Annotated in this window: 96 protein-coding genes, 1 other RNA gene, 1 pseudogene and 1 riboswitch (1 of these 99 running past the window's edge); of the genes and pseudogenes, 12 read left to right on the plus strand and 86 right to left on the minus strand. The window is 28.2% G+C overall.

All coding sequences use genetic code 11. The annotated features are described in order from the left end of the window. Both I4U89_RS09175 and I4U89_RS09180 read right to left on the minus strand, forming a co-directional pair. Positions 1 to 390: discoidin domain-containing protein (locus tag I4U89_RS09175; RefSeq protein ID WP_195940085.1), on the minus strand; the 390-nt coding region annotated here is incomplete at its 3' end. Between the two features lie 408 nt (positions 391 to 798). Beyond that, positions 799 to 7,206, minus strand: a complete 6,408-nt coding sequence (locus tag I4U89_RS09180) for an NPCBM/NEW2 domain-containing protein (RefSeq protein ID WP_195940086.1) — start codon at positions 7,204 to 7,206, stop codon at positions 799 to 801. Positions 7,207 to 7,417: 211 nt separating this feature from the next. Beyond that, positions 7,418 to 7,504: riboswitch (cyclic di-GMP riboswitch) on the minus strand. Positions 7,505 to 7,778: 274 nt separating this feature from the next. On the opposite strand from I4U89_RS09180, the gene I4U89_RS09185 reads away from it, so the two are divergent. Continuing rightward, a complete protein-coding gene (locus I4U89_RS09185) occupies positions 7,779 to 8,537 on the plus strand; it encodes a SagB/ThcOx family dehydrogenase (RefSeq protein WP_195940087.1) in 759 nt (252 codons plus the stop codon). A gap of 100 nt (positions 8,538 to 8,637) precedes the next feature. Here the strand turns inward: I4U89_RS09185 and I4U89_RS09190 are convergent, their stop codons facing one another. From I4U89_RS09190 to I4U89_RS09205, 4 genes are all read right to left on the minus strand, one after another. Further along, positions 8,638 to 10,047 carry a vWA domain-containing protein gene (locus tag I4U89_RS09190; protein WP_195940088.1) on the minus strand — a complete coding sequence of 470 codons (1,410 nt, stop codon included), beginning with the start codon at positions 10,045 to 10,047 and terminating at the stop codon, positions 8,638 to 8,640. Between the two features lie 3 nt (positions 10,048 to 10,050). Beyond that, positions 10,051 to 11,181, minus strand: coding sequence for an ATP-binding protein (locus I4U89_RS09195; protein WP_195940089.1), 1,131 nt, complete (start codon positions 11,179 to 11,181; stop codon positions 10,051 to 10,053). A gap of 12 nt (positions 11,182 to 11,193) precedes the next feature. Then, entirely contained in the window at positions 11,194 to 11,997 is an 804-nt protein-coding gene (locus tag I4U89_RS09200; RefSeq protein ID WP_195940090.1) for a hypothetical protein, read from the minus strand. Positions 11,998 to 12,190: 193 nt separating this feature from the next. Beyond that, a complete protein-coding gene (locus I4U89_RS09205; RefSeq protein ID WP_195940091.1) occupies positions 12,191 to 12,745 on the minus strand; it encodes a helix-turn-helix domain-containing protein in 555 nt (184 codons plus the stop codon). Positions 12,746 to 12,998: 253 nt separating this feature from the next. On the opposite strand from I4U89_RS09205, the gene I4U89_RS09210 reads away from it, so the two are divergent. After that, positions 12,999 to 14,360: a D-serine ammonia-lyase gene (locus tag I4U89_RS09210; RefSeq protein ID WP_195940092.1), complete on the plus strand. Its 1,362-nt coding sequence runs from the start codon at positions 12,999 to 13,001 to the stop codon at positions 14,358 to 14,360. Between the two features lie 50 nt (positions 14,361 to 14,410). Here the strand turns inward: I4U89_RS09210 and I4U89_RS09215 are convergent, their stop codons facing one another. From I4U89_RS09215 to pfkB, 23 genes are all read right to left on the minus strand, one after another. Then, positions 14,411 to 14,695: a hypothetical protein gene (locus I4U89_RS09215; RefSeq protein WP_195940093.1), complete on the minus strand. Its 285-nt coding sequence runs from the start codon at positions 14,693 to 14,695 to the stop codon at positions 14,411 to 14,413. 20 nt (positions 14,696 to 14,715) lie between these two features. Then, positions 14,716 to 16,149, minus strand: coding sequence for a Na+/H+ antiporter NhaC (nhaC, locus tag I4U89_RS09220; protein WP_195940094.1), 1,434 nt, complete (start codon positions 16,147 to 16,149; stop codon positions 14,716 to 14,718). A 117-nt stretch (positions 16,150 to 16,266) separates the two neighbouring features. After that, positions 16,267 to 17,436, minus strand: coding sequence for a MalY/PatB family protein (locus I4U89_RS09225; protein ID WP_195940095.1), 1,170 nt, complete (start codon positions 17,434 to 17,436; stop codon positions 16,267 to 16,269). Between the two features lie 263 nt (positions 17,437 to 17,699). Further along, positions 17,700 to 19,754, minus strand: a complete 2,055-nt coding sequence (locus I4U89_RS09230; RefSeq protein WP_195940096.1) for a sigma-54 interaction domain-containing protein — start codon at positions 19,752 to 19,754, stop codon at positions 17,700 to 17,702. Positions 19,755 to 19,890: 136 nt separating this feature from the next. Next, complete coding sequence (locus I4U89_RS09235; protein WP_195940097.1) at positions 19,891 to 20,145, minus strand: glutaredoxin; 255 nt, start codon at positions 20,143 to 20,145, stop codon at positions 19,891 to 19,893. A gap of 54 nt (positions 20,146 to 20,199) precedes the next feature. Beyond that, positions 20,200 to 20,574: a RidA family protein gene (locus tag I4U89_RS09240; protein WP_195940098.1), complete on the minus strand. Its 375-nt coding sequence runs from the start codon at positions 20,572 to 20,574 to the stop codon at positions 20,200 to 20,202. 268 nt (positions 20,575 to 20,842) lie between these two features. Continuing rightward, on the minus strand, positions 20,843 to 21,280 hold the full coding sequence (locus I4U89_RS09245) for an N-acetyltransferase (protein WP_195940099.1): 438 nt from the start codon (positions 21,278 to 21,280) through the stop codon (positions 20,843 to 20,845). 268 nt (positions 21,281 to 21,548) lie between these two features. Further along, positions 21,549 to 22,664 carry a 4-hydroxybutyrate dehydrogenase gene (locus tag I4U89_RS09250; protein ID WP_195940100.1) on the minus strand — a complete coding sequence of 372 codons (1,116 nt, stop codon included), beginning with the start codon at positions 22,662 to 22,664 and terminating at the stop codon, positions 21,549 to 21,551. Positions 22,665 to 22,914: 250 nt separating this feature from the next. After that, on the minus strand, positions 22,915 to 24,945 hold the full coding sequence (locus I4U89_RS09255; RefSeq protein WP_195940101.1) for an ABC transporter permease: 2,031 nt from the start codon (positions 24,943 to 24,945) through the stop codon (positions 22,915 to 22,917). Then, entirely contained in the window at positions 24,935 to 25,702 is a 768-nt protein-coding gene (locus I4U89_RS09260; protein WP_195940102.1) for an ABC transporter ATP-binding protein, read from the minus strand. Before I4U89_RS09260 ends, I4U89_RS09255 begins: the two co-directional genes overlap by 11 nt. Positions 25,703 to 25,805: 103 nt before the next feature. Then, positions 25,806 to 26,843: a sensor histidine kinase gene (locus I4U89_RS09265; RefSeq protein ID WP_195940103.1), complete on the minus strand. Its 1,038-nt coding sequence runs from the start codon at positions 26,841 to 26,843 to the stop codon at positions 25,806 to 25,808. A gap of 2 nt (positions 26,844 to 26,845) precedes the next feature. Beyond that, entirely contained in the window at positions 26,846 to 27,514 is a 669-nt protein-coding gene (locus tag I4U89_RS09270) for a response regulator transcription factor (protein ID WP_195940104.1), read from the minus strand. 435 nt (positions 27,515 to 27,949) lie between these two features. Beyond that, positions 27,950 to 29,110: an iron-containing alcohol dehydrogenase gene (locus tag I4U89_RS09275; RefSeq protein ID WP_195940105.1), complete on the minus strand. Its 1,161-nt coding sequence runs from the start codon at positions 29,108 to 29,110 to the stop codon at positions 27,950 to 27,952. Between the two features lie 560 nt (positions 29,111 to 29,670). Next, positions 29,671 to 30,867 carry a MalY/PatB family protein gene (locus I4U89_RS09280; protein WP_195940106.1) on the minus strand — a complete coding sequence of 399 codons (1,197 nt, stop codon included), beginning with the start codon at positions 30,865 to 30,867 and terminating at the stop codon, positions 29,671 to 29,673. Between the two features lie 4 nt (positions 30,868 to 30,871). Next, positions 30,872 to 31,942, minus strand: coding sequence for a M24 family metallopeptidase (locus tag I4U89_RS09285; RefSeq protein WP_195940107.1), 1,071 nt, complete (start codon positions 31,940 to 31,942; stop codon positions 30,872 to 30,874). Positions 31,943 to 31,951: 9 nt separating this feature from the next. Continuing rightward, positions 31,952 to 33,283, minus strand: a complete 1,332-nt coding sequence (locus I4U89_RS09290) for a PTS sugar transporter subunit IIC (RefSeq protein WP_195940108.1) — start codon at positions 33,281 to 33,283, stop codon at positions 31,952 to 31,954. Between the two features lie 31 nt (positions 33,284 to 33,314). Then, complete coding sequence (locus I4U89_RS09295; protein ID WP_092922747.1) at positions 33,315 to 33,650, minus strand: PTS sugar transporter subunit IIB; 336 nt, start codon at positions 33,648 to 33,650, stop codon at positions 33,315 to 33,317. A 90-nt stretch (positions 33,651 to 33,740) separates the two neighbouring features. Next, positions 33,741 to 34,046, minus strand: a complete 306-nt coding sequence (locus tag I4U89_RS09300; RefSeq protein ID WP_092922744.1) for a PTS lactose/cellobiose transporter subunit IIA — start codon at positions 34,044 to 34,046, stop codon at positions 33,741 to 33,743. Positions 34,047 to 34,061: 15 nt separating this feature from the next. Continuing rightward, entirely contained in the window at positions 34,062 to 35,105 is a 1,044-nt protein-coding gene (gene ypdE / locus I4U89_RS09305) for an aminopeptidase (RefSeq protein WP_195940109.1), read from the minus strand. A gap of 2 nt (positions 35,106 to 35,107) precedes the next feature. Continuing rightward, positions 35,108 to 37,009 (minus strand): BglG family transcription antiterminator, encoded by a 1,902-nt coding sequence (locus tag I4U89_RS09310; RefSeq protein WP_195940110.1) that lies wholly within the window; start codon positions 37,007 to 37,009, stop codon positions 35,108 to 35,110. Positions 37,010 to 37,339: 330 nt separating this feature from the next. Further along, on the minus strand, positions 37,340 to 38,191 hold the full coding sequence (gene fba / locus I4U89_RS09315; RefSeq protein ID WP_195940111.1) for a class II fructose-1,6-bisphosphate aldolase: 852 nt from the start codon (positions 38,189 to 38,191) through the stop codon (positions 37,340 to 37,342). A 48-nt stretch (positions 38,192 to 38,239) separates the two neighbouring features. Continuing rightward, positions 38,240 to 39,409 (minus strand): SIS domain-containing protein, encoded by a 1,170-nt coding sequence (gene agaS / locus I4U89_RS09320; protein ID WP_195940112.1) that lies wholly within the window; start codon positions 39,407 to 39,409, stop codon positions 38,240 to 38,242. Positions 39,410 to 39,686: 277 nt separating this feature from the next. Continuing rightward, positions 39,687 to 40,616, minus strand: coding sequence for a 1-phosphofructokinase (gene pfkB / locus I4U89_RS09325; protein ID WP_195940113.1), 930 nt, complete (start codon positions 40,614 to 40,616; stop codon positions 39,687 to 39,689). Positions 40,617 to 40,846: 230 nt separating this feature from the next. Here pfkB and I4U89_RS09330 point away from each other — a divergent pair, with 230 nt between their 5' ends. Both I4U89_RS09330 and nagA read left to right on the plus strand, forming a co-directional pair. Then, positions 40,847 to 41,572 carry a GntR family transcriptional regulator gene (locus I4U89_RS09330; protein WP_195940114.1) on the plus strand — a complete coding sequence of 242 codons (726 nt, stop codon included), beginning with the start codon at positions 40,847 to 40,849 and terminating at the stop codon, positions 41,570 to 41,572. A 38-nt stretch (positions 41,573 to 41,610) separates the two neighbouring features. Further along, positions 41,611 to 42,765 carry an N-acetylglucosamine-6-phosphate deacetylase gene (gene nagA / locus I4U89_RS09335; RefSeq protein WP_195940115.1) on the plus strand — a complete coding sequence of 385 codons (1,155 nt, stop codon included), beginning with the start codon at positions 41,611 to 41,613 and terminating at the stop codon, positions 42,763 to 42,765. A 300-nt stretch (positions 42,766 to 43,065) separates the two neighbouring features. Here the strand turns inward: nagA and I4U89_RS15990 are convergent. The 3 genes and pseudogenes from I4U89_RS15990 to I4U89_RS09350 all read right to left on the minus strand — a co-directional run. Beyond that, positions 43,066 to 43,599, minus strand: a pseudogene (locus tag I4U89_RS15990) (HAD-IC family P-type ATPase); the annotation flags it as partial. Positions 43,600 to 43,613: 14 nt separating this feature from the next. Then, positions 43,614 to 44,807, minus strand: coding sequence for a cytochrome c biogenesis protein/redoxin (locus tag I4U89_RS09345; protein WP_195940116.1), 1,194 nt, complete (start codon positions 44,805 to 44,807; stop codon positions 43,614 to 43,616). 34 nt (positions 44,808 to 44,841) lie between these two features. Then, on the minus strand, positions 44,842 to 46,239 hold the full coding sequence (locus I4U89_RS09350) for an FAD-dependent oxidoreductase (protein WP_195940117.1): 1,398 nt from the start codon (positions 46,237 to 46,239) through the stop codon (positions 44,842 to 44,844). A 327-nt stretch (positions 46,240 to 46,566) separates the two neighbouring features. Here I4U89_RS09350 and I4U89_RS09355 point away from each other — a divergent pair, with 327 nt between their 5' ends. From I4U89_RS09355 to I4U89_RS09370, 4 genes are all read left to right on the plus strand, one after another. After that, positions 46,567 to 47,319 (plus strand): polyphosphate polymerase domain-containing protein, encoded by a 753-nt coding sequence (locus I4U89_RS09355; protein WP_195940118.1) that lies wholly within the window; start codon positions 46,567 to 46,569, stop codon positions 47,317 to 47,319. Beyond that, positions 47,313 to 47,999 carry a DUF4956 domain-containing protein gene (locus tag I4U89_RS09360; RefSeq protein ID WP_195940119.1) on the plus strand — a complete coding sequence of 229 codons (687 nt, stop codon included), beginning with the start codon at positions 47,313 to 47,315 and terminating at the stop codon, positions 47,997 to 47,999. The genes I4U89_RS09355 and I4U89_RS09360 overlap by 7 nt, the downstream gene beginning before the upstream one ends. A gap of 120 nt (positions 48,000 to 48,119) precedes the next feature. Further along, the gene (locus I4U89_RS09365; RefSeq protein WP_195940120.1) at positions 48,120 to 48,800 is read left to right on the plus strand and encodes a response regulator transcription factor; all 681 of its coding nucleotides are present in this window, start codon (positions 48,120 to 48,122) and stop codon (positions 48,798 to 48,800) included. Further along, complete coding sequence (locus I4U89_RS09370) at positions 48,793 to 49,986, plus strand: sensor histidine kinase (protein ID WP_195940121.1); 1,194 nt, start codon at positions 48,793 to 48,795, stop codon at positions 49,984 to 49,986. Before I4U89_RS09365 ends, I4U89_RS09370 begins: the two co-directional genes overlap by 8 nt. A gap of 56 nt (positions 49,987 to 50,042) precedes the next feature. Here the strand turns inward: I4U89_RS09370 and I4U89_RS09375 are convergent, their stop codons facing one another. The 14 genes from I4U89_RS09375 to I4U89_RS09440 form a co-directional block, all read right to left on the minus strand. Beyond that, positions 50,043 to 51,998 carry a carbohydrate-binding domain-containing protein gene (locus I4U89_RS09375; protein ID WP_195940122.1) on the minus strand — a complete coding sequence of 652 codons (1,956 nt, stop codon included), beginning with the start codon at positions 51,996 to 51,998 and terminating at the stop codon, positions 50,043 to 50,045. Positions 51,999 to 52,150: 152 nt separating this feature from the next. Continuing rightward, on the minus strand, positions 52,151 to 52,450 hold the full coding sequence (locus I4U89_RS09380) for a nitrous oxide-stimulated promoter family protein (RefSeq protein WP_195940123.1): 300 nt from the start codon (positions 52,448 to 52,450) through the stop codon (positions 52,151 to 52,153). Positions 52,451 to 52,504: 54 nt separating this feature from the next. After that, on the minus strand, positions 52,505 to 54,187 hold the full coding sequence (locus tag I4U89_RS09385) for an amino acid ABC transporter ATP-binding/permease protein (protein ID WP_330615550.1): 1,683 nt from the start codon (positions 54,185 to 54,187) through the stop codon (positions 52,505 to 52,507). After that, a complete protein-coding gene (locus I4U89_RS09390) occupies positions 54,180 to 55,949 on the minus strand; it encodes an ABC transporter ATP-binding protein/permease (RefSeq protein ID WP_207744162.1) in 1,770 nt (589 codons plus the stop codon). Before I4U89_RS09390 ends, I4U89_RS09385 begins: the two co-directional genes overlap by 8 nt. Positions 55,950 to 55,967: 18 nt before the next feature. After that, positions 55,968 to 56,282 carry a hypothetical protein gene (locus I4U89_RS09395; RefSeq protein ID WP_195940124.1) on the minus strand — a complete coding sequence of 105 codons (315 nt, stop codon included), beginning with the start codon at positions 56,280 to 56,282 and terminating at the stop codon, positions 55,968 to 55,970. 26 nt (positions 56,283 to 56,308) lie between these two features. Then, entirely contained in the window at positions 56,309 to 56,707 is a 399-nt protein-coding gene (locus I4U89_RS09400; protein WP_092922693.1) for a YbaN family protein, read from the minus strand. Positions 56,708 to 57,118: 411 nt separating this feature from the next. Continuing rightward, positions 57,119 to 58,498: an MATE family efflux transporter gene (locus I4U89_RS09405; protein ID WP_195940125.1), complete on the minus strand. Its 1,380-nt coding sequence runs from the start codon at positions 58,496 to 58,498 to the stop codon at positions 57,119 to 57,121. A gap of 80 nt (positions 58,499 to 58,578) precedes the next feature. Then, positions 58,579 to 59,022 carry a MarR family winged helix-turn-helix transcriptional regulator gene (locus I4U89_RS09410; protein WP_195940126.1) on the minus strand — a complete coding sequence of 148 codons (444 nt, stop codon included), beginning with the start codon at positions 59,020 to 59,022 and terminating at the stop codon, positions 58,579 to 58,581. A 209-nt stretch (positions 59,023 to 59,231) separates the two neighbouring features. Beyond that, positions 59,232 to 59,663, minus strand: a complete 432-nt coding sequence (locus tag I4U89_RS09415; RefSeq protein WP_330615555.1) for a peptide deformylase — start codon at positions 59,661 to 59,663, stop codon at positions 59,232 to 59,234. 180 nt (positions 59,664 to 59,843) lie between these two features. Further along, on the minus strand, positions 59,844 to 59,984 hold the full coding sequence (locus I4U89_RS09420) for a hypothetical protein (RefSeq protein WP_195940128.1): 141 nt from the start codon (positions 59,982 to 59,984) through the stop codon (positions 59,844 to 59,846). A 59-nt stretch (positions 59,985 to 60,043) separates the two neighbouring features. Beyond that, on the minus strand, positions 60,044 to 60,190 hold the full coding sequence (locus I4U89_RS09425; protein WP_195940129.1) for a hypothetical protein: 147 nt from the start codon (positions 60,188 to 60,190) through the stop codon (positions 60,044 to 60,046). Between the two features lie 274 nt (positions 60,191 to 60,464). Beyond that, a complete protein-coding gene (locus I4U89_RS09430; RefSeq protein WP_195940130.1) occupies positions 60,465 to 60,950 on the minus strand; it encodes a hypothetical protein in 486 nt (161 codons plus the stop codon). Between the two features lie 613 nt (positions 60,951 to 61,563). Continuing rightward, entirely contained in the window at positions 61,564 to 62,469 is a 906-nt protein-coding gene (locus I4U89_RS09435; RefSeq protein WP_195940131.1) for a metallophosphoesterase, read from the minus strand. Beyond that, the gene (locus I4U89_RS09440) at positions 62,456 to 63,412 is read right to left on the minus strand and encodes a DUF4474 domain-containing protein (RefSeq protein ID WP_195940132.1); all 957 of its coding nucleotides are present in this window, start codon (positions 63,410 to 63,412) and stop codon (positions 62,456 to 62,458) included. The genes I4U89_RS09435 and I4U89_RS09440 overlap by 14 nt, the downstream gene beginning before the upstream one ends. An 801-nt stretch (positions 63,413 to 64,213) precedes the next feature. Here I4U89_RS09440 and I4U89_RS09445 point away from each other — a divergent pair. Further along, positions 64,214 to 64,363 carry a hypothetical protein gene (locus I4U89_RS09445; protein ID WP_195940133.1) on the plus strand — a complete coding sequence of 50 codons (150 nt, stop codon included), beginning with the start codon at positions 64,214 to 64,216 and terminating at the stop codon, positions 64,361 to 64,363. Positions 64,364 to 64,703: 340 nt separating this feature from the next. Here the strand turns inward: I4U89_RS09445 and I4U89_RS09450 are convergent, their stop codons facing one another. From I4U89_RS09450 to I4U89_RS09515, 14 genes are all read right to left on the minus strand, one after another. After that, the gene (locus tag I4U89_RS09450; RefSeq protein WP_330615551.1) at positions 64,704 to 65,846 is read right to left on the minus strand and encodes an amidohydrolase; all 1,143 of its coding nucleotides are present in this window, start codon (positions 65,844 to 65,846) and stop codon (positions 64,704 to 64,706) included. A 1,181-nt stretch (positions 65,847 to 67,027) separates the two neighbouring features. Then, complete coding sequence (locus I4U89_RS09455; protein WP_195940135.1) at positions 67,028 to 67,408, minus strand: DUF1540 domain-containing protein; 381 nt, start codon at positions 67,406 to 67,408, stop codon at positions 67,028 to 67,030. A 248-nt stretch (positions 67,409 to 67,656) separates the two neighbouring features. After that, entirely contained in the window at positions 67,657 to 68,529 is an 873-nt protein-coding gene (locus I4U89_RS09460; RefSeq protein ID WP_195940136.1) for a sensor histidine kinase, read from the minus strand. Between the two features lie 21 nt (positions 68,530 to 68,550). Further along, entirely contained in the window at positions 68,551 to 69,240 is a 690-nt protein-coding gene (locus I4U89_RS09465) for an ABC transporter permease subunit (RefSeq protein WP_195940137.1), read from the minus strand. Next, positions 69,233 to 70,156 carry an ATP-binding cassette domain-containing protein gene (locus I4U89_RS09470; RefSeq protein WP_195940138.1) on the minus strand — a complete coding sequence of 308 codons (924 nt, stop codon included), beginning with the start codon at positions 70,154 to 70,156 and terminating at the stop codon, positions 69,233 to 69,235. The genes I4U89_RS09465 and I4U89_RS09470 overlap by 8 nt, the downstream gene beginning before the upstream one ends. An 82-nt stretch (positions 70,157 to 70,238) precedes the next feature. After that, entirely contained in the window at positions 70,239 to 70,901 is a 663-nt protein-coding gene (locus tag I4U89_RS09475) for a response regulator transcription factor (RefSeq protein ID WP_195940139.1), read from the minus strand. Between the two features lie 325 nt (positions 70,902 to 71,226). Continuing rightward, entirely contained in the window at positions 71,227 to 73,152 is a 1,926-nt protein-coding gene (locus I4U89_RS09480; protein ID WP_207744163.1) for a sensor histidine kinase, read from the minus strand. Then, entirely contained in the window at positions 73,127 to 73,825 is a 699-nt protein-coding gene (locus I4U89_RS09485; protein WP_147546718.1) for a response regulator transcription factor, read from the minus strand. The genes I4U89_RS09480 and I4U89_RS09485 overlap by 26 nt, the downstream gene beginning before the upstream one ends. A 433-nt stretch (positions 73,826 to 74,258) precedes the next feature. Beyond that, positions 74,259 to 74,978: an MBL fold metallo-hydrolase gene (locus I4U89_RS09490; protein WP_195940141.1), complete on the minus strand. Its 720-nt coding sequence runs from the start codon at positions 74,976 to 74,978 to the stop codon at positions 74,259 to 74,261. A 116-nt stretch (positions 74,979 to 75,094) separates the two neighbouring features. Continuing rightward, on the minus strand, positions 75,095 to 75,427 hold the full coding sequence (locus tag I4U89_RS09495; RefSeq protein ID WP_330615552.1) for a CD3324 family protein: 333 nt from the start codon (positions 75,425 to 75,427) through the stop codon (positions 75,095 to 75,097). 292 nt (positions 75,428 to 75,719) lie between these two features. Next, positions 75,720 to 76,613 carry a LysR family transcriptional regulator gene (locus tag I4U89_RS09500; protein WP_195581484.1) on the minus strand — a complete coding sequence of 298 codons (894 nt, stop codon included), beginning with the start codon at positions 76,611 to 76,613 and terminating at the stop codon, positions 75,720 to 75,722. An 80-nt stretch (positions 76,614 to 76,693) separates the two neighbouring features. Then, positions 76,694 to 78,313: an amidohydrolase gene (locus I4U89_RS09505; RefSeq protein WP_195940142.1), complete on the minus strand. Its 1,620-nt coding sequence runs from the start codon at positions 78,311 to 78,313 to the stop codon at positions 76,694 to 76,696. 125 nt (positions 78,314 to 78,438) lie between these two features. Then, complete coding sequence (locus I4U89_RS09510; protein WP_195940143.1) at positions 78,439 to 78,576, minus strand: hypothetical protein; 138 nt, start codon at positions 78,574 to 78,576, stop codon at positions 78,439 to 78,441. 179 nt (positions 78,577 to 78,755) lie between these two features. Next, positions 78,756 to 79,997, minus strand: coding sequence for an MFS transporter (locus I4U89_RS09515; protein WP_195940144.1), 1,242 nt, complete (start codon positions 79,995 to 79,997; stop codon positions 78,756 to 78,758). Positions 79,998 to 80,215: 218 nt separating this feature from the next. On the opposite strand from I4U89_RS09515, the gene I4U89_RS09520 reads away from it, so the two are divergent. Beyond that, the gene (locus I4U89_RS09520; protein WP_195940145.1) at positions 80,216 to 81,244 is read left to right on the plus strand and encodes a YeiH family protein; all 1,029 of its coding nucleotides are present in this window, start codon (positions 80,216 to 80,218) and stop codon (positions 81,242 to 81,244) included. A 110-nt stretch (positions 81,245 to 81,354) separates the two neighbouring features. Then, on the plus strand, positions 81,355 to 82,656 hold the full coding sequence (locus I4U89_RS09525) for a conjugated bile salt MFS transporter (RefSeq protein WP_195940146.1): 1,302 nt from the start codon (positions 81,355 to 81,357) through the stop codon (positions 82,654 to 82,656). A 587-nt stretch (positions 82,657 to 83,243) separates the two neighbouring features. Here I4U89_RS09525 and I4U89_RS09530 read toward each other — a convergent pair. The 26 genes from I4U89_RS09530 to I4U89_RS09655 all read right to left on the minus strand — a co-directional run bounded on the left by I4U89_RS09530 (position 83,244) and on the right by I4U89_RS09655 (position 114,684). Then, positions 83,244 to 84,671 carry a 6-phospho-beta-glucosidase gene (locus I4U89_RS09530; protein WP_195940147.1) on the minus strand — a complete coding sequence of 476 codons (1,428 nt, stop codon included), beginning with the start codon at positions 84,669 to 84,671 and terminating at the stop codon, positions 83,244 to 83,246. Between the two features lie 60 nt (positions 84,672 to 84,731). Next, positions 84,732 to 86,687, minus strand: coding sequence for a beta-glucoside-specific PTS transporter subunit IIABC (locus tag I4U89_RS09535; protein WP_195940148.1), 1,956 nt, complete (start codon positions 86,685 to 86,687; stop codon positions 84,732 to 84,734). 92 nt (positions 86,688 to 86,779) lie between these two features. Next, positions 86,780 to 87,631 carry a BglG family transcription antiterminator LicT gene (licT, locus tag I4U89_RS09540; protein WP_195940149.1) on the minus strand — a complete coding sequence of 284 codons (852 nt, stop codon included), beginning with the start codon at positions 87,629 to 87,631 and terminating at the stop codon, positions 86,780 to 86,782. Between the two features lie 465 nt (positions 87,632 to 88,096). Then, entirely contained in the window at positions 88,097 to 89,041 is a 945-nt protein-coding gene (locus I4U89_RS09545; protein ID WP_195940150.1) for a hypothetical protein, read from the minus strand. Further along, on the minus strand, positions 89,010 to 89,519 hold the full coding sequence (locus I4U89_RS09550) for an RNA polymerase sigma factor (protein WP_195940151.1): 510 nt from the start codon (positions 89,517 to 89,519) through the stop codon (positions 89,010 to 89,012). The genes I4U89_RS09545 and I4U89_RS09550 overlap by 32 nt, the downstream gene beginning before the upstream one ends. 313 nt (positions 89,520 to 89,832) lie before the next feature. Beyond that, on the minus strand, positions 89,833 to 91,344 hold the full coding sequence (locus tag I4U89_RS09555) for an ATP-dependent helicase (protein ID WP_195940152.1): 1,512 nt from the start codon (positions 91,342 to 91,344) through the stop codon (positions 89,833 to 89,835). Position 91,345: 1 nt separating this feature from the next. Then, on the minus strand, positions 91,346 to 93,085 hold the full coding sequence (locus I4U89_RS09560) for an ATP-dependent nuclease (protein WP_195940153.1): 1,740 nt from the start codon (positions 93,083 to 93,085) through the stop codon (positions 91,346 to 91,348). A 292-nt stretch (positions 93,086 to 93,377) separates the two neighbouring features. Beyond that, positions 93,378 to 93,860 (minus strand): site-specific integrase, encoded by a 483-nt coding sequence (locus tag I4U89_RS09565; RefSeq protein ID WP_195940154.1) that lies wholly within the window; start codon positions 93,858 to 93,860, stop codon positions 93,378 to 93,380. 192 nt (positions 93,861 to 94,052) lie between these two features. After that, positions 94,053 to 94,401: a transfer-messenger RNA gene (ssrA, locus tag I4U89_RS09570) on the minus strand. 150 nt (positions 94,402 to 94,551) lie between these two features. Next, the gene (gene smpB, locus I4U89_RS09575; protein WP_092922583.1) at positions 94,552 to 95,007 is read right to left on the minus strand and encodes an SsrA-binding protein SmpB; all 456 of its coding nucleotides are present in this window, start codon (positions 95,005 to 95,007) and stop codon (positions 94,552 to 94,554) included. Positions 95,008 to 95,280: 273 nt separating this feature from the next. Further along, on the minus strand, positions 95,281 to 97,452 hold the full coding sequence (gene rnr, locus I4U89_RS09580) for a ribonuclease R (RefSeq protein ID WP_195940155.1): 2,172 nt from the start codon (positions 97,450 to 97,452) through the stop codon (positions 95,281 to 95,283). 360 nt (positions 97,453 to 97,812) lie between these two features. Continuing rightward, the gene (locus tag I4U89_RS09585; protein WP_092922577.1) at positions 97,813 to 98,124 is read right to left on the minus strand and encodes a DNA-binding protein; all 312 of its coding nucleotides are present in this window, start codon (positions 98,122 to 98,124) and stop codon (positions 97,813 to 97,815) included. Between the two features lie 763 nt (positions 98,125 to 98,887). Beyond that, a complete protein-coding gene (secG, locus tag I4U89_RS09590; protein WP_166504739.1) occupies positions 98,888 to 99,115 on the minus strand; it encodes a preprotein translocase subunit SecG in 228 nt (75 codons plus the stop codon). A 421-nt stretch (positions 99,116 to 99,536) separates the two neighbouring features. After that, positions 99,537 to 100,829, minus strand: a complete 1,293-nt coding sequence (gene eno / locus I4U89_RS09595; protein ID WP_195940156.1) for a phosphopyruvate hydratase — start codon at positions 100,827 to 100,829, stop codon at positions 99,537 to 99,539. A gap of 187 nt (positions 100,830 to 101,016) precedes the next feature. Further along, positions 101,017 to 102,546 carry a 2,3-bisphosphoglycerate-independent phosphoglycerate mutase gene (gene gpmI / locus I4U89_RS09600; protein WP_195940157.1) on the minus strand — a complete coding sequence of 510 codons (1,530 nt, stop codon included), beginning with the start codon at positions 102,544 to 102,546 and terminating at the stop codon, positions 101,017 to 101,019. Between the two features lie 12 nt (positions 102,547 to 102,558). Next, entirely contained in the window at positions 102,559 to 103,302 is a 744-nt protein-coding gene (gene tpiA / locus I4U89_RS09605) for a triose-phosphate isomerase (protein ID WP_195940158.1), read from the minus strand. Positions 103,303 to 103,466: 164 nt separating this feature from the next. After that, positions 103,467 to 104,666, minus strand: coding sequence for a phosphoglycerate kinase (locus tag I4U89_RS09610; protein ID WP_195940159.1), 1,200 nt, complete (start codon positions 104,664 to 104,666; stop codon positions 103,467 to 103,469). Between the two features lie 163 nt (positions 104,667 to 104,829). Continuing rightward, the gene (gene gap, locus I4U89_RS09615) at positions 104,830 to 105,837 is read right to left on the minus strand and encodes a type I glyceraldehyde-3-phosphate dehydrogenase (RefSeq protein ID WP_092922559.1); all 1,008 of its coding nucleotides are present in this window, start codon (positions 105,835 to 105,837) and stop codon (positions 104,830 to 104,832) included. 58 nt (positions 105,838 to 105,895) lie between these two features. Next, the gene (locus I4U89_RS09620; protein ID WP_195581477.1) at positions 105,896 to 106,921 is read right to left on the minus strand and encodes a sugar-binding transcriptional regulator; all 1,026 of its coding nucleotides are present in this window, start codon (positions 106,919 to 106,921) and stop codon (positions 105,896 to 105,898) included. Between the two features lie 141 nt (positions 106,922 to 107,062). Next, positions 107,063 to 108,409: an RNA polymerase factor sigma-54 gene (gene rpoN, locus I4U89_RS09625; RefSeq protein WP_195940160.1), complete on the minus strand. Its 1,347-nt coding sequence runs from the start codon at positions 108,407 to 108,409 to the stop codon at positions 107,063 to 107,065. 106 nt (positions 108,410 to 108,515) lie between these two features. Continuing rightward, on the minus strand, positions 108,516 to 109,397 hold the full coding sequence (gene hslO, locus I4U89_RS09630) for an Hsp33 family molecular chaperone HslO (RefSeq protein ID WP_195940161.1): 882 nt from the start codon (positions 109,395 to 109,397) through the stop codon (positions 108,516 to 108,518). Positions 109,398 to 109,419: 22 nt separating this feature from the next. After that, a complete protein-coding gene (locus tag I4U89_RS09635) occupies positions 109,420 to 110,166 on the minus strand; it encodes a class I SAM-dependent methyltransferase (RefSeq protein ID WP_195940162.1) in 747 nt (248 codons plus the stop codon). Continuing rightward, positions 110,153 to 110,395 carry a small, acid-soluble spore protein, alpha/beta type gene (locus I4U89_RS09640; protein ID WP_166504731.1) on the minus strand — a complete coding sequence of 81 codons (243 nt, stop codon included), beginning with the start codon at positions 110,393 to 110,395 and terminating at the stop codon, positions 110,153 to 110,155. Before I4U89_RS09640 ends, I4U89_RS09635 begins: the two co-directional genes overlap by 14 nt. A 171-nt stretch (positions 110,396 to 110,566) precedes the next feature. Further along, positions 110,567 to 111,685: an amidohydrolase gene (locus I4U89_RS09645; RefSeq protein WP_195940163.1), complete on the minus strand. Its 1,119-nt coding sequence runs from the start codon at positions 111,683 to 111,685 to the stop codon at positions 110,567 to 110,569. A gap of 475 nt (positions 111,686 to 112,160) precedes the next feature. Continuing rightward, positions 112,161 to 112,676 carry a nuclear transport factor 2 family protein gene (locus tag I4U89_RS09650; RefSeq protein WP_195940164.1) on the minus strand — a complete coding sequence of 172 codons (516 nt, stop codon included), beginning with the start codon at positions 112,674 to 112,676 and terminating at the stop codon, positions 112,161 to 112,163. 22 nt (positions 112,677 to 112,698) lie between these two features. Beyond that, positions 112,699 to 114,684 carry an FAD-dependent oxidoreductase gene (locus I4U89_RS09655; RefSeq protein WP_195940165.1) on the minus strand — a complete coding sequence of 662 codons (1,986 nt, stop codon included), beginning with the start codon at positions 114,682 to 114,684 and terminating at the stop codon, positions 112,699 to 112,701. Positions 114,685 to 115,131: 447 nt separating this feature from the next. On the opposite strand from I4U89_RS09655, the gene I4U89_RS09660 reads away from it, so the two are divergent. Continuing rightward, positions 115,132 to 115,343 carry the 5' portion of an IclR family transcriptional regulator gene (locus I4U89_RS09660; protein ID WP_195940166.1) on the plus strand. Its footprint extends 562 nt past the window's final position, so only the first 212 of its 774 coding nucleotides appear in the window; it begins with the start codon at positions 115,132 to 115,134; the stop codon falls past the right edge of the window.

The following is a 115,343-nucleotide window of genomic DNA, read 5'->3' on the forward strand; positions in this document are numbered from 1 at the left end:
ATCTTGTCTTGTAGCATAAGCTAATCTATTTATCTCGGCTATATCTTTAAACTCCACAGTTACTTCATTTTTAAATTCATTTGTATTTCTAGTGTTTGTCTCCCAATGTGTATTAAGTTTACCATCTATAGCATTCTCTATTTTAGTGTGAGGATAGTTACCTCCATTATTTGTTATAGACTTTATTCCAACTCTGTATAACTCATTATACTTATTAAAGTTAGGATCGTTCTTTATTTTGAAATCAGTAACAGTCATGTTTTTAGAAACTTGTTTTTCTATTGCTACTGCTTTCTCCTTTACAACCTCATTTGCAAAAACATTTACTGCAGGCATGCTGTTTGTAGCTATTATAGATATAGCCAATACCGACGCTATTTTACTCCTCATAAATTTCCTCCAATTTATTCTTTAGTATTTCATTTTTATTTTATAACTTGATCTAAATCATAAATTGGTCTTTATTCTAATTTGAAATACCTATATATCATATGCAATACATTTTCCCCTTTCAGGTATATTAGGTAATTATATTTGTCTATAATATAAATCTCTTTATTAACATAAATTTTGTTTTATACATAACTTTGTGAATTATTTAATAATATAAAGGATTATTTACTTTCTAGTCAACATGTTTTTCCATATTTTTACAAAATATTACATAAAATTTAGTATGATTTAATAGCTGTTCTTATAATAAAAAAGGACTATGAATTTTAATTCAGAGTCCTTTAAAATGCATAATTATAGTTATTCGATTACACAGTTTATTTCACTAGATCACCCTTTTTATATTTATTTAATTCCTATCATGTGTATTAATATACCACTTATTTCACTGTCTTCGTAAGCAACATGAACTCCGTAGTATCCTGGGTCAACATCAGATACATCTAAAGTTACTTCCTTAGTTGTTCCATCTAAAGTTTGTTCTTTAACTACTTCACCATTTTTCTTGATCATAGATACCTTTGTTACTATGTTCTTACCTGCTCTGTTATATGCTTCAGTATTAACTTTAATTTTACCTTCAGTCGCTTTAAGTTCTCCAACTTGTACATATTGGTCTCTGAAATTAACTGTCTTTAGCTTCTCTAACTTAGCTAAAGGTCTAAGGTCTTTAATCTCATTATTTTCACCACTTATGCTCTCTAAATTTTTAGCATATTGTAATCCTTCTAGACTAACTACACCATAACCTATATTAAAATTAGTTAACTTATGCATATCTCCTACTGTAAAGTTTCCATCTTTACCTAAAGTACTGCTTAAAGATTTAACTAAATACTCATCAGGGATATTTACCACTTCATCAAGATTTATCTCAACTAAAGCTTTTATACTTTCTTGAAGTTCAGTAGTAGCAGTATCTATAGCTTCTTGACTAGGATTCTCTTCTTTCAGTAAAGCTTCTGCTTTAGCTAACTTTTCTTCTAAAGCTTTTACACTTTCTTCAGTGTAATTTTCTTTATTAACCTTCTTAGCATCTTCTATGGCTTTAGTTAAATCAGTAGTATCTATTCTATCAGTATTTACAAAGTGTAGCTTAGCATCTGCCCAGTTTGCATGATCTGAACCTATACCATCACCACCATCTTTAGCTACTAACTTTAACTCTTTAGCACCTGCTAAATCAACCTCTATAAATTTTTGAGGGTCTCTAGCTCTCATTACACCACTCTCGTAAACTTTTTCACCGTCCACATAAACCTCGAACTCTACACTAGATGGTCCATTGTACATTGCACGGTCTATACCAACAAATGAACTAAACATATCTACATTTTTATCTGTTAAATCATAAACTATTTCAGAATTAGCATGAGTACCAATCCCTTTATCATAAGTTACTTCTTGACCATCTTCTCCAGTAAGTTTTAACTTATTCCCACTTACTGCGTTGTCCTTACCAATTGTACCCCAACCTTTTGTTGCAGATTTCCAATCAAAGTCACTTAAGTATTTAAAGTCTTCCGTGTTTATTACACTTATAATTCTACTCTTTTCAGTCTTATTACCATCTTTATCTGTTACACTGTAAGTTATAGTATACTTACCAACTCTATTAAAGTTAACTTTGTCTTGTCCAGTAACAACTACATTACCAGTTATATTGCCGTCTTCGGCATCTATAGCTTTATAAGTTCCAACTACATCTTCTAAAGTTTGACCAACTTTAACAGTTTGAGATTTAGGTATAGTTAATTCAGGTTTAGCATTATTAGTACTTAATTTAGGTTCTACAAATATACCGTGGTCTGAAGTATTTCCGTTTCCACCATTGTTAACTTCTAATCTAAGTTCTTTAACTCCTTTTATAGGGACATTTATATACTGCATATTATCCTCATGCTTTAATACTTTAGTTGTTGCTAAAGTCTTTCCATCTCCTATAATCTTGAAAGTTATACTTGAATCATTTTGTGCTTGTAAATTCATGTCTACTCCAACTTTAACTTCAAAGTTATCATAGTTATGCTCACCTAAATCATAAACAACGTTACCATTAGCATGTAATCTTATTCCCTTATCGTAGTCTTTAATTTCTCCTAAAGTTCTTCCTTTTATATAGTTATTACGTGAAGGTGTACCCCAGTCAGTATGATGACTATTCCATTCTCTATCAGATAAGTAATCATATTTACTAACAACATTAACGTTCATTGATTCTCTAGAAGTTGCATCGTTAGCAGTAACCTCGTAAGTAACTGTGTACTCACCTTTTGTGTTAACATCTACATTACCTGTAACTTTTACATCTTCTATTGTATTACCTTGGTAGTCAGTTGCTTTAACATAGTCCTTAGCATTGAACTCTTCACCTAAGTGTAATGTTACTCCACCAACTGTTTCTATCATAGGTTGATGTGCTTTTACAGTTACACCTTCTGCAGGATTTAATTGAGTATCGTAAGCAACTACCTTGTAAGTATGGTTTTCCCCTGCAGTTACGCTAGAATCTGTGAAAGTATCTTTAGTAGTAAATCCTATCACTTTACCATCCCTAATTATCTCATATCCAAGAAGACTATTAGCATTAGTTTTATCCATTGTAATATCTAATTTAACAGAGTCTTGGTTTAACTTAGTTTTTACTGTGTAATTTAAATCACTATTAAATCCTTCCCCTGTCTTAAGATATTTATTATCGTTTAAATACCACAACTTCTTAGTTGGTTTTGGATACTGAGCCATATGCTTAGCAGTTTCTTCATTAACATAGAAACCATGTCTAGCAAAATGTTCTTTTAAATCTAATTTAAGAACATCTGATGCAACAACTGCCCAAGCCTCATGCTTAGTATTCCAATCTCCTCCACCTATGTTTCTTTCTCTAAATTGTTGCTCGAAACGAGGCCAGAATGTATTATCATATAGTTGTAATTGCCATAATGGAGCCATGTGACTTAATAAACTACGGTCACTTTCTGGATACCACTCATTGTTAGAATAATCTTCTTTACTTACCTTAGGTAGTATGTTACGCTCCCATAGGTTTTGTTGTGATATCTTACTAGGTTCACCTTTTATCATTTGGAAGTGAAGTGGTAAAATATTATTAGTTACTTCGGCTATAGCTCTATTACCTGTATCAAAGTTGTGTCCCATTTCGTGCATGAATCCCCAACCTGTATCTACATTCAGAGCTCCACCTTGTTCGTTATAGTTAAAACCAGTTATACCACTTCCTGCATTCATGAATGCTCCACCACTTAAGTTCTTAAGCATAGTTACATATCTAAAGTTAAAGTCTGAATGCATTTCTTTAGAACCGTCAAATCCCCAGAATTTCATTGTTTCATTTATTACTTCATCAGACCTCTTTGCAGTATGACTAGGAACCTTATTATTGTCAGTGTACCACTTTAATGCATATGTTGCTTTAACGTTTACTAAAGCTTTATTACTAACTACTTCAAACACATCAGGTAACTTAGTGTCTGCCTTTAACTTCTCAGTATATTCACGTAACTCCTTCATGACTTCTTCATCTGTAGTTACACCCTCTACATATTGAGGATAACTAACCCCACCTATTATTCTTATTTTAGGCTTTCTTGATTGTTGGTCTGGAGTGTAAGGATTGGAAACATATAAAACACCTGCTAACGATGTCCCTGGTCTTACATCATTTGCTTCAACTTCAGGTATAACTATTTCATTCTTACCTCTAGTTAAATTTATATCCCTTAAACCATTATGTCTACTATCCATTTGCTTATAAACTAAGTTAGGTACTGGTTCACCTGGTTCTGTGTCAACATAAACAGTTATCTTTTCTCCAGACTTAACTGCTAATCCTGTTGGTTGCCAGTCTCTAAAGTTCCATACTTTTCTCAGTTGACTTGCTTTTATAGCATCCCCTCTACTTTCTATTTCGTATACATGACCTTTATTACTTTCAGGATTCTTAATTAGCTCCTTGGCAATATCTATATTTTCCATAAGTTCTGCTCTCAGTGGATGTGTGCTAACTTCCTCCTCTAAGTCTTCAATAGCCTGTAAATTATTAAACTCTGGTTTCAGTTCATTCTTCAACTCGTTTGTAAATAAGTTCTCAACCTTATCTGCAACAACATCTTGATTAAAGAACATTATTTCGTTTAGTGTAGCCCAGTTTTGTTCGCCTTTAACCCACTTTAATTTAATTCTCTTAAATGTAGTAGGCTTAAATTTAGCTTCAACTAGACCAGAAGTAATGTCTGCTTTACCTGTAGACACTAAATGAAAATCATCACCTTTAGTAGTATTAGAACCATAAATCTCGAATCCCTCTAAGAATCCTTTTCTATCAGTTTGTCTAGCACCATAAGCTATTCTGTCTATAGTTATAGGGTCCACAAATTCTACTATTACTTCGTTGCTCCAATCTGCACTATTAGGCTTATTAGTTTCCCAGTAAGTACTTATATCATTATCTGCCGCATTTTCAATTCTTTGAGAACCGTATTGACCACCATTATTAGTTATTCTCTTTATATTTGAATAAGGAATTCTAAATTGCTTTATATAATCTTTATTGTTTAAATGGTTGAACTTTTTAGTTACTGCTTTAGAACTCTCTATTTTACCTTGCTCAATTAGGACTCTAGCATTAGCTAAATCTTCTTTAAAATCTGCATAGAATGGATGCTTTTTACATACTTCTTCTAAAGCATTTAATTCTTCAACAGTATCAAATTCTTCGCTTACTGCAGTTATAGTATTGTCAGTAAATAATCTACCCATTTTATCTAAGACTTCGTCTTCTCTATATAGACCAAATTCAGACGCTACTGCCCAATTTTCATGTGCTTCTGTGAATACAAATTTAACTCTTCTAGCTTGAGTTGGATTGAACTTTATTGCTATTGAATCCCTAGTTATGTTCGAGCTACCACTAGTAACTTTAGTAAATGTATCTCCTGATAAAGTTTTAGAAATATAAATGTCAAATTTCTTTGCAAACCCTCTATCCCTTGGAGAAGTGTAAACTACTTTATCTAAAGTTTGTAATTCATCTAAAGTCATTATAACTTCATTTGTATGTGTCTCACTATTTCTAGCATCAGAATGCCAATTAGTTTCTATGTCACCATCTATAGCCTTATCTATAGTACTAGTTGACCAATGTCTACCGTTAGTAGTTATGTTCTTTATTTTATCATTACTTATTTTAAATTTCTCATCATACACTTTTAATTCTTCTGACCCAAACTCTTTAAACTTAGTTACTTTAGCATCAATATAAGTTACGTTATTGCCCGCTAGAACCTGTTTAGCATCGTTTAAATCTTCTTTAAATTGACTGTATAAAGGATGTTCCTTTGCTTCGTTCTCTAAAGCAGTAAGTTTATCTAATGTACCGAAATCAGGATTTACTTTGTTCTTATTACTATCAGTGAATAATGTTTCCATCTTCTCTGCTATAGAATCTTGCTTATAGAATCTTGCTTCAGATATGAATGGTCTATTTTGATAGCACTCTTTAAATACGAACTTCAATCTCTTAAAGTTTGTAGGGTTAAATTTAAATTGCATAAAGTCTTTAGAAACTTCTGCAGTTCCCTTAGAAACTAATTTGAATGTATCACCTTGAGAAGTTTCTGAAGCATATATTTCATACTTAGTAGGGAATCCTTTTTGATTTTCACTTCTAGGTAATAATGCTATTCTATCAAGTTGCTCTATCTCGTCAAAAGTAAATATAACTTCATTAGTAAAATCATTACTATTAGCTCTGTTTGTTTCCCAATGAGTATTAGGGTTATCGTCGTACATGTACTCTATTTTAGTTCCAGAGTAATTACCACCATTCACTTGTGTATTAACAATGTGGTCTTTACCTAACATAAACTTATCATCATAAGCCTTTTGGTTTTCAGTTCCATATCCTAATAACTTAGATACTTTAGTTTCAGTAAAGTTAACCTCATTGTTCTCTAGAACACGTCTTGCATTATCTATATATTCTTTAAAGTTAGCATGGAATGGATGTCCTTCAGTTTCTTTCTCTAAAGTGTTTAATGCTTCAGGAGTTGCAAACTCTGTACTTACTTCATTCATGTTTGCATCAGTAAATAATCTTTCCATCTTATCTAGAGTTCTATCCTCTTTATAGAACCAAAACTCTGCGGCACTTGCCCACTCGTCATGTGCTTCTACGAATTTGAATTTAACTCTCTTTGCTCTTACAGTATCAAATTTAAATTCAACCATTCCACCTGTAACTTTACTTCCTTCTACTTTTCCTGCTAGTTTAAAATCTTCGCCTGTTTCACTCTCAGAAACATATATCTCTGCACTAGTAGGATATCCTTTACCTTTAGCACCGTCTTGTCTTGTAGCATAAGCTAATCTATTTATCTCGGCTATATCTTTAAACTCCACAGTTACTTCATTTTTAAATTCATTTGTATTTCTAGTGTTTGTCTCCCAATGTGTGTCAAGTTTACCATCTATAGCATTTTCTATCTTAGTTCCTGGATAACTTCTTCCATTGTTTGTTATAGACTGTATCCCGACTCTATAAAGTTCATTATACTTAGCGAAGTTAGGATTGTTCTTTATTTTAAAATCACTAACAGTCATAGTTTTAGTAACTTGTTCCTCTATTGCTAATGCTTTTTCCTTTATTACTTCATTAGCAAAAACGTTTAAAGCAGGTGTGCTGTTTGTTGCTATAACAGATATGGCCAATATTGATGCTATCTTTTTCTTCATAATATTCTCCCTCTTATATTATATGAATTTACAATAACTAAATATTTTACCCAAATTTTGAAATATAGTCTTGCCATAGAGCTATAGTTGTTTTTATGAAATAAAAAACTACCCTCTATATAAAGGGTAGTTGCCATCTAAAGTAAACATCATAAAACAATCTTACGATTGTATCATAAGATAACTCTATAAAAACAAAGAATATCAATTCTTTGGCAACTGGCTGGCATAGTATAATTTTACCTTAGCCCCTTTAGCTTTGCGTCTCTAGATTTCCCTAGATTTGCTAATATGTAATTTTTAGTCATCTATCTTAATTATACATAATTTTACATAATTTTAAATAGTTTTTTTTAATTTAAAATAATTTTAATATTTTTTAGTACATTCTATTTATCCAAATATTCATTATTGTTGAATTAAAATATTTATTCATTTTTTATTTGATGATTCCTTTTATATGTAATTAAACTTCAAATATGAAAATTTTACCATTTGCACTTTTTTACCCTATATTTATATATATGATATAATAAGTATAAAAATTTATACATTTTAATAAGGAGACATCTATGGATAAAATTGCACAAAACAGAGAATTTTTTAAAGCTGATTTTGAAATACTAAAACAGATAAAAACCGATAAACAAAAAGGAATACCCGCTCCTTCTTTCCAAAAAGAATATGATTCAAATTCTAATTTAATAGAATTACCTCCTGTAAGCAAAGACATTTTAGTTAAACCTAACGTACTAGATTGTATAAATGACAGAAGAAGTATAAGAAAGTATAGTAATGAAAAAATAAATTTAGCTGAACTTTCGTATTTACTTTGGGCTACTCAAGGAATCCAAACTGTAAAAGATAAATTTAGCGCCTTAAGAACTGTACCTTCTGCTGGTTGTACTCATCCCTTTGAAACATATTTAATAATAAATAATGTTGATAATTTAAAAAGTGGAGTTTATAGATATTTACCTTTAGAGCATAAACTTTTATTTATAAAAACTTTAAACAATATAGATGATGAAATAGATAAAGCAACTCCAAATCAACCTTTTGTTCAAGGTTTTGTATCTAAAAGTGCCGTTGTGTTTGCTTGGAGTTGTATTCCATATAGAAGTGAACACAAATTTAGTGTAACTGCTCATAAGAAAATACTTATAGATATTGGACATGTTTGCCAAAATCTTTACATAGCATCAGAATCTCTTAATTACGGGACTTGTGCTATTGGAATCTATGATCAGGATATAATTGATAATATGCTAGATTTAGATGGAGAAAATGAGTTTGTAATTTATATGGCTTGTTTAGGTAAAAAACTTTAATAAAATAGTTTAATTATAAATATAATAATATTACTTTAATAAATAAAAAAAAGTATTGATGTTTCCATCAATACTTTTTTAATCATACCCACTATAATATTTATAAAATTGGAGCTTGGTTATTCATTGAATATCCATCATTTCTAACATCACTCATGTCTAATGTATCATCTTTTATTTTAACCTTGCTAAGTTTTTTAACTGCTCCATAAGGCTCTCTTAATGAAAGTTTGTCTCCTCTGCCAGAAATAACCCATAAAATCTTATACCCTCTAGGTATTACTTGTAGCTTGTCTTCTCCTTTACCATCAGTAAAATATACCAATAAATTAATTTTTTTATTATTAGCATATTCAAAAACTGGGCTAAACTTAGTTGAGCCTCTCCTTTTAAGTCTTTCTTTTATATCTTTTACAGATTTGACTTTATACACACGTCTAATTTCATTGTCACATTCTATAATTGTAATTTCATGATTATAATTTTTTACTATATTAAGTACTTCCTTAATAGCCTGTTTAAATTCTTCATCACTAATACTTCCACTTATATCAAGTGCAACAGCTATCTCTGCTTTATGAGATCTCAACTGGCCCCTCAAATCTAATCTATTTGGCTGTCTTCTATTTCTTCTTGTTATAGTCTTCTTTTTATTGCTTTCGACTGTTCCCATCAATCTATTAAGATATAAGTTCCAAGGCAATTCACCTTTACTATTTTTAAATGATGATATCATCCCATCTAAGTATTCTGGAATTTTACCTTTTTGAGAATTATTAATAGCTTTTTGGGTAAATTCTTTAAGAGTTTCTTCATCTAGATTGTTAGAATCTTCCCAAATATCATGAGTTTTTTCTGGATTGTATTCAGTTTCTATATCATTAGACTGACGAGTATCATCTTCTTCGCCATCTTTATCTACTTCTTGTAAATCTAATTCAGTTTGAATTTTTTCTACATAGTATTCAAAAGGCTCATAAGGTTCAAGTTTTAAATTATATTTTACATTTACGTTTTCTAAAGTAACAGCATATGGTGGTAAATTATTTAAATATTTATTAACCACTATATCCATAGCCATATTAATAGCTAATGTGCTATATTTTCCTTTTAATTCTTTTGCTCTTACTAAATGCATAGATATTACATGAAGAATTTCATGTTTAATTGTACTTTCCATTTGCCTCATATTAAGATTTAAAAAAATTATTGGATTAAAGTATATAACATACTTAGCTCCTTTAAAATTTATAGCAGTAGGACTACTTATATCAAATCTTATTTCTCTTGATGTTTGAAATAAAAAATATCCATAGAAATTATCTTTGTCTTCCATAAGGCTTAAATTAACTTTGTCTACTAAACTAAAAAATTCATTTTTGAAATCTTGTGGTATGTCTATCTCAAATTTTTCACCCTTGTGATTTGCTTTTAACATAGCATACGTATCTATAATTTGCTCTGCTTTGTAATAAAGCTCTCTTTTTTGTTTATCAAAGTAAGTTTCCATAGGCTATCCCCTTATTAGTTTATAAGATTCAAAGTAAGCCTCTACGAATTCTTCATTTTCTATCGCTTTTTCATATACTCTTTTATAGCTATTTTTGATTTCTTTCATAATTCCTACCATTAAATCTATAGGATATGCTTTTAAAAACTGTACAAATCTATTAATATAATAACTTGATTCATAATCTCCATTTTTTATATTAGATTCTAAATCTCTTAAAATATTCATTGCTGATAAATAAAGTCTTGTATGACTTTCTTTTTTTACTTTTTCTATAATAGATTTACTTAAAGTTTCTCCACAAAAAACCTCTTCATAAGATATAAGTGGACTATAATCTGATTCAATAAAGCTTATAAATTCCTCCGCAATAACATTTCCTACATTTCCTTTTATTACATTTAAAAATACAGCCTTTGGTATTGAATCTTTTTGTTCCTTATATACCTTGTAACTTTTAGAAACTCTTTCATAACTTCTTGGAGTTGCTGATACATCTCCTTCATTTATTTTGTGTAAATACTCTGGGAATGTCGATATAAACTCTATGACTTTTTGCTCAATACCTTCATCTATTGCCCATCTTAACCATTGTGCATGGTCTGGTTCCATGTTTAACCATACAAATCTATTTTCTTGAGCTGCATCCATATCTACAACTTGGTAATCAAAGTCTGAACCATACTTACTTGATGGATTCATTGCTGCTAAAATTTTTACATCATCATGTAACTTATATCCATTTATTTCTCTATTTAATATTAAGTTCATAAGTTCTTGTTGTACCGTATGCTCACAACGATTTATTTCATCTATAAATAAAAGAACTGTATTTCCTTTAGATATTTCTTCGTCAATTTCTCTTAACTTGTTATGAACTGCATATACTGTTGTTTTCTTTTCTATTTCATCTCCATTGGAGTTAACTCCTAAATAAGATGCTATAGTTGGAAGACCACCTATTTCACCTTCTTTAAGAAGATTTCCATCAATAACAACTAAACTCCAATTATTTTCTTTAGCAAGCCTTTTTGCTAAAGCTGTTTTTCCGATTCCACTCTCTCCAACTACTAGAGGTACTTCCCCAGTAGCTAAAACTAAGTCAACGCTCTTTAATGTATCTATAAAATTCATTTTTTATTTCTCCTATATCATCTTAAGTTTTTCATCTACAGCTATTTTTTTAGCTTTTTTACTTCCGTATTTATAAATGAACATTATCTTGTCCATTGATATATTATCATTATTTTTATCTATAGTTTTACAATTTAAAAAATCTCTAACGTATTTTTCTTCAACATCTTCCTTTGATAGCATTTCTTTTAATACTTCTTCTAATTCATCTTTAGCTATCTCATTTTGAATATATTTAATTACTAAAATATTTACCTTTAAAAATTCTAACATTTTATTTTTATCTAAGTTTTTTATAAATCTAATAGCTGCTTCATTACTTTTAATAGCTAAAATCTGTGCATTATAGCTAGGTGAATCTATATATCTTAATGCATCATAACTTATTTTCACAGCCTCTTCTTGCACACTTTCATAAGGATTTTTTATATATTTTAGTGAATCGTAATCTTTTTTTACTGCTAATAATTGTAGCTCCTCACTTGGATTTTCAATATATTTGATAGCCCATCCAGCTTTATCTATAGCTAATTTAATTACTTTATCAGTTGGTTTTTTAATACAATCTAAAATAGTCCAGCCATCACTTACAGCTTTTATCATCATCTCTTCTGTTGGTTTGTCTATATATTTAATTGCTCTAGCATTATTATCTATAGCTAGTTCTTGCATCTCTATAGTTGGATTTTCTATATATTCTAATACAAGCCCATTTTTCTTTATAGCTAATAACTTCATCTCATCTGTTGGATTGTTTATAGTTTTTATAACAAATGGATTGTTATTTATCATCTTTATAAGTTTTGTTTCTTCCATAGCATGCCTTTCTCTCTATGTTTATTTTAAATTTTTATTATTTATAATTATTTCTTATTATAATTAATATACTTTTTTAATGAATTTAAACAGAATAATTATGGCAATATATAAAAACATACCCAAATTGATTGTAACTTTAGGTATGTTTTTATATAAGTTCTTTGATTTTTCTAATTTATTTTATTATTTTCTAGAATGATGGAGGTGTTACTGCAAATATAACTTCACAATCTTCATCAGTATTATTTTCCCACTTATGATTTGAATGTGGTGGTATTTTTACGCTATCTCCACAGTTTAACTCAATAACTGTACTCATCAAATGTAAACTTACACAACCTTTTATAACATAAGCCACTTCTTCCCCCTTATGACTAAAGAGTTCTTTTGAAGATGACTCACCTTTAGGTATCTTCATAAGCATAAACTCTATAGTTCCTTGTGAATTTGGAGTCAATAATTCATAAGCAAAGCTATCACCCTCAGCAAACATTATTTTTTTACGACTATCTTTTCTAACTACTAAATTTTCAGTTGGATTATCATTTATAAAAAAATTAAATAATGGTATATCTAGAGCCTTAGAAATTTGTTTTAGTGTATTTATAGACGGGTTCGATGTCCCCTTTTCTATTTGACTAAGTAAAGAAGGCGTTACACCTGTTAAGTTAGCTAATTCTTTTATGGTCAAATTTTTTCTTTTTCTATATTCAGTAATATTTCTTGATATATCTACTTCATTCATATATTAATTTACCTCATTCGTATATTTAAAATTATCATTAAATAATTATATCAATATAAATTATTCTTAGCAATTTAATTAAATTATATTTAATTTTCATAAAAATAATTAAATATAATTGACGTCATTTATAAAAGATGCTAACATTAATTAAGTATTATTTAATAATATCAAATAAAATTAATTAATACTTAATCAACATTAACAAATATATGTAAGAATTAAAAATAAAAATATAAGGATGGTTATTATTATGCCTAATACAAAAGTTTTAAACAAAGAAATATCAACTTGGATTAAAGAATATCCTTCATTAAAAGAAATAATAGACTTAAAAGAATCAATATGGATAAATCCACTTCATACTAATTTTGATAAAGGTATGGAAAATATTTCTCTTTCTGAAGCTGATGTGCTAGATGCAGAAGCAAGATTAAATAGATTTGCTCCATATATAGCTCAAGTATTCCCTGAAACTCAATCAGAAAATGGAATAATAGAATCTCCAATAGCTAAAATAGATAATATGAAAGCTAAGTTAGAAGAAATTTGTGGTGAAAAGCTTGCTGGAAATCTACTATTAAAATGTGACAGTCACCTTAAAGTATCAGGATCTATAAAAGCTAGAGGTGGAATATATGAAGTATTAAAACATGCTGAAGATTTATCTTTAGCAAACAATATAATATCATTAGAAGACAACTATGTTAAATTAGATAGTGATGAAGTTAGAAAATTCTTCTCTCAATATTCTGTAGTAGTTGGTTCGACTGGAAACTTAGGCCTAAGTATAGGTATAATGAGTGCTAAACTTGGTTTCAAAGTTACAGTTCATATGTCTGCAGATGCTAGACAATGGAAAAAAGACTTATTAAGAAGCAGAGGTGTTGAAGTTATAGAATACGAATCTGATTATAGCAAAGCTGTTGAAGAAGGAAGAAAGCAAGCTGAAGCAGATGCTAATAGCTACTTCGTAGATGACGAAAACTCTAAAAACTTATTCTTAGGATACTCTGTCGCTGCTAAAAGATTAGATAAACAATTAAAAGATATGAACGTAAAGGTAGATGCTAATCATCCACTATTTGTATACTTACCATGTGGTGTTGGTGGAGGTCCTGGTGGAGTGGCTTTTGGACTTAAACTTTTATACAAAGATAACGTACACTTCTTCTTTGCTGAGCCAACACATTCTCCATGTATGATGATAGGATGCATGACTGGTGAGCATGATAAAGTATCTGTTCAAGACTTTGGAATAGACAATATAACTGCTGCTGATGGATTAGCTGTTGGTAGAGCTTCTGGATTTGTTGGTAAAACATTAGAAAAATTAATGAGTGGATGCTACTCTGTTACTGATGAAAATATGTACAGATTATTAACTAAAATGGCTGATAGTGAAAATATATTCTTAGAACCTTCAGCACTTGCTGGTATCCCAGGTATAATAAATATACTTACTTCTGAAGAAGGTAAGAAATATTTAAAAGCTAATAATCTTGAAGATAAGGTAGAAAATATAACTCATATAGCTTGGGCAACTGGAGGAAGTATGGTACCTAAAGATATGATGGATGAATACTATAACAAAGGTGTTTCACTACTTAAGTAGTGAATAAAAGGTATTATCAAGATTTTGATAATACCTTTTTTCTTGTAAATTTAATTTTCTATTTTAATTCCCCTACTTTTTTCTTTTGGTGCAATTATAGTTGATATGAATATCAATATTATACTTATAATCCAAGGTTTTAATCCAAATTGATTAATTAGCAAATTAACTCCTGAAATTGTAACTAAAGCATATCTCAGTGCAATCAAAAATATATTTTTAGACATCTTACCAGATAACATGATTCTAAAGCATAATGTAACCATTCTTAATCCTATAAAAGCTGCTATTAGCCCAACAATATCTTGGATTAAATAATAATAATGAAATTCCATAGTTAATTACTCCTTACTTTTTATATGACATTAATCTCTTCTTCTTCTAATGCTTTAAGTTCCTCTTCTGTATAAGTATTCATCGTAAATCCAGTAACTCCGTATATAAATGTTATTACTGGAGTTATCCAACTTAAGAAACAATATGGTATAAATTCAAATGCACTAACACCTAAAGTTTGACTACAAAAGATTGCATTAGAGTTCCACGGAATTAATGGAGCGCCAAGTGTTGCAGTATCTTGTATAATTCTAGATAAGTTTTCTGGTTTTAACTTAAAGTCCTTGTATAAAGGTGACATTATAGTACCTACAAATACAGAAGTAAACATCATAGAAGAACTAAATGCATTTGCTGCATAACTTGCTATAAATGTAGATCCTATTAGCTTAGTTCTAGAGTTTCCTATTTTATTTAATATAGGTTGTAATAGTACATCTAAGAAACCTGTTTTTTGAAGAATACCGGCTATTACAAATACTATAAATACTAATAGTACAGTTTCAGCCATACTCATTATACCACCACGGTTTAGTAATTGGTCTGTATAAGTAAGACCTGTATCTATAGAAAAACCATTAAGCATATAATTTAATAAACTATTTATACTTTCTCCTTCTTGAATAAATGCTATAACTGCCCCTAGCGCACCAGAAGCTAATATAGACACTATAGCTGGCTTTTGTAACAATAATAAAGTAAATAAAAATATTATTGGAATTATAGCAATAAAACCTATATTAAAATTATCACTTAAAACTTTCATTACTTGGTTTATTTGATTGTAATCTATAGTATTGTTAGCATATTTAAATCCTATAACTGTATATAAAACAATACATATTATATAAGCTGGAGCTGTTGATAGCATCATGTGTTTTATATGAGTTATAACATCTGTTTTACAAACTGCAGCTGATAAATTTGTAGAATCTGAAAGTGGTGATATCTTATCACCGAAGAATGCGCCAGATATTATCGCCCCAGCTGTTAAGCCAGCAGGAACCCCCATACTAGTACCAATACTCATTAAAGCTATACCAGAAGTTCCTAAAGTTCCCCAAGAAGTTCCTGTAGCTAAAGATGTTAATGAACATACTATTAATGATGTAACTAAGAAATATTTAGGTGTTATTATTGTAAGCCCACCATAAACTATTGTAGGAATAGTACCAGCTGCTATCCAAGTAGCAATTAATACTCCAACAGAAAGTATAATTAAATTAGATTGAAAAGCTCCCTTCCCAACTTCAAATCCTAATTCCTCAATCTCACTATTAGTGTATCCTAGCCTCATAGCTGCTGGTACCACTATTAACCAAGATAATAAGAACATTGTTGTTATAGATGCATTAAATACAACCATACCAGTAGTTGTTAAAGCTATTATTGCAATCATTACTAGTGCTGCATACCTAAATGTCGGTTTTCTTTTTTCAACAGTTTTACTCATTTTATAATTCCCCCATTTGATAATACGTTACGATAACGTTTTCTTTGATTGAACTAACTTTTTATTTACTACGAAATAGATTATTCTAATTAATCTATTTCGTAGTAAGCATCCTTCTTACTCAGTAATAGCTTTCTTTATTCTAGCTAATCCATTTTCTACCATAGATCTAGGGCAAGCTAAATTAATTCTTTGGTATCCTTTTCCTCCAACCCCAAAAGCTACTCCATTATTTAATGCAACCTTACCTTTTTCAACTAAAGCCTTTGCAACTTCTTCGTCACTTAGTCCAGTTTCACTAAAATCTACCCATAACAAATATGTTCCTTCTGGCTTTTTCACTTTTAATGAAGGCATATTTTCTTCTATATACTTTATTGCAAAATCCATATTATCTTCTATGTATTCTAAGAATTCATTTAACCATTCTTCACCATGGTTATAAGCAGCTTGTGTTGCTACTAAACTAAATGCATTATTTCTTCTTATATCTAATCTAGCAAATGCCGCATCTAATATCTTGTAATCTTCTTTATTTGGTAATATAACTTGAGACATTTGTAATCCAGCTATATTAAATGTTTTAGTTGGTGCCATGCAAGTTATACTATTTTGTGCAAATTCTTCACTTATTGATGCAAAAGGAACATGCTTATGCCCTTTGAAAATTATGTCACTATGTATCTCATCTGAAATAACTTTTACATTATTTTTTAAGCATATTTCCCCTAGTTTTTGTAGTTCTTCTTTAGTCCAAACCCTACCTACTGGATTATGTGGATTACATAATAGGAACATCTTTACATCTTTTATTTTTGATTCTATATCTTCATAGTCCATTACATAGTTTCCATCTTCAAGTTTAATTAATGGACTTATAACTAATTCTCTTCCATTTTCTTTTACAACACTGTTGAAAGGACTATAAACTGGTTCTTGTATCATTATCTTGTCATTTTTATCAGTCATTTCTTGTATTATTAAACTTATTGATGGTATAACACCTGGACTGAATATTAACCAGTCACTTTTTATCTCCCACCCGTATCTTCTAGCTGCCCAGTTTACAATTGACTCATTGTAAGAATCTGGTCTAGTTGTGTATCCATATATGCCTTGTTCTAATCTTTCCCTCATAGCACCAATTATACATGGAGCTGTCTTAAAATCCATATCAGCTACCCACATAGGAAGAAGGTCATTACTTCCATATTTTTTATCCATCTCTGACCATTTTGCTGAAAAATTATTACTTCTGTCTACTAAAGTTTCAAAATTATAATTCATAATTACTTTACCTCCGTATTTTTAATTACATTTTTATATAAAGCAATAGCCGTGCCAACTTTATAAATATAAAAAAATAAATAAAATTCTCTCAAACCCAATAGTTTTAATAGTTTCTCCTTTAAGTAAAGTACTTTGAATTATTAATTTCATTTAACATGTTCCCCCATTTAACCCTTTAAAACAGAAAATGGATTCAACGGGTTAATTTCTTACCCCATTGAACCCATTTTTTTATTTGTTACAATTTATTTAAATTATAATTATCTATTCTGTTCTAAAAAAAGTCTTCCCTTATCTGTAATTATAGAACCACCACGTCCAGATAAAATTTTTATAAATTCATAATCTTGAAGTTCTAAAAGAATACTTCTAACTTGTTGCTCTGTTAAAAATATACCTTCAGCTACTGCATACTCATAAATTTTTCTTCTACCAATTCTAACTTTATTTGAGTATGCTTCATTAACTTTTCTTAATACAAATATATAGTCATTTATAGATCTCTTAAACTTTGGAGTTTCTATATTGGTGCTCTTCATTAGTAAGTTCTCACAATAATTTTTACATTCCATTGATTCAGTAATATATTCTGGTAAGTCTGATACTTCTATTATATTTTTCCCTAGATAAGAGCAATATTCAGCTAAATTCCTTAACTCTCTTATATTACCTTCCCAATGATATGATTTAAAGATCTTAACAACTTCCTCTGATAATTTAAAATTAATATCAAGATTCTTCTTAAAAGAATCAAATATTAAAAATATATCTTCATTACGCTCTCTAAGTGGACTAACTTTTAAAGGAAGTACATTTAATCTGTAAAATAAATCTTTTCTAAACTTATTTTCACAAACTAATTTCTTTAAATCTCTGTTAGTAGCTGCAACTATTCTTATATCTACATCAATAACTTTATCAGAACCAACTCTTCTAATTTGCTTTTCTTGTATTACCCTAAGAAGTGTTGCCTGAGATCCTAAGTCCATCTCACCAATTTCATCTAAAAAAATAGTTCCATTATTAGCAAGTTCAAATAAACCTATTTTCCCACCCTTTTTAGCTCCTGTAAAAGCTCCTTCTTCATATCCAAATAATTCACTTTGTAAAAGTCCATCTTGGAATGTACTACAGTTAACAGCTACAAATGGGCCTTCCCTTCTAGTTGATGAACTATGGATAGATTGTGCAAATAGCTCCTTACCAGTTCCACTTTCGCCCATTATTAAAATTGATGAGTTAGATTGCGCCATTTTATAGGCAATGTTCTTAGTGTTTTGTATATTTTCACTATCTCCAATTATATCATCAAAGGTATACTTACTCACATTTCCCGAATTCATTAGCTGAGATCTAAGTTTAGCCTGCTTCTTTTCTATTTGATAAAACTTAGCGACTTTTATTATATATCCACTAAAAAAATTTATATTAGTATACCTAACTTCTAAATTTATATCTATATTATTTACTTTAGTAAGTTTTTGAAGATGAGTTATTTCCTTATCTACGATATTATCAAAATTACAAGTTTTTATATATTGTGAAATATGCTTCCCTATCATTTCATTTTCATTTATACCTAGTATATCTTTAGCTACATGACTATAAAATTGAACTATACCATCATTACTTACGCAGATTATTCCCTCGTCTATTGAAGATAATAAAAAATCAAATTGATTTTCTAGCTTAGTTTGAGTTATTAAAAGTTTTTCTGTAATGTAGCTAGTTGGGATAATTTTATCCATAAACTTTTTTAATAAATCTTCTTTTATTAAATGTTCAAGGTTTAACTTTATAGCAATATCAACTATGCAACTTAAATCCATTATTCTATATCCTAAATCAATAATTTCACATCCATTAGTTTGTATAAAAATTTCTTCCCCTGGTGTTAAAATTATAGAATTTTCAGGTATACTTTCAATTTTAGGATAACAAGGTACAAGATTTGAAATACCACTCCCTAATCTATGTATAAGAGCTACTGTTTCTAAAGCCATGCTCCTAGATAAGTTATACACGTATACAGTTTCATTCTTGTCTATTTTAGATATCTTGCTAAAGCTAGATTTTTCAAAAGTTAATTTAGGTATAATTATTTGTGTATCAGATGAACAAAGTGATACAATCTCTTCATATTTTAAACTTACGGATAAAATAATTAATTTCTCATTGAAATAAGTAACGTTACCTTCTTCATATGAGTAAAAGTTTATTTTTATATTATTCCCTAAAAAATCTCTTATTTGTTTGGCATATATTTCACCTGCATCTTTTTTAAGCGTTATTATTCCTAAATCTTTTCCTTCCATTTTTACTCCTCATGCACTAGTGGCTTATATTTGATACGTAAAATTATATCAATATTATATATAAAAGGCAAAATTTGAAATATATAAATAATCCTCCCTTTTTAATAAAGAGAGGATTCGTATTTTTTCTATTAAATTATTTTCCTAATGCTTCATTTAAATCTAGTGTTTTTGTTCCATCTTCTAAAATAAAGCATGGTATTCCTATTCCACCCATATTTCTTATCTCACTATATATTTCTAATCCATCACGTAATGCTAAATATTCTTTTAAATCTGGTAGGCTTGCTGATAAATTTTTAAAATCTATCTCTATATTTTTTCCTTTTAATTCATTTAAAGCGTATAATGTGTCTGGGCATAAATGACTTCCTACTACAGTTATTTTCATAATAATATTCTCCTTTATAATTTTTATTTGTAATTTTTAAGTAAAACTAAATATTTATTTTTTTATAACAGCTATAGCTTCTATCTCACAAAGCACACCCTTTGGTAATTCCTTAACTGCTACACAACTACGAGCTGGATTAGATACAAAATATTTTGCATATACTTCATTAAATGCTGCAAAATCTGCCATATCAGCTAAAAAGCATGTAGTTTTAAATACATTTTCAATAGTAGTTCCAGCTGATTCTAGTATAGCCTTAACATTTTTACAGCTTTGCTCTGCTTGCTCTGATATAGAAGCAGGTACAGAACCATTTTCTGGATTTACTGGTATTTGGCCTGATGTAAATACTAAATCTCCAACTTGATATCCTTGAGAGTAAGGTCCAATAGCTCCTGGTGCTTTTGTTGTTTCAAGTTTATTCATTATAAATTCATCCTTTCTTAAATTTATATAAAATTTTATTTTTCTGAGATTCCTCAGAATTCTTAACTTTATATAAAGCAAGGATGATGCCAAAATATTTAAAAATTTTTATTTTTATTTAAAATATCTTAATACTACCTATATTCTTAATCTTTATTAACTCTACAATGGCATTTTTTAATCTATCTATCTTTTTTTATTTTTTTATGGGGTGAATTGTACAAATCATTTAACACATTTAACCATTTAAATTTGACATAAAAATATCCTAATGAATTTTACTTTTATTTCTCATTGTATATTCAATACACATAGTTCCCTCATCAATACTTTCACTAACAATTTCAAAATTCATCTTTTTATAAAATTCTACAGATTTTGTATTATCTTTATAAACAGATAAAGTTAAGTTATCGTATAAATTAATTGTATGTTCAATTAACTTTCTACCAATTCCACAACTTTGGTAATTATTATCAACAAATAATGCACCTATAAATTCATTATTTATAATTGCTATAAATCCTTTTATGTCTTCTTCGTCTTCATAGACAAATACATCTGATACAGGTATATACTCATGTTTTACTGTGTTATAATTATCTTCCCAATATTTTTTTTCTATAAAATCGTGAGCTTTTATAGTGCTTTCTAACCATATTTCCATTATTCTATCTATATCTTTACTTTCTAACATTCTTATCATATTAATTAATTTCTCCTCACTATATTATTATATTTAGATTTTATCATTTACCCTTATTAATACTAAGCGTATAGATTTTTGTACTATAAATAAAAAGTGCCTTAAGTAATTTATTAATTACTTTAAAGCACTTATTTTTTTATTAATTTAATATAAGTATTTCTATCCATATTTTCAGGTTAGAAAATACCACCTTAATTTATTGAATCTAAAAGCTTATTTATATTTATATAAAAATCAAATAGATATAAAATTCAATCTTAAATATTTATAATAATTCATTATAAATAGCCTTAATCTCTTCTTTTGATAATACAGTATAACTCTGACTAAGTAGCCTTTGTTGATTAGCTATAACATTTTCAGTAAATAGTAATATATCAGGCTCATTCATACCATACTCTCTTAAAGATTTTTTTTCTATAATATTACTTAGCAATTTTTCCATTTCATCATATACATTACAAACTTCACATTCTAGTAATCCACTTAAAATCATATTTAAATCCATTATCTTTCCATTTGGATTTTTTTTATTATAGACTTTAAAAACAGATGTAAAAAATTGATAGTTAGCTTCACCATGAGATACATGGTATGTTCCACTTAAAGGAGATGATAAAGCATGCACTGCTCCATTTCCTGCATTGCCGAAGGCAATTCCAGCTAAATTACTAGCAATAAGAAAATCATCTAACATTAAAACTCTTGCATCTTGCCCTTCTTTAACTATTCTTTTAAACCCTTTTATTATTATTTCCATAGCTTGCTTACTAAACATCTCTGTGTAAATATTGGCCTTTGGTGAAAGGAATGATTCTATAGAGTGAATTAACGCATCTATTGCACTTGTTGCAAAGAATTTATATGGTAAATTTACTAGTAACTCTGGAATAAGTATCGCATAATCTGGATATAACTCATCAATTGCTAGTCCAAGTTTAGAGTTTAACTTAGTTATTTCTGTTATGCTAACATTTGATACTTCTGAACCCGATCCACAAGTTGTTGGTATTGTTATCAATGTTCTTACTTTTTCTAACTTTATCTTTTTCTCAAATAAATCTTCTGCACACTTTCCATTTTTTAGAACTAATATTTTAGCCATATCTATTACTGAACCGCCACCAATAGCTATAACTCTTTTGTAGTTACCTTTATTAAAATCTTTTAATAGAGCATCCATCATTATATCTGTAGGCTCACCATTTCCATATGTATCTTTATAAGCTACAGTTGCCTTTATGCCTAACTCTTTAAAATTTCGTTCATATATACCTTTACTTGTAAAAATAAAATCATTCTCTCCTATTTTAAATTCTTCAATAAACTCTTTTACTTTTTCAAATTTATGGATATTTGTCTTTGCCATAAATAAATTCATTATATTACCCCCGATGTTTATGTTTTCTGTATTTCATTTATACTTAAAATAGTATATAAGAATACAACCTTTCCAACTAGTCTATAATTAAATTTATTTATATGCTATAATTTATATATAGAAAATAACTCATCTCATAATTTAAACTTTTAATTATAGGATGAGTTATTTTCATTTAATTGTTGATACAATTATTAAGAATCATATCCAATATTGACTATCTATGTTCTTTCAATAGTACATACTTTTATTACTTATTTACAATTCTCCTATATCCTTTATATGTTCCAAAGAAGTATATAGCATAAATTACACATATACTCACTACTGCAACCACATTAGTTCCTACTGTATCATAGTCTCCAAATATTTTAATTACGTTATTTGCTACCTTTATTCCAAAATAACTATGAGCTAGTGCTAAGGCTATTGGAAGTGAGAAATATATAAATACTTGTATAAAAATTGATTTGTTTATCATTTTTGAGCTTACTCCAAGTTTTTTAAGTATTTCATATCTTCCTAAACTTTCTGTTGCTCCTGATAATTGGTTAAGTGTAAGTACTGCTGCACTAGATATTAAGAATATTATCCCTATATATAAACCAATGTATAAAAACATAGCTGCATTAGACATATTAATTTCTAAAACCATTTGTTTACTTATAAAGATTAAGATTGAACCATTGTTTTTTTGATATTGAATTTGTTTATTTTTACTTTTTTCAAGATTTTTAGTTAGATTATTTTCTGTATCTTTTTTATCTCCTACATAATTAAAACTTAAACACTTTTGGCTTATATCATATTTATCTGCGTATTTATCTTCAACTACAAATGTTATAAAATTATCTTTTGCTAAATCATTTTCTAAAGATTGATTTTGATAGTTTTCATTTATTTTAAATTCATCATTTTCTATTTTTATACTTTTATTATTTTTTATATAATCTTTTATTGGGTTCTCCATAGTAGATGAATTTGTAACAAAAAGTACTTCTTTATCTTTTAAATTTATTGGTTGTTTGCCTGCCATTTTATTTAGCTTATTATAATCTGATAGTTTTATAATAGGAATATTATGATCCATCGTAACTTTTAATTGCTTAGATAAAAAATCATCTGAAGTATTTTCAAACATTTTAATAAACTTTATAGGAGATTTGTAAAAATTATAATCTAAATATTCTTTTGAATAATCATTTACATTTAAATCTAACTTTTTAAGTATTTCACTTAATTTTTCATTGTTATAGTTTGTTTTTTCTTGAGGATTGTACGTTTCTATAAAAGTTGCATCATATGGGGTTTGAGACTCTGCTGATTTTTCCATGGCATTTTTTAGTCCTATTGCTGAAGAATACATCCCAATTGATATAAATAACATTAAACATATAATACTCATTGATATATAGTTTGTATTAATTTTACTGTTTAATTGTCTTAAAGTGAAAGTGTTAAGATTTTTTAGATATAAGTTTTTATCATTTTGAACTAATTTTATTAAAAATCCTGCCAAAGATCTAAAAAATAATACTGTTCCTACAACGCCTAAAAGTATAGATAGTTTAAAATTATTATCTGTTATGTCTACAAGAGCATTTTCTAAAATTAATTTATATGCAAATCCTAAACAAACTATAGATATTATAAATAGTGCTACAGATAATATTAAATTTGTGCCTTTTAACTTTTCATTTTTTCTTTGACTATTTATTAAATTTATAAGTTTATATCCTGAAACTACTACAAAATTTAGAATCATAGTTATAAAAAACATTATACTAAAATATATTATTGTTTTTATACAAGCTTCCTTTGAAAATATAAATTGATATTTTTTCATATCCACTGAAAATAATTTTGCAGTAACTGAAGCTAGTCCTTGAGATAAAAATACACCTACAAATAGTCCTACTGCTAAAGACATAACCCCAACTATTATAGTTTCATAAAATAGCATAAAAGCAATTTTACTTCTACTAATACCTAGTGTCATATATATACCAAATTCTCTATTTCTTTTTTTAATTATAAAGTTATTTGCATATATTATTAAAAAACCTAATATGAAAGACACAAAAACTGATACTATTGAAATTATCATAGTTGTAACTTCCATTAGCTTTTTTTGATTTTCTGTCATATCCATCATAGCTGTTTGAGCTTCTACTGAGTTGAATATATAAAATATACAAACTCCTAGAACAAGTGTAAAAAAGTAAATACTATAATCTTTCATACTTCTTTGAACATTTCTTTTGGAAAGCTTAAATAACATTGTTATTGTCACCTCCTAAAAGAGTAACAACTTCTATAATTCTTTTGAAAAATTCTTTTCTATCATCATTTCCTCTTACTAACTCATTAAAGATTTTTCCATCTTTTATAAATAAAATTCTTTTACAATAACTAGCTGTAAAAGCATCATGAGTTACCATCATTATTGTAGAATTCATACTTTCATTTAGGTCAGATAAATTTTCAAGTAAAACTCTTGCTGATTTTGAATCTAGTGACCCTGTTGGTTCATCTGCAAGAATCAAAGACGGCTCATTTATTATAGCTCTTGCACAAGCTACTCTTTGCTTTTGCCCTCCTGATATTTCGTATGGAAATTTACTTAATATTTCTGATATTCCAAGTCTACTTGATACACTTTTTACTCTTTTATCTATTTCATTTCCCTTTACTCCTAGTATAGATAATGCTAAAGATATATTTTCATATACAGTTAAAGTATCTAGTAGATTAAACTCTTGAAATATAAATCCTAAATGTTCTCTTCTAAACTTCTCTATATTTTTTCTTGATAAAGTTGTTATATCTTTATCTTCAATTTGTATGTTTCCAGTAGTTACCTTATCTATTGTTGCTATACAATTTAAAAGTGTAGTTTTACCACTTCCACTAGGTCCCATAATCCCTATAAATTCACCCTTATCAACCTCAAATGAAATATTATTAATAGCTTTTGTTAAATTTTTCTTATTCCCATAATATTTTTCTATGTTTTTAACTTTAAGAACCGTACTCATCTTATCTCCTCCATATTTTTAATTTATAACTTTATTTTATAGTCTTTAGAGGATTTAATTAATAAGATAACCTTACGACTATCTTACGATAATGTAAGGTTATTTATATTTGAATCATATTACTTTTTGGAAATGTTAATTTTACAGTGGTTTCTTCATTAACTACAGAGTATATATCTAATCCTAAATACATTTTTTCTGCCAATCGTTTTGATATATAAAGCCCCATTCCTGTTGATTTTTTTAGTTTTCTTCCGTTAATCCCTGTAAATCCTTTGTTAAAAACTTTATTTAAATCCTTCTTATCTATTCCAATTCCATTATCTTTTATGTATAATTCCAGGCTATTATCTTTAAGCTTTGTGTATATACTTATCTTTGGAAGTTCTTTTTCTAGCTTTTTATTTATATTTTTATCTCCTATGTATTTTATAGAATTTACTATAATTTGATTTAGTATAAATTCCATCCATTTTCCATCACAATAAACTATCTCTCTAAAATCTTGTATATCTATACAGATCTTCTTTTCTCTAATTAATTTTTTATTTCTTTTGATAGTATTATTTATACACTTTCTTAAATCTGTTTCTTTTATTATGTAATCTATTTCTATTTCATTGGACTTTGAATAATAAAGAGCTTGTTCTATAAAATCTTCTACTTTTTCTATTTCTTCTAAAATGCTTAATGTATGTTCATTTTTATTATTTTCTATTACTAACTTGCTAGCTGCTATTGGAGTTTTTATTTCATGTACCCACAAATCAAGGTATTCTCTATATTCTTCTTGATTAAATTTATATTTATTAACTTCTTCATTCATTGATTTGTCTGTAATACTAACTACATCATATAAAATTTTTCCCTCACAAAAAGATGGTCTTTTTATAAATACTGGTAGTAAATATTTTTCGTCTAGTTCATTTAAAGAATTTATTACTTGATCGTAGTAACTTTTCTTTTTAAAATATCCATAAAAAATTTCTATACTACTTAAAACTATCCAAAGCATTGTTGTAAAAATTATTGTTACTTTTTCAACTTGAGATGCTTTTAGTATAAAATTTACAAAAGCAAAAAATATAAAATTTAATAATATAGCTAAACTTCTATCTTTTAGATAATCTTTTATGCTCATAGTTACGGCATTATATAGCCTCTCCCCCTTTTAGTTTCTATGTATCCACTACATCCAATTTCACTTAATTTTTTTCTAAGTCTATTTATGTTAACAGTAAGAGTATTATCATCTATGAATAAATCTAAGTCCCATAAATCATCCATTAAATCTCCTCTTGATACTATCTTCCCCTTATTTTTCATTAAACAATTTAGTATTCTAAATTCATTTTTAGTTAAGTCTACTTCTTGATTTTCAAATATAGCAATATCTTTAGATAAATCCAATGCCAATTTTTTATATAAAAGTATATCTGTATTAGATTCTTTATATGTTCTTTTTAAAATAGAATTTATTCGTGCTAATAAAATTTGAGTATTATACGGCTTTGTTATAAAATCATCTGCTCCTAAATTCATACTCATAAGCTCATCCATTTCTGTATCTTTACTCGTTACTACAATTATAGGTATATCAGATTTTTTTCTTATTTCTCTACAAATATAATACCCATCATATATAGGTAAATTTATATCTAATAAGATTAGATGTCCATTCAACTTTAAAATATCTTCTATAATATTTTCAAATTTTGTTAAGCATACAACGTCATATTTATATTTTAATAAGAAACTTTTTAGCTCCATTCTAATTTTTTCATCATCTTCTACTATAATAATTTTCTTCATAATCTTTATTCCCTCCATTTTAAAGATAATTATATCATTTTGGTTAATTCTTTCAATTTATTAATTTTAAATATTATATGAAAAGGTTAATAAATCTAAGCTAAAATACACATTTTATAGTAAAATATAAGTTTCTGATATTATATATATTTTTTTAGGTATTGAGTATTCATTTTGATTTATTATTTTTAATATTGTTGATTTTCTTAAATTACTTTCTTTTTCTAGTTTAATTATGGAGTACTTTTTATTTCATTTTGTTTTATAAGTTTGTAATAGTCGATATGATTGAAAAGCTCTAATAAAGTATTGGAGAAATTTTTAAAATAAAAAAGTTGAGGCAAGTATTGTAAATAAATACTTGTCTCAACTTTTATATCGTTAATTAACATCCCCTTTTTGGTATGGTATTTTAAATATTATGAGATGTTTTTATTAATATGCTGCTTTAAATATATTTATTATATCTTGTTTATTACCTTTTCTTGGGTTACTAAACGCATTTCCATCTTTAAGGGCCATTTCAGCCATATATTCAAAATCTTCTTCTTTTATTCCCATTTCTTTTAATGAAGTTGGTATACCTATATCTTTAGATAATCTAAACATTGCATCTATTGCTTTTTCAGCTGCTTCATGAACTGATAAACCATCTATATTTTCTCCCATAAATTCAGCTATATCAGCGAATTTTTGTGGGTTAGATATTATATTGTACTTACAAACATGAGGTAATAACATTGCATTAGCAACACCATGTGGCATATCATATAATCCACCTAATTGGTGAGCCATAGCATGAACATAACCTAAGTTAGCATTATTAAATGCCATACCAGCTAATAATGATGCATAAGCCATATTTGTTCTAGCTTCTAAATTCTCACCCATAGCAACTGCTTGTCTTAAATTATTAGATATTAATTTTATTGATTGTATGGCAGATGCATCTGTTACAGGGTTAGCATCTTTAGAAACATATGCTTCTACTGCATGAGTTAAAGCATCCATTCCTGTAGCTGCAGTAAGTCCTGCTGGTTTTCCAACCATTAATTCTGGATCATTGAAAGATACTAATGGTAAGTTTCTCCAACTTACTATAACATATTTCACTTTTGTCTTTGTATTAGTTACAACACAGTGTCTAGTAACTTCACTTCCAGTTCCTGCTGTTGTGTTTACTGCTAATATTGGTGGTAGCGCATTAGTTAAAGTTTCTATACCTGCATATTCATATAAGTCACCTTCATGAGTTGCAGCTATACCTATACCTTTACCACAGTCATGAGAAGAACCTCCACCTACTGTAATTATCATATCACAGTTTTCATTTTTGAAGATTTTTAAACCATCAGCTACATTCGTATCTTTTGGATTTGGTTCAGTTCCATCGTATATAACAACTTCAAGACCTGCTTCTGTTAAATATTTTATAGTTTGTTCAACTGCTCCATTTTCTTGGTTTCTTAAGAATTTATCTGTAACTATTAAAACCTTTTCCCCGCCTAACATTTTAGCCCTTTCGCCAATAACTTTTAAACATCCTGGTCCCATAAAGTTGACGCTTGGTACTAAATAATCATACATTCTGCCCATTTTATATTCCTCCAATTTGTATACATTATTTTTTATTTATAAAAAGCATAAAATATTTTGGGATTAAATTTTGTATCCTACCTTAATTTAATGTTTTCGTTTTCCTTGTTATAATTTTAACTTTTTTTCTTATCAAATACATCTTAATATCTTGTTTTTTTATGTAAAATTTTAGTCTATTTTTATTTAAAAAATGTAATTTTTTGTTATTTGCTATTTTCCCCATAAAAAAAGTCCTATTTTTTAATAAGACTAGTTTTTTATACATTTCTCTAAATTTTTTGGATTTGTTCCTTCTAACTTTTTAAATATCCTTATAAAGTAACCACAACTTTCAAATTTTAAGTATAAAGAATATTATTTATTGATTTATCTATATCCATTGACAGTGGTTTTGCCCTTGCTATCTTTTTCATATTTAAATCTTTAATAAAATTAATTCTCATTTTCCTCAAATAAAATTTGACTTGTCACCATAGCTCCTAAATAAAAATAAATCCCACATACATCGATTAAAAGTCAATATATATGGGACTTATCTTTTATACATTAAAACTAACTTAAGCTTTTTGACAATACATACTTATATAAGTTTCTTTTATTCTATTTAGAGCTTCATTTAATGTTTCTTTAGGGCATCCAATATTAAGACGAATAAATCCTTCTCCATCTTTTACAAAGTAACTTCCCACTACCATAGTTAAATTTGCACTTCTGAAAAATTCTTTAGATTCTTCTTCGTCCTTAAATACTTCTCTTACATCTATCCATGCTAAGAAAGAAGAGTCAGACTTCATAACTTTTGCTTTTGGCATATGTTCCTCAAAGAAATCATAAACTATTTCAAAATTACTTTCTACATAGTCAGTCATATCATCTAACCATTCTTCACTTTCGTTGTATGCTGCAACAATGGCTGGAATTGAAAATACATTTGGAGAAGTTATTGAATTACTTTTTAGTCTTTCTAATAAAGCTTCTCTAACCTTAGCATCTCTTATTACTACATAAGATGTTTTTAGTCCACCTAAGTTAAATCCTTTATTAGGAGATACACATATTATACTATTTTTATAAATTTCTGGATGAGCATTCCATAAAGATATAAATGTATTCCCTTTAAATACTACGTCTCTATGAATTTCATCACTTACTAAAAGTACATTATACTTCAAGCATAATTCTGACACTTTATATAGCTCTTCTTTTGTCCATATACGACCTGATGGATTCTGTGGACTGCAGAATATAAATACTTTTATATCACCAGACTTCATTTGATTTTCCATATCTTCAAAGTCAAGGTAGTATCTGTTATTTTCTAGCTTTAATGAGCTACAATATAGCTTTCTACTATTATTTACTACAGCTTCTGCAAAAGGATCATAAGCAGGTGTATTTATTAATACTCCTTCTCCTTCTTTAGTGTACGCTTGAACTATATAATGAAGAGTTGAAACTGTTCCAAAAGTTAATTTTATCCACTCTTTTTCTATATGAACATCAAATCTTCTTTTGTTCCAATTTATCACGGCTTCATAGAAGTCATCTCCTATAAAGGTATAACTATAATCTCCCACAGATGCTCTTTTTGTAATAGCTTCTTTTATAGCTGGAGCACACTCAAAATCAATATCAGCTAAATCCATAGGAATTGCATCTTCATTTAATCCGAATTTTTCTTGAATTACATTATTGCTCCATTTTCTACAATTGCCTTCTTTACGGTTTAATACTTTGTCAAAATTATATTTCATAGCTTTACTCTCCTAATATTATAAAGTCTTTAGATGTCTTATTAAGTGAAATACCTTTCCCATCGATTATGACAATATCATCTTCTATTCTAACTCCCCCTACATCTGGAATATAAATACCTGGCTCGCAGGACATTACCATACCTTCTGCTAGGATATCATCACTTCTTGGGTTTAGTGTTGGTACTTCCCCATCACCAAGACCTATTCCATGACCTAATCCATGGTTAAAATAATCACCAAATCCATGTTCCTCTATAATTTGTCTAGCAACTTTATCAATATCACTAGCTTTCATACCTTCTTTAATTGATTCTATTGCCGATAGTTGTGCTTTTAAAACTACATCATATATTTCTTGAATAATTTTAGGCGGCTTACCTATAGATATTGTACGAGTCATATCAGATTGATATCCTTGGTAAACAACACCAAAATCTATTGTTATAGCTTCATTTTTCTTTAATTTTTTAGTTGTAGGTCTTCCGTGTGGCATTGCTCCTCTTTCACCAGATACTACTATTGGTTCAAATGACATGCCACTTGCACCCTTTTTAAGTGCATGATATTGAAGTAGAGCTGAAACTTCAAGTTCAGTCATTCCTTCTTTTATTTCAGATATGACTTCACTAAATACTTCATCTGTAATCTCACAAGCTTTTTTAATAAGCTCAATTTCCTCTTTAGATTTTATAGCTCTTACTTTACCTAATTCGTTAGTTATTAAGTTAATATTAAAACCTGCTTTATCTAATAAAATATACTCTTGTATACTCATAGCTTGGCTTTCTATTGCTATATTTTTTATATTCATTTCTTCTAATAATTCAATTATGTTTTCTATATAAGATCCCTGAGATACAACCCTTTTTATAAATCCAGATGTTTTCTTATCTGCTTCATCAGTATATCTGCCATCTAGAATTTGATATTTTTGTTCTTTTGTGATAAGCACATAGACACCGCTACCTGTTAATGCCCCTATATATCTTTTATTATTTTTTCCTTTAATTAAAAGAGCGTCAACTCCTCTTTCTTCAATTAAATCTATTATTTTTTTTAATCTATTATCCATAATAAAATATTAGAAATCTAATTCTAAATCTCCTAATAAATCTTCGTCTTCTTTAGAGAATATATTCTTAGCTGCATTTTTAGCTTCTTCTTGTTCCTTAGCTTCTTGTTGACGTTCCATTATCTTGAAGAATGGCCAATATAATGCAACTGCTAGTACTAATTGTAGAGCATTAACTACTATAGAACGCCAATCTCCATTAGTTAAGAATCCTTCTAAAAATACTCCTACATATGGAGGGTCAAATACTGGTTTTGCTAGCCATCCCCAGTGCATAAAGAACATTGGCAATGTACCTATTATAGCTCCACCAAATACATGTGGTATAAACATTATTGGGTTTAATATTATTGGAGCACCAAATAATATTGGTTCATTTATTCCAAATAATGCTGGGAATAATGATACACGTCCTATCTTCTTATAAGTCTGATTTTTAGATAACATACAAGCTACTACACATCCTATACTAATACCACAACCTGTAAATCCGAAGAATGCACTTGAAACCCCTCCTGTAAAGAAGTGAGGTATTGCTTCTCCTGCTTGCATGGCTGCTATATTTTCGGCTATAAATGTAACCATTATAGGTCCAGTTAAAGGCTTAAATACTGATGAGTGTATACCAAAGAAGAATATAGTACATATAGCAAAGTTAAGTGCAAGAACTGCCCATGGATTATCCATACTTCCTACTAACGGAGATAGGAATTGAGTAAGTATTTGTGGAGGTAATTCTCCAAATACAGCTAATGAAATAAAACGAGCTGCTATGAAAGTACCACAAACTATAATAGTAGTTGGTATTAATTCAAAAGATTTAGATACAAAATCTGGAACTCCTTCTGGCATTCTTATTGTAATATTCTTTTTCTTACAGAAGTTATATAATTCTACAGATCCAAGACCTGCTATCATACCTGTAAATAAACCTTTAGCACCTAGGTTTCCTAATTCTAATGCACCATCTGGTGTAAAAGTTGCTACTAAGAATAAAAATGAGAAAGTTGCAAGTGTAACACAACCTGGTATATATAATTTATAATAATTACCTAAGTTAAAGGCAATACACATACAGGCATATAATCCTATTAATCCTATAGAAAGACTTACTGGTAAATCTAATACTGCTGCATTCTTTAATATAAATTGGCTTATTGGATTGTTTTCCCCAAGCATATTTGGAAGTGCTGGAAGTATTGCAAATATACTTCCTAGTATTGTGAATGGCGTCATAGCAACCATACCAGCTTTTATAGCCCCAAGGTGACGTTGATTGTCAACCTTGTGAGCTAAAGGCATAAATACTCGATTCATAAACGCTTCAAACTTAGCAAACATATTTAATCCCCTTTTCCCTATACTATTTTTATTATCCTTGAGCTAATTGATGTTTTTTGTAAGTTACTAAAGCTAACTTCATAACTGTAGCTCCATCCATTTTTCCATAAACATCTTTATCTATTACTGCATAAGGTTTATTTTTTGGATCTAATATTCCTTTTAAGAAGTCTAACTTATGAGATATTTGAGGTCCTATAAGCACTATATCCCACTCATCAACTTGACTTTCTATTGAATCTGCTGGTATAGCCGTAAATTCGAAATCGTTTTCATCAAGCTTAGCACTTTCTTTTACTACCTTCTTCATATTTTGCATTAACATATTTGTAGAGAATCCACCTGCACAGCATAATAATATTTTCATAACAATTCCTCCTAAAATTTATATTTTTTATTTTCCTTTAGAAAGTTTATCTTTCTAAAGGAGTATTTGTATAATTAATTTATTTATCTACTACTTATCAAAAACTTCTATTAAAGCTTCTATTAAATCTTTTGCTAATTGAGAAGTCATATAGTGGTCTTGAGCATGAACCATTAAAAGACTCATTGCTGGACTTTCAACATCTTCATTTAAATCTTGAGTTATTAATTCTGTTTGTATTCTATGAGCCTCAATATCTATTTTACGAGCTTCATTTATTAATGCTCTTGCTCCCTCAAAGTCCTTTTCCTTAACCTTTTTTAAAGCTTCAAAAGCTTTTGCTTTACTGTCACCTGCTGTTGATATAAGCTCCATTATTTGCATTTCTGTTGACATTTTTTTACTCTCCTTTTAAATAAAATTCTTTATATTTTTGTATCTTTCTTCATCAAAATTTAAAACTAACTGAGTATACAATTCTATAATGGCTTCTAAGTCTTTATTGCTTACTATAGAAAATGCACAATGTCCATATCTAACTGGTACACAAGTTACTGCACAAGGCTTACCTTCATTTACAAGATGTGCCTCTCCACCATCAGTTCCACCTGACTCAAACATATCATGTTGAAGAGATATATTGTTTTTATCAGCAATTTCTATTATGTAATTTATCATTTTTTTATTTGGAACTAAGGTTCTATCTCTATGCATTAGCATTATGCCTTTATCTATTTGTTTTTGATTTGTGTGATCTCTTAAAAATTCATTTTTAGCACATGCTACATCTATTACAAATACTACATCAGGGTTTATTAACTGAGTTGCTGTTTTTGCACCTCTTATACCAACTTCTTCACTACTTGTAGCTGCAAAATGAACATTACAATTTATATCTTTTTTCTCTAGTCTTTTTAAGACCTCTCCCATTACAAAGCATCCAATTCTATCATCAAAAGCCTTACCTACTAGTCTATTTTCTAAAGTAAATTCTTCAAAATTAGTAGTGTATGTAACCATATCTCCAACTTGAATACCTAAATTGTATACTTCTTCTGCTGTATATGCCCCAACATCTGCATATACCTTCTCAACTTTACCATCATTATATATCCCATTTATGATAGCAGGAATTTTTTTCCCTTCGCTCGTAGTAATTCTTACTTTTTGTGTGAATTGTGCAAGAGGTTTTACTCCACCTATTGTTATTAAATGAATCATACCAAGCTTATCTATACTTCTTACCATAAAGCCGACTTCATCCATATGAGCACAAATCATTACATTTGGTGCCTTTTCATTTTTTATCTTAGAAAAAATTATACTCCCTAATCCATCACATACTGTTTCATCACTATAATCTTTCAACTCTTTTAATAAGACTTCTCTAACTTCTCCTTCATTAGAGGCTATCCCATCTGCTTCTGATAATTTCTTAAAAAAATCTATATTCATATCTAACCCCCTATGTAGATTTTTAATTTATACATAAACTCTTCATAAGATTGTGACCTGTTTAGCATATCTACTATATCCTTATCTGCCATAATCTTAGTTAAGTATTTAGATATTTGTTTGTGGAGTTCTAGATTTCCCTTTATTAATGAAATCATAAAAATAATTTTTGGTTTTCTATTTTCATGGATAATATCAGAATGTATCAAGGCTACTGATATTATATTTTTATTCCCTGTCATTTCAATTGGATGAGGTATTGATACACCATTTGTATAAATGGTACTTAAGTAACTTTCTCTTTCCCATACATCTTGAGGATAACTTGGAGAACAAGCACCTTCATCAACTATACACTGTGACATATTATCAAGAATATCTTTATAATCAATTTTTTCTTTTATACATCTAAAATGATTTTTATTAAACAGACTTAATATATATTTTTTAGGATTTGACAAACTTCCTATCTGATCTGCAAATCGTACACTTTCTTTAATATTTAGATAATCTAATTCATCTAAAATTTCATTTATAAGTATAACTGGAGCATTTGTTTTGAATTGTGGATTTGTTATTGAAAAAATCAAATCTGGCTCAAAACATACTACTTCTTCTTCATCTAACAAAGAAAAGTTTTTTATTTCAGCATTTGGAAAAATTTCTCTTAGTCTTAATTTTATTAGAAATGCACTTCCCCCACCTGATGAACATATTACTGCTATTTTATATTTTTGATTAAAACTAGCTTCCTCTCTTTTTTCAAATGGTACAGCTATATGAGTAGCTATAAAACCTATTTCCTCTTGACTTATCTTTATCTGATATTCACTTTCTATAACTTTCGAAAGTTGAATAGCCAAATTAAAAACCGTTGGATACTGCTGACTTATCTTTACTGAAAAAGGATTTTTTGTGTTATGATTCCTTTTTACACGTTCTATTAAAGACGCGATATGTAAATAAAGTAAATTAAAGAATTCTTTATCTTCTAAAAAACTAGTATTATATTTTTTATCTACGCCTTTAAAAAATTCGTATATTATATCTTGAAGTTTACTCTTGTCAACATTCATTATGGCAGCTTTTTTATCTTTAGTCCTCAGTTTTATAAGTTGCTTTAAGTAATCATTTTCCTCATAGGTAAGACAATATTTTTTATCTTTAAAAATTTTATCTAGTAAATCATTTATTATTAAATTTTCTGTATCTAACTTTAATTCATTAATATTTTCTAATGTTCTTAAATTAACTCTTATATACAAAGTAACAATTTGAGCTAATATTTCTTCAAGTTCCGTTAGGTTCGCTTCCAAACCATACTTATTAAGTACATTTTTTATTGTGATTCTAATATCATCTAATTTCAAATTATCTATAAATTTATCTCTATATTCCATTATATTTCTATTTTCTTTAAAATAATTTTCTACTAATATTTTTTGAATTGATTTAACAGATCCTTCTATCTTAATTCCATAATGAGCCTTACGCTCTAACTTCAAACCTGTATCTCTTAGTTTTTCATCTACCTTTTTTAAATCATTTTTAATTTGAGATGAACTTACTAAGAATTTTTTGCTTAACTGATCTATAGTTTTGTAACCTTCATTTACTAACAGTTCTACTATTATAGATTCTATCCGTTGTTCTGGGTTTTCAATTGAATATGAGGGTAAGTTTTTTAGGTAATTCTCGAACTTTTCTTGGTCTTTTAGATTTAAAATATATCCTAGTCTGGTCTTGTATTCTAATTTAAAACCATTGCGTTCTTCTATACTTTCTATCTTCTTAATTTCATTTCTAATAGTTCTAGTAGATACCCCTAGCTTATCTGCAAAATAATCTAGGCTTAAATAGTCACCACTATTTCTTAAGCATTCAAGAATAACACGCTCTCTCATATACCCACCTCCCTCAGTTGTTTTTATACTTTTAAATAATGTTATGAATTAAAAACATTTTCTTGCAAAAGTCAACCTTTTCTATATTTATAGTGAAATTTATGTATCTTAATATATAATAATAAAATCTATAGTTTGATACAATCAATAAAACCTATAATTTGTTTTTTATTATATTTTAATTATATCTTCAATCTTTTTCCAATAAAAGCCGATATTTTTCAACAATTTTATGAAAAAACTATACCATTATTTAAATAAATGACATATCTTTTTCAAAAATAAAAATATCCTAGAATTATATAAGATAATTCTAGGATATTTTTATTTTTATGCTTTATTTATAGACCCACATACCGCCATCTTTTCTTTTACAAATGATTTTACTGATTGAAGTCCAGCTTTTCCATATTTCTTTGGATCTATAACTTCAGGATCCTCATTTAAGACTTTTTTTACACCGTTACTATATGCAATTCTTAATTCGGTTGCATAGTTAACTTTAACAATCCCTCTTCTTATAGTTTCTTTTATAGTTTCATCAGGTATTCCTGAACCTCCATGTAATACTAATGGTACTGAAACTAATTTTTTAATTTCTGATAATCTATCTAAATCTATTTTAGGCTCTCCTTTATATAAACCATGTGCTGTACCTATGGCTATAGCTAATGAAGACACTCCTGTTCTTTCAACAAATTCTTTTGCTTCTTGTGGATCTGTATGAGCGCTTCCTTCTCCACCATCTAAATCATCCTCTTTTCCACCAACTTTTCCAAGTTCTGCTTCTACTGGTATAAAAGATGGTTTACAAGCTTCTACTACTGCTTTTGATAATGATATATTTTCTTCAAAACTTTCATGAGAACCATCTATCATTATTGATGTATAACCTGTTCTTAAAGCTCTCATTGCAAGATCAAAACTTGAACCATGATCTAGATGCATTGCTACAGGTACTTTCGCTCTCTCTGCTGCAACTTTTGCATTTGCTAAATAATAGTCAAGACCTGCATATTTTACAGTAGATGGAGTAGTTTGTAATATAACTGGAGAATTTAATTCTTCCGCAGCTTCTATAACAGCCATTACCATTTCCATATTCTCTACATTAAAAGCCCCTACTGCATATTTTCCCTCTTGTGCTTTTTTAAACATTTCAGTTGTCGTTACTAATGCCATATTTATACCCCCTAATTTTAATCTAAATATTTATAAGTTTTCAATTTATTACTTCTCATATTCGTGTATTATTACACCTTTTACTACTCTATTTACTGTCCCTGTTGGCGATGGTGTATCTGGTTTATTATTACATTTTACTGATGCAAATAGTGATATAGTTTGTGCAAATAATACATATGGGAATGCAAGGTATGCATCTGGTAATTTATTGTATTCTTTTTTAAATCCAAATGTTGTACCTGAGAAATTATTTTCATTTTCTGCTGATATTGCACAAGTAAGTTTAGCAATTTTATCTGCATTTATTTCTTCTAAAACATCTAAATCATATTTTCTTGTGTATACATTGTTGGATACAAATACAAATATAAGCGTATTTTCATCAATGAACGACTTTGGACCATGTCTAAATCCCATAGGAGAATCATATGCTGTAGCTATTTTTCCTGCTGTAAGCTCTAATAATTTTAACTGTGCTTCTTGTGTTAATCCACCTAGGCCTCCAGACCCTAAATATACTACTCTATTAAAATCTTTATTTATTAACTCATGTATTTCATCTTTTCTATCTAATACATTTTTTCCCATTTCTATTATTGCATCTATATAAGATTTCTCTACATCCTCTTCTAAGTTATCAAATATTAACATGGCAGTTAACATCATACATGAGAAACTCCCTGTCATAGCAAAACCTTTATCATTAGATCTTGATGGCATTAATAATAAATAATTATTTTCATCATTTTTAGTTACTTGAGCAAGTTTTCCTTCTGGAGCACAAGTTATAGCTAAATGATAAAAATTATCTACAATTTGTCTTCCTAAATTTAGAGCGGCTAAACTTTCAGGGCTATTTCCACTTCTTGCAAATGAAACTAATAATGTTGGTACATCCTTTTTTAAGTAATCATATGGATTAGAAACTATATCTGTAGTAGGTATTGCTTCAATTATATATTTTCTTATATCATTTTTATTTTTAAGATATGGAAGTATTGAGTTTCCTACATAAGCTGAAGTTCCAGCACCTGTAAATATAACTCTAAATTGCCCATGCTTACTGCTGATATTTTCTATAAACTTATTTAACTGCTCTTTATTATCCTTATATATTTCATAAGCTTCTAACCATAATTCAGGTTGTTGCTTTATTTCTGTTGTTGTTATTATTGCCCCTAAATCTTGTAACTTTTGTTCTTCTAATTTAAACATATTACTTTCCCCTTTCATATTTTCAAATTTAATTCTGGTAATAAGGTTATTACCAGTTATTTTAAATAAAAAAAATATATATCATACTTAAACTATTTTATTTCCCCCCAAGTGGTAATTACCAATAACCCAAATATAAATTAATTTGAATTTTTTGTCAATAAGAAAATATTTATATTCTTCTCATTATAAACTTTATGCTTTAATAACAATTAAGTTTACAATTATAAAAATATGCTAAAAATAATTATTATGAAACTATTTATCTCAGATTTTACTAACTTAATTTTGTTACTTTAACTAAGCCTTGATATTTTTCAACTTCTTCTAAAGTTACAAATCCAGTTTCTATGTTAAGAGCATTACTTATACCACAAGCATTCGAAAGTTTAAGCAAGTCTTCTACTTCATATCCTCTCAAGATACCTACACCAAATCCAGCTATTGTACTATCTCCACTACCTACAGTATTCACCGCTTCTATCTTTGGTACTTTTGCTTCATATACTCCATCTTCATTTAGGTAAATCATTCCTTCTTTTCCTAGAGATATACATACATTTTGTGCTCCCATTTCAAGAAGTTTTTTCCCTGCAGAAATAATCTCATCTCTTGACTCTACATTTGTTCCTAATATCTGTCTTATTTCATCTGTGTTAGGTTTTATTAAATATGGCTTTGATTTTAATGCTATTTTTAATGGTTCTCCTGATGTATCTAATATAAATTTTATATTATTTTCTCTGCATATATGACCTATCTTTTCATAATAATCTAGTGGCATATTTTGACAGTAGCTACCTGAAGCTATTAATATTTTAGTATCTTTTATCACTTCTTTTATATCATTTTCAAACTTTTCTAAATCACTCTTTTCTATTATTGGCCCTTTTTCTAAAAACTCTGTACTTACCTTATCGTCTTCAATTATATTTAAACAATTTCTAGTCTCTTGCTTTATTTCTGTAAATTTGTTTTTTATATCTAATTTTCTAAGCTCATCCTTTATAAAGGATCCATTAAATCCCCCTAAAAATCCCATAGCTAAAGGATTTTCTCCTAAAATTTTGCATACTTTCGTTACATTTAAACCCTTGCCTCCAGCAGTTGCATTTGTACTTACCACTCTTTGAACTTCACCTATATTTATACTATTTACTCGATACATTCTATCTATAGATGGATTGAATGTTATTGTCGTAATCATACTTAATTCTCCTTTTATTAATATACAAACCCCTAATCTATAACCTTTATGTGGTTACTACCACTTTGAATATAAATTATTTTATTCTTTTTGTCAACACTATGTAGTCTTGGCATAAATTGATAATTTACCTTGCTCAGATATCTCTGTACTTTACTCATTGACAGAAATAGTTGCACATTTTATAATTAAAACGTGGTAATAACCACTTAGAGAGGATTAAATTTTTTATGATAAACAGAAATGATAAAAGACCAATATATGATCAATTAGTTGAAATACTCAGAAATAAAATTGAAAATGAGATGGAGCCAAATGATAGGATGCTATCAGAAAGAAAAATTTGTGATGAATACGGGGTAAGTAGAACCACAGTTAGATTAGCCATGGCTGACTTAGAGCATATGGGGTATATATACAAAAGGCATGGAAAAGGAACTTTCGTCGCTGCACTTAATCAAAATTCACAAAATTTAATGGATAGTTATAGTTTTACTGATCATATGAAAGCTCAAGGAAAAAATCCAAGTACAAAAGTATTATCATTTGAGATAGTAGAAAGTACAAAATATTTTTCTGAAAAGTTAGGTATAAACCCTGGCGAAAAAATAATAAAAATAATGCGTCTAAGGCTTGCAGATAATATTCCTATGATGCTTGAAAGAACATACCTTCCTATGAGGGAGTTTGTGGGATTAACACAAGAAAAAGTTATCCAAAAACCTTTATATGAAATATTTAGAGAAGACTACGGAGAAATTATTAAAGTGGCTGATGAAGAATTTTCTGCAGGTATAGTATCTGATAAAGAGGCAGAACTATTGGAAGTACCAATAGATTCAGCATGCCTAAAATTACTTCGTACTACATATAATGATAATAATATAGTTATTGAATTTACTCTAAGCGTTGCTAGAAGCGACAAATTCGTATATAAAATAAGACACTTAAGATAAGAATCATACAAAATATAATGTAATTAGGGGGATTAACTTTGAAAAATTTTATTTATGCAGATAAGTTTTTTATGAAATATGGTATAGAGGAAAAAGGATACATTAGTATAATTGATGGTAAATTTGGTAAATTTCAAAAAGAAAAACCAGATATTAATGACAATATAATAGATTACTCAGGTAAGTATATTGCTCCAGGTTTAGTCGATACTCACATACATGGTCTTTTAAATGCTGATGTTATGGATAACACATTTGAGGCTATTAATACAATTTCAAAAGGATTACTAAAATATGGAGTAACTTCTTTTCTACCAACAACTTTAACTGATTCTATAGAAACACTAAATGAATCTATAGAAAATATAAGTAATAATTACAAAAAAGTTGAGGGTGCAAAAATACAGGGAATTTTCTTAGAAGGACCATTTTTTACTGAAAAACATAAAGGTGCTCAGAATGAAAAATATTTTAAGGACCCTGAAATTAATACTCTAAAAAAATGGCAAGAAAAATCAGGAAACTTAATAAAGAAAATAGCAATTGCTCCAGAACGTGAAGGTGCAGTAGAGTTTACTAAATACGCTACTAAAAACAATATATCAATAGCACTTGGGCATAGTTCAGCTACATTTGAACAAGCCGAGAAAGTAGTTAATTCAGGTGCTAAAATATTTGTACACACATATAACGGTATGAGCCCATTAAATCATAGGGAACCTGGAATGGTTGGAGCAGCTATGGCATTAAAAGATACATATGCCGAGCTAATATGTGATGGACATCATGTAAGCCCTATTGCTGCTAAAATAATGATGGATATTAAATCTAGAGATAATATTGCCTTGATTACAGATTGTATGAGGGCTGGTGCTATGGCTGATGGTGAGTATACTCTTGGTAAATTCAATGTTAATGTAAAAAATGGAGTAGCAAGATTAAGTAGCGGAAGTTTGGCTGGAAGCGTATTAACAATGAATAACGCTATTAAAAATGTAATTGATTGGAATATCGCAACTTTAGAAGAGGCAATAAAAATGGCTTCATATGTGCCTGCTTTAAGTTGTAATATTAATGATGTATGTGGTTCTATAGACCAAGGTATGGATGCAGATTTTATAGTTATAGATAATAATTTAAATGTATATGAAACTTATATAAATGGTGTATGTAAATATAAAGTTAATGAGTAAGTTTATACAAAGATAAATATCTAAATATGAAAGTGTAGATAGATTGGTGTAAAAGCAAATTTATCTACACTCTTTTTATTATATAAAAAATACTCAAGCACCATTTCTTATAAAACCTAATAAAATATATTTGAGCATTTTGAATTTTCCTACATATAAATTAATACGCTAAATTATACACTATCTTATATATTTCAACCAAATAAAAAAAGATGCTCTTTAATGATAGAAAATCATTTTAAAACATCTCTTTTCATAGATTTAAATTATTTAGATAAATCGTAAAAGTAACACCTACAATTAATCTACATTTTTTACATTTAATGCTCTCATAGCATTTAATATAGCTATTACAGATACTCCTACATCAGCAAATACAGCTTCCCACATAGTGGCTACCCCTGCTGCTCCTAATATTAAAACTATTAGTTTTACTCCTAAAACAAATATAATATTTTGTTTTACTATCTTTAATGTACGTTTAGAAATCTTCATAGCTGTTGCTATTTTAGATGGTTCATCTGTCATAATAACAATATCTGCTGCCTCAATTGCTGCATCTGAACCTAATCCTCCAATAGCTATACCTATATCTGATCTAGCTAAAACTGGTGCATCATTGATACCATCACCAACAAATGCTAATTTATCTTTATAAGATTTTTATTTAATTAAAGCCTCTACTTTTTCAACCTTATCCCCTGGAAGTAATTCAGTATATACTAAATCCATTGCAAGCTCATTTGCAACTTTCTCCCCAACTCTTTTTGCGTCTCCTGTTAACATAACAGTCTTCTTAATATTAGATTTTTTTAATCTTCTGATCGCTTCTTTCTTAGATTTTATACTTATTTAGCAATTTCTATAATATACTTCATAGTCTCTTTATTCATAGCTCCTGGTACATATTGATTTATATACCCTTCCTTATCTATTATTAAAGTTGATGGAAACGCACTAATTCCATATTGATATACTAAACTTCCACCATCATCAAATACTACAGGGAATGTATACCCTTCATCTTCTAGGAATTTTTCTATATGTTCTTGATCTCCCTCTCTACCTAAATTCGGTGAAGCTACTCCTAAAATTACTACATCGTCATTGTTTTTATTATACTCTTTATATAGTTCATCTATATAAGGCATTTCCTCTCTACATGGTGGACACCATGTAGCCCAGAAATTTAAGAATATAGTTTTTCCTTTATAATCACTTAACTTATGTTCTTTCTCGTACTGATCATATAAAGTAAAATCTAAAGCTTTAATTTTTTCATCCACCTGCTCTTCATTATTAGTTATGCTTTGATTATTTTCTGCTTTATTTTTGTTATCATTTTGTATCTTAGAAATCTCTAATTTACCTCCAACACCATTAGCTAACATAACTAACCCAGATACTATAAGAACTATTCCACCGATTTTCTTAATCTTATCCATATAATTTTTTATTTTATCTATACTTTTAACTAACCTATTGTAGAATAATGAAACTAATATAAACGGTAGTATAAATCCTATAGTATATACTACTATTAATAAATAAGACGTTGATGCATTATCTGTACTCGAAGACATAATCAGTACGGATGCAAGTATTGGTCCTATACATGGTGTCCATCCAAAACTAAATGTAAATCCTAATATAAAAGATGTTACTGTATTCATTGATTTTGATTTTATTTTGAATCTCTTTTCTTTATTTAATATATTTGATTTTATAATATCCATATAGAATAATCCCATAAATACTATAATAATTCCACCTATTATCATTATTAAATTCTTATTAGTATTAAAGAATGAACTTAATACGTTTAATGATGACCCTAGTATAAAGAATGTTGCTGAAATACCTAATGTAAAGAATAATGTATTTCTAAACAATGAACTTTTGGTAAAATTACCACTCTTTAAGTTTTCTATGCTACTATTGGATAGCATACTCAAATATATTGGTAGTATTGGTAATATACAAGGTGCTAAAAATGATAATAAACCTTCTATAAATACTACAACTAAGTTTAACTTTTCCATTTAACTCCCCCATATCTAATTAACTTCGGTTATTTTATACTTCTTTTATCATAGATGGTGATAATATATCATTAAGAGCTTCTGTCATAGTTGGATGAGCATATATCCTATCTCTCAAGTAAGTATATTTTAATTCCATATCTATAGCTAATTGTATTAAATGTATTATTTCACTAGAGTCTTCACATATCATAGTTGCTCCTAGAACTTTTTCGCTGTCTTTATCTATAACTATTTTTATAAATCCATCAGTTCTTCCTATTTGCTTAGCTCTTGGAATAGCCTCTGTTGCCATTTTAGCAACTAAAACATTATATCCTTTTTCTTTAGCTTCTTTTATATTTAATCCTACTCTAGAAAATGCAGGATCTAAGAATAGTGAATTTGGGATATTTTTTCTATCTTTTGTTTTTCTTGTTTTGTCTCCAAATAGTTGGTTTATTATTATGCGATAATCATCTAATGATATATATGTAAATTGAGGTCCTCCGTTTATATCTCCTAATGCCCATATATTTTTAGTTGTAGTTTCTAATACTTCATTTACTTTTATAAATCCTCTATTATCTAATTCTATATTAGCTTTCTCTAAACCTAATCCTTCAGTATTCGCTTTTCTACCTGTAGCAACTAAAATTATATCACTGCATAATTCCCTTTGTTCCTCTTCATTATTTTTCTTGTATATTAACTTAGCTGATTGATTTTCCTCTTTTATTTCAACTATTGATACATCATTTAAAAAACTTACATTTCTCTTTTTAAGTATGTTTACTACTTCTTCACTATCATCATTATCCTCTCTTGGAAGTATATTACTTTTAGTATTAATAACTGTTACCTCACTACCAAAGGAACCATATATTACTGCAAATTCAAGACCTATATATCCTGCACCGATTATAGTTAGTTTCTTAGGTAATTTTTTTAATTTCATTAAAGTTTCATTTGTATAAACTATTTTTGAATTTTCTATTCCTTTTATATCTGGTATGTTAGGCTTTGCTCCTGTGTTTATAAATATTTTTTCACCCTCTAATCTAATTGTCTCTCCATCTATAGTTTTAACTTCTACTGTATTTTCATTTACAAATGAACCTTGTCCTGTAAATATAGTTATATTTTCATTACAGTTTAGTTTATTGTAGTTTGCATCTCTTAGCTTTGCTATTAATTTTTCTTTCTTATCTATTGATTCTTTATATTTTATTGCTTTTTCATTAAAGTCATTTAAATTTTCTCTTCTTATCATGCTCGATTGATTTTCTAATACTTTAGTTGGTATACATGCTTGATTTATACATGTTCCACCATACATCTCTGAAGACCTTTCTATTAAAGCTACCTTTTTCCCTCTATTAGCTAAGTCACCTGCTAATGTTTTTCCACCTTTTCCAAATCCTATTATTATAGCATTAAATTTATTTTTCATATTAATTGCACCCCTCAATTTGTTTTATTTCATATTTATAAGTATATATACGATTTAAATTAATTAAAATTAGGTACTTTTTAGTAACCTCATGATTTTTTGAATAAACAAAAACTTCTAAACTATAGCTTTATAATGGAACATTTTTTATTATTATTTAGTATTTTTTAATCATATAAAAGTGCTATATCATTAGAATATTAGCATTCGTATATTCAATGGTATCACTTAGCAATATAAACTTTATTTATTTTAAGATTCGTTTAAGGTTAAATTTATACAATAAAATCACAGAGATATAGAAATATTTTTTAGGGAGGTATTTTGATGGCGATTAAGTCATTTAAACGTTATGAAAAGAAGTTTATTTTAACTCAAAAACAGTATGATGCACTAACACCAAGATTACTAGAGTATATGAATCCAGATGAACATTGTAAATCTGGTAAGAACTACTCTATCTACAATATATATTACGATACATATAACAACGATGTTATTAGACATTCTATTGCTAAACCTTATTATAAAGAAAAGCTAAGACTTAGAAGTTATACTGTACCTAATAGTCTTGATGATTATGTCTTCTTAGAACTTAAAAAGAAAATCAACGGTATTGTTAATAAAAGAAGGGTTGTTATTACATTAGATGAAGCATATAAGTTTTTAAACCAAGGCATAGAACCTACTTCTAATGATTATATAAATAAACAAGTTATTAATGAGATAAAGTATTATCTAGAAAAAAATAAAGTCTATCCAAAAGTATATATTAGCTACTCTAGAAAGGCATTTTTTGCTAATGATGATAGAGATTTTAGATTAACTTTCGATTCTCAAATCATTACTAGACGAGATGATTTAGCTTTAGAGTCTGGAAGTTTTGGACAAGATATTTTGGGTGAAAATAGGTATTTAATGGAAGTAAAAATCCTAGGCGCTATGCCTTTATGGTTTACTAAAATACTTACTGAACTAGAAATTTACAACACTCATTTTTCAAAGTACGGGAGTGAATTTATGAATTACTGCTTAAACAATTCAAATATAGATATAAAAGGGAGAGAAAAAGTATGTTAGAAACAATAATTTCATCAACAAGTGGAGAGTCATTTACTCTGATAAATGCGTTTATTGTAATAATATCATCAATTGTTTTAGGACTTTTAATTAGTGTTATATATATGAAGACAAACAAAAACACTTATAGCTCAAGTTTTACTACTACTCTTATTATGCTACCTGTGGTTATAGCTATAATAATTCTATTAGTAGGAAACAACATAGCTAGAGCATTTAGTTTAGCTGGTGCATTTTCAATAATTCGTTTTAGAAGTGCTCCTGGTGATCCTAAGGATATAGCTTACATATTCTTTACTTTGGCTGTTGGTCTTACTTGTGGTATGGGATACATTGGATATGCTGTAATATTTACTACTATATTATGTGCGGTTATGGCAATACTTGAATTTACTAAGTTTTCTGTACCTAAAACTAAAAATATGCAACTTAAAATTACTATTCCTGAAGATTTAAACTATGAAGATGCTTTTGAAGATATATTAAACAAATACACTGACTCATTTTATATAGAAAGAATCAGGACTAGAGATTTCGGTGCATTATTTGAATTAAATTACAAAGTTCAATTAAAACCTGATGTAAATCAAAAGAAATTCATCGATGAATTAAGATGTAGAAATGGAAATTTAAATATAGTCTTAACGTTAGCTGGATTTGAGAATAATGCTTACAGTTAATATTAATTAACCCCTTAAAGTAACTTTAAGGGGATTTATTTTATAATTTTAAATTTAGATAATAAATGTGTAATTATTTGGTAATATATTATTAGACAATATATAAAGAGGTATATTTTTATGAAATTATTATTAGTAGAAGATGAAAAACAACTTTCCGAAGCTTTAACTCAGATTTTAATTAAAAATAATTACTCTGTTGATGCCGTATTTGATGGTGAGGATGGACTTGATTATGGTTTAACAGATGTTTATGATGCAATTATTCTAGATATAATGCTACCTAAAATGAATGGTCTAGATATATTAAAAAACTTAAGAAAAAAAGGTATTTCCACTCCTACTATTCTCCTTACTGCTAAAGGTAGTGTTGAAGATAGAATTTTAGGGCTTGATTATGGTGCTGATGATTATTTACCTAAGCCTTTTTCTACTGAAGAACTGTTAGCTAGGCTAAGAGCTATAACTAGAAGAAAAGGTCCTATGGTAAATAACAATATATTAGAATTTGGAGATATTAAATTGAATATTTCTACTTATAATATGGAAGTCAATGGCACTTCTCTTACTCTAACTTCTAAGGAGTTTGATATACTAAAATACTTTATGGAAAGACCTACATCTATAGTAACTAAGGATGATTTAATCACTAAACTATGGGGATTTGATTCTGATGTAGAGCACAATAATATTGAAGTGTATATTTCCTTTCTCAGAAAAAAATTAGCCTATGTAGAATCAAATGTTCAAATTACTACCTTAAGAAGAGTTGGCTACAAACTGGAGGATCAAAATGTTTGATAAGCTAAAGAAAAAATTTGTACTTATTAATATGACATTGCTTACTACAGTTTTTGTAGCTATTTTTGGAACTATTTTTGCCATAACTTATACTAATATAGTTAATGAAATGAATGGTGAAATGGAAGTTTTATTAAGGGGTGGTCATAAACCTAAACCTTATTATGACTATATAATTGCAGAGTATGATAAGGACAAAAATATATTAAATACTTTTACTCGTTTTAATACTAAAATTGATAACAATAATCTAAAGGAATCTGTAGTACAAATACTAAACAATAAAAGTAGATCTGGCAAAATAGAAATAGGTGATACTAAATATTCTTATAAAAAAGAAGCTACTCCTATGGGCAGTAAAATTGTTTTACTAAATAGAACTTATCTGCAAAATACATTAACTCAGCTTTTAAACAGTTTCTTATTAGTTGGCTGTATAAGTTTAATAGCTTTACTATTTATTAGTTTTTATTTAACTAACAAGGCTCTAAAACCTATAAAAGAAACTTTTGAAAAGCAAAAACAGTTTATTGCTGATGCTTCTCATGAGTTAAAAACCCCTCTTACCATTATAAAGACCAATACTTCATTAGTACTAAGTAATCCAAATGATATTGTAAAAAATCAGTCTAAATGGATTAACTACATTAGCGCTCAATGTGACAGAATGTCTGAGTTAGTTAATGAAATGTTATCACTTGCTAAGATAGATGTTGAAGAAAATAAAATTGAACTTCAATCTATTAATATGAGTAAGGTAGTCCAAAGTATGATGCTTGGATTTGATGCTATTATCTATGAAAATGGCATTGAATTAGAAGAAAATATCTCAAAGGATATCTTTATTAATGGAGATTCTGAGAGTATAAAAAAATTATTCAATATATTAATGGACAATGCTATAAAGCACAGTAATAACAGTGGTAAAATTACTGTTGATTTGTTTAAAGATAAAAATAAAGTTAAGCTAGTAGTTAAAAATACTGGTGAAGGCATAAAACCTGAACATATAGAGAAAATTTTTGAAAGATTCTACAGAGTTGATACTTCCAGGGTAAGAGAAACTGGAGGTTATGGATTAGGATTATCTATTGCTAAGTCTATAGTAACTCAACATAAAGGTAAAATATATGCTAAAAGTAACGTAGGAGAAGATACTACTTTTATAGTAGAGCTTCCTCTTTAATAAAATAACAAGCACTTAAAAAAGAGGTGCTACTGCTCCTCTTTTTTAAGTGCTTGTTATTGTGTTTGAATATTATTTTCCATGCTATTTTGTGTTGGTGGTTGTTTCATGTTACCATTTTTATCTGGTCTAATGCCACCTTTTCCACCTCCCATATGTCCCCCACCAGGACCTCCCATAGAGCCTCCTCCTGATGTTCCTAGATTAGTTACACTTTCTGATACTGTAAAACTCGTAGATTCTGTTCCTCCTGTGTATTTACCACCAGTGTATAATCCATTTTTAGCTTCTCCAGTTGAAGTTCCTCCATAAGATACGGTATATGTTGAACCTGTTTTCAATTTAGGTGATGATACTATTATTGACTGATATTGTTTTGATGGTGCAAAAGTAATTACTTCATTTCCTTTTTCATCTTCTATATGAATTATTGTGTTAGCTTGTTGTGATGATAAGGCTGCGTTTACTGAGTTTTGAGAGGAAATGGAGCTAGGTGATTGTGCCATACCTGCACTACCTGCTGCTATTAATATTCCTCCACTTATATCACAACTTCCATCATAATCTAGAGCACCATTTCCATTATTTTCAGGACCGTTTACTATTGTTGTACCACCTGTTATTGTTATTGTGCCATTTGCATCTATACCATCTCCTCTAGCATCTACTACTGTATATCCGCCATTTATAACTATTTCACATTTGCTAGATGAATTAAAATTATTTTCTCCTGGTCTACCACTAGTTGAAGAAGCATCATTTCCTCCACCAGCATTTATTCCATCATCACTTGATACTACATTTACATTCCCATTATTTATTGTTATAGACTGACTTTCTATCCCTTCATATGATTTTGTAATATCTATATCTCCATCGTTTATTTCTATTTTAGAATCTGCATGTATACCATCATCTCCAGAAGATGCTTTGATATTACCTCCATTGATTATTATGTTATCATTTGAGTGAATAGAGTCATCAGATGAATCTATATTTATGTTACCTCCAGATATTGTAATGTTAGAAGTTGCTTTTATCCCTTTTGCACTAATAGATTCCATTTCTTCTGTAGTAGTTGTATTGTTCTTCTCTGGTGGTTGCATTCCTGCTGGCTGCTTACCTCCCCAGTTACCCCAGTTTTCATTTTTACTACTACTATTTTTACTTCCTTCACCTGATACTATATTTATTTCTCCATTAGATATTACTGCATTCGTTTCAGCTTGTATTCCATCCTGTCCTGCTGTAATGTTTAAAGTTCCACCTTGAATGTGTATATATCCTTTTTCTGCATCTTCAGTATTACTAGATTTCATACCATCTTCTTTTGCATCTATAGTTATTTGACCATTTAAAATTGTAATAGAGTCTTTACCTCTTAGTCCATCTGATACTGCATTTACTGTTATTTGTCCGCCTTCTATTTTTAAGTCATCTTTACTAGTGATACCATTATTGTAATTTGCATTTACTACTAATGAACCTGTTCCTATTATAGTAAGGTCATCTTTGCTAAAGATTGCTGCATTTGGTTCATCTGTTGTAGTATCTTCAAATACATAATTTTTTCCATCTGTTATAGTATTTTTAGTTCCATCAATTAGCCCTATTACTACTCTTTTAGCACTTTTTACGTATATAGGTGCACTATTTGAGCTTGTTATATTTGCATTGTTTAATTGTATTTGAACTTTATCTTCTTTACCTGCACTTACTACAATTTGTCCGTCTTTTAATTCCCCACTTATGCTGTAAGTACCTGCTGAAGTTATTGTTACTACATTATTTTCTACCTTAGCTCCTTCTCCCTTTATGTTTATGGTATCTCCAAGTTCTATATATGTATCTACTTCTTTTAATTCTTCGCTTTTTGTTGAATCTATTGATTGGTTGGTTACTGTAGTTTTGTTTGTATTTGTAGATGTTATTGGATTAGTTTTTGCTGAGCATCCTGTTACACTTACTGTTAAGGAAAGTGCACATAACATTGTTAATAGTTTTTTGTTCATAATCTATCCTCCGAAAATTATCTCTATTTAATTTGAATTTTTATTTATATTCTTTTTCTTAGGATATAATAACAACTCTACCTTAAACTAAGCTTAAAAATAATCAAGAATGTAAGCTTACGATAATTTTCTAAGTGTATCATTAATTTATATTATTTTTCAAAAATATGTTTTATAACTTCTATTGGCTCATGAAATAATAATCTAGGCCCTGAAAACCTCATGACTTCTTTAATCTTAGCCCTCATATCCTTTTTATAGCAATGTATAGGACATTTACTACAAAACTTCTTTTCTTCGCCAAATTTACAAAAATCCAACCTTTTATTAGCATATTCTAAAAGTTCACTACATTCATTACATAAGTATCCTTTTTCATGCCTATGCTTTTTATTGCAGTATATATTTATCATAAGATTAATAATATTTTTCTCTTTTTCTATTCTAGTCATAATCTTTCCTCCTAATTATCTATAATATAAAAGGGCTAAAATAGCCCTTTTGTGTTAGTTGAATTTAAGTGTATTGTTTTTTACATAAACCTTTTTATCACATATTGATGTACTAGATTTTCTATGTGATACCATTATTATTGTTTTATCATCTGATTCTTCTTTTATACTTTTTAATATTTGTGCCTCATTAAGTGTATCTAAATTACTTGTAGGCTCATCAAGTATTAAAACTTGTGGATTATGTAAAAATGCCCTTGCTATACCTAATCTTTGCTTTTCACCTGATGAAAGATTAGAACCTATTTCTCCAACATTAGTTTCATATCCATTAGGTAAAGTTTCTATAAACTCATGTACTGAAGCTTTTTTACAAGCACTTATTACCTCTTCAATAGTTGCATCTTTTTTACCTATTTTTAAGTTATTTATAATAGTATCATTGAATAAGAATGTTTCTTGACTTACTAATGATTGAGATTTTCTTAATGCTTTAGTTGGAATAGTTTTTATATTCTTATTGTCTATTTCAATACTTCCATTTTCTACATCCCAGAATCTCATCATAAGTTTTAAAAGTGTACTCTTTCCGCAACCACTTTCTCCTATTATTGCAACCTTATCCCCTTTTCTAATGTTAAGATTGACATCTTTAAGTAATACTTCATCTCTATCTGCATACTTAAATTCTAAATTATTTATATTAGTATTATTCATTTCTAAATTACAATTTCCAGAAACTTCTTCAACAGCAGGTACTTCATCTAATATATCGAATAATCTTTGTGCACAAGCAAATGTATGCATTAAGTTATTTGATAGGTTACTTAACGCTACAGTTGGTCCAAAAGAACTAGAAAGTAAAACTAAGGCAACTATTAATTGACCTAAATTTATAGTATCAGCTTTAAATAATTCAACACCTACGTAAAGAGTTATAAGTATTGCTATCATTATAGTTATATCAGTTAAAGCTCTTATTAAACCTTCATGACTTTTTATAACTTTCATTTTTTCATTTAATTTATCACTATTTTTATTTATTGAATTTAGTCTATTATCGCCTTGACCAAATAATAATATTTCTTTTATACCTCTTAATGAATCAAGTAAAAAACTATTAGCTTGCCCAAATTCATTTCTATAATCAAGTCCTGCTTCACTTCCTAATTTAGAAGATAAAACTGGTATTATGTATCCTACTATTACATAAAAAACTAATCCTATAATCCCAAAGTATGGATTTATATTATATAAAAATAATGCTATTATTGATGATGTAATTATAGCTATAACTATAGGTGCTATTGTATGAGCATAAAATACTTCAAGTAATTCTATATCACTAGTTATAACTGATATTAAATTTCCTTTTTCTTTACTTTCAAGTTTAGCTGGTGCTAATTTTCTTAAAGCTTTATATACCTTGTCTCTTAGTATAGCAAGTATTTTAAATGCTATATAATGACCTGAGTATTGTTCTATATATCTTAATATACCTCTAAGTACTGCACATACTATTATTATTTTTGCTGCATTTTTAAAAGTATAACCCATATCAAGACCTATAATATCTCCCATAGCAACTGCCCCAAATGTAGTTATTGCTATAGCCGATAAAAATCCTAATACACCAAAACTTATTGTTATCATCATTACAGGTACTAGTGGCTTTAGTATTTTTATAAGTCTAAGCATTATTTTACTACCTGACAATCTTTTTCTTTCATTATTCACTTATAGCCACCTCCCTAATTATATCTTCTTTATATATATTTTCTAAGTTTTCTTGATTAGTATATAAATTCGCATATACTGAATTATTGTTCATTAACTTCTCATGACTTCCACTTTCAACTATACATCCTTTATCTAACACATATATCTTATCCGCATTTTTTATGTTAGCTAATCTATGTGATATAACTACTACAGTTTTCTCTTTTGCTAAAGCATATATCGTTTCAAGTATTGAATCTTCACTTTCAACGTCAATATTTGAAGTTGCTTCATCAAATATATAAACTTCCGGATTCGTAAGTATCATTCTAGCTAAAGCTAATCTTTGCTTTTGCCCTCCTGATAAGAACGATCCATTTTCCCCAACTGGAGTTTGTAACTTTTTATCAAGTCCCATTACGAAATCATAAAGATTTGCTATTTTTAAAGCCATATATAATTCTTCTTCGGTTGCATCTTCTTTACCCATTCTTAAATTTGCCTCTATCGTAGAATTAAAGATATACGAGCTATGACTTATAAAACTTACCTTTTTTCTTAATTCATTAAATGGTATATCATTTAAGTTTACTTCATTTAATAGAATTTCACCTTTATCAACTTTATTTAACTTTAAAAGTAAATTAGTTATTGTACTTTTTCCACAACCACTTTCTCCAACTAAAGCAACCATTGATTTATTTTCTATATCTATATTTACATTATGTAAGACTTTTCTTTCTTTATCATAACTAAAATCAACATTTTTTATTGATATGGAAATATCTTTTAATTTTGCTTTATTCTTATCTGATAACTCTTTTTCTTTTTCAACCTTAGCATCAAGTAAATCAAATATCTTATCAGCAGCAGCTAATCCATTCATAGCAACATGGAAAAATGACCCAAGAAGTCTCATCGGAATAAAGAACTCTGATGATAATAATATTATTACTACTGTAGATCCTATGGTAATATTCCCTTTATAAAATTCATTAACAGCTATTAATATACCTATGGCAGACCCACCAAATGCTATTAAGTCCATTATTGTTATAGAATTTAATTGCATTGATAAAACTTTCATTGTTATATTTCTAAAAGTTTCTGCTTCTTTATTCATTTCATCATTTTTTTCTTTATCTAAATCAAATATCTTTAAAGTGGTAAGACCTTGAAGATTTTCTAGGAATGAATCTCCTAAATTAGTATATATGCCCCAATATTTACTTAAAAGTTTTTTAGCAAATTTCATAACTGATGCTATTGATATTGGTATCAATGGAACACATATTAAAAGTACTATTCCTGCCTTAAAGCTTATAGGTGCTATAACAGCAAATAATGTAAGTGGTGCTAATAAACTATAAAATAATTGAGGTAAGTATCTACCAAAATAAATTTCAAGTGCCTCAACTCCATCTACTGCTATTTGAACAGTTGATGATGTTGATATTGTGTCATTATAATTTACACCTAATTTTAATAATTTTTTATAAATACTTTCTCTTATTGATGCCCTTACCTTTGCTGAAGAATTATAAGAAAATATTCCTGACATATAATTGCATATAAATCTTATTAATATTAATGAACCTAAATAAACCACATAAGCTACCATATTAAAATTCAAATCATTATTATATAATTTGTCTATTATATTTCCAACAAATAAAACTATTCCTATATTACAAATTATTGATATCCAGTTCATTAAAACTGTAAAATATACATATTTTTTAGATTCTTTGCTAAGCGAAAGTAATCTTTTATTTACCATAATATTCCCTCCTTTATATTAGTTGATTATATGATATGCAAGTGCAACTGCAAATCCTATAACTGATACTAGATGTAACCATTTATATTTTTTTCTGACTTTATTAGTCCCAGATAATATTATTAATAAACTAGCTATACCTACTGGTAATATTGTAACTTCCTTATCCTTAATATAATCTGTTATTGAATATACAATCATTGCTAATGATCCTAAACTTCCAGTTAAAATATGTAACTTTAGACTTAGTTTATTATTTATAAATTTTAAATACTTAAAAAAATATGTTATTATAGCTAATAAAAATAACATTGATCCTAATCTATGTAACATTCATATTTTCCTTTCTGCTTTTATCTTTATTGAGAATTTACTTTTAAATCATCTTGTTTTATTGTTTTTATTTTAAACATAAAGTAATAATATTTAAAACACGCTAAAGCTATTAAAAATAACCTGATATGTAAACTATCTAATATTATAATTGGAAATGCTAGCATTATATCTGCGAATAATAATATACCTATCTTTTGTTTCATAGTCATAGCTCTTTCATTTACAAAGCTTTCTAAATGTTTTTTGTAAATTTTTGTTGATTTAAGCCATCTATCAAACTTTTCAGAGCCCCTAACAAAACAATATGACGCTAATAATAAAAATGGAGTAGTCGGAAGTATTGGAAGTGCAACGCCTATCGCGCCTAACACAAATGATATTAATCCTACTGTTACATATATAAACTTTTTAATTTTACTCACTAACTTTTCCCCCTAATTTAATTTACTACAACAATTCTATCATTATTAATAATCAATATCAATAACATTTTAAAATCAAATAAAAATAATTATTAAATATTTTTTGAGAACTTATATAAAATCCATAATAAAAAATTCGCTTCGCTCAAGCCACTGCGTGGGCGCTACACTTCATGTCGCTCAAGTAGTTCGCCCACACGTGGCTCAAACGACTTCGTCCGTTGCTTGAGCGACGTGTCGGCGAAGCACTTCAAAATGCCTTTTTTACGCTCTACAAACTAATTGGTATTACTTAACTTCAATAATTATCTACAGTTTTTAAAGTATCATGATTTCCTTAAGCGTAAAAAAGCCTTATAACAGATGTTATAAGGCTTTTTAGATAGATTTAGATTATTAAAATTAAAGATTTTACTGTTCTTGTACTTGATAAGTTATATCTATTGGTGTCTCTTCTTTTGATAATTTCTTTGATAAAATTATAAAGTAAATTACACATAATATAATTTGCACAAATGTAGACATTGGTGTTGCAAGACCTACTTTAAATAATGATACTGGTAGTATTTTACTCATAATATATGATACTGGTATTCTTACTCCAAAGGCACCTATTATTCCTTGTATCATTACAAAAGTTGTTTTTCCACATCCATTAAAATAACCTACCATACAGAACATAATTGCAGTTAAAAGACAGTCTATTCCGTATGCTTTCATGTATTCCCAAGATGCTAAAACTACATCTTTATCCTTAGAGAACATTCCTGCAAGTAAGTTTCCATGGAAGAAGGTAATATAAAACATTACAACCCCACAACATAAAGAGGCTGAAATGGCATAAATAAGAACCTTTCTTGCTCTATAGTATTTTTTAGCTCCATAGTTTTGTGCAACAAACGCAGATACAGCTTGAGAAAAAGATGATGGTATAAGCATTATAAATCCAACAAGTTTTTCTGCAACACCAATTCCTGCTGATGGAATTATCCCCATTGAATTACCTATAATCATAATTACAAGGAAAGATAAATGTACAAGTCCATCTTGTAAAGCTATTGGAGTACCGTATTTAATTATCCTTGATGTTAAACCTTTGTGAAACTTTATACTTTGTCTAGAAAATTCAAAAGGAAGTCCACGCTTTTTTATAATTATTATAGATAGTATAACACTAATCGCCTGAGCCATTATAGTAGCTAGCGCTGCCCCCATAGCAGCCATTTTAAATATTCCAACAAATATTAAATCTCCTATAATATTTGTAACGCATGCAATTCCTACTGTAATAAGGGGAGTCTTTGAATCTCCTAATCCTCTAAATACTCCTCCTATAATATTATAAGCAACTATAAAAACAGAACCTGAAGCACAAACTTTTATATATATTACCGTGCTATCAAAAGCCTCTTTTGGAGCATGCATAAAAGTTGAAATAGGTGAAGCAAAGCTAACAATTAAAATAGTAATAACTATAGCTATAATAGCAAATATTGAAATACCACTCCCCACAACATTTCCAGCTTCCTTTGACTTTCCCTCTCCAAGTTTTTGACCTATTAATATGGTAAGGCCCATAGTTAATCCTGTAATTATTACAGTTATAGTCATCATTACTTGACTACCCGTTGAAACGGCAGACACATCTGCTGCATGGCCAAATTGCCCTACTATAAGTAAATCAACTGCTCCATACATTGTTTGTAAAAATAATGCAAGTAATATGGGTATTGCAAATTTTAATAAAGGGGAGAATATCTTCCCTTCTGTAAAGTTAGATACTTTTGACATATATCATCCTCCTATTTTTATTTATGTTTTGTGCAAAACAATATTTATATAAATATAACCGTTATTAAAATTCTAAACGGTTATTCTAGACTATTTCTTATTTTATCAAGTACATTTTGAAATACTTTTATTTCTTCTGGCGTTATATTTTCTGATAACTTATTCTCGATTGAATCGATTGCAGTAGAAATTTTTTCATAAAGTTTTATAGATTTTTGAGTTAAAATTATTTTTTTTAGACGTGCATCCTCTGTAACAGGTACTCTTTCTATTAAATCACTCTTTTCCATATTGTTCAGCATTAAACTAATAGATGAGCGTTTTAAATCAAATTCTCTTTCTAAATCTTTTTGGAATATTTCTTTATCTTTACCTTCATTAGAAATAAAATCTATTACATAAGCTTGTGATACAGTTAAATTATCATCAATTGCGCTAATTACAGAAGCATCCATCTTCCTTGAAATTATATGGTGGATTTTACTAATATCAAGGCCTAGTTTAAGCTTATTTTTATTTTTCATGGAAACACCTCCATACAAAATTTGTTTTGTACAAAACTATAGTAACTATTCTCGCTACTTATGTCAATAAAAACCTTTACTTTTATATTAATAATAAAATTTTAAAAATTACCACACAGATTAATGTGGTAATTTCAATACTTTAAAGATTATATCCTTCTGTAATTGTTGGATACGAATTGATGAAATAATACCCACAATATTATCTATTAGATTATTATCCCTTCGAAATGATCTACTTCATGCTGAATAATCTGTGCAGTAAATCCTGTAAATATTTGTTTATGCTTTTTAAAATTTACATCTAGATATTCTACTTCTATTGTTTCATATCTTGTTGTTTTTCTAAAACCATCTAAAGATAAACAACTTTCTTCAGCTTCATAAGGTTTCTCTTTTTTTATTATAACTGGATTTACCATAGGAACTATAATATTGCCTACAGTAAATACCAATATACGTTTTTTTACTCCTATCATATTAGCTGCCATGCCTACACAATGATCTAAATTTGCCCTTAATGTATCAATTAAATCATTAATAACTTCTACATCCTCTTTCGTTGCAAGTTCTGATTTTTGCTTTAAAAATGATATATCCTTTACAACTGTTCTTATCATTCTTGTTCCAACCTTTCTAATTTCTTTACTTAATTAATATCAGTTTATATTCTATACTTTTAAATTATACTCTAATAACTTCCAAATTTATCATTTTTAATTTATTTTCACTACTTAATATGTAACATATTTTCATTGTTGAGTTGTTTTTTATTAATCAATATCTTTGACTATGTCATTGTAGACTACATTTATATTATTTTACTTTAATAGTTCATCTAGGTTACCCCATATTTTTCGAGGTTTATTCTTTGAGTCTAGATATGTAAATTCTATATAACAGTTTTTGCTATTTACTTGTCTTATTGTATTTTTTATCTTATATGTTTTTTGTTTATGCATAGATATCCCCCTCTAGTAGATTTAAATTCTTATGTCTTTTATATCTATTTCTAGTGCATTTAGTTTTTATATATGGTTTCTGATCTTGCTATTCCGATTTGATTCATTACTCTTGATAATGTTGATTTTGCTAGTTTGGTTATTGAGTATCCTTTTGTTAGCATTTTTAGCTGTATTATCTCTGTGTTTATTTTGTATTTCATCATTTCCTCATATTTTGTTTCGTTTTGTTTTTTAAGATAATGGCAGCACTTAAAGTGCACATATCTAATATAAATAAGTGTATAAAATATGTTATATAAAAAGGCACCTTTACTTTATTGAAAGTAAAGATGCCTTTGATAATTTTTCCTAGATTATGATTATTTTATTAGTTTCTCACTATTTTTATTTATAAAATAATATAGTTAAATAAAAAATATTTATAAAGTTTATCAATGTGCTTTATAGAATTATAATTTACCCTCTTATTAGATTAATCTAAAATGCACATTCTATAAGGTTAATATTTCTATATTCTACAGCCATTGGTACAAATCTAATTCTACCGGCTTCACAAGCTATCCTAAATCCTTGAATACTTCTTCTATCAGCTCTATCTACTAGCATAAAGAAATTAGAAGGAGTAAAACCTCTCCTCATTACGATTCTAACTACTGCCATTCTCCTACAGTTGTTTATAGTAAATTGCCCACCACCAGGTGATATAAAAGGAGTAGGAGATTGCCCACCACCAGGTGATGTAAAAAACGGATTATTATCTATTTGTGCATAGGTATTACCATCGTCATATTCATCATAATCCTCATAATCCTCAAGAGACATAGGAGGTTCAAATAAGTTAGCAACTTCTACGTATTCACTTTTAATATCTGCATCAGGATATGCATTTTGTAACTCTCTAAGATATACAGCCATAAACTTGTAATAATTTTCCCAATAATCTTGCCAATAATTTCTGTCCATTGTTGATTCCCCTTTTTATGATATAAATATTGTTCTATATATTATATGTAAATATTAGACAATGGTTCTTATTTATGCTATATAATTTACTTTAAAAATTCCATATATACGATTTACTTATAATCTAACAATAAAAAATAGATAAAATTAAAAAATATGTATAATAAAAAAACTATATTTGGATATCTATATAGATTATGCGTCCAATCATTAAAGGATTATTTAAAACATTAACTAAAATATTAATATCTTATATGTTTTATATTTACCATTCTTATATCATAATACTTTTTTTAATATAAAAATTGAAAGTAGTGCCTTAGTCACTTTAAATTTATCAACTCCTATCAATGTACTGTTTCTGTGAATAATTGATACTTTTTATCTGTATTTTTAATTGCATCCAATCCATAGATATTAATTACTTCAAGTTTTCCATAGTAAATAATGTTTTAATATATATCTTCATTATTTCTACATAATACATTTTCTCGTTTATTTATTATTTAATGTATATTTGAAACCAGAAATCTAAATCAAGTTATATCTCTAATACTAAGAAAGCTGACCCCTTATCAATATAGGAATCAGCTTTTAAATACTTAAAAACTTTCTATTTTATACTTTTTGCAAAATAATCTTCTAATTTTACTGGCCCTTGTAAAATTTCTTTTCCTACATACATACTGCTATCTTCTCTTGTCATAACACTCCACTTCACTAAACTAATACAACCACACTCAATCTCTATAGCTGTAATGGCTGTTGGATGTATACAACTTCCTGAATTAAAATACATAGCTTCACCTAAGTTAGCAAAACTAGGTCTATGAGTATGACCTGTAATTAACATTATGTTATTCTCTTTTGACCATATCATCATTTGTCGTTCTATTCTATTTTTCTTTTTATAATTCTTAGCTGCTCTTGTAGGATCATTAAATCCCCATATCTCTAGCGACCTCCAGATATAACGAACTAAAAATCTACCTAGCTTCCATAGTTTATCATTAATCAAATCTCCTTGATGACCATGTACAAGAAATATTCTGTGTTGATTATTATCTTCATCTTCCAGAGTTATTCCTTCATATGCTTTTATATAATTGAATAATGAAAAAACCTTTTTTCTTATTCCGCAATAATATCCTTTATAATGGCACTCTAAAAATTCTGTATCACTTTTTTGCATATCATGATTACCATAAATCATATACATTCTGTTTGACTCATAAAATTTAGATAATAATTCAAATGTACTACTGTGTACTTCAATGATTTGTTCCATACATCTATTTTCCCAAAGCTCATCTCCATCACCTAATTCAATATAAGTAAATCCTTTTTTATAGTAATCATTAAGTGCAGCTAAAAATAGATATTGATTTTTTAGAAAATTATCTCCTGAATTACCGCTACCTCTATGACAATCACTCATTATAACAAGTTTTGAAGAATAATCATAAGGAATAACTTTAGAATTTTCATAGACTTTGACTAAGCGTTTATAAGTGCTCATTACTTCTCATCTCATTCCCATTTATATAAGATGAAATTACTTTATAAGATTTTTGTAATTTTTTCATTCTGTTTTTACCTGCAATTAATTTAAATAAATTAGGATAGTATAATCGTAAAAAGTCAATTTTATCTATTGTACGTACAAAATCTTTAGTAATTGAATTGTATATCTTACAATAAGTTTTATTCATAAATTGAATAAATGGGATTATCAATTTATAACGATTATATGGTTGATCTGATTTAGGTTTATTAAAATTAAAATAAATTATATTCTTAATTATTTTAATTTCGTCTTCTTTATAACCCACTCTTTTTAATCCACCAAGAAATGCATCTTTCATAATTGAATTTGGGAAAATTATTCTAATTTCCATTGATAAGTTATTAGGATTAGAAAATACACCTACATCAAAACCTGTTAGCCACCAATGGTAATCTTGTCTTTTAAATAATTCTTTTTCACTTATTTTAAGCTTAAAATCCATATTTAAAAGTTCTTCATCTGATACTGCTTCGAAAAAAGGTCCTGAAAAAATACCTGGTATATTAATATCTTCCATTTCGGTTACATATATACCAATTTCACCACCAGTATTCATTCCATACTGACCTTTCCAAATTTCAATAAGCCATCTTCTATTGTCGTATTCAAAATAAATAGGTTCACTATCAATAATCATATTTAAGGCAGGTGCTGCTTCATCATAAAACCTACAATATCCTACACCTCTTTGCCAAGGATTCATATTTGAACATATAATATCATTAGTTTCATCATATACAAAACCATATAGCTCTAGTGCATTATTAATATCTTTAATTTTTTCTTCATCACTTCTTTCTAACACATTATTAATAGCTTGTTTTCTTTGTATTATCCATCTATATAATAGTAAGGAAAGTATAATTATAATAACTATAATCCATTTTAGCTCCATATACTCAACCTCCTTATACAATATGTTTCATATTATTATATTTCTACATATCATTTTTTGTTACATTTTAAATTTTTTTATAATAAAAAATCCCTAACCCAATAAAAATATTTTTAATTATAATCATAATAAAGTTCCTATATTTATAGTTAATATGTATTATCTAAGATATAAAGAAATGAGAAAAACAGATAGGTTCCATCTAAAAAATAATTGTATTTGTTGTAGCATTTGTACAAAAAATGTCCTGTTAAGGTTATAAAAAATCATAATATGAAACCCATTTAGGCAAAAGGTAAATGTATTATGTATATAGGATGAATTACCAATATCCAAAATTTTCAATTCAATTTTGCAAAATACTAAAAACATATCTAGTTTATTGATCACGAAAAACGTTTTGATTTTTTAACCAGTACGTTTTTTGTAGAGTTTAATGTTAAAGATAAATCGAAAGTATAATACTACGATTATTCATATAATTTTTTATAAAAGTAATAGTTCCTAAAAATTATACAGCCTCACTATTTTCATAGCGCTAAAATTCCACTTTCAGAATAAACATATATCATAGTTTTATTTCTATTTGGTATTTTGGAAATTCATAATAAATAGGAAAACTATCTTAATACTGTCCTCATTTTCATGTAGTTTCTTCTCTTCATGTAATATGATAATTAACTTCCATATTATATGCAAATTAATTAAACCAACTCTACGCACTAATAATAAAAAACTATTTTTAGCGAATGTATATTACAATACATTTCTGCAAATAATAGTTCTGAGGAGGTGATATTAATGATAAAGTCAAACAACAACAACAATAATAACAACAACAACAATAACTGCAATAATAAAAACAACAACAACAATAACAACAACAATAATAGAAATAACAATAACGACAATAATAATAACAACAACAATAATAGAAACAACAATAGATAGTTTGATGGACAAAAATTACATAAAAGTTAGTAGAGCAACTTCTATGTAATTAATAAAGTGATAGCAAAGTCATTATAAAATTGATTTTGTTATCGCTTTATTATAAAAATTATAAGAAAATCTTAATTATTGTTCTATTTAATAAATTATTCAAACCAATCCTTTCTACCACAAAGTTTAACTAGTTCAAACTCATCAAATAAATTTCCCAAGTTCTTACTTAAAATCTTAGTCAAAATTAATATAATTTTTATTTGATATAACATCTACTATTAATAATTCATATAAAAAAGCAGATAGCTTGTTATATAAAACTATCTACCATTCTTATTTTTAATAGCTAATTATTTATATCTTTTGCTTCATAAACTATTTCACCATCAATTATGGTATACATTGTTTTTGTAAATACCTCCATTGGATTCCCATCAAAAATTGCAATATCAGCATCTTTTCCTATTTCAATACTTCCGACTTTATCTGATACATTACATATTTCTGCCGCATTTATTGTAATTGCTTTAAGTCCCTCTTCTATTCCTAGTCCTTCTCTTGCTGCAAATCCAGCACAAATAGGTAAATCTTGTATTCTTGTAACTGGATGATCAGTAGTGATAGCTACTTTCACACCAGCTTTGTGTAATATACCAGCCGTTTTAAAATCTGCATTTTGAGTCTCTATCTTATTTCTTATTGCTAGTGAAGGTCCAACTATTGCCGGAAATCCAGATGCCTTAATCTCTTCTGAAATTAAATGTCCTTCTGTACAATGATCTAAAGTTAATTTTAAATTAAACTCTTTAGCTATACGGATTGCTGTTAAAATATCATCTGCTCTATGTACATGTGCCTTTAAAGGAATCTCTCGGTTAATTACAGGTAACCAACATTCTTTCCTAAATACCTCATCAAAGCTTTCACCATTTTTCATAGCATTTTTTTTGTTTTGATTATATTTCTGAGCTTCAAATAATTCTTCACGTAAAAGTGCAGCTATTGACATACGAGTTGATGGCATCATATTTTTTTGATTATAATTTGTTTTTATATTTTCTCCAAATGCCACCTTCATTGCTGCTGGTTCAAGGACAGCCATGTTATCTATCGTTCTGCCATGAGTTTTTATAAAAACAAACTGTCCTCCTACTACATTTGAGCTTCCAGGTCCTACCATGACGCCTGTAATACCAGAAGTCAAAGCATTATGAAAAGCTGAATCCATAACATTAATACCATCTAAAGCCCTAAGATATGGTGTAATTGATTCATTTATTTCATTGCAGTCATTGCCTTCAAAGCCTTTCCTTTCTTCTTGAATCCCAATATGGCAATGAGCTTCTATTATGCCTGGCATAACCCAACAATTTTCTGCATCAATTATCTTACAGTCCTTATTACTATTTATATTAATATTTTCTCCAATTTCCACAATCTTTTTATCTTTTATTAAAATAGATCCACGATTATAATTTTTATCAGACATGGTTATTATTTTCCCATTTTTTATTAATAACATAACCTTTATTCTCCTTTATAAACTAGCTTGTTATATTCGAAGCTAATATTACTTCTGAATCGTATATGTAGTAACTAGAATATTTTTTATTATCAAAATATTTATTTTATTTGTATTAATCATACTAGTTATATATAAAAATTTTATTTTGAATACTATAATAATCAAATATAGTACCCAATATAATTTATCTTTTATTTTAAAATATAGATAAAAATAGTAAATATATCTTGTTATATACTACTTTATAATAAAATATAAAAATGGCTCCGTTAAGATGACTTAAACCTCTAACCTATTGGTTAACATCCGATCGCCCCATCATTAAGCTATTACGGAGTATAACTATGTAATATATTATTCACAATCCTTAAATTTATATACGTGTCTATTTATTAATTTTTAGTTCATGTATTGAGTTTATCTGAAGTAATAATAAAAGTTAAAAACAATGGTCAAACCCCTAATCTCAAAGATTTTTCATTACATCACTTTGATTTTTTTATAAAAAGTATAATAATACAGCTTTAGGGGCAGAAATACTTGCAAATATATTAAGGTGACAAATCTTTTACCATCAGTATTTATTTTAATTTTATTTAGTATTCCTTTACAATAAGCTATTTTCACAAACCACACTCTCTTACTTGTGATATAGTTCACTGTTATTTATTATAAATTATTGATTTAACTATTATATAAATCCTATATTTCTCTAATTTATATGTAATAAAAAAGGAATTGCTAGATTATAAACTCTAGCAATTCCAATTGGTTTGACGATAAAAATTATGTAATTGATAGAAATGATTCTTCACAATCATACCTACGATTAATTCATCCAATAATTCTTGATAAATATATTATAAAAATAACTATATAAGTATTAATATCATTTATATATAGTTATTTTCGAATTTTATGTATATTAGCTTGTGATATATTAAAATCTAGAACTATTTATTTTCTAAATTATTATTTTTTCTAATTAAATCATATATATAAACAACTAAGGATGATAAAATTATCATTTTATCTATATATAGTTAAAAACATTACAATATATGTATCTCTTAAGGTAAACTTATTTAAACAATTATTAAAATCCACTTCTATCAATATTTTTAAGAAACGTATTTTTTATGGTATTAAACATGTTCTTCATAATTAAAAGAATCACAATGTGCATTGTCTGCATCTATTTCAACATATTCTGCATGACATTCTTTATTTTCATTATATATACAATTATGAGCCTCACATTTTATATCACATGGTTTTGTAATCGAATCACCTGTACTATTTACAAAACTGCTATTAGAACTATTAAAAAATGATTCTTTTTCATTAGGACTTCCAGCTAGACTATTTACAAAACTAGTACTATCTCTATCTACAAAACTTGTACAACTAGTCCCTTCAATCGATACTGCACCAAGTCCACTTACATGTATAGCACCTGCCTTACAATCATAATCTATGTTATGCATACAATCAGTTGCATTACATTTTAAATCGCCTCTTTGCATTTTGTTTTCCTCCTTAATAAATATCTATTTTATTATTTCCAAAATGCAAAATATAATTCGATTCGATGTTTCTAATTTTATATATTGTATTTTAATTTTAGTAACTTTTAAACATATTAAAAATACTTATATTCAATAGATATGAGTATTCGTTAATTTCAATAATATAAATAATTTTTTATAATAATACATATTATTAAATCATTCAATAATTCTTTATAAATATCAAATAACTTATATAATTATCATTATAAATACCTAAATAAAATACTTATACTTAATATGTCATCACTTAAACTAACTTCATAAACTTCTCCATCAATCTTATCAAGTAATACTTTTACAATAAATAGCCCCAAGCCACTTCCACTGCGATTTCGAGATTTATCTACAGTATAAAATCTATCAAATAAATATTTCAAATCATCTTGAGTTAAATCCGAAACACTATTTCTAATCTTAAAAATAACATACTCGTCAAACTCTTTAAGTTCAATAGAAATATAACCCGTTGAATACTTTATTGCATTAGAAACTAAGTTTTGAATAATTCTTGAACAAACCACTTCTCCACCTTGGATTTCTATTGATTTAGAAGGAAGTTTATTATCAATTTCTATTTCTTTATTTTTAATCAAGGCATAATTAGAAATAACAGTCTCCATAATTATTTCTACTATATCAATAGCTTTTATATCTATTTGGTAACTATCATTATCAAAAATAGAAAGCTCATAAAAATTATTAATTAAATTATTTAGTTCTTCTGATTTTTTAGAAAGAATACCAATATACATATTTCTTTCTTTTTCAGTACAATTTTCAAGAAGTGTAATATACCCTCTAATAGCTGTAAGTGGTGTTCTTAAATCATGTGAAATATTAGAAATAGATTGTTTTAGCTTTTCTTCTCTGTTTCTTATATTTATCTCTAGTTGTTTTTGTTCTTGCAAAACAATATTAAAAGATTCCGCTATTTTTTCTACATCTTTATCATTTAATATTATATTTATCCGTTCTTTTTTATTAAGTTGAATCTTAATTTTTCTTAGTTGTTTTTTTATAGATATGAAACGGATTACGATATATGTAAATCCTATAATTAATAAAATTGTTATCATATCATAATCCATCCTTTCATATTAAATATCTTGTTTGTTAAAACAATAATTGGAAATTAAATATAAAATACCTGTACCTAATACAAAACTTATTGCAAAGATAAGTGGCATCATTCCTAAAGAATAATCTTTATTTGCAACATAATAAGTAATAGCGTCCCAAGGTAGCTGAGTTAGCGCTAATGTCAATCCTACAATTCCTCCACATAAGGCAATTGATACACTTGAGTTTTTTACAAGTATACAAATAAAAAATGAAACTGAAGAAATGCATATATTAAAAAATATACCAATTACTACATATATAATTAAAAAATATAACTCACTGATATTAAATACTTGTCCCCATCCGTAAAATAACCCATATATACTTCCTATAAATATATAGTTTGCAAGTAAAATAATCACACAACCAATCAGATAACACAAATACTTGCTAAAAAAAACTTTACTTCTCTCATGTCCTGATGTTAGTGTGTGATTAATAGTTTTTGATACCAAATCTTTTCCTACGTATGTAGCTGCAAACAAACTACAAGCTATTATTCCAATTATTTCTCTACTTGGATGGACTAATGCACCTTTCGCACCAACTTCTACTGACCCGTAGTAAGTATTTATTATAGCTAGTATTAATAGTCCTATCAAACATATTATAAGTTCTTTACTGTATTTTAATTTATATATTTCTGCTTTTAAAATATTATACATTAGCCCCACCTCCAATTATTTTTGTAAAATATGATTCTAAACTATCTCCTTTAATACTAATCTCTTCGACTAAGACTTTGTTTAATATTAAAGTTGAATTGATTTTTGAACATTCATCAAGGTGGCTATATATTTTTATAATATTGTTGTTACAAACAATAAAATCATTTATACCTAGTTCTTTCTCTAAAATAATAGATGCAATCTTACTATCTGAAATATTTAGATATATATGCTTTTTACATCTTTCATCTAATTCCTTAGACGATATCTCTTCTATTAACTTTCCTTTGTGCATAATTCCATAACATGTTGATAACTTGTATAGTTCACTAAGAGTATGACTAGATAAAACTATTGTAATTCCCTTTTCTAAGTTTAATTTTATTAACAGTTGCCTTAATTCTAAAATTCCTGTAGGATCTAGTCCATTTAAAGGCTCATCTAAAATTAATAATTCTGGCTCATCTAACAATGCCATAGCTAATGCTAATCTTTGTTTCATTCCTAGAGAAAAGTTTTTTACCTTCTTTTTATCATTAATATCTAGGTTTACAAGTTTTAATACCCTCTCAATATCGTATGTTCCAGGTATTCCTTTTTGCATACGTATTACTTCTAGGTTTTGTCTTGCTGTCATGTCCATATACAGTGCTGGATTTTCAATTGTATATCCAATATTTTTTTGCAATTTGCACAATTGATTTTTATCAGTTGCTCCAAATAGCTTTACTTTTCCTTCTGTTTGGTTTATTAACTGAGCAATTATTTTTATTAATGTAGTCTTACCTGCTCCATTTTCGCCTATAAGACCATAAATGTCCCCTCTTTTAATGTTGATATTTACGTTATCAAGTACTGTATTATCTTTATATTTTTTTGATAAGTGTACTGTTTGGCAAATTATCTCTGACATATTTATCATCTCCTCTGCCTTATATGATATATTTTAAAATATAAGAATTTCTAAACTAAATTCTAAAGAAATTCTAAAATAATCACTTTAGCTTATATCCCATTTTCCAAACAGTTTCGATTAATTCACTATCAATCTTCTTTCTTATATTACTTATATGAGTGTTTATCGTGTCATCATCATATGCATATGAGTCTTTCCACACTGTTTCGTATATATTTTTCTTAGAAAATACTTTATTTGGATACTTTATAAATAAGTATAAAATCTCAAACTCCTTAGATGTAAGTTTGACAATATTGTTATCAACAAAGACTTCCTTTAAATCATAGTTTAGTGTTATGTTTTTGTATTTATAAAGTTTTTGTTGACTTGTAAGTTTTAAGTAGCGTCTTAAATTTGTTTCGATTCTTGCTAGAAGTTCTGATAAATCAAATGGCTTGACTACATAATCATCCACCCCTATTTTAAATAAATCAACTTTAAACTGTATATTTTCTTTTGCTGATACTACTATTATTGGAATATCCGAAAATTCCCTCACTTCTCTTAAAATCTCATCACCACTTTTATATGGCAACATAACATCTAAGATAATTAAGTCAGGTTCCTTTTCTATCGCATATTTAATCCCTTTTATTCCATCTTTAGCTATATGCGTTTCATATCCATTTTTACCAAGATAATCTGCAATCATATTAGATATTTCATTATCGTCCTCTATAATTAAAATTCGATTCTTCATGTCATCTCCCCTATACAACATAAGTATTATTTATAATTTTATCAATAAAATCATTTTAGTCTAACACAAAGCTATTATAGCATATTCCATTAATTATTTTGTAAATGTGTATATTATTAGTTCTAGTATAAATGTAATATTATTTTCCATAAAAAAAGATATTGGCTAAATATCCAATACCTTTTCGTGGATTTAATTGGTGGAAGTGATTCACAAAAATCATATCCACCATTAATTTTTATTCAAACATTTATAATTAAGTAAAAGTATATAAATTTTTAAATTACTTTGATTCTATATTAATTAACATACTTTAAGATTTTATTTAAGATAAATTAAGCTCTATATTAACAATAAATAAATCACCTATAATATCTACTTTTAAGTTTCCACCTTGAGCTTCTACAAATCCTTTAGCTATCGCAAGTCCAAGTCCAGAACCTTCTGTATTTCTTGATAAATCTCCTCTTGTAAACCTTTCAGTTATTTCATCAGGATTAAAGTTAAGCTGATACTTAGATATATTCTTAAAACTTATGTATACCTTATCATTTTTTTCTTCTAAATCAATATATACTCTAGTTCCCTCTAAAGAATATTTTATTATGTTAGAAATTATATTTTCAAATACTCTAAAAGTCTTTTTACCATCAGCTAATATGTATACTTCATGCTCAGGTATATTCACTATAAAGTCTAGTTTAGATTCATCTATATATTCTTCCATTTCTACTAGCGTTTGTGTAAGCAACTGATTTATATCTGTTTCTTCTATGTCTAATTCTATATTGTTACTTCCAATCTTAGATGCTTCGAATAAGTCCTCAATTAAAACTTTTAATCTTTGGGATCTTTTATCTAATACTTGTACATAATCTTTTATGTGTTCTGGCTGAATATCTTCCTTCTTCATTAAACTTATGTAGTTAATCATAGCTGTAAGAGGCGTTTTTAAATCGTGAGATACATTTGTAATAAGCTCATTTTTCATTCTCTCACTTTTTAATCTTTCTTCTACCGCTATATTTATAGTTTCACCCATCTCATTTATATCGCATACTATATCATTAAATAATGAATCTTTCTTTATTTCTATTTTGTATTCTATATTTCCATTTTTTATTTCTGAAATTCCAGTTCTTATCTTTTCAATCTTTTTTACTTTATCTATTATAATTAAAATTGACACTATACATAAAGCTATACATAAAGGCGGAATAATATAAATCATAAATTCATATGCAATATAATTAATGTCATATGTAAAAGTTGCAACAATTTGCATTATTAATAACGCTATAAATATCCATATATACTTTGCTATAGTATAAATTGTAGTATTTCTTCTTTTTAGTTCATACAATTTTTTACTTATTAATGTATCAGAAAAGACTTCTTTTTCACCTTTATCTCCTAGTAATATTTTACTTGAATAATATACAATATAAAGCAAGGCTGTATTAATAATAGGGTATAAAATACTCCATCCATATACTTTAGATTGTAATATTGACAATATTAAAGCTAATACAATTAATAATATAGTTTTTAGTATATTGTTAAACATAATTTTTTTGCTTTGTTCTTTATTCTTTAATATATATAAAACTAAATATGCTACTACTATTATTGCTGCTATTATTTTAGAACCTATAAAAATATTTGCATCTCTAACATTTCTAGTAAATTGTATATACCTCACATATAAAGGTTCACTATCATTAGTATTTTTATATGCCGATATATCATAAGTAGGAGGTATAGCTATATATGTGGTAACATCTTCTTTCCTTGTTTGTGCTAAATTACCAAATTCATTTGTCGATACTCTAACTTTTCCCTCATTTGATAGCTTATACATAATATTTTGTTTAAAGTTAATCTCATATATCTCTGCATAGTCTTCTACAGCTTTCATATATTTATCAAATTCAAAAATATTATTTGAATATATTTCCTTACTATTATTATTTATAACAAATATCTGAGTACAAGTATGATTAGAAATAATTTTTCGACTTTCATTTCTATAATCAAGCATTTTTTCACTTGCACTATCTCCAACTACTGTATATACAGAGTTTGTTGCTATTTCATATAAAGCAGATTCTAATTCATGACTATTATAAAAGTCTTTATTTAAGTAATCTATATGAAAATATATATTTTGAATATTAAAGCTAATTATACTTATACAAAAACATATAACTAAAGCTACTAAGTTTTTACTCCTTATCAATTTTATATCCAACACCCCACACCACCTTTATATATTTTGGATCTTTAGGATTTATCTCTATTTTTTCTCTTATCCTTCTTATATGTACCGCTACTGTTCTATCACAGTTGTATCCTGGTTCTTTCCATATACTTTCATATAATTGCCTAGATGAAAATACTCTTCCTTGATTTTTTAGTAGCATTTCTAATATTTTATATTCTATTGGAGTCAACTTTACTATTTCCCCATCTACTGTAACTTCTTTACTAGCATTATCAAGAACTAATGCTCCATTTTTTAATTCTTCTAAATTTTCTTGTTTAAAGTTTCCTAGTGTAATGTAACGTCTCAAGTTAGACTTTACCCTCGCTACTAATTCTAATGGATTGAATGGTTTTGTTATATAATCATCTGCTCCCATGTTAAGCCCTATTATTTTATCTGTATCTTGAGTTTTTGCCGATACTAATATAATTGGTATGTTTTTTTGTTCTCTAATTTTTAATGTTGCACTTAATCCATCCATTTTTGGCATCATAATATCCATTAGAATTAGGTGGATTTCTTTTTCAACTAATATTTCTAATGCTTCTATTCCATCATAAGCCTTGTATACTTTTAACCCTTCATTTTTTAAATGTATTTCCATAGACTCAACTATGTCTTTATCATCATCAACTAATAATATATTCCCCTTTATCATTATCCTCACCTCGCTTTTCATTTTACCATGTTTATACTTTTAGTAATAATTTTATTGTGTTTATAGATAATAGTATAAGAACTATTTTTTAAGATTAAGTCAATGATTTATTAAGATTTTATTAAGATTTATACTACCTTTTGTAAGCTATACAATTGTAGTTAAATAAAAAACACATCAACAAAATTGTTGATGTGCTTTTGTGGATTTCAATGGTGGAGACAATTCTCAAAAATCATATCCACGATTATTTATTTTCATATATTTTCAACTTAACTGTGAATTTATATTATACATTATGTTATAATCTCAAATAGACTATACTCTACGGTTAAATAGATTGTAGTCTATTTTTAATTTCTTTTTAATAATATTCTTATAACTAATTTTATATTTATTTAAACTAATTTTATTAGTTCTTTATCACTAATAACTAAATTTTCTCAAGTGAATTATTTATCTCCGATTGATATATTCCTCCATGATAACATATGACTTTATCAATATCATAATTTAGTAATTTATTTATAGATTTTTTAGCCTCTCTCATATCTAATGTATACTGCAGATTTGCAATGGCTAGTTTTTCATCCTCTATTACTAAAGCATCTCCGGCTATCAATGTTATACTTTCCTTTATATAAATTGATATGTGCCCTGGCATATGACCTGGCGTTTCAATTATCTCTATACCACCACACCATTCAAATGTATCACCATCATTTAAGGTTATATCTATATCAACATTATCTATTGATTCTAATAATTTATGAAAATTAAGTGCTTCCTCTTTTCGCTCTTCTGGCAAATTATCATATATTGACTCTGCTTGTTGAAGTCTTAAAGACTTTTCTTTTCCACTAATATATTTTTCATCTTTTAATGAAGCTAATACCTGGATATTTTGATACTTTGATTTTAAATCAGCTACTGATCCCATATGATCAAAATCATGATGAGTTATGATTAACTTTGTCAAATTACTTAAATCTATATTATTTTTAGTTGCACATTCTTCTATTAATGTTAAAAAATTAGGATATCCACAATCAATTAAAATCATTTCTTTATCATCACTTAATATAACTGGATATATTGTATCTATCATTCCATTAAATTCAAAACTAACTTCTAATACATTTAATTTATTCATCTTACTCCTTCCATAATTAATAATCTTTTCTCTATAGATCATAATTATATCACTAAATATTTAAAGTAATATGTTCATAAACTACTCTGTATTATTCTTGATTATAAATAAAATACTTATTCTTTAATTTTTTGTTGTCTTATTATTCTTCTTATACTATTTTCAGTTAAGTAGTATTGATTTATTAATTCTTTAATCTCTATTCCTTTTTGATATTTATTAAAAATTTCTTTATTCCTTTCAGTTAGCTCTTTTTTTAATCCACTTTTTTCTCCCCAAGACTTTTTATTATCACTCTTAGTTGGAATATATAAATATTCTCCATCTACATATTCTTGAAGTAGTTCAATTATATGCTTAGGTAATATATCTTGTGCTTTTTTATATTTCATCATCTTCGCTCCTATACTATTTTTCAATTCTATAAATAGTTGTTGCAATGACTGCACAAAACATATAAGCCCTATATTTGATTAAGGCTCCAAACAACACTTTGCTATAATGTTTTACAGTCTTTACTTGGAGCCTAATTCTATAATCATTTTTGATTTATTAAACATTTGAACACTTCCTTTCTTAATTTATATTAGCATAAAATTAAAAACCATATTGACTATTTTATCAATATGGTTTTCGTGGATTTAAATGGTGGAAACGAATCACAAGAATAATACCCATGATTATTATGTAATAAATTGTAGTAAAATAATTAATATGTCAATTATAGTTTTTCATATATGATTATTTATTATTTAAAATATCTGTTTTTTCACAAAATTTCATAAAACATTCTATAGGTTTAGAAATATACTTATCTTTGTGTATAGCACTATATAAAGATCTATTAATCTTATGATCTTTTATCCTATATACATTTATTGATTTTGAATTTTCTTCAGATAAAACAGACATATAAGGTACACAACTTACTCCTATATTTAATTTAACATAATTTAAAATAGCCTCTAAATTACTTAATTCTATATATGAATTAAATTTAATATCATTATTTTCTAAAAAACCTTCAAATCGTTCTCTTGTTCCACTGCCATCTTCCCTTATAATAAATTTATTATTTTTTAAATCCTCTATGTCTAAGTATTTTTTTCCATTCCATTCATGATTTATTGAACTTATAAATACAAGCTCATCTGTCCATATATCTTTTAATATTATCTCTTTTGAATTTACTGTGCCTTCTATAAATGCAATGTCTACTTTATTATTCAATATAAGTTCTTCTATATTATGCTTATTATCTATAATCATAGATATTTCAATATCTTTTTCTTTTTTATTAAATTTATGTATTATATAGGGCATTATATATGTACCTATAGTTGTACTTGCACCAATAACTAATTTTCCTTTATTAGATTTAGATGAACGTACTACATTTATCCCCTCTTCATAAATATTTAATATTCTCCTTGTATATTCATAAAAAATTTTACCTTCATGTGTCAAGTACAGTTTTTTACCTATTCTATCAAACAATTTTGTATCAATTTCTGACTCAATTTCAGATATACATTGACTTATTGATGGTTGACTAATATACATATCCTTTGCTACTTGACTCATATTTAAACACTTAGCTGTTTTATAAAAAATCTCTAATTTTCTAATATTCATAAGTATATCCTCCTCATATCTATATTACTATATCTAGCAAAAAGAGGTGAAAATAAAGTTTCACCTCTTTCTTAATTTTACTATTTTTTATATATTGTATTACCTTCTTTTATTGTCTCTAATACTTTTATTTCTTTAATCTCAGATGAATTTACATCTAAAGGATTTCTATCAAGTATTACAAAATCTGCAACTTTACCTTCTTCTATAGATCCTTTTTCATCTTCTTCAAAATACTGATATGCTGCATTTATTGTTAAAGCTTTTATTGCTTCCATAGTAGATAATCTTTGATCAGCTCCTAATATCCTACCGCTTTGAGTTTGTCTATTAACCGCATTATGCATTGCTAGTATTTGATTTGGCATCTTTACTGGCGAATCTTGATGTAATGTAAAGTTTATATTTCTTCTTAATGCAGATTTTGCTGGACTAAGTCTATTAGCTCTTTCTGGTCCAAATACTGATTCATAATGATAATCTCCCCAGAACCATATATGATCTAAAAAGAATGTAGGTATTATACCAAGTTCCTTCATATCATCTAATTGATCTTCTCTAACTGTTTGAGCATGTACCATTACTGGTCTTAAATCAGTTTTATTATCTGTCATCTCTAAAGCTTTTTTATAACATCTTATAAATTGATCTGATGCCGCATCACCATTACAATGAACATTTACCTGTATATTATTCTCAATTAAAGATTTAAAATATTCTATTACGTCTTTATCTTCTTGAGTTGCATATCCACAGTAATCTTTAGGTTCCCCTTCTGGAACTTCATAATATGGCTTAGTTAACCAAGCTGTTTTTCCTTGTGGTGAGCCATCAAGCCAAGTTTTTCCACCTAGTAACTTATAATGATTATAGTATTTTCTCTTTGGTGTTCCTTCATTCTTTAATAATTTTAATGTTGTATGTTGAACAGCTTGACCAACAATATCAATTATTAATTCATTTTTTTGAGCTGCTAAATTTAAAAGTTGATTTAAATTTTCATCTATACTTGCATCCTGAGCTGTTGTTAATCCATAAGATGAATATATTTGTTGCGCTTTCTTTATACAGCTTAAAAGTGTATCTACAGATGGTGTAGGAATTACCTTTCTCTTTTCAGGAGATAAACAAGCATTTTCTTCTAATATTCCATTTGGCTCATTTGATTCTCCTACAGTTCTAACAACTCCACCTTCTGGTACTTCATAGTTTGTTCCTACATACCCAAAAGCTTCTAGCGCCTTTGAGTTTGTAGTTGCAATATGACCTGACGCATGACTTATAAATATTGGTATCTCTTTACTTACCAAATCTAAATCAAATTTAGTTGGATGTTCTTCATTTTCATATCTTGTGTTATCATAACCAAATCCTATTATCCACTCTCCATTTTTAGGTGGATTATTTTTAACATAATCTTTTAATATTGCTATAAATTCTTCTTTAGAATTTGCATCACTTAAATTTACTATCATTAAAGTCTGAGCTACTGCAATAATATGACTATGAGAATCTATGAAACCTGGTAACATGGTTTTACCATCTAAATCTACTAGTTCTGTATCTTCATTTTTTAATTTTAGTATTTCTTCTTTTGATCCTGTTTTTATTATTTTCCCATTTTCAACTAAAACAGCATCTACTATAGGCTTTTTATCATTAACTGTTATAATGTCTCCATTGAAGTATATTTTTCTCATTTTATTCACTCCTAATGCATATTTAATTTATTTCTTAAAGTAAATATATACTTTATGCTAATTTTTATTTTAATCTTTGACTTTTTTATTGATGTAAGTAGTAAATATCATTAATCCTATTATAGCTACAATTGAAGTACTAATGATATAGACATTGTTTTTAATGTACCTATTTTATCAAATAAAGCTCCTCCAGTTACATTTCCTATTAAACAAAATAGAGTAAATACTGAACCTAATGTCCCAACTAATATTGAACTCATTCCAAGCTCTTCCTGTAAAATATGTTGCATATTGAATACTTAATGCTGATATAGCAATTGCTATTATTGCATTAAGTATTCAAAATATCCCCCAATTAATATTAATCAAATAAGCTATTTTAGACCATCTATAAAATTTTAAATTATTAATAATCTATATTTTATAGGTTTATCAATCATTAGTTTTGTGCGAACATTTTTTTTGATTTTATTTGAGCAAATAAATTTAATCCAAATCCTACTACACCAACAACTATAAATAACATACATGAGCCAGTTAATCCTAACTTATTTGATATAGTTGTGAATAATAATGCTGATATTGAACTACCTAATGCATAGAACATACCTACTTTTGCTAATTTCATTGTTCCATCTTTTTGTCCAAATACATCTGCTGGCATAAATGCTGGTGCTGATGTTATTGTATATACAGTTAATCCTGAACATATAGGTACTAAAAATCCTATTGCACTTCCCTCTGGCATAAATGCCATTATTAATAATGCTATTACTGTAGATATACCTGATAAAACCATCGGAATAAATGATCCTAGTTTATCGAATAATTTACCACCTACTACGTTACCTATTAAACATGATACTCCAAATATTGATCCTGCGATTCCTAATTTACCTGCTTCAAATCCTTTTCGTCCTAATACTGGTATTGCTTGTGTCGATACTGCAACAACTGCAAAACATATTAATGCACATCCTACACAGAAAGTCCAGAATATTGGATTTTTATCATTTTCTTTGTCTGATAAACCATCAAATTTTGCTCTTGCTGGTTTCGCATTTGACTTATTAGATGATGTTTCTATTACGACTTCTTCTTGTCTTGGGTATCTTATGAATAATAATGCTAGTGGCACACCTATTATTATCATAGCTGCCCCTAATGCCATATATGTTCCTCTCCATCCAACGTTAGCTAATAACTTAACAGTTATTGGTTGTAAAAATACATTACCTAATGATCCACCTGCTAATGCTATTCCTAATGCTGTCCCTTTACCTTCGCCTGGGAACCAATGACTCATCATTATTGGTAATGATAAACCTGTAAATAATATTGTTCCTACTTGTGTAAAGAATGCACTTCCGTTAAACATTATTGCATTTTGAGCCATTCCATATGATGCGAATGCTATACCTGATATTATTAAACCTGCTACATATATATATTTAATTTTGAATTTATCATATACTTTAGCTATTATTGGATTGAATAATGCCGGAATTGTTCCTGATAAATATAGTAATGTAAATCCTACCTCAGATACTACACCTGATTGAGATACTGGTGTTTGCATCTGACTTTGTAAATTTTGAGATATACAATATGGTATTGCTTGAATTAACATACAAATAAATACTATTAAGTATCTTCTCTTATTGTTTTGTTCGTTTTTCATAATTACTCTCACTTTCCTTTTCTTTGCTAAATTTCATAACTTTATTATAAATATTTTTATTTAATTTGTTAAATACGTAAATTTTATATCACATATAACTAAATACTTATATGCGATATATAGGTAAATACTTATATTTATTATAAAAAAAACATATTTAACAAATTGTAAATATGAATTTAAAATTAAATTTATATCATAATAAAAGGAGTACTATAATGAAAAAATTAAATAATAATTTTATAAAAAATATAAAAGGTATATTACCTGGATTTATAGTTTCTATATTAGTAGCATATTTAAGTATACTTATTGCAAAATTTGTTCCAAAGCTTGGAGCAGCATCTATTGCTATATTCTTAGGTATGTTTGTAGGTAATGTATTTTTAAATCAGAATATATTTCAAAAGGGATATAAGTTTTCAGAAACTGATTTGTTGTCATACTCAATAGTGTTATTAGGTGCAACATTAAGTATATCTACTATATCTGAAATTGGATTTTCTGGAGTAATATTTATAGTATTACAAATGGCAATTACAATAATAGGAGCTTTATATATTGGGAAAAAATTAGGTTTTTCAGACAACTTCAGATATATGATGGCAAGTGGTAATGCTGTATGTGGATCTTCTGCAATAGCAGCAACATCACCTGTAATTGGAGCTGATGATAAGGAAAAAGGAATATCAATAACTATTGTTAACGTAACTGGTATAGTCCTTATGTTCTTATTACCTATAATATCTCAATTCTTATATAATAATGAGATTACTCAAACATCTGCCATGGTCGGAGGTATATTACAATCTGTAGGACAAGTTGTCGCTAGTGGGGCAATGGTAAATGAACATGTAAAAGATTTATCTACAATATTTAAAATTGTACGTATAATATTTTTAGTTGTTGTTGTTTTCGTATTAGGTCATTTAAAACATAAATCAAATAAAGAAATTATAGAAGAAGAAGTACAAGATATGGAAAAAGGAAAAATAAAAGTTCCATGGTATGTAATAGGCTTCTTTATAACTTGTGCCTTATTCTCTTTAAATATAATAAGCAATGATGTTTCAATTCTTTGCAAAGAAATAAGCAATAAATTTGAAATAATTGCTTTAGCTGCTATCGGATTAAGGGTTAATGTAAAAGATTTAATTAAGCAAGGAAAATCAGTATCTCTGTATGGATTATTTATAGGGTTATTACAAATTGTCTCTGCAATAACTTTGATTGGAATATTATTATAAGTATAATCTAACCTGTTGTTATAGTTAAATAACTATTACAACAGATTAGATAAAAAGTTTAATAAGCTTATTAAACTTTTCTAAATATAAAAGTAAAGAAGGTATTCATCATGGAACAAACGAAACAAAAAAGCACATTTTTTTATGGCTGGTTAATAGTTGTAGGTTGTATGCTTATCCAAGCAGTTCCATACTCATTAGCAGCTAATATTCAACCTGCATTTACAAGTTATGTAACTTCAGGAGAGGGCTTTACTTATACTCAATTTTCACTAATATTCACAATTGGTACTATCGTATCTGCATTATGCTCTCCTTTCATCGGAAAATTATATTCCACTCCTAAAGCAAATATAAAATTGCTATATGTAATAGGTATTATTTTAGTAGGTGTTGGATTTGCATCTATGTCTTTAGCTAAAGGAAATATATTCGCTTATTATGCGCTATCTATATTAGTTCAAATAGGTTCAGCTATAATATCAGCTATAGGAGTTCCTACACTTATAAATAGTTGGTTTACAGAAAATAAGGGTATTGCAATGGGTCTTGCATTCTCTGGTGGAGGACTTGGTAATATGATTCTTCAACAATTTGCAGGTAAATGGCTATCTAATCCATCAATTGGCTATAAAGGTGCTTATTTAAGATTCGGATTATTAGCTATAATAGTAGCATTACCAATAGCATTATTTGTAATGAGATTACCAAAGTCAAAATCTGAATTAGAAATGAATAAATCAAAGAAATCTAAAAAAACTTCTTCACAAAGCTCTAACTGGGGATATACTTTTGCAGAAGTTAGCAAAATAAAATACTTCTGGATTTTCGCAATATCATTTGTATTTGTAGGATTATATGTTGGTGGAATGGCATTACAATTTATACCATACCTACAAATATTAGAACAAGCTAAAGTATTAACTTTAGGATCAGCATTAGTTGCCTCTCTATTTGGACTGTTTTCAATATTTGGAAACCTTTGTGGTGGCGTTCTGTTTGATAAATTTGGTATAACAAAATCTCTTATACTAGCGGAATTATTAGTTATAATTTGTGGTTTATCTTTAATATTTATAGGTAAGATAAATGCACTTGGATTTGTATTTGCAGTTTGTCTAGGCATATCTATGTTTTCATATATAATAGGACCATCTTATATGACTAGTGCTCTATTTGGTAACAAAGAATTTGGTACTATATTAGGTATTGTACAAATATTCTTTGCGGTTGGATTTGGTTCAGGTTCTACAGTATTTGGATTTATAGTTGATAAGTCTGGCTTTACAAATGCATGGATATCTACAATAATCTATGCTGTAATAGCTTATGCAGGATTATTATATTCTACTAGTTCGATAGTAAAAATGAACAAAGATAATAATGTAATTGAAACTAAAAGAATATCATAACCTTTTAAATTATAATTTTCAATACAAGTACAACAGTTTATATTTATGTTGTATCAAAGACCTTCGCAAGGTTTTATATCCAAGACACTGCGATATCTATTATTTATTATACTTACAATTACATCAATATCATATTGAGTTATTATGGCAAAGTTAACTTTTTTATAATAAAATTCTCTTAGTAAACCATCTTAATTTACATTAGTGCCTCTTTACTAAAATACATAATTAGGTCTAATTGAAATATCAAGACCTCGCCTGTCAATTGTACCGACAGGCTTGTCTAAAATTTTTATACTTAAATCTGTAGTCATTGGTTTCTAAAATGAATAACCTACTATTTTAGTCTGATACTTAAATTCACTTACAATAACTGATTTTAAACCAATCTCTCTCATTAATCTTTGAACTATTTTAGTATTTTATCAATTTTTATAAAGAATTTGACGTATTTTAAATTCATCATAAATACTTTTTTGAAGTATAAAAAACATATTGACTATTATATCAATATGTTTTTCGTTGATTTCAATGGTGGAGACGATTTGCAAGAATCATACCCACTATTAGTTTTATATTATTCTTATTTAATATAAATCTTCACCGTTTGAAGCAATTACTTTCTTATACCATTCAAAGCTTTTCTTTTTCGTTCTTCTTAAACTTCCATTACCACTATTATCTCTATCTACATATATAAATCCATAACGTTTTTCCATTTCACCTGTACCAGCACTTACTAAATCAATAGGCCCCCATGTAGTATAACCTAATAAATCTACACCATCTATAGAAACTGCATCATGCATAGCTTTTATATGTTCTCTTAAATAATCAATTCTGTAATCATCTTCTACATAACCATTTTCATCAGCTATATCTTTAGCACCTAATCCATTTTCTACAATAAATAGTGGCTTTTCATATCTATCATATACATGATTTAATGTAATTCTCAAACCTAATGGATCAATTGGCCATCCCCACTCGCTATATGAGAGGTGTGGATTTTTAGCAGATGTAAATATGTTACCTTCAGCTACATCATCTACATTATCATCAGTCCTAACACAACGGCTGTTGTAATATGAGAATGAAATAAAATCTACTGTATATTTATTCAATAATTCAATATCGCCAGGTTCCATTTCTGGTGTAATACCTCTTTGTTCCATATACTTTAATGCATAGTTAGGATATTTCCCTCTAGATTGTATATCTACAAAGAAATAATTTTCTCTATCTAACTTTGTAGCTTCCCATACATCATTGGGATTGCAGCTATAAGGATATACACTTCCAGCTGCAAACATACACCCAACTAAGTTATTTGGATCAACTTCATGTGCTATTTTAGTTGCAATTGCACTTGCTACAAGTTCATGATGAGCAGCCTGATATTTTATCTTTTCAACATCTTCGCCTTCTTCAAAACAAATACCAGCACCCATAAATGGAGCATGTAAAATCATATTTATTTCATTAAAAGTTAACCAATATTTAACTAATCCTTTGTATCTTCTAAAGATAACATTGCATAGTTTCTCATAGAAACCTATCATTTTACGATTACGCCATGCTCCATACTTTTCAATTAAATGCATTGGACAATCAAAATGTGTAATAGTAACTAGCGGCTCTATCCCATATTTTTTACATTCTTTAAATATATTTTCATAAAATTGAAGGCCTTTTTCATTTGGTGTTTCTTCGTCACCTTTTGGGAATATTCTACTCCATGCGATACTCATTCTATATACTTTAAATCCCATTTCACCAAATAACTTTATATCTTCTTTATAATTATGATACATATCAATACCAGTTTGAGCTGGATAATAATGCTTTTCATCAAAATCAAACATTTTTAATTTTCCTGTAATAACTGCTGTTCTATCTTTTCCTGTTGGGCATACATCTACATTAGCTAATCCTCTTCCATCCTCATTGTATCCACCTTCACATTGATTAGCTGCAGTAGCTCCTCCCCATAAAAAATCTTTTCTAAAACTCATAATTAAGCCTCCTAACATTATAACCAAAGCATTAACTCATGCTAATGCTTTGGCTTTTTACTAAAATATAATAGTAATCAAATTATCTTCTAATTCAACATCTTTACTTTCTGTTTGTACTACGTCTAAAAATTGTGATGAATTTGTAATAACAATTGGAGTTACAACACTATACCCAGCCTCTTTTATTACATCAATATCAAAGTTTAATATTGTTTGACCTTTTTTAATTCTATCACCTTGCGCTACACTAGCCTTAAAACCTCTTCCTTCTAACTGAACAGTATTTAATCCAATGTGAATAAGGACTTCAACACCGTCATCTGAAAGAATTCCTATAGCATGTAGACTAGGGAATAAAGTTGTAACCACTCCATCTACTGGTGCAACTACTTTTCCATCACTAGGTACTATCGCCACACCTTGACCTAATACACCAGATGCAAATGCTGCATCTTCTATATCACCTAAATTTAATACTTCACCTTTTATAGGACTTACTACTATTTCTTTTTCTAATTTAGTAGACTTAACTTCTTTTGTTTCTTCTTTTATATTCTCTTGCACTTCTTTATCTTTTTTAGTTTCATTATCATCTTTAGTTTCTTCTATTTCATTATCTTTATATAAAACCATAGTTAATACAAAAGCTATGGCCATTGATATAGCTATACCCGAAAGAGCGACTATTAAGTTACCCATTCCTCCATTAGGCTCAATCATTGCTGGAAGTTCAAATATTCCCATTCCTCCAGTTATAAACTTTCTAAGATTAAAGAATCCATAGAAAGCTCCTCCAATACCACTAGCGATACAACTTATTATAAATGGTTTCTTTAAAGGTAATAATATTCCATAAATCGCTGGCTCCGTAACTCCAAATATACCAGATATAAAGTTTGGTATTGCCATCTCTTTTAATTTCTTATCTTTAGTCTTAAAGAATATCGCTAATACAACTGCTGAACTTGCAAATGTACAAGCAAAGAACGGCATCATAACATTATCGTATCCTAAAGTCATAACATTGTTTATATACACAGGAATGAACCCCCAGTGCATACCAAAAATAACAAGAATTTGCCAAGTGAATCCTACTATAGCACCTGCTAATAATGGACTAAAATCTCTTATTGAAATTACAACCTCTGAAATAAATGTAGATCCAAATGTTGCTATAGGACCTATAACTATAAGTGCAACAGGTAATGTTACTAATAATGTAAGCATTGGTACAAAGAAGAATTTAACTAAGTCCGGAACAAACTTGTTAAATAATTTCTCACACTTAGATGCAAAATACACTACAAATATAATAGGTACAACTGTCCCAGTATAATCAATTGATATTATTGGTAATCCAAAGAAATCAATATATACTGGTGATGCAAACATTGTTCCTTTAAATAAAGTATACATTGCATCTGTACCTGCTGATATACTACTTCCTTGTATTGCAGGGTAACACATGGCTGCTCCTAGTGCTAATCCAAGCATCGGCTTTAGCCCAAATTTCTTAGCTGAAGTATATCCTAAAAATAAAGGAAGGAATGTAAATAGTGCATCTCCTGCTGCATTTATTGCCATATATCCACCAGATGTAGCACTATATAATCCCATTGCTACAAATAAAGCATTGAATCCTTTTAACATACCACAGGCTGCCATTATGCCTAGTACTGGTTGGAAAATTCCTGATATTATATCTATACCTTTATCTAGTATATTTCCTGATTTTTTAGTTTCTGAAGATGTATTTAAATTGTCTAGATCGATTATTTCGACTACATCTTTATAAACAGCTTCAACATTATTTCCTATAACTACTTGATATTGTCCTCCACTCTTCATTACAGTAACAATACCTTCCATATTTTTAAGTACATCATCATTTGCAATGCTTTCATCTTTTAACTTAAAACGTAATCTTGTAATACAATGTGTTAATCCATTAATATTTTCTTTTCCACCAACATTTTTTATTATGTCTTGTGCTAATTGTTTGTATTTCCCCATTTTTTGCCTCCATATTTTTTTAAAATCTGAAGGTTTGGCCAACTCAATGTTACCATCCAACAATAGGTATAACTTTTTATAATACTGAGAAATTACTCAGATTTCATATTTGAGTCTTTAACTACTTTGGCTATATGAATAGTTAAATATATAAGCTCATCATCTGTTAATATGTAGTTATATTGTTTTTTAATGAAATTTTTAATCTTAACTACACATTCAAACTCTTTATTATATTTAGACTTAATAATACTTAACAGTTCTTTATCTGTCTCACCTTCATGCGCACTATCTGAAAGTAATCTCTGTGCAAAAAATTTCAGATGCATTATAAACCTATAATAAAATACTGATTCTTCATGAAATTCTATACAAAAATGGTATCTAACTATACTAAGTATTTCTTGTATTAACTTTGTAATATCAGATGCCAAGGTATTTCCTTCACTCAACTGAGCATTTACTATATGAAAAGCTATAAATCCAGCTTCATCTTCAGGTAATCTTACACTGGTTTTACTTTCAATAATATCTAATGCTTTCATTCCAATTTCAAACTCTTCTTTATAAAATCTTTTAGTTTCCCAAAGTATTGCATTCTTTACGTTTACTCCTTCTTTCATTCTTTGAATTGCTGAATATGTATGGTCACTTAATGATATATAAATACTTTCATTTAACTTCTTATTTAGCTTTATTTGTGCATACTCTATAATTTCACTTGATAGTTTCATGTGTTCTATAGGAATATTATTAAGCAATTCTTGTAATTTATTTGATATTTCTTTATTTGATATTCTAAATACTTTATTTACTTTAGTTTCATCTATTGAATCACCTTTTGATTTTTGATAACCAATACCTTTACCCATGACAATAATTTCCTCATCATTGTCATCTGATGTAATTACAACATTATTATTTAATATCTTATTAATTATCATGATTAGCCTCCTTTTAAGTATAAAAAAAGCTTATCCATAATAATGGGCAGACTCCTTCCTAGGATACTGCTATTATTTATGAATAAGCTTAGCTTGTACTTAAACAATTACTACCTAATTCCAATTACTATGATAGAACATCTTATCTTTTTTGTCAACGTTTTCTTTATATAATTTTCTTTTTCCAGTTTGGTTTTAAATAATATTCTATGTTAATTTTAATATGATTATTTAACTATAATTTATAAAATAAAAACACATTGATTGATTAATCAATGTGTTTTCGTGGATTTCAATGATGGAGACGATTCACAAGAATAATACCCACGATTTGTCTATACGATTTTTTACATAAATTTTGCACCTAAGAATTTTTGAAATAAATGTAACTTCTTCGTTAGTAATTTGTAAATCATTATTTTGTGGATATATCACTTTATCAAATAGTTTGAAATTATAATTCTATTAAAAATCTAACTGTGATAAATCTAAATTATCTAATATTATGTGTATTTCATCATCAGAAAGATTTTCAAATTGCACGACTAAGCTGTATGAACCATTTGAAACAAGCGTTGTTGTTTTTGTAATATCATCATTCGTATTATCACTAAGTTTATATTTTATACCTTCTTTTGACATATATTCTCTTTGATTTGTAGCTTCATTTACACCAGTAATAACTGATATACCTGAATTTGCATCATTGCTTAAATCATTATATAGTTCAGTATGTATCTTCCCTTTTTTATACTCAAACTCTGCACTTACTTGTTTACCACTTATATCTGAGCTACCCTCAGTTGAGAATTCTTCATAAAAAGCTTGTTTGTTCATTTTTACTTTAGATCGTAAGCTATTCATTATATTTGGCATCTTAGCATCTTTTGTGGCATCTTCATAATTTTTATATGCATAATTAGTAGTTATGCCTATCGAAGCCTCATTATCTATTCCCCAATTTTCACCGTCATTTGAATTGTATGATGTAGTCATATCTTTCCATACTGTTTTCTTGATCCATTTTTCATTCTTAGCTGGCATTTCTTCTGATATTAATTTATATCCTGAATCTTCTTTTGACATTTCTTCTCTTTGAGCGCTAGTATCCTTAATTTTTCCATTCTTATTTTCTACTATAGGATTGCTTGTTTCATTATTTACTGCAAGCCCATAATCCATATGTGATACATCTTTAAAATTCATCACTGCTGCATAAGCAACTCCAGATATCATTAGAACTGAACATGCAGCTGTAGCAATAGAAACTCCCATTTTTCTTTTATTAACTTTTTTCATATTATATTCCCCTTTTATAGTATTCTCAGATAAATAATCCATAATCTTATTATCTAGTTGTTCATCAAACTTCAGCTTATCAACGGCTGATTTGTATGTATCTCTCTTCATAAATATCCTCTCCAATTATTTTTTTTAACTCCTTACGTCCGCGAGCTAACCTTGTTCCTATTGTTGCAGCAGGAACTTCTAATATTTGTGATATCTCTTTGATAGAATACCCCTCATAATAGTGTAAGTGAATTGGTAAACGATACTTCTCTTTTAATGATAAAACCGCCCGTAATGTATAACTTTCTTCTTCAGTCATATATGATAAGTCATCAGTAAGATCAGCTTTATTCTTAAACCATCCACTTTTTAAATAATTTTTACATTTATTTATCGCTACTCTAATTAACCAAGCTTTTAAATGTTCATCATCTTCAAATCTGATATCACTCTGTAATAATGCTAAAAATACTTCTTGAGTTATATCTTCCGCATCTGAACTGTTCTTAAGGTATGAAAAAGCTGACCTAGCGACTATTTTTGAGTATTTTGATACAGCCAACTGAATAAAACTATTTAATTCCTTAGTTCTACTCACTTATCTTTCACCTCCTCACACTATATACACAATTGAAAAGTCCATTTTTTTTCATTTAATTTAGATTTTTTAGATCTCTATATTTTTTATCATATTAATTAATTTCGTACATAATATTCTCGTGATAAAAAAACACATTGATAATCTTATCAATGTGTTTTTTGTGGATTTCAATGCTGGAGACGAGGGGAGTCGAATGTTTAGATTTTATATTTTCTTATACAATTCTATATCTATTTATTTTAGCTATTTTTATTTCTGTATATTATATAATAACTTATTTATTATTATCAGTTAATATTATTATTGTGTGCTACATAAATTTAATTATTTCTGTACCATTACATATACTAGATATATAATTTATATATTTATCATTATCTAAATTTATTATCAATTTAGATTTTGCTCTTGTAACTGCAACATAATGAAGATTGCCCTCTGTAAATCTTCCATATTTATCTACAAAGTCATTAGCATATATTAACACTTGTTCAAATTCCATTCCTTTAGATGAGTGAATAGTCATAATCTTATGCTTGAATTCTTTACCATTATATGAGTTGTCATATATTTCATTTTCTATAGTATCTTTAAACAATTCTATTTCTCTTTCTTCTAGATTTGTACTTAAAAATCTAAATAAATTTATTAATATACTATCTACATCATTTGAATTCACTTCTTTTAATGGATTAATTATTAATTCTATTTCTTTTATTTCTTTACCTTCTAGATCAAAACCTAAATTACTTATAAAATCATAGATTGAATATTTACTATTCTTTATATACTTAGCCAACTCTATAAATATCACTTTATTAGTAGATTCTATATCCTCTATTGGTGTTTTAGGTATATAAGTAAAATTATATCCAGATTCATTTAATAAATCCTTTAAATTTTCAGCTAATTTTTCGTTCCCCCATTTAGCATTTTTTATTAAAATTGCTATTTCTTTATTCAAATCAAATAGCTTAAGATTTTTTAAATTTATTCCATTGTATCTTGTATTATTATGAATTGGTTGTACTCCTATTACATCTTCAACTTTATCTACTTCTTGATAATAACTCTTATCTTTTTTTACTATAATATTTGCATAATTTTGTATGTTCTTTGTACATCTAAAATTTTCTATTAATTCATACTTACTAAATCCATTATTTTCATCTTCACTCAAGTCTTTTAATAATTTAGGGCTAGCACCTCTAAATTGATATATTGATTGTTTTATATCTCCTACTATAAATAATTTTATTTTAAGCTCATTTCTTATATACATAAATAATTCGTGCATATATTCATCACTATCTTGATATTCATCTATATACATTTTAAAATATTTAGCTCTAATATATTGTTTTGCAACTTTTGATTTCTTTAATATTTGTTTTGCTAGTTCAAACTTAAAGTTTTTACTATTATTATTATAAGTTCCTAATTTATTTTCATTTCTAAGCTTAAGTAGACCGACTTCAAAACTATCGAATTTATCATTTCCAGAATAAGATATCTCAAAATCTTTATTGTACTCATTTCCATATACATCTCTTATAAATGGTCTTATAATTTCATTTTCAACGAATCCATCATTAGTTCCTATATAATGTCCTTTACTTCTAATACTTATTTTACGCTTAATTTCATTAGCTGCTTTATTTGTAAATGTCATCGCAGCAATTTTGTAGTGTGATCTATTATTTAAAATATCTTCTTCTATTTTTCGTGTTAATATAGTAGTTTTACCTGATCCAGCCCCTGCTATTATTAAAATATCTCCTTTATCTCTTAAGATTTCTTCTCTATCATTAGAATATCTCAACTTATTCCAACTCCCTTAAACATCTAAATTTTTCATGATTATATATATTCTCACAATCTTCTTTACTTAACCCCTCTACTAATTCCACCATATGAAGTAACTTTCTATCTTGCAGATATTTTACAACTTTATCTTTATTTTTATCTAAAATATTAGCCATACTATCAGGTATTATGGTATGTAGGTCATTTTCTAAGTCGATTTCAGATAAGTATATCTTCTCTTTTTTAAATTCATCTATGCATCCGTTGCTCTTCCAATCATTAAATATCATTTGTTTCTTTGATCTCAATAATGCTTCTTTATTTCCTTTACTTATATTATCATCAAATGGTATATCAATAACATTATCTCCTTCTTTATTGATTAATTTTAAGCATCTATTAATTCCTAAAAGTTCAAATTTATGCTTATCATTTTTTTTTGATTTTAGATCATTGTCAGTTTTAATTATTACCTTTATATCCAATCCATTAAATGCATCTCTGTATGATTTAAAATGTGTTCCTAATACTTGTACAATACACCCTCCATTATATTCGTAATGTGGGTTTATTTCATCTAATACTTTTTCAAAAAGAACTTTCTCTGATGGACCTTCTATTAATAATACCTTATTATAAAATAATGCATCTGAAAATTCTCTGTTTAATTTCCTTTTTGTTGTTTTATATCTCTCATCAATTTGATACATATAAGACTTACATTCAATATTTTCTTGTGTATATATCCTTATTAGCATTGCTCTATCCATTTCATATAAAACCTGAGATGAATGTGTCGACATAAATAAATATTCATATATGTTATCTTCAAATATTTGCTTAGACAATGATATTTGCATAGATCTATGAAGATTATTTTCTGGTTCTTCTAGTAGATAAATTACAATTTTATCTTCATATTTTCTTTTATTAATATAGTTTATTAATGAATATGATAATAATTTTCTTCTTCCATCACCTGAGGTAGGATAATGCCTTCCATCATTTCTTTTTTTTATATATGGTTTTAAATCAGAATATATACCATTTATAGCCATTTCAGATTTTAATTCTATTTCTATATTCTCATTATTTAAATTTTTATATTCATTAGTTATTTCATTTTGAAATTCTTTTATTGGTGACATATTTCCAATCTTCATATTCATTTCATTTGTTAATTCTTCTATCCCATTCATTAACTCTATATCTTCATCCGTATTTTTATATTCATCAAATATATATTTTCTATTCTTATCAAATAGCCTTTCTAAGTCCATTAAAGGATCTATATATACAATTTCAATAACATCATCAATTGGATAAGACATTCCTCTTGAATTCATTATTTGTAAATCATTTATATTACTTCCCCATTTCATAATAGGTTCTCCTACTAATTCTCGGTCATTATATTCAGCTTCTAACTGAATATAAAAATCATCACCATCTTGAGAATTCCTCACATCACTATTATTAAGCTTTGATACTAGTTTTTTAGTATCTTCACTTTCTTCATAATCAGATAAATCTACTTTTAATGTAATTACTATCTTATCATCTGTATTATGCTTGTGATAATCAGTCATTGTAAACCCATCTCTTCTTATTTTCTTATCTAATAAAAATCTCAGTGCCCATAAAAAATTAGTTTTACCAGCATCATTCATACCAAATACTACATTCTTATTATTCAACTCTATACTTATATTTTCAAAGTTTCTAAAGTTAATAATATGTAATTCTCTCAATTTCATTAACGTACCCCCTAATAAATTTATACATATTTAATTATACGTATTTTGTCATTTTTTTACAATTATTAGGATATACTTGTATTCAATATAATACTTTATAAGCATATTATTAGTTAAAAAATAATAGAGTATAAATTAAACTTGTACTCTATTATAAATATATATTTTTTTATTATTTTTATTCATTCATATTAATTATATTTTATGGTATCTATATAGTTGCTTTTTTGTTTAATTTCTCATTACTTATAAACAATATCGCCTTCTATCCATTTAGCCTTATAATTTTTGATTACATTAGTAAATTTTCTTTGAAGCTAAAATAACTATCATTCGAACCAATTATTATATGATCTAGTAATTTATTCTTTAAATTTCTTCCTGGTCTTTTATCATCAATAGGATTTCCTAATTCATCTGCAAATATATAGTTTTTATTATTATAAATTTCTCCTACATATAACTTATGCTTACTTTGTTCTTTCTTATGTAATTTAAGTTTTGTTAGTATATCTTTAGGTATAGGCACAGTTCTATTGCTATTTTTAGTCTTAGGATCTTGCTCTATCAGCTTAGATATTCTTGTTCCATCTTTTGATATTTGAGTAACTCTCTGTATTGTTCTATTTACAGTTAGATTACCATCCTCAAAATTAATGTCTATCCATTTAAGTGATAAAAGTTCACCTAATCTCAGTCCAGTACTTAATGCTATTAAAAATAACATTTCTAATTTATGACCTTGTATAGCTTTTATAAATTTTCTTTGTTCCATTAGACTCAACACCTTTATTTCTTTTGAAATTCACTTATATAATATATAATTTTTTTTAATCATAATACATTTACTACATTATACCATTCATGGTGTTGTGTGCTAATTGTGTGCAAAAAAATAGAAGCATTGAAAATAGTAAGATTTAAATCTTACTATTTTCAATGCTTTTATATATTTTCATTATATAATTGGTGGAGACGAGGGGAGTCGAACCCCTGTCCGCAAGTCCTTTCCTCGTTGCTTCTACGTGTGTAGCCAACTGTACTAGTATCTCGTCTCACATATCGCCCAGTGGCAGGCTATATGCTTGACCAATCCCAATTAGTCCACTTTCGGTCGAGACACCCCGAGAGTAGTTCCCTGCATAGATGAAGTCCAGGCCTAGCCGGCAGGAGGGCGAGGCGGGACTAGCAGCACTATGCTGCTAAAGCGTAATTATCGTTTGCGTTTATTTTAAGTTCCCCAGTTTTTACGTGACCCAGAGTAACACGACACGCAACCCCAAGTTCCAAACCCACGTCGAAACCTTTACGCCCCCGTGGTATTTTATAGTCCTTGGACTTTACTTTCGCAAACCTTGTTTTCACCATTTATATTAAGTTGTGTTGTTGATATATATAATATAATACTTTTTAAAATAAAAAGCAATGTTATCTAATGGAATTTAAATTAGTATTTGTAACTACTATTAATATTTTCCTCTTAATTCTCTTTCTATGTTTCTTTGAGCATCTTTTTTAGCTAAATCTTGACGCTTGTCATATAGCTTTTTACCTTTTGCTAGGGCTAATTCTATCTTAACCTTACCATGTTTAAGGTACATACTTAAAGGTATTAATGAATACCCCTTAACAGTAGTTGCTCCTATAAGCTTTCTTATTTCATGCTTGTGAAGTAATAATTTTCTAACTCTAAGAGGATCTACGTTGAATCTATTTCCTTGTTCGTATGGGCTTATATGAACTTGTTTTAAAAATACTTCGCTGTTATCTACAGATGCAAATCCATCAGTTAAGTTTACCTTACCTGCTCTTATAGATTTTACTTCTGTACCTTTTAATTCTATTCCACATTCATATGTTTCTTCTATGAAATATTCATGTCTTGCTTTTCTGTTTGTTGCAAGTGTTTTTGTTCCTGCCATACTCTCACCTCTTACTAAAAAATTCGCTTCGCTCATGTCGCCAACGACTTCGTACGTTGCTCAAAATATTTTTTATGCTTAAAATCAGTGCATTTATATAGATATATTTCATGTGTTATCCATAGAAATTCAAATATAATAATATACTTAAGCATAAAAAATTCTTCACTAACATTTATTAGTAAAAATATACCATAAGTGCATTAAATAGTCAATACCACCCCCCTCTGTCGGTATCTCCGACGGAGGGTAGTATTTCGACTATTATATCATCTATTCTTCAATAGATTCTTCAGATTCTATTTCATTTTCATCTTCTAATTTGTATAAGATTTCAAAGTCTATTTCTCTTAAATCTACATTTACATTAGCAACCTTTATTCTAACTGGGTCACCTATTCTGTAAGTCTTTTTAGTTCTTTCTCCTATTATAGTATATGTCATATCGTCATAAATATAATAGTCATCTCCCATATTTGCTAATCTACTTAATCCCTCTACTGTATTTGGAAGTTCTATAAACATACCAAATGATGTTACACTTGATACGATACCATTGTATTCTTCTCCTACTTTGTCTTCCATATATACAGCTTTGTAGTAATCTTTTACATCTCTTTCAGCAAGTTCTGCTGCTCTTTCTCTTTCTGATGATTGAGTTGATGCATATTCTACTGTGTGTGTAAGTTGTTCTTGTCTTTTATTGTTTATTTTATTATTTATATGTTCCTTCATTATTCTGTGTATTTGAAGGTCTGGATATCTTCTTATTGGAGAAGTGAAGTGACTGTAGTACTGTGCTGCTAGACCAAAGTGTCCACTGCATTCTGGTGAATATCTAGCTTGCTTTAGTGAACGTAGCATTATTGTACTTATTGCTTCTTCTTCTCTTGTTCCTTTTATTTTTTCTATTATTGATTGTAATGCTTTTGGATGTACTTCTTCTAAGTCTCCTTTTATAGTATACCCAAATGTAGATATAAATCTACTTAAGTCTTGCATTTTATCTGCTGATGGAGTTTCATGTATTCTATAAACAAATGGCATGTTTAACCAGAAGTAGTGTTCTGCTACTGTTTCATTTGTTATAAGCATGAATTCTTCTATTATTTTGTTTGATATTCTTCTTTCGTAGTGTTTTATATCAGCTACTTTTCCTTCTGGTGTTAGTATTATTTTAGCTTCTGGGAAGTCAAAATCTATTGCTCCTCTTTGCTTTCTTCTATTCATTAGTATTTTAGCTAATATTTCAGCATTTTTAAATGCTTCTACTACGTGAGCGAATTTTTCTTTTAACTCTTCATCATCTTTTTCTAGTATATCTGATACTTCTGTATAAGTCATTCTAGCTTTTGAGTTTATTATTGTTTCTTTTATATCATACTTTTTAACATTACCTTTTCTATCTATTTCCATAAATACTGATAATGTAAGTTTATCTTCATTTGGATTTAAACTACATACTCCATTTGAAAGAGTCTTAGGTAGCATTGGTATTACTGTATCCACTAAGTATACTGATGTTGCTCTTTTTAAAGCTTCTTTGTCTAGTTTACTTTTTTCGTGTACATAGTGAGTAACGTCTGCTATATGTACTCCTAAGCTAAAGTTTCCATTTGGAAGTACTTCTATAGATATAGCATCGTCTAAGTCTTTTGCATCTTCACCGTCTATTGTGAATATGTTCATATCTCTTATATCTAATCTTCTTCTTATTTCTTCTTGTGGTATAGGCTGTGCTACACTTTCAGCTTCTTGTAGTACTTTTTTAGGGAATTCTTCTGGTAATCCATGTGCTCTTATTATTGATAGTATTTCTACTTCTTTAGTTCCTTTTGGTCCTAATACTTCTACTATCTTACCTTCTGGCTTTCTTCCTGCTTGTGGCCATATAGTTATTTGACAAACTACTTTGTCTCCAGCTTTTGCACCACTAAAGTATTTTTTAGGTATATATATATCTTGATTGAATTTCTTTTCATCTGGTATTACAAATCCAAAGCTTTTACTTGGCTGGAATAATCCTACTACTTTTGTTATTTCTCTTTCAAGTATTTTTATTACAGCACCTTCTGCTCTTCTTTCATCTGTTGCTGGTTTTATTATTTCAGCTACTACTCTATCATTATGCATAGCACTATTTGTTTCACTTGCTGGTATGAATAAGTCTTGAGTATATTCTTCGTCAGACTCTACAAATCCAAATCCTTTTCTATGAGCTACAAATTTTCCTACAAAGTATCCCATTGATTTTGGAGATGTTATTTTCCCCTTTTTAGTTTTACATATATATCCGTCTTCTTCTAATTCTTCTAAAAAATTATAAAACATTGGCATTTCAGTTGGGTGTATTTCAAATATTAATGCTAATTCTTCTTTTTTTAGAGGATTGTATGCTTTGTCATTTATTAAGCCTAATAAACGTTCTTTAAGTCCTGGTAACATTTGTGCTTCCTCCTAAATTTATTTTTAAATTTGTTATTACTTAGTTTGTGTATTTACATACTTTATTAGTATTATAATTTTATTTATTTTTTACTACTTATACTTAAAATATATACTTTTTTAGTAAATATAATACTTATAAAAAATTTTATGTTAAAGAAAACTATTCTTATTAGTCTATTGTATATAAAAAAGCAATTTATTCCAATACAATAGCCATATTTTGTAATTTATATTTTATTTTTATATTAGTTTATATATTTATTCATGTAATTATAGATATTTTCATATTAAAAAGCTCATGTTTATATATTCTTATAACGCATGAGCTTTATATTATATATATTTATATTTTTTCTATTAGTCATAAAGTCCATTTAATACCCTACTTACTGTTGCTTTGCTCCATTTTGTTCTCTTTGATATTTCACTATAGCTTAGCTTACAAACTCTTAAGTCTTTTATAAGTTGTATATCTCTATCTGAAATTTGTTTATCTCTTGGTTTTAGAGTATTTTTACTGTCTCTTAATCTTAAGATTTCTGATTTTAATCTTTCTATTTCTACATCTTTTAATTGTAGTTTGTACTCATAATTATCTCTCATGTCATTGAATTCTAATATGTAGTTTCTTTTCCATTCATCATCTTGCTTCATCTTAAACACAGCCATAGTTATACCTCCTTGTTTCCATTGTTTTGTAACATCTTTAATCATTTATTTCTAATCATTTATTTCTTTATGTAACGTAAAAAATCCTTGTTAAAATCAAGATAAAAGTGTATAAAATTCTTGTATTTTTCAACACTTTCAACTAGTAAATTTCAATATATTCTTAGATTTTAGTCCTTTAAGGTTATACTTTTTGTTTTGATATCATAAATTGTTTGATTTTACTTTATTTTTTTTAGATAACTATGGTTTATTAGATAGATTTCTTTATTTGTAAGTGCTACCATTTAGTTAATTAGTTTATAGGGAGTGTTTTTATGAGTAAATTTTGGGATAAGTTTTGTTTTTATAATCGTCTTACTTTCAAACCTATCATTATTTGGACTGTTCTTTTTTTTATAATCGGATTAATTTTTGAGTTTTATGAGTTTCCTAATCAAAATTTTTGGTTTCTAGTTATTACTATCGTTTCAATTACTATGCTTTTTGTATCTATTTATAATAGAATTAAGCATATTCCTTATGTATGTAAAAATTGTGATCATAAGTTTTTTATTAAATTTCATCAGATGTTTGCTGTTAATTCTGGTCTTCAATCTAGATTAAAGTGTCCTTTTTGTAATCGTGTTGCTTAGGCTGAAATTTATATAAAAGAAATTGATGAAAAAAATTAAAGACAACTACTAGTGGTAGTTGCCTCTTTAAAAATTAAATTTAATTTTTAAATCCTAATTTTTATTAAATAATGGCCAATTATTTAATATTATTTTACTAAAAGCATTGCTATTGCATTTATAAAGAATAGTACCCCTGCTACCTTAGTTGTTCTTGCTAAGAATGCTTCTTTTCCTTTTGGCTTGAAGTAACTTTGATTACCTTCTCCACCAAATTGTGAAGGAACTGCACTTTTTGTATCTTGTGGCATTATGCTTACTACAAGAATTATAGATAGTACTACTTGTACTCCCATTAATATCATACCTAAATCCATCTATATTCCCTCCTTTCCTTCATTAGTTGTAGGTTTGTCTTACACTTTAATATATCATATAAACCTAGTGTATTCAAGGTATACAGTATAGTTTGACTTTCTTAAGACTGTTTTATATTGTATCTTTTCTTTTGTAACACTATGTTTAAATCTGTAAAATATTAATAAGTTTTATTATATGTAAAAAATTCGCTTCACTTAAGCCACTTCGTGGGCGCTACACTTTATGTCCCAACGACTTCGTCCGTTGCTTGAGCGACGTGTCGGCGAAGCACTTCAAAATGTCTTTTTTACACTCTGCAAACTAATTGGTATTACTTAACTTCAATAGTTATCCACAATCTTTAAAGTCTCATAATTTCCTTAAGCGTAAAAAAGGGGCTTAGATAGTCTAAACCCCTTTTATATTTCTTTTATTTAATTACTTTTTTAAGTTGTAGAAAGATTTTAATCCACAGTATCTAGCTTGTTCACCAACTGTTTCTTCTATTCTTAATAATTGGTTGTACTTAGCTACTCTATCAGTTCTTGATGGAGCACCAGTTTTTATTTGACCAGCATTTACTGCTACTGCTAAGTCAGCTATAGTAGTATCTTCAGTTTCTCCTGATCTATGAGATATAACTGCAGTGTATCCAGCTCTCTTAGCCATTTCTATAGCATCTAAAGTTTCAGTTATTGTTCCTATTTGGTTAACTTTAACTAATATAGAGTTAGCTACACCAGCTTCTATTCCTCTTTCTAATCTTTCAGTATTAGTTACGAATAAATCGTCTCCAACTAATTGTAATTTGTTTCCTAATCTATCAGTTAATAACTTCCATCCATCCCAATCTTCTTCATCTAATCCATCTTCTATAGTTATTATTGGGAAGTTGTTAGCCCAATCTTCATATAAATCAACCATTTCTTCAGCAGTTAATTCTCTACCTTCTCCAGCTAATACATATTTCTTAGTTTCTTTGTTGTACATTTCTGTAGCAGCAACGTCAAGACCTAATCTTACGTCATCTCCTGGCTTGTATCCAGCTTTTTCTATAGCTTCAACTATTAATTCTAAAGCTTCTCTGTTTGATCCTAAGTTTGGAGCGAATCCACCTTCGTCACCTACACCACAAGCTAATCCTCTTTCTCCTAAAACTTTCTTTAATGAGTGGAATACTTCTGCACCCATTCTTAATCCTTCTTTGAATGTTTTAGCTCCAACTGGTAATATCATGAATTCTTGTACGTCAACGTTATTATCAGCATGTTCTCCACCATTTAATATGTTCATCATTGGTACTGGTAATTGCTTAGCATTTACTCCACCTATGTATTGGAATAATGGTAATCCTACTTCATCAGCAGCAGCTCTAGCTACAGCCATAGAAACACCTAATATTGCGTTTGCTCCTAATTTACCTTTGTTTGGAGTTCCATCTAATTCTATCATTAATGCATCTATTCCTGGTTGGTCAAATGCATCCATTCCTTCTAATTCAGGAGCTATTATTTCATTTACGTTAGCAACAGCTTTTTCAGTACCTTTTCCTAAGTATCTTGACTTATCACCATCTCTTAACTCAACAGCTTCGAAAGCTCCTGTTGATGCTCCTGATGGAACTATTGCTCTACCTTGAGCTCCACTTTCTAAAGCTACTTCAACCTCTACAGTTGGATTTCCTCTTGAGTCTAATACTTCTCTAGCATATACTAATTCTATAACTGACATTTTTGTATCTCCCTTCGATTTTAAGTGGTTTTTTGCTACTTTTAATGTTTAAATTTTTAAAATTAAGTAAACTACTTGATACACTTAATATTATACCTATTTTTAAGAATATAATATCTCATGTTTAATAAAAAAATTCTTTGATGGGGTTTTATATTTTCTTATTTTATAGTTTTAATTTTAAAATTTATTTTATTATTAAAGATTCACCAGTCATTTGTTCTGGTTTATCTAAATTCATCATTTCTAATATTGTAGGCGCTATATCACATAATCTTCCGCCTTCTCTTAAAGATAATGACTTATCTTTTTCTCCTACTAATATAAATGGTACTGGATTTGTAGAGTGTGCTGTTATAGTAGTTTTAGTTTCTGGGTCTTGCATAAGTTCTGCATTACCATGGTCAGCAGTTATTATAGCCTCTCCACCTTTAGAAAGTATCTTTTCTACTACCTTTCCTACACATTCATCTACAGTTTCAACAGCTTTTATTGCTGCTTTAACTACACCTGTATGTCCTACCATATCAGGATTTGCAAAGTTTACAACTATAAAGTCGTATTTGTCTTCATCTATTTTAGCTAGTAACTTATCTGTTACTTCATAAGCACTCATCTCTGGTTGTAAGTCATAAGTTGCAACCTTTGGTGATGGTACTAGTTCTCTATCTTCACCTTCATTAGGTTCTTCAACACCACCGTTGAAGAAGAATGTAACGTGAGCGTATTTTTCAGTTTCTGCTGTTCTTAATTGCTTTTTACCGTTTTTCGCTAAATATTCCCCTAATGTATTTTCAAGACTTTGAGGTTTAAATGCTACATGTACATTTTTTATAGTTATGTCATATGTAGTTAAACATGTAAAGTATGTTTTCATGTTTGGTCTTTCAAATCCTGTAAAATCTGTATCTACTATTGCTCTAGTTATTTCTCTGGCTCTATCTGGTCTAAAGTTACCAAATACGATTGAATCCCCTTCTTTTATAAGACCTACTGGTTTATCATTTTCTACTATAACTGTTGGAAGAACGAATTCATCATTTTTATCTTCTGCATAAGAGTTTTCTACGGCTTCTTTTGCACTAGATGCAGTTAGTCCTTTACCATTAACCATTGCATCATATGCAAGTTTAATTCTATCCCATCTCTTATCTCTGTCCATAGCATAGTATCTACCAGAAACTGAAGCAAATTTACCTACTCCAAGTTCTTTCATATAGTCTTCTACATCTTGTATATATGTTAATGCACTTTTAGGGTCTGTGTCTCTACCATCTGTAAATGCATGTACATATACATTTTCAACACCATTTTCTTTGGCCATCTTTAAGATACCTTTTAGGTGGTCTATATGTGAATGTACTCCACCATCAGATAATAATCCCATTAAATGAAGTGCACTAGTCTTAGCATTGTTCATAGTTTCTAATAAGACTTCGTTTTTGAATAAATCTCCATCTTCTATTGCCTTACTAACTCTAGTTAAGTCTTGATATACTATTCTTCCTGCTCCAATGTTAGTGTGTCCTACCTCTGAGTTACCCATTTGTCCATCTGGAAGGCCTACATCAAGTCCACTAGCACTTATTAAAGTGTGTGGATATTCTTTTATTAAGTTGTCTAGATTAGGAGTATTCGCATTTAGTACAGCGTTTCCGTCTACTACTTTGCTTTCTCCAAAACCATCCATTATTATTAATGCTATTGGCTTTTTCATAGTTTCCTCTCCTTAGTAGTTAACAAGTTGAGTGTAGTCATTTGCTTCTAAGCTAGCTCCACCAACTAATGCTCCATCTATATCACTTTGACCCATTATTTCAGCTACGTTAGCAGGCTTAACACTTCCACCGTATTGAATTCTAACTTCGTTAGCTAGATCTCCGTAGATATCTTTTACAACTTCTCTTATGTATTTTATTACATCGTTAGCATCTTCACTAGTTGCAGTTTTTCCAGTTCCTATAGCCCATATTGGCTCATATGCTATAACAACCTTAGCTAAATCTTCTTTGGCTACGTTCTCTAAAGCTTTTTCAACTTGAACTTTACAAACTGCTTTAGTTTCTCCAGCTTCTCTTTCTTCTAGAGTTTCACCAACACATAATATTGGATCTATAGAAACTTCTAAAGCTTTTAAAACTTTTTTATTTACTGTTTCATTAGTTTCGTTGAAGTATTGTCTTCTTTCTGAGTGTCCTATTACAACATAGTCTATATCTAATTCTTTTAACATAAGTGGTGATACTTCTCCAGTGAATGCCCCTTTTTCTTCAAAGTGCATGTTTTGAGCACCTATCTTTATGTTAGTTCCTTCAGTTGCTTCTTTTAAGTCTTTTAATAAAGTAAATGGTGCACATATTACAGCTTCTACTTTATCATTATTCACTTTATCTTTAACTTCATTCACAAAAGCTACACCTTCTGCTATAGTTTTGTGCATTTTCCAGTTTCCTGCTATTATAGGCTTTCTCATTTTTTACTCCTCCACCTTTGATTAAATCCAAGAGAAACCCTAAATAAGATTTCTCTAGATTTAATAAATATTTATTAAGGTAGCTCTACCCATTAAGGTAAAACTAAACTGTGGTCATATATATAAATGTTTGACAAATAAATGTCTTACGATAATTTTCAAATTTATTTGTTATCTAAAGCTACTATACCTGGTAATTCTTTACCTTCTAAGAATTCTAAAGAAGCTCCTCCACCTGTTGATACGTGAGTCATCTTATCTCCAAATCCTAATTGGTTAACTGCCGCAGCACTATCTCCACCACCTATTACAGTAGTAGCATCAGTTAAAGCTGCCATAGCTTTAGCAACAGCTAATGTCCCTTTATTGAAGTTTTCGAACTCGAATACTCCCATTGGTCCATTCCATACTATTGTTTTAGAGTTTTTAACTGTATTTACATATAACTCTATTGTTTTAGGTCCTATATCTAGTCCCATGAATCCTGCTGGTATATTTGCATCTTCAGTTATAACTGGTTCAACATCAGCAAATTTATCAGCAACAGCGTTATCTATTGGTAATAATAACTTAACGCCTTTTTCTTCTGCTTTTTTCATCATTTCTCTAGCGTAATCTACTTTTTCTTCTTCTACTAGAGAAGTTCCTATTTCATATCCTTGTGCTTTTAAGAATGTATAAGCCATTCCTCCACCTATTATTAGGTTATCTACTTTTTCTAATAATTGTTCTATAACAGCTATCTTATCAGATACTTTAGCTCCTCCAAGTATAGCAGTAAAAGGTCTTACTGGTGTTTCAACAGCTTCTCCTAAGAACTTTAATTCCTTTTGGATTAAGTATCCGCAAGCTCTTTCTTCTAAGAACTCACCAGCCCCTACTGTTGAACAGTGTGCTCTATGAGCAGTTCCAAATGCATCGTTTACAAATATTTCAGCAAGTGATGCTAATTCTTTTGAGAAGTTTTCTTCATTTTTAGTTTCTTCTTTTCTATATCTAGTGTTTTGTAGTAATACTACATCACCATTTTCCATTTTTTCTACAGCTGCCTTTGCATTTTCTCCTACAACGTTATCATCAGCTGCAAATACAACTTCTTTACCTAACATTTCTGATAATCTAGTAGCTACTGGTGCTAAAGATAATTCTGGCTTAGCTTCTCCTTTTGGTTTTCCTAAGTGAGAACATAATATAACTTTTGCTCCATTTTCTATTAAGTATTTTATTGTTGGTAAAGCTCCGTTTAATCTGTTTTCATCTGTTATAACGCCATCTTTTAGAGGCACATTGAAATCACATCTTACTAAAACTTTTTTTCCACATACATTTATATCTTCTATAGTCTTTTTATTAAGCATTGACATATTTTTCTCTCTCCTTTAAATCAAGCTAACCCATTGTTAAATGAATAATCTTTCTATAACACCGAATTTAGCATACCCTATTTTAGTTGTTATTTGTTGTAAGTCTCTTTTAAAAAAGTCCTAAGCCTGTAGTTTAAACTACAAGCCTGGACTCTATATTAAATTACTTAGCTAAACCAGCAAAGTATCCTAATGTTCTTATTAATTGAGCAGTGTAAGACATTTCATTGTCATACCAAGAAGTAACTTTAACTAATTGTTGTCCGTCTACTTCCATAACTCTTGTTTGAGTTGCATCAAATAATGAACCAAAGTCTATTCCTATTATATCTGAAGATACTAATGGCTCTTCAGTATATCCAAATGATTCATTTGAAGCAGCTTTCATAGTAGCGTTTATTTCTTCTACTGTAACTTTTTTATCTAATGTACAAACTAATTCAGTTAAAGAACCAGTTATAACTGGAACTCTTTGAGCTCCTCCGTCTAATTTACCTTTTAATTCTGGTATAACTAAACCTATAGCTTTTGCAGCACCTGTAGTGTTAGGAACTATACTTGCAGCAGCAGCTCTAGCTCTTCTTAAATCTCCCTTAGCATGAGGACCATCTAATGTATTTTGGTCATTAGTGTATGCATGTATTGTAGTCATGAATCCCTTTTGTAATCCAAATGCATCATTTAATGCTTTAGCCATTGGTGCTAAGCAGTTAGTTGTACAAGATGCCCCTGATATAACAGTCTCTGTTCCATCTAATACATCATGGTTAACATTGAATACTACAGTTTTTAAGTCTCCTGTAGCTGGTGCAGATATAACAACTTTCTTAGCTCCAGCTTCTAAATGAAGTCCAGCCTTCTCTTGAGAAGTAAAGAATCCAGTACATTCTAATACTATATCAACTCCAAGCTCAGCCCATGGTAAATCAGCTGGGTTTCTTTCAGCAGTAACTTTTATTTCATGTCCATTAACTACGAAAGCACCTTCTTTAACTTCTATTTCACCATTGAATCTTCCTTGTGCAGAGTCATACTTGAATAAGTGAGCTAATGTTTTAGCATCTGTTAAGTCGTTTATAGCAACAACTTCAAACTTATCTGTTTGCTCCATTAATTTTCTTAAAGCTAATCTTCCTATTCTACCAAATCCGTTTATAGCAACTTTAACCATAATGCTACCTCCTAAATTGTGTATAAAATATATTTTTACTAGCAATGCTAGTTATAAACTACTGTAATAACTCTAATATTCTATTTGCACTTTCTTCATCTGTTACTAATGATATGTTTTTATTGATATTTGTCATAGCTATAAAAGATTCTGCTTTTTGAGTTCCAGCGAATATAGCTATGTTTTCTTTAGTTTTTTTGAAAGTATCTAGATGTATTCCTACAGTATTTAGCTTGCATACTATTTCACCATCTTTATTGAAATAGTGTCCAAATGCTTCCCCTATTGCATCTTTGTCAATAAGTTCTTGTATTCTTTCTTCTGGAAGCCTTCTTTTTTTGGCCATCTCCAGTGCAATTCCAATTCCAAACACTAATACATCAGTTTTTTCAATCATATCTAAAGTCTTTTTTATTTGAGGCTCTTGTGTAAGTGTTTTCATAGCCTCTGTACCTAGTTCATCAGGTATATGTAATAATTTGTAGTTTGCTCCTAATTTCTTACTTGTTGTCGCTACTATGTTGTTAGATTGACTTACTACGTCTTTTCCCATACTACCTCTTGCAGGTACTACAGTTGTATTTTCGTATTTTTTGTCAGTCTTTATAGCATTTGAAAACTCTAACATAGTACTTCCACCTGTTATAGAAACTACATCTCCATCTTTTAAGATACTTAAGAAATACTCTGATCCTAGTTTTGCTATATCTTTTATTAAGCTAGGATTTTGATCATAGCTACCAGGCACTAGTAAAACTTTCTTTATTCCTAGCTTTTCTTTTACCTTTTCTTGTAGCGTTGATAATCCCATGATATCGTTCATAATATCTTTAAGCTCTTCTAAAAGATCCATACCTTCTTGAGTCATGGTCATTCCAGATACTGCTACCTCTATAAGACCTTGTTCTTTTAGAAACTCAGTTTCTGATCTTACGACCCTCTCACTAATCCCTAAAACATTTGATAAGGTTCTCCTACCTATTGGTTCACTCAAGGATATCTGTCTTAAAATAGAGTATCTTTTCTCCATTAGCTCTATAACTTGTGGAATTAGTTTTTGTTGAATTTTTATTAAGTTGTTCATATTATCTCCTTCATCAACGTCTACCAAGGGACTTTTTTTGTCCCTGTGTATTTTTTTAGTCCCACAAGATAATTTTATTGTAAATGAAATGTAAATATATTTCAATAGTTTTTAAGATATTTTTATTTTTATTTTCTAATACTAGTATTGTTTTCTCTTACTTGAAGATGGTATTTTAAGCTCTTCTCTATATTTAGCAACCGTTCTCCTAGCTATATTAATACCTTCTTCTTTTAGCATACTTGCTATCTTATCATCACTTAATGGCTTTTTCTTATTTTCCGCTTTTATTTTGTCCTGTATCATTTTTTTTATGCTTAAGCTAGATGTACCCTCATCTTTGTTAGATTCTATAGAACTACTAAAGAAATATCTAAATTCAAATATCCCAAAAGTCGTTAGCATATACTTACCATTTACGCCTCTACTTATTGTAGATTCATGAAAACCTAATCTGTCAGCAATATCTTTCATCCTCATAGGCTTTATATACCTGACTCCATTTTCAAAAAATTCTTGTTGAGACTTTACAATTTCTTTTGCTATTTTCATAATTGTACTATTTCTACTTTCTATGCTCTTAATTAGCATTGTCGCTGAATTTAATTTTTCCTTTATAAACGACTTTGCATTATTATCTGAGCTTGCATTTTTTAGTATTTCTTTATAAAAATTATTTATGTTTAATTGATAGTTGTCGTTAGTATTTCTATATACTATAAACTCCCCATCTAATTTTTCGACTATTACATCTGGATGTATATACATACTACTTTCTTTACTAACAGATATACCTGGCTTTGGATTTAGACTTTTAACTATTTCCATCATATCTACACACTGTTGTAGAGATATTTTGTATTTTTTACTAATATCCCTATATTTATTATTTCCTATTAATTCTAAATCATTTAATATAATTTTTTCTAATATTTCATTGTCTATACCTAAATTTCTTATTTGTATAATTAAGCATTCTGATATACTTCTTGCTCCTACGCCATTTGGTTCTAATTGTTGTATATTTAATAAGCAACTTTCAAATAAATCTTTATCTATATTTAATTCACTTATTATTTCTTCTTCATTTACTCGTAAATATCCATCTTCATCTAGACTATCAATAATATAGTTACAAACTTTCATTTCTTCTTTACTTAACTTATACAAACCTATATGAAAATGTAAGTCTTCGTATAAGGTTGATGAATACTTTACTATGTTTTCAAAATTTACTTCATTATCCTTGTTGTAGTTAAACTCATTTTTATCATATACATTAGATTTTTCGGTATTTTTAATATATGCTTCCCAATCTATTTCTGTAGTTTTTTCTACATCTATTAAAGGGTTTTCTTCGCATTCTCTTTTTATTTCCTCATCTAGTTCTAACTTACTCATATTTAGTATAGCTAATGATTGCTTTAACTGAGTCGTCATTACTAGGCTTTGAGACTGAGTTAGCTCCAGTCCTTGGTTAAAGTTCATTACCTATTTCACCCCATTGTTATATGTAATTTTTTATAATAAAAAAGCTCTTTTGCCTAAATATATTCTACCATGTAATAAGGTACTTAGCAAAAGAGCTTATTTTTTAGTTTCCTAAGCTATTTAATAGTTCTATTAATTCTTCTTCATTAAAATTATACTTTGAGTTACAGAATTGACATCCTATTTCAGCTTTTTTATCTTCTTCTATTATTTCTTGAAGTTGTCTCTTCCCTATAGAAACTAGTGCTTCTCCAACTTTTTCTTTTGAACATTCACATTCAAATCCAACTTCTATTTTATCTAATATTCTTGGGTTTAATCCTTCTAATACTATGCTTAATATATCCTCTGGAGTTTTTCCTTCTAACATCATATTTGTTATTGAGTTTAATTTAGATATATTTTGCTCTAGTTGAGATATTGTTTCTTCTGTTGCATCTGGCATAAGCTGAACAACAAATCCTCCTGCATGTTCTACTTCATACTCTGTTGTAAGAACCCCTAATGATACAACAGATGGTGTTTGCTCTGATAATGCAAAATAATGTGTGAAGTCTTCTGCTATTTCACCACTTACAAGTGGGTATGCTCCATTATAAGGCTCTCTAAGACCTAAGTCCTTTATAACTTTAACTACTCCATCAGTTCCTACTGCCGCAGCTACGTTAAGCTTTCCATTTTCATAATCAGGTACTTCTACTTGTGGATTTTGAACATATCCTTTTACCATTCCTGTAGAATCAGATGTTGTAAGTATAGTTCCTATTGGACCTCCACCTTTTATTATAACAGTAACTTTGTCACCTTTATTTTTCATCATCAATCCCATTATTGATGTTGCTGTTAATGTTCTCCCTAAAGCCGCTGTTGCAACCTTTGTTGTCCCATGTACTTCTCTTGCTTTTTCTACAAGGTTAGTAGTAGTTGCTACGAAAGCTCTAACTTGACCTTCTCCTGCAGTTGCTCTTATTACATAATCCTTCATAACAATTCCTCCATATATTCCTTTATTTTTTAGCTACAAAGAATATTCTTTCACTATCTTTTTTTGGTGTTTCAAATGTGAAATCTGAATATACTTTTATATCTTTAAATCCTACTGATTGTAACATGTCTAATATCTCTTCTTCTGTGTATGCTCTTTGTTGATGAACCTCTTCAAATCTTTCAAATCTACCATCTTCATCTTTTACAAAGAAGGCTAATTCCATTTCTACTAGATTTTCTTCATCATCAAAGTAGTTTTGCCACATATAAGCTACATCTTCCCTATTTTCTCCATACATGTTGTTTCCAAGTACAGATGACAGCTTATAGAATGAACTTATGTCAAATATAAATAATCCATTTTCCTTTAGAAGTTCATATGTCTTTTTAAATACATTTTCTAAATCTTCATCATATGTTATATAATTAAATCCATCACAAGCACATAATACGCAGTCTAAGTTTGTTATATCAAAATCTAGTTCAGCTATATCTTGTTGTAGTAATACTAACTCTACACCTTCTTTTTCTGCCTTCTCTCTAGCTACTCCAAGCATTTCTTCTGATATATCTATTCCTGCGATATCGTAGTTTTTCTTAGTTAATGGTATAGTTAAGTTACCTGTACCACAAGCTAATTCTAATATATTTTGTACTTTAGTACCTTCTTTTTCTATTATTTCTTCTATATACTCAACCCATCCATTATAATCAACTTCATTCATAAGTTCATCATAGATGAATGCAAAATCTTTATACTGATCCATCCTCTTTATTTGACTCCTCCATCTTTTTCTTTTGTTTTTTCCTAGATGTGAGTATTCCACCAATTCTTCCAGCTTCTTTAGCTGTAAGACCTGCCCAGCCTAATTCATTTACCTTGTCTATTAGACCTAGTTCTGATGCTATCTCATATTTCATTATATCATTGTCTGTCAATATTTTTTTCTTTTTAGATTTACTTGTACTTTTTTTGCCTGGTTTATTTAAATCCATAAAAAACACCCCTTTACATATTTGTATTCTTGTCATTTAAACGAAATTTATACAAATATTTATAGGGGTATCATTTAATTATAAAAAAGCTTATTTCTTTAATTATATATTAATTTAACTATATTAAATAATAAATATTCTACACTCAAAACATATAAAATTATATTTATTTTAAGATATAGATTTCTTATGTTTTAATAATTTAATAAATATTTCTAGACCATTTCTTAAGACGTCTTCGTCAAAATCAAAATTAATGTTATGAAGTCCATTAACAAACCCTTTTTCTATATTTCTTGCTCCTAGCATAAAAAACAGTCCTGGTACTTCTTTTTGATAATATGAGAAGTCCTCTGATATCATAAGTGGATCAAGCTGTATTAGCCTATCTTTATCTACTATTTGTATAAATTCTTCATATAACTTTTTATCATTATTAACAGCTGGATAATCATCTCTTATTTTTAAATCTACTTTACAATTATGTAAAACTTCTATACCTTTACACACTTCTAGTATTCTTTTTTTTATCTTATTATATACTTCAGGCTTAAATGTTCTTATTGTACCTTGTAAATTAATATTTTCAGCTATAATATTTCTTCTTATTCCTCCATTTATAACTCCTATGCTAAGTACAGCTGTATCAACAGGGCTTACATTTCTAGATATTATGGTTTGAAGATTAATTACTAAATTTGACGCAGCTACAACTCCATCTATTCCATTTTGAGGCATTGCTCCATGTCCACTTTTAGCATATATATCTATATCTATATCGCCCGCTTGTGCCATAAAATATCCACTTCTTGCTCCTATATATCCTGTTTCTATATCTGGATATATATGAAGCCCATAAATTTCATCTATATTATATTCTTTTACTATTCCTGCTTCAATCAAACCATTAGCTCCACCTGGACCTTCCTCAGCTTGTTGAAATATAAATACTATATTATCCTTTAATTTCTCTTTATTTATACTGATAAATTCTATCAGACCTAGTAATATACTCATATGTCCATCATGTCCACATAAGTGTTTCGGACCTTCATCTGTTAACAATCCATCCATATCTGCTCTAAATGCTATAGTTTTATCACCATTATTTCCTTTTATAATTCCTACTATAGATGTATCTAGATACTCTTTATATGATATATTAATTCCATCTAAATAATCCTTTATGTATTGTGACGTTTTAAACTCTTTTCTCCCTATTTCTGCAATGGAATTTAATATCTTTCTATGTTTATTAATCTTATTATTTAAAGGTATATTTTTTATCATATACTTCCCCCCTTAATATATTGTTCTGTTAACTTATTTATATTTAAATCTCGACCCTAATATGGTTTACAATGGTTTCACTATAAATAATATATTCTCCAATTCCGTACAGACTTTACATTTTCCTTTATATTTTATATAAAAAAATAAAATTCAATGAATCTGATTATACTTGTATTATATTTTTAAATATATAAAAAATTCGCTACGCTTGAGCGACGTGTCGGCGAAACACTTCATGTCGCCAACGACTTCGTCCGTTGCTCAAAATGTCTTTTTTACGCTCATAAAACTAATTGGTATTACTTAATTTCAATAATTGTCTACAGTTTATGAAGTATCAAAATTTCCTTAAGCGTAAAAAAAGACCCTCGTAAGGATCTTTAAAAATAATATATATTATTAAAAATAAGGATAGTTTTATATTTAATACAAAAGCTTTATATTCTACATAAGAGTTAATCACTCGACTATTTTATTCTTTACTATGCATATTATAGGTAATCTTTGCACTTTTTGGATCATTTCTATCCCATCTTTCTTCAAATGTACGCTTATATCCAATTGTCTTTATCTTCCACTCTCCATTAACTTTTTCATAGCTTTCACGATAAAATGCTCCACCTCTAATTCCCATATTTCTATCTAATAATATTAGGTTATCCCCTAAATACCAATATGCAAAAGCTAAAGTATCACTTTCAAACTCGATTTCAGGAGTATGACATTGATGCATAGTTATATGTTCTGGCGGCATACAAGTTCTAAAGAAATTTACAACTTCTTCTTTCCCTGTAAAAGAAAGTTTTCCATCTGAGTAACTTGTAGTTACATCCTCACAAAAACATTCTCCTATTGTATCCCATAGCTTAGAGTCTAGGCAACGTAGATATTTTCCCTTCAAACTTTTTATAGCTTCTATATCTTTAAGTCTTGTAATTTCTTTTTCCATCTCTATTAATCTTTGTTCTAATTTTTCAATAGTACTCATACCAAATCCCCCTGTTTAATTTTTAATTTGCAATTACTTTTTCGCTATCTAAATTTTCTACATCACCTATTTTTCTTGCAAGTATTGCTCCTGCTTCAATAGCATGATGAACTTGTCCTGGCTTATTTGCATCTCCTATAATGTGTACTTCTATATCTTTTAGTTCATCTGCTAAATTATTTACCGATTTTGCACCACAACAGAAGATTATTTTACTAAATCCACTTAACACTTCTTCTTTTCCATCTTTTTCAACTATAACTCCTGTACCACCTTCTGTAATTTCTAAAAGTTTTGTATTAGTACTCATTACAACACCTTTTTCATTAAGCATTTTCATAAGAGGTACTTTATTATTTGGACATAGATTTGGTGCAATTTCACCTAACATTTCAATCATATGAATTTGTACAGGTCCTACTGCGTTGTGCAATATGGTTTCAGTAACTTCACATCCTACAAGACTACCTCCAACTACAAGAACTTTTCCATGTATTGCATCTTTAACCTTTGCAGATAACACATCACTACCTGTTATAACATCAATATTTTCTATGCCTTTTACTTTTGGTACAAACGGAGTTGAACCAGTTGAGATAATACATACGTCTGCATTTAATTCTTTTATATACTCAGCTGTTGCTTCTGTATTTAATTTTACATCTACATTAGACTTTTCAACTTGAACTTTTAAATATTTAACCCATCTTGTTAAATCTTGTTTGTGAGGAGGAATAGCTGCAAGATTTATTTGACCTCCAAGTCTATCTGACTTTTCAATTAAAGTAACTTTATGACCTCTTTTAGCTGCAATTCTTGCAGTTTCTAAACCAGCTGGTCCACCACCTACTATTACTACATTTTTCTTTATTTTTGCTTCTGTAATAGCCATTTCTTTTTCACGCCCAAGTTCAGGGTTTATTGCACATTTTGCAACTGGGTTAGATCTTTCTCTGGTTATACAAGGTCCACCACAACTTGCACATGGTCTTATATCTTCATATCTTCCTTCAAATCCTTTATTTACAAGTTCAGGATCAGCAAGTAAAGGTCTCCCAAATACTACTCCATCTACAACGTCTCTTTCAACTAAACTTTCACCAAGTTTTATATCATTAATCTTACCAACTACAAATACAGGTACTTTAGAAACTTTTTTAATAGCTTCAGCTTCTTTTATGTTTACTCCTGGTGACTCATAATGGCAAGGGATTATTTTCCAACATAATTCATATTGAGTACCACCAGAAATTTCAAAAGCATCTACCCCAGCTTCTACAAATTTAGGTACTAAATACAACATATCATTTAATGTATTTCCACCTAATACTCTTTCATCACCTGAAATTCTCATAAGTATAGGGAAATCATCTCCAGCTTTTTTCTTTATATTTTTAATTACATCAAAAGCAAATTTAGCTCTACCGTCTAAATTACCTCCATAGCAATCTGTTCTTTTATTTCTAAGTGGAGATAAGAAAGAGCCTGCTAACATATATGCATGGGCACAATGAAACTCTACCCCATCGCAACCTGATTCTTTAGCTCTTCTTGCAGCATCACCATATTGTTCAATTATAGCTTCAATTTCTTCTACTTTAAGTTCTCTAACTGATTTTCCTAAACTATTTATATAGTTTGAAGAAGCTACCGGTGTTTTACCAAACATCCATGAAATAGATTCAGGTCCTGGATGTGTAATTTGAGGAAATAATTTTGAACCATTTGCATGAATTTCATCTACAAACGATTTGAATTTAGGGATAAATTTATCTTCTCCTAAACTAATGGTAAATCCTAGATATGGAACTGAGCTATCTACTGTAACTGCGTCTACAACAATAAGACCTACTCCACCCTTGGCTCTTTCAATCCAGAAGTCTTGAAGTCTTGAACTTACATTTCCATCTTTTTCTTCATAGCCAAGGCTCATAGGCGCCATTAAAACTCTATTTTTTATTTCGACATTGCCTATGTTAATTGGTGTATATAGTTTGAAATTATCCATAATTACTTCTCCCTTAAATAAATTTTAATAGTTGTTTTGAATTTAATTAAGTGTAATTATTTCGCATTTAATTGTTTTAAATTCTATTGTTTTGAATTAATTAAGTTAAATCTGAATATTTGAATAGTTTAAAATGTAACTGTTTTGAATTTTATTGAAAATAATATGTTTTTAAATATTAAAAATATACTTCAATTTCATTGTAGCAACCCTTTTCATATACCGCAACACTATTTTAAACTTGTTTTACTATAAATAAACTATAAATAAACTATAAATATGCTAAAAGTTCGATTTTTACATATATTTCAACTTATTTTTTATAAATTTTCTATATCATTGCATTCTTAATGTCGCGCTATATGGAACAATCATTTTTTATTTTTTAATTAAATTGTGCTATACTATAAGAAAAAATTATATATTTCGAAAGGGGTTTATATAAGTTTGTCTTCTTTACAAAGTTTAGATAGGGCTTTAGATATGTTAAATCTTATTCATTCAAATGGTGGTAAAATGTCCGTTTCCTCTATTGCCGAAATTATGAACTTACACAGAAGTACTGTTCATAGAACTTTAACCACAATGTATCAAAAAGATTTTCTATCAAAAGACCCTAAAACAGGTATGTATACAATAGGTAGTAAAGCGCTCATTCT

It is taken from the genome of Romboutsia sp. 1001713B170131_170501_G6, assembly GCF_015668195.1.
Taxonomy (GTDB): domain Bacteria; phylum Bacillota; class Clostridia; order Peptostreptococcales; family Peptostreptococcaceae; genus Romboutsia_C.

Bases quoted from the DNA above. Each gene is read 5' to 3' on its own strand.
- I4U89_RS09180 (WP_195940086.1), bottom strand. From the start codon at position 7,206: ATGAAGAAAAAGATAGCATCAATATTGGCCATATCTGTTATAGCAACA.
- I4U89_RS09185 (WP_195940087.1), top strand. From the start codon at position 7,779: ATGGATAAAATTGCACAAAACAGAGAATTTTTTAAAGCTGATTTTGAA.
- I4U89_RS09190 (WP_195940088.1), bottom strand. From the start codon at position 10,047: ATGGAAACTTACTTTGATAAACAAAAAAGAGAGCTTTATTACAAAGCA.
- I4U89_RS09195 (WP_195940089.1), bottom strand. From the start codon at position 11,181: ATGAATTTTATAGATACATTAAAGAGCGTTGACTTAGTTTTAGCTACT.
- I4U89_RS09200 (WP_195940090.1), bottom strand. From the start codon at position 11,997: ATGGAAGAAACAAAACTTATAAAGATGATAAATAACAATCCATTTGTT.
- I4U89_RS09205 (WP_195940091.1), bottom strand. From the start codon at position 12,745: ATGAATGAAGTAGATATATCAAGAAATATTACTGAATATAGAAAAAGA.
- I4U89_RS09210 (WP_195940092.1), top strand. From the start codon at position 12,999: ATGCCTAATACAAAAGTTTTAAACAAAGAAATATCAACTTGGATTAAA.
- I4U89_RS09215 (WP_195940093.1), bottom strand. From the start codon at position 14,695: ATGGAATTTCATTATTATTATTTAATCCAAGATATTGTTGGGCTAATA.
- nhaC (WP_195940094.1), bottom strand. From the start codon at position 16,149: ATGAGTAAAACTGTTGAAAAAAGAAAACCGACATTTAGGTATGCAGCA.
- I4U89_RS09225 (WP_195940095.1), bottom strand. From the start codon at position 17,436: ATGAATTATAATTTTGAAACTTTAGTAGACAGAAGTAATAATTTTTCA.
- I4U89_RS09230 (WP_195940096.1), bottom strand. From the start codon at position 19,754: ATGGAAGGAAAAGATTTAGGAATAATAACGCTTAAAAAAGATGCAGGT.
- I4U89_RS09235 (WP_195940097.1), bottom strand. From the start codon at position 20,145: ATGAAAATAACTGTAGTAGGAAGTCATTTATGCCCAGACACATTATAC.
- I4U89_RS09240 (WP_195940098.1), bottom strand. From the start codon at position 20,574: ATGAATAAACTTGAAACAACAAAAGCACCAGGAGCTATTGGACCTTAC.
- I4U89_RS09245 (WP_195940099.1), bottom strand. From the start codon at position 21,280: ATGATAAGAATGTTAGAAAGTAAAGATATAGATAGAATAATGGAAATA.
- I4U89_RS09250 (WP_195940100.1), bottom strand. From the start codon at position 22,664: ATGAATTTATTTATGGCAAAGACAAATATCCATAAATTTGAAAAAGTA.
- I4U89_RS09255 (WP_195940101.1), bottom strand. From the start codon at position 24,945: ATGTTATTTAAGCTTTCCAAAAGAAATGTTCAAAGAAGTATGAAAGAT.
- I4U89_RS09260 (WP_195940102.1), bottom strand. From the start codon at position 25,702: ATGAGTACGGTTCTTAAAGTTAAAAACATAGAAAAATATTATGGGAAT.
- I4U89_RS09265 (WP_195940103.1), bottom strand. From the start codon at position 26,843: ATGAGCATAAAAGATTATCTAAAAGATAGAAGTTTAGCTATATTATTA.
- I4U89_RS09270 (WP_195940104.1), bottom strand. From the start codon at position 27,514: ATGAAGAAAATTATTATAGTAGAAGATGATGAAAAAATTAGAATGGAG.
- I4U89_RS09275 (WP_195940105.1), bottom strand. From the start codon at position 29,110: ATGGGCAGAATGTATGATTATTTAGTACCAAGCGTCAACTTTATGGGA.
- I4U89_RS09280 (WP_195940106.1), bottom strand. From the start codon at position 30,867: ATGAAATATAATTTTGACAAAGTATTAAACCGTAAAGAAGGCAATTGT.
- I4U89_RS09285 (WP_195940107.1), bottom strand. From the start codon at position 31,942: ATGGATAATAGATTAAAAAAAATAATAGATTTAATTGAAGAAAGAGGA.
- I4U89_RS09290 (WP_195940108.1), bottom strand. From the start codon at position 33,283: ATGTTTGCTAAGTTTGAAGCGTTTATGAATCGAGTATTTATGCCTTTA.
- I4U89_RS09295 (WP_092922747.1), bottom strand. From the start codon at position 33,650: ATGAAAATATTATTATGCTGTGCAGGTGGATTCTCTACAAATATGTTA.
- I4U89_RS09300 (WP_092922744.1), bottom strand. From the start codon at position 34,046: ATGTCAACAGAAATGCAAATAATGGAGCTTATATCAACAGCAGGTGAC.
- ypdE (WP_195940109.1), bottom strand. From the start codon at position 35,105: ATGAATATAGATTTTTTTAAGAAATTATCAGAAGCAGATGGGATAGCC.
- I4U89_RS09310 (WP_195940110.1), bottom strand. From the start codon at position 37,009: ATGAGAGAGCGTGTTATTCTTGAATGCTTAAGAAATAGTGGTGACTAT.
- fba (WP_195940111.1), bottom strand. From the start codon at position 38,191: ATGGCATTAGTAACGACAACTGAAATGTTTAAAAAAGCACAAGAGGGA.
- agaS (WP_195940112.1), bottom strand. From the start codon at position 39,409: ATGTTTAAATTAGAAGAACAAAAGTTACAAGATTTAGGGGCAATAATA.
- pfkB (WP_195940113.1), bottom strand. From the start codon at position 40,616: ATGATTACGACAATAACATTCAATCCATCTATAGATAGAATGTATCGA.
- I4U89_RS09330 (WP_195940114.1), top strand. From the start codon at position 40,847: ATGATAAACAGAAATGATAAAAGACCAATATATGATCAATTAGTTGAA.
- I4U89_RS09345 (WP_195940116.1), bottom strand. From the start codon at position 44,807: ATGGAAAAGTTAAACTTAGTTGTAGTATTTATAGAAGGTTTATTATCA.
- I4U89_RS09350 (WP_195940117.1), bottom strand. From the start codon at position 46,239: ATGAAAAATAAATTTAATGCTATAATAATAGGATTTGGAAAAGGTGGA.
- I4U89_RS09355 (WP_195940118.1), top strand. From the start codon at position 46,567: ATGGCGATTAAGTCATTTAAACGTTATGAAAAGAAGTTTATTTTAACT.
- I4U89_RS09360 (WP_195940119.1), top strand. From the start codon at position 47,313: ATGTTAGAAACAATAATTTCATCAACAAGTGGAGAGTCATTTACTCTG.
- I4U89_RS09365 (WP_195940120.1), top strand. From the start codon at position 48,120: ATGAAATTATTATTAGTAGAAGATGAAAAACAACTTTCCGAAGCTTTA.
- I4U89_RS09370 (WP_195940121.1), top strand. From the start codon at position 48,793: ATGTTTGATAAGCTAAAGAAAAAATTTGTACTTATTAATATGACATTG.
- I4U89_RS09375 (WP_195940122.1), bottom strand. From the start codon at position 51,998: ATGAACAAAAAACTATTAACAATGTTATGTGCACTTTCCTTAACAGTA.
- I4U89_RS09380 (WP_195940123.1), bottom strand. From the start codon at position 52,450: ATGACTAGAATAGAAAAAGAGAAAAATATTATTAATCTTATGATAAAT.
- I4U89_RS09390 (WP_207744162.1), bottom strand. From the start codon at position 55,949: ATGGTAAATAAAAGATTACTTTCGCTTAGCAAAGAATCTAAAAAATAT.
- I4U89_RS09395 (WP_195940124.1), bottom strand. From the start codon at position 56,282: ATGTTACATAGATTAGGATCAATGTTATTTTTATTAGCTATAATAACA.
- I4U89_RS09405 (WP_195940125.1), bottom strand. From the start codon at position 58,498: ATGTCAAAAGTATCTAACTTTACAGAAGGGAAGATATTCTCCCCTTTA.
- I4U89_RS09410 (WP_195940126.1), bottom strand. From the start codon at position 59,022: ATGAAAAATAAAAATAAGCTTAAACTAGGCCTTGATATTAGTAAAATC.
- I4U89_RS09420 (WP_195940128.1), bottom strand. From the start codon at position 59,984: ATGCATAAACAAAAAACATATAAGATAAAAAATACAATAAGACAAGTA.
- I4U89_RS09425 (WP_195940129.1), bottom strand. From the start codon at position 60,190: ATGATGAAATACAAAATAAACACAGAGATAATACAGCTAAAAATGCTA.
- I4U89_RS09430 (WP_195940130.1), bottom strand. From the start codon at position 60,950: ATGGACAGAAATTATTGGCAAGATTATTGGGAAAATTATTACAAGTTT.
- I4U89_RS09435 (WP_195940131.1), bottom strand. From the start codon at position 62,469: ATGAGCACTTATAAACGCTTAGTCAAAGTCTATGAAAATTCTAAAGTT.
- I4U89_RS09440 (WP_195940132.1), bottom strand. From the start codon at position 63,412: ATGGAGCTAAAATGGATTATAGTTATTATAATTATACTTTCCTTACTA.
- I4U89_RS09445 (WP_195940133.1), top strand. From the start codon at position 64,214: ATGATAAAGTCAAACAACAACAACAATAATAACAACAACAACAATAAC.
- I4U89_RS09450 (WP_330615551.1), bottom strand. From the start codon at position 65,846: ATGTCTGATAAAAATTATAATCGTGGATCTATTTTAATAAAAGATAAA.
- I4U89_RS09455 (WP_195940135.1), bottom strand. From the start codon at position 67,408: ATGCAAAGAGGCGATTTAAAATGTAATGCAACTGATTGTATGCATAAC.
- I4U89_RS09460 (WP_195940136.1), bottom strand. From the start codon at position 68,529: ATGATAACAATTTTATTAATTATAGGATTTACATATATCGTAATCCGT.
- I4U89_RS09465 (WP_195940137.1), bottom strand. From the start codon at position 69,240: ATGTATAATATTTTAAAAGCAGAAATATATAAATTAAAATACAGTAAA.
- I4U89_RS09470 (WP_195940138.1), bottom strand. From the start codon at position 70,156: ATGTCAGAGATAATTTGCCAAACAGTACACTTATCAAAAAAATATAAA.
- I4U89_RS09475 (WP_195940139.1), bottom strand. From the start codon at position 70,901: ATGAAGAATCGAATTTTAATTATAGAGGACGATAATGAAATATCTAAT.
- I4U89_RS09485 (WP_147546718.1), bottom strand. From the start codon at position 73,825: ATGATAAAGGGGAATATATTATTAGTTGATGATGATAAAGACATAGTT.
- I4U89_RS09490 (WP_195940141.1), bottom strand. From the start codon at position 74,978: ATGAATAAATTAAATGTATTAGAAGTTAGTTTTGAATTTAATGGAATG.
- I4U89_RS09500 (WP_195581484.1), bottom strand. From the start codon at position 76,613: ATGAATATTAGAAAATTAGAGATTTTTTATAAAACAGCTAAGTGTTTA.
- I4U89_RS09505 (WP_195940142.1), bottom strand. From the start codon at position 78,313: ATGAGAAAAATATACTTCAATGGAGACATTATAACAGTTAATGATAAA.
- I4U89_RS09510 (WP_195940143.1), bottom strand. From the start codon at position 78,576: ATGAGTTCAATATTAGTTGGGACATTAGGTTCAGTATTTACTCTATTT.
- I4U89_RS09515 (WP_195940144.1), bottom strand. From the start codon at position 79,997: ATGAAAAACGAACAAAACAATAAGAGAAGATACTTAATAGTATTTATT.
- I4U89_RS09520 (WP_195940145.1), top strand. From the start codon at position 80,216: ATGAAAAAATTAAATAATAATTTTATAAAAAATATAAAAGGTATATTA.
- I4U89_RS09525 (WP_195940146.1), top strand. From the start codon at position 81,355: ATGGAACAAACGAAACAAAAAAGCACATTTTTTTATGGCTGGTTAATA.
- I4U89_RS09530 (WP_195940147.1), bottom strand. From the start codon at position 84,671: ATGAGTTTTAGAAAAGATTTTTTATGGGGAGGAGCTACTGCAGCTAAT.
- I4U89_RS09535 (WP_195940148.1), bottom strand. From the start codon at position 86,687: ATGGGGAAATACAAACAATTAGCACAAGACATAATAAAAAATGTTGGT.
- licT (WP_195940149.1), bottom strand. From the start codon at position 87,631: ATGATAATTAATAAGATATTAAATAATAATGTTGTAATTACATCAGAT.
- I4U89_RS09545 (WP_195940150.1), bottom strand. From the start codon at position 89,041: ATGAAGAGAGATACATACAAATCAGCCGTTGATAAGCTGAAGTTTGAT.
- I4U89_RS09560 (WP_195940153.1), bottom strand. From the start codon at position 93,085: ATGAAATTGAGAGAATTACATATTATTAACTTTAGAAACTTTGAAAAT.
- I4U89_RS09565 (WP_195940154.1), bottom strand. From the start codon at position 93,860: ATGGAACAAAGAAAATTTATAAAAGCTATACAAGGTCATAAATTAGAA.
- smpB (WP_092922583.1), bottom strand. From the start codon at position 95,007: ATGGCAGGAACAAAAACACTTGCAACAAACAGAAAAGCAAGACATGAA.
- rnr (WP_195940155.1), bottom strand. From the start codon at position 97,452: ATGTTACCAGGACTTAAAGAACGTTTATTAGGCTTAATAAATGACAAA.
- I4U89_RS09585 (WP_092922577.1), bottom strand. From the start codon at position 98,124: ATGGCTGTGTTTAAGATGAAGCAAGATGATGAATGGAAAAGAAACTAC.
- secG (WP_166504739.1), bottom strand. From the start codon at position 99,115: ATGGATTTAGGTATGATATTAATGGGAGTACAAGTAGTACTATCTATA.
- eno (WP_195940156.1), bottom strand. From the start codon at position 100,829: ATGTCAGTTATAGAATTAGTATATGCTAGAGAAGTATTAGACTCAAGA.
- gpmI (WP_195940157.1), bottom strand. From the start codon at position 102,546: ATGAAAAAGCCAATAGCATTAATAATAATGGATGGTTTTGGAGAAAGC.
- tpiA (WP_195940158.1), bottom strand. From the start codon at position 103,302: ATGAGAAAGCCTATAATAGCAGGAAACTGGAAAATGCACAAAACTATA.
- I4U89_RS09610 (WP_195940159.1), bottom strand. From the start codon at position 104,666: ATGTCAATGCTTAATAAAAAGACTATAGAAGATATAAATGTATGTGGA.
- gap (WP_092922559.1), bottom strand. From the start codon at position 105,837: ATGGTTAAAGTTGCTATAAACGGATTTGGTAGAATAGGAAGATTAGCT.
- I4U89_RS09620 (WP_195581477.1), bottom strand. From the start codon at position 106,921: ATGAACAACTTAATAAAAATTCAACAAAAACTAATTCCACAAGTTATA.
- rpoN (WP_195940160.1), bottom strand. From the start codon at position 108,409: ATGAACTTTAACCAAGGACTGGAGCTAACTCAGTCTCAAAGCCTAGTA.
- hslO (WP_195940161.1), bottom strand. From the start codon at position 109,397: ATGAAGGATTATGTAATAAGAGCAACTGCAGGAGAAGGTCAAGTTAGA.
- I4U89_RS09635 (WP_195940162.1), bottom strand. From the start codon at position 110,166: ATGGATCAGTATAAAGATTTTGCATTCATCTATGATGAACTTATGAAT.
- I4U89_RS09640 (WP_166504731.1), bottom strand. From the start codon at position 110,395: ATGGATTTAAATAAACCAGGCAAAAAAAGTACAAGTAAATCTAAAAAG.
- I4U89_RS09645 (WP_195940163.1), bottom strand. From the start codon at position 111,685: ATGATAAAAAATATACCTTTAAATAATAAGATTAATAAACATAGAAAG.
- I4U89_RS09650 (WP_195940164.1), bottom strand. From the start codon at position 112,676: ATGAGTACTATTGAAAAATTAGAACAAAGATTAATAGAGATGGAAAAA.
- I4U89_RS09655 (WP_195940165.1), bottom strand. From the start codon at position 114,684: ATGGATAATTTCAAACTATATACACCAATTAACATAGGCAATGTCGAA.